General features: G+C 62.8%; 101 protein-coding genes, 4 pseudogenes and 1 riboswitch (2 of these 106 running past the window's edge). Of the genes and pseudogenes, 59 read left to right on the top strand and 46 right to left on the bottom strand.

From position 1 onward, the window contains the following. Positions 1-1041 carry the 5' portion of an acetate--CoA ligase family protein gene (locus tag RIdsm_RS27380; protein ID WP_057817153.1) on the bottom strand. 351 nt of this gene lie to the left of the window's left edge, so only the first 1041 of its 1392 coding nucleotides appear in the window; its start codon is at positions 1039-1041; the stop codon falls past the left edge of the window. Positions 1042-1223: 182 nt separating this feature from the next. Here RIdsm_RS27380 and RIdsm_RS27375 point away from each other — a divergent pair, with 182 nt between their 5' ends. The 16 genes and pseudogenes from RIdsm_RS27375 to RIdsm_RS27300 all read left to right on the top strand — a co-directional run bounded on the left by RIdsm_RS27375 (position 1224) and on the right by RIdsm_RS27300 (position 19535). Then, positions 1224-2438, top strand: coding sequence for a CaiB/BaiF CoA transferase family protein (locus tag RIdsm_RS27375; RefSeq protein WP_074940516.1), 1215 nt, complete (start codon positions 1224-1226; stop codon positions 2436-2438). 30 nt (positions 2439-2468) lie between these two features. Next, positions 2469-3635, top strand: a complete 1167-nt coding sequence (locus RIdsm_RS27370) for an acyl-CoA dehydrogenase family protein (protein ID WP_057817149.1) — start codon at positions 2469-2471, stop codon at positions 3633-3635. A 38-nt stretch (positions 3636-3673) separates the two neighbouring features. After that, the gene (locus tag RIdsm_RS27365) at positions 3674-5773 is read left to right on the top strand and encodes an acetate--CoA ligase family protein (RefSeq protein ID WP_057817147.1); all 2100 of its coding nucleotides are present in this window, start codon (positions 3674-3676) and stop codon (positions 5771-5773) included. A 139-nt stretch (positions 5774-5912) separates the two neighbouring features. After that, positions 5913-6716: an IclR family transcriptional regulator gene (locus RIdsm_RS27360; RefSeq protein WP_057817145.1), complete on the top strand. Its 804-nt coding sequence runs from the start codon at positions 5913-5915 to the stop codon at positions 6714-6716. A gap of 142 nt (positions 6717-6858) precedes the next feature. Then, positions 6859-7219: pseudogene (locus tag RIdsm_RS27355) on the top strand (acyl-CoA dehydrogenase family protein). Between the two features lie 246 nt (positions 7220-7465). Next, entirely contained in the window at positions 7466-8509 is a 1044-nt protein-coding gene (locus RIdsm_RS27350; RefSeq protein WP_082647421.1) for a TRAP transporter substrate-binding protein, read from the top strand. A 93-nt stretch (positions 8510-8602) separates the two neighbouring features. Beyond that, positions 8603-9091: a TRAP transporter small permease gene (locus RIdsm_RS27345; protein WP_057817141.1), complete on the top strand. Its 489-nt coding sequence runs from the start codon at positions 8603-8605 to the stop codon at positions 9089-9091. Between the two features lie 2 nt (positions 9092-9093). Next, positions 9094-10383 carry a TRAP transporter large permease gene (locus tag RIdsm_RS27340; RefSeq protein WP_057817139.1) on the top strand — a complete coding sequence of 430 codons (1290 nt, stop codon included), beginning with the start codon at positions 9094-9096 and terminating at the stop codon, positions 10381-10383. Positions 10384-10403: 20 nt separating this feature from the next. Beyond that, a complete protein-coding gene (gene fabG / locus RIdsm_RS27335) occupies positions 10404-11153 on the top strand; it encodes a 3-oxoacyl-ACP reductase FabG (protein ID WP_057817137.1) in 750 nt (249 codons plus the stop codon). Beyond that, on the top strand, positions 11146-12318 hold the full coding sequence (locus tag RIdsm_RS27330; protein WP_057817135.1) for an acyl-CoA dehydrogenase family protein: 1173 nt from the start codon (positions 11146-11148) through the stop codon (positions 12316-12318). Before fabG ends, RIdsm_RS27330 begins: the two co-directional genes overlap by 8 nt. Positions 12319-12328: 10 nt before the next feature. Continuing rightward, positions 12329-13849, top strand: coding sequence for a class I adenylate-forming enzyme family protein (locus RIdsm_RS27325; RefSeq protein ID WP_057817133.1), 1521 nt, complete (start codon positions 12329-12331; stop codon positions 13847-13849). Next, on the top strand, positions 13846-14337 hold the full coding sequence (locus RIdsm_RS27320; RefSeq protein WP_057817131.1) for a MaoC family dehydratase: 492 nt from the start codon (positions 13846-13848) through the stop codon (positions 14335-14337). The genes RIdsm_RS27325 and RIdsm_RS27320 overlap by 4 nt, the downstream gene beginning before the upstream one ends. Next, entirely contained in the window at positions 14330-16441 is a 2112-nt protein-coding gene (locus RIdsm_RS27315) for an acetate--CoA ligase family protein (protein WP_201455577.1), read from the top strand. The genes RIdsm_RS27320 and RIdsm_RS27315 overlap by 8 nt, the downstream gene beginning before the upstream one ends. After that, positions 16438-17256, top strand: a complete 819-nt coding sequence (locus RIdsm_RS27310) for a citryl-CoA lyase (RefSeq protein ID WP_057817129.1) — start codon at positions 16438-16440, stop codon at positions 17254-17256. Before RIdsm_RS27315 ends, RIdsm_RS27310 begins: the two co-directional genes overlap by 4 nt. After that, on the top strand, positions 17253-18374 hold the full coding sequence (locus RIdsm_RS27305) for a CaiB/BaiF CoA transferase family protein (RefSeq protein WP_057817127.1): 1122 nt from the start codon (positions 17253-17255) through the stop codon (positions 18372-18374). The genes RIdsm_RS27310 and RIdsm_RS27305 overlap by 4 nt, the downstream gene beginning before the upstream one ends. A 6-nt stretch (positions 18375-18380) precedes the next feature. Continuing rightward, positions 18381-19535: an acyl-CoA dehydrogenase family protein gene (locus RIdsm_RS27300; RefSeq protein WP_057817125.1), complete on the top strand. Its 1155-nt coding sequence runs from the start codon at positions 18381-18383 to the stop codon at positions 19533-19535. Between the two features lie 74 nt (positions 19536-19609). On the opposite strand, the gene RIdsm_RS27295 is transcribed toward RIdsm_RS27300, so the two are convergent. From RIdsm_RS27295 to RIdsm_RS27275, 5 genes are read right to left on the bottom strand one after another with little or no spacing between them, the layout of a single operon-like run. Further along, on the bottom strand, positions 19610-20317 hold the full coding sequence (locus RIdsm_RS27295) for an ABC transporter ATP-binding protein (protein WP_057817122.1): 708 nt from the start codon (positions 20315-20317) through the stop codon (positions 19610-19612). Continuing rightward, positions 20314-21486 carry an acyl-CoA dehydrogenase family protein gene (locus tag RIdsm_RS27290; protein WP_057817289.1) on the bottom strand — a complete coding sequence of 391 codons (1173 nt, stop codon included), beginning with the start codon at positions 21484-21486 and terminating at the stop codon, positions 20314-20316. Before RIdsm_RS27290 ends, RIdsm_RS27295 begins: the two co-directional genes overlap by 4 nt. A 3-nt stretch (positions 21487-21489) precedes the next feature. Beyond that, positions 21490-23358, bottom strand: coding sequence for a branched-chain amino acid ABC transporter ATP-binding protein/permease (locus RIdsm_RS27285; RefSeq protein ID WP_057817120.1), 1869 nt, complete (start codon positions 23356-23358; stop codon positions 21490-21492). Then, positions 23355-24230 (bottom strand): branched-chain amino acid ABC transporter permease, encoded by an 876-nt coding sequence (locus RIdsm_RS27280; protein ID WP_057817118.1) that lies wholly within the window; start codon positions 24228-24230, stop codon positions 23355-23357. The genes RIdsm_RS27285 and RIdsm_RS27280 overlap by 4 nt, the downstream gene beginning before the upstream one ends. A gap of 27 nt (positions 24231-24257) precedes the next feature. Then, positions 24258-25466 (bottom strand): ABC transporter substrate-binding protein, encoded by a 1209-nt coding sequence (locus tag RIdsm_RS27275; RefSeq protein WP_057817116.1) that lies wholly within the window; start codon positions 25464-25466, stop codon positions 24258-24260. A gap of 350 nt (positions 25467-25816) precedes the next feature. Between RIdsm_RS27275 and RIdsm_RS27270 the strand changes: the two genes are divergently transcribed. Further along, positions 25817-27019, top strand: coding sequence for a CaiB/BaiF CoA transferase family protein (locus RIdsm_RS27270; RefSeq protein WP_057817114.1), 1203 nt, complete (start codon positions 25817-25819; stop codon positions 27017-27019). A gap of 173 nt (positions 27020-27192) precedes the next feature. Here RIdsm_RS27270 and RIdsm_RS27265 read toward each other — a convergent pair. The 11 genes and pseudogenes from RIdsm_RS27265 to RIdsm_RS27215 form a co-directional block, all read right to left on the bottom strand. Then, positions 27193-27893 (bottom strand): annotated as a pseudogene (locus RIdsm_RS27265) (SDR family oxidoreductase). A 143-nt stretch (positions 27894-28036) separates the two neighbouring features. After that, entirely contained in the window at positions 28037-29200 is a 1164-nt protein-coding gene (locus RIdsm_RS27260) for an acyl-CoA dehydrogenase family protein (RefSeq protein WP_057817112.1), read from the bottom strand. 3 nt (positions 29201-29203) lie between these two features. Then, positions 29204-29998: a citryl-CoA lyase gene (locus RIdsm_RS27255; RefSeq protein WP_057817110.1), complete on the bottom strand. Its 795-nt coding sequence runs from the start codon at positions 29996-29998 to the stop codon at positions 29204-29206. After that, positions 29998-30912: an SDR family NAD(P)-dependent oxidoreductase gene (locus RIdsm_RS27250; protein ID WP_057817108.1), complete on the bottom strand. Its 915-nt coding sequence runs from the start codon at positions 30910-30912 to the stop codon at positions 29998-30000. The genes RIdsm_RS27255 and RIdsm_RS27250 overlap by 1 nt, the downstream gene beginning before the upstream one ends. 12 nt (positions 30913-30924) lie before the next feature. Continuing rightward, positions 30925-31884: a hydroxymethylglutaryl-CoA lyase gene (locus RIdsm_RS27245; RefSeq protein ID WP_057817106.1), complete on the bottom strand. Its 960-nt coding sequence runs from the start codon at positions 31882-31884 to the stop codon at positions 30925-30927. Positions 31885-31888: 4 nt separating this feature from the next. After that, positions 31889-33844 (bottom strand): acetyl/propionyl/methylcrotonyl-CoA carboxylase subunit alpha, encoded by a 1956-nt coding sequence (locus tag RIdsm_RS27240; protein WP_236553338.1) that lies wholly within the window; start codon positions 33842-33844, stop codon positions 31889-31891. Positions 33845-33905: 61 nt separating this feature from the next. Beyond that, positions 33906-35513: an acyl-CoA carboxylase subunit beta gene (locus tag RIdsm_RS27235; protein ID WP_057817102.1), complete on the bottom strand. Its 1608-nt coding sequence runs from the start codon at positions 35511-35513 to the stop codon at positions 33906-33908. Continuing rightward, positions 35510-36901 (bottom strand): phenylacetate--CoA ligase family protein, encoded by a 1392-nt coding sequence (locus RIdsm_RS27230; protein WP_057817100.1) that lies wholly within the window; start codon positions 36899-36901, stop codon positions 35510-35512. Before RIdsm_RS27230 ends, RIdsm_RS27235 begins: the two co-directional genes overlap by 4 nt. 27 nt (positions 36902-36928) lie before the next feature. Beyond that, positions 36929-38089 (bottom strand): acyl-CoA dehydrogenase family protein, encoded by a 1161-nt coding sequence (locus RIdsm_RS27225; RefSeq protein ID WP_057817098.1) that lies wholly within the window; start codon positions 38087-38089, stop codon positions 36929-36931. 9 nt (positions 38090-38098) lie between these two features. Next, positions 38099-38878 (bottom strand): enoyl-CoA hydratase/isomerase family protein, encoded by a 780-nt coding sequence (locus tag RIdsm_RS27220; protein WP_057817096.1) that lies wholly within the window; start codon positions 38876-38878, stop codon positions 38099-38101. Beyond that, entirely contained in the window at positions 38875-40056 is a 1182-nt protein-coding gene (locus tag RIdsm_RS27215) for an acyl-CoA dehydrogenase family protein (protein WP_057817094.1), read from the bottom strand. The genes RIdsm_RS27220 and RIdsm_RS27215 overlap by 4 nt, the downstream gene beginning before the upstream one ends. Before the next feature lie 126 nt (positions 40057-40182). On the opposite strand from RIdsm_RS27215, the gene RIdsm_RS27210 reads away from it, so the two are divergent. The 3 genes from RIdsm_RS27210 to RIdsm_RS27200 all read left to right on the top strand — a co-directional run bounded on the left by RIdsm_RS27210 (position 40183) and on the right by RIdsm_RS27200 (position 44546). Further along, entirely contained in the window at positions 40183-42183 is a 2001-nt protein-coding gene (locus RIdsm_RS27210; protein WP_057817092.1) for an NADPH-dependent 2,4-dienoyl-CoA reductase, read from the top strand. Positions 42184-42210: 27 nt separating this feature from the next. Continuing rightward, positions 42211-43749, top strand: a complete 1539-nt coding sequence (locus RIdsm_RS27205; RefSeq protein WP_057817089.1) for a class I adenylate-forming enzyme family protein — start codon at positions 42211-42213, stop codon at positions 43747-43749. 230 nt (positions 43750-43979) lie between these two features. Then, positions 43980-44546 (top strand): flavodoxin family protein, encoded by a 567-nt coding sequence (locus RIdsm_RS27200; RefSeq protein WP_057817087.1) that lies wholly within the window; start codon positions 43980-43982, stop codon positions 44544-44546. 64 nt (positions 44547-44610) lie between these two features. Here RIdsm_RS27200 and RIdsm_RS27195 read toward each other — a convergent pair whose 3' ends face one another. From RIdsm_RS27195 to RIdsm_RS27175, 5 genes are all read right to left on the bottom strand, one after another. After that, a complete protein-coding gene (locus tag RIdsm_RS27195; RefSeq protein ID WP_057817085.1) occupies positions 44611-45066 on the bottom strand; it encodes a PaaI family thioesterase in 456 nt (151 codons plus the stop codon). Positions 45067-45087: 21 nt separating this feature from the next. Beyond that, complete coding sequence (locus RIdsm_RS27190; protein ID WP_057817083.1) at positions 45088-45813, bottom strand: helix-turn-helix domain-containing protein; 726 nt, start codon at positions 45811-45813, stop codon at positions 45088-45090. Further along, complete coding sequence (locus tag RIdsm_RS27185) at positions 45797-46651, bottom strand: SDR family oxidoreductase (protein WP_057817081.1); 855 nt, start codon at positions 46649-46651, stop codon at positions 45797-45799. The genes RIdsm_RS27190 and RIdsm_RS27185 overlap by 17 nt, the downstream gene beginning before the upstream one ends. Next, a complete protein-coding gene (locus RIdsm_RS27180; protein WP_057817079.1) occupies positions 46648-48585 on the bottom strand; it encodes an AMP-binding protein in 1938 nt (645 codons plus the stop codon). The genes RIdsm_RS27185 and RIdsm_RS27180 overlap by 4 nt, the downstream gene beginning before the upstream one ends. A gap of 113 nt (positions 48586-48698) precedes the next feature. Further along, positions 48699-49460, bottom strand: a complete 762-nt coding sequence (locus RIdsm_RS27175) for a glucose 1-dehydrogenase (RefSeq protein WP_057817077.1) — start codon at positions 49458-49460, stop codon at positions 48699-48701. Positions 49461-49713: 253 nt separating this feature from the next. Here RIdsm_RS27175 and RIdsm_RS27170 point away from each other — a divergent pair, with 253 nt between their 5' ends. Next, complete coding sequence (locus RIdsm_RS27170; protein ID WP_236553275.1) at positions 49714-50952, top strand: TetR/AcrR family transcriptional regulator; 1239 nt, start codon at positions 49714-49716, stop codon at positions 50950-50952. On the opposite strand, the gene RIdsm_RS27165 is transcribed toward RIdsm_RS27170, so the two are convergent. Genes RIdsm_RS27165 through RIdsm_RS27140 form a run of 6 tightly spaced genes read right to left on the bottom strand, consistent with a single transcriptional unit; the run spans position 50934 to position 55919 of the window. Next, complete coding sequence (locus RIdsm_RS27165) at positions 50934-51335, bottom strand: PaaI family thioesterase (protein WP_057817073.1); 402 nt, start codon at positions 51333-51335, stop codon at positions 50934-50936. The two genes, RIdsm_RS27170 and RIdsm_RS27165, sit on opposite strands and share 19 nt — an antisense overlap. Then, positions 51335-51817, bottom strand: coding sequence for a PaaI family thioesterase (locus RIdsm_RS27160; protein ID WP_057817071.1), 483 nt, complete (start codon positions 51815-51817; stop codon positions 51335-51337). Before RIdsm_RS27160 ends, RIdsm_RS27165 begins: the two co-directional genes overlap by 1 nt. A gap of 12 nt (positions 51818-51829) precedes the next feature. Beyond that, on the bottom strand, positions 51830-52633 hold the full coding sequence (locus tag RIdsm_RS27155; protein ID WP_057817069.1) for an enoyl-CoA hydratase-related protein: 804 nt from the start codon (positions 52631-52633) through the stop codon (positions 51830-51832). After that, positions 52626-53480, bottom strand: coding sequence for an SDR family NAD(P)-dependent oxidoreductase (locus RIdsm_RS27150; RefSeq protein WP_057817067.1), 855 nt, complete (start codon positions 53478-53480; stop codon positions 52626-52628). Before RIdsm_RS27150 ends, RIdsm_RS27155 begins: the two co-directional genes overlap by 8 nt. 11 nt (positions 53481-53491) lie before the next feature. Next, the gene (locus tag RIdsm_RS27145) at positions 53492-54691 is read right to left on the bottom strand and encodes an acyl-CoA dehydrogenase family protein (RefSeq protein WP_057817065.1); all 1200 of its coding nucleotides are present in this window, start codon (positions 54689-54691) and stop codon (positions 53492-53494) included. Between the two features lie 13 nt (positions 54692-54704). Then, positions 54705-55919, bottom strand: a complete 1215-nt coding sequence (locus RIdsm_RS27140; RefSeq protein WP_057817287.1) for an acyl-CoA dehydrogenase family protein — start codon at positions 55917-55919, stop codon at positions 54705-54707. 133 nt (positions 55920-56052) lie between these two features. On the opposite strand from RIdsm_RS27140, the gene RIdsm_RS27135 reads away from it, so the two are divergent. The 5 genes from RIdsm_RS27135 to RIdsm_RS27115 are packed head-to-tail and all read left to right on the top strand — an operon-like array spanning position 56053 to position 62254. Continuing rightward, positions 56053-56838, top strand: a complete 786-nt coding sequence (locus tag RIdsm_RS27135; RefSeq protein WP_074940518.1) for an enoyl-CoA hydratase-related protein — start codon at positions 56053-56055, stop codon at positions 56836-56838. 21 nt (positions 56839-56859) lie between these two features. Next, on the top strand, positions 56860-58659 hold the full coding sequence (locus RIdsm_RS27130) for an acyclic terpene utilization AtuA family protein (protein WP_057817063.1): 1800 nt from the start codon (positions 56860-56862) through the stop codon (positions 58657-58659). A gap of 12 nt (positions 58660-58671) precedes the next feature. Continuing rightward, positions 58672-60141: an acetyl-CoA carboxylase biotin carboxylase subunit gene (locus RIdsm_RS27125; protein ID WP_057817061.1), complete on the top strand. Its 1470-nt coding sequence runs from the start codon at positions 58672-58674 to the stop codon at positions 60139-60141. Then, positions 60129-60644 (top strand): acyl-CoA carboxylase biotin carboxyl carrier protein subunit, encoded by a 516-nt coding sequence (locus tag RIdsm_RS27120; RefSeq protein ID WP_057817059.1) that lies wholly within the window; start codon positions 60129-60131, stop codon positions 60642-60644. The genes RIdsm_RS27125 and RIdsm_RS27120 overlap by 13 nt, the downstream gene beginning before the upstream one ends. Positions 60645-60646: 2 nt before the next feature. Then, positions 60647-62254, top strand: coding sequence for an acyl-CoA carboxylase subunit beta (locus RIdsm_RS27115; RefSeq protein WP_057817057.1), 1608 nt, complete (start codon positions 60647-60649; stop codon positions 62252-62254). Positions 62255-62365: 111 nt separating this feature from the next. On the opposite strand, the gene RIdsm_RS27110 is transcribed toward RIdsm_RS27115, so the two are convergent. Beyond that, entirely contained in the window at positions 62366-62977 is a 612-nt protein-coding gene (locus tag RIdsm_RS27110; protein WP_057817055.1) for an acyltransferase, read from the bottom strand. Between the two features lie 253 nt (positions 62978-63230). Between RIdsm_RS27110 and RIdsm_RS27105 the strand changes: the two genes are divergently transcribed. The 10 genes and pseudogenes from RIdsm_RS27105 to RIdsm_RS27060 all read left to right on the top strand — a co-directional run. After that, positions 63231-64415, top strand: coding sequence for a lipid-transfer protein (locus RIdsm_RS27105; RefSeq protein ID WP_057817054.1), 1185 nt, complete (start codon positions 63231-63233; stop codon positions 64413-64415). Positions 64416-64439: 24 nt separating this feature from the next. Next, a complete protein-coding gene (locus RIdsm_RS27100) occupies positions 64440-65270 on the top strand; it encodes an SDR family NAD(P)-dependent oxidoreductase (protein ID WP_057817052.1) in 831 nt (276 codons plus the stop codon). 180 nt (positions 65271-65450) lie between these two features. Continuing rightward, positions 65451-66080 carry a TetR/AcrR family transcriptional regulator gene (locus RIdsm_RS27095; protein ID WP_057817049.1) on the top strand — a complete coding sequence of 210 codons (630 nt, stop codon included), beginning with the start codon at positions 65451-65453 and terminating at the stop codon, positions 66078-66080. Positions 66081-66084: 4 nt separating this feature from the next. Next, positions 66085-67683, top strand: a complete 1599-nt coding sequence (locus RIdsm_RS27090; protein WP_057817047.1) for an acyl-CoA carboxylase subunit beta — start codon at positions 66085-66087, stop codon at positions 67681-67683. A gap of 10 nt (positions 67684-67693) precedes the next feature. Further along, on the top strand, positions 67694-68488 hold the full coding sequence (locus tag RIdsm_RS27085; protein ID WP_057817045.1) for a crotonase/enoyl-CoA hydratase family protein: 795 nt from the start codon (positions 67694-67696) through the stop codon (positions 68486-68488). Further along, the gene (locus tag RIdsm_RS27080; RefSeq protein WP_057817043.1) at positions 68473-70494 is read left to right on the top strand and encodes an ATP-binding protein; all 2022 of its coding nucleotides are present in this window, start codon (positions 68473-68475) and stop codon (positions 70492-70494) included. Before RIdsm_RS27085 ends, RIdsm_RS27080 begins: the two co-directional genes overlap by 16 nt. Continuing rightward, entirely contained in the window at positions 70491-71657 is a 1167-nt protein-coding gene (locus tag RIdsm_RS27075; protein ID WP_057817041.1) for an acyl-CoA dehydrogenase family protein, read from the top strand. Before RIdsm_RS27080 ends, RIdsm_RS27075 begins: the two co-directional genes overlap by 4 nt. Before the next feature lie 48 nt (positions 71658-71705). Beyond that, positions 71706-72272 (top strand): biotin transporter BioY, encoded by a 567-nt coding sequence (locus RIdsm_RS27070; protein WP_057817039.1) that lies wholly within the window; start codon positions 71706-71708, stop codon positions 72270-72272. A 133-nt stretch (positions 72273-72405) separates the two neighbouring features. Then, entirely contained in the window at positions 72406-73293 is an 888-nt protein-coding gene (locus RIdsm_RS27065) for an MBL fold metallo-hydrolase (protein WP_236553273.1), read from the top strand. A gap of 93 nt (positions 73294-73386) precedes the next feature. Beyond that, a pseudogene (locus RIdsm_RS27060) lies at positions 73387-73500 on the top strand (helix-turn-helix domain-containing protein); the annotation flags it as partial. Positions 73501-73547: 47 nt separating this feature from the next. Here RIdsm_RS27060 and RIdsm_RS27055 read toward each other — a convergent pair. Continuing rightward, entirely contained in the window at positions 73548-74264 is a 717-nt protein-coding gene (locus RIdsm_RS27055) for an IS6 family transposase (RefSeq protein WP_057817037.1), read from the bottom strand. A gap of 60 nt (positions 74265-74324) precedes the next feature. Between RIdsm_RS27055 and RIdsm_RS30280 the strand changes: the two genes are divergently transcribed. Continuing rightward, positions 74325-74483, top strand: a complete 159-nt coding sequence (locus RIdsm_RS30280; protein ID WP_160325861.1) for a hypothetical protein — start codon at positions 74325-74327, stop codon at positions 74481-74483. A gap of 84 nt (positions 74484-74567) precedes the next feature. Then, the gene (locus tag RIdsm_RS27050; protein ID WP_057817035.1) at positions 74568-74891 is read left to right on the top strand and encodes a hypothetical protein; all 324 of its coding nucleotides are present in this window, start codon (positions 74568-74570) and stop codon (positions 74889-74891) included. Positions 74892-75188: 297 nt separating this feature from the next. Continuing rightward, positions 75189-75308, top strand: a riboswitch (TPP riboswitch). Here RIdsm_RS27050 and RIdsm_RS27045 read toward each other — a convergent pair. Then, entirely contained in the window at positions 75293-76390 is a 1098-nt protein-coding gene (locus tag RIdsm_RS27045) for an IS630 family transposase (RefSeq protein ID WP_057817033.1), read from the bottom strand. (Overlaps the previous riboswitch by 16 nt.) Positions 76391-76580: 190 nt before the next feature. Between RIdsm_RS27045 and thiC the strand changes: the two genes are divergently transcribed. From thiC to RIdsm_RS27005, 8 genes are all read left to right on the top strand, one after another. After that, entirely contained in the window at positions 76581-78392 is a 1812-nt protein-coding gene (gene thiC, locus RIdsm_RS27040) for a phosphomethylpyrimidine synthase ThiC (RefSeq protein ID WP_057817031.1), read from the top strand. Then, on the top strand, positions 78389-79357 hold the full coding sequence (locus RIdsm_RS27035) for an FAD-dependent oxidoreductase (protein ID WP_057817029.1): 969 nt from the start codon (positions 78389-78391) through the stop codon (positions 79355-79357). The genes thiC and RIdsm_RS27035 overlap by 4 nt, the downstream gene beginning before the upstream one ends. Further along, positions 79326-79523 (top strand): sulfur carrier protein ThiS, encoded by a 198-nt coding sequence (gene thiS / locus RIdsm_RS27030; RefSeq protein ID WP_057817027.1) that lies wholly within the window; start codon positions 79326-79328, stop codon positions 79521-79523. The genes RIdsm_RS27035 and thiS overlap by 32 nt, the downstream gene beginning before the upstream one ends. 3 nt (positions 79524-79526) lie before the next feature. Next, on the top strand, positions 79527-80294 hold the full coding sequence (locus tag RIdsm_RS27025; RefSeq protein WP_057817025.1) for a thiazole synthase: 768 nt from the start codon (positions 79527-79529) through the stop codon (positions 80292-80294). Then, positions 80294-80884: a thiamine phosphate synthase gene (locus RIdsm_RS27020; protein WP_057817282.1), complete on the top strand. Its 591-nt coding sequence runs from the start codon at positions 80294-80296 to the stop codon at positions 80882-80884. Before RIdsm_RS27025 ends, RIdsm_RS27020 begins: the two co-directional genes overlap by 1 nt. Then, positions 80881-81852, top strand: coding sequence for a HesA/MoeB/ThiF family protein (locus RIdsm_RS27015; protein WP_057817023.1), 972 nt, complete (start codon positions 80881-80883; stop codon positions 81850-81852). Before RIdsm_RS27020 ends, RIdsm_RS27015 begins: the two co-directional genes overlap by 4 nt. Then, on the top strand, positions 81849-82607 hold the full coding sequence (gene thiD, locus RIdsm_RS27010) for a bifunctional hydroxymethylpyrimidine kinase/phosphomethylpyrimidine kinase (protein WP_057817021.1): 759 nt from the start codon (positions 81849-81851) through the stop codon (positions 82605-82607). The genes RIdsm_RS27015 and thiD overlap by 4 nt, the downstream gene beginning before the upstream one ends. A gap of 350 nt (positions 82608-82957) precedes the next feature. Next, entirely contained in the window at positions 82958-83269 is a 312-nt protein-coding gene (locus RIdsm_RS27005; RefSeq protein WP_057817019.1) for a hypothetical protein, read from the top strand. 1117 nt (positions 83270-84386) lie between these two features. Here RIdsm_RS27005 and RIdsm_RS27000 read toward each other — a convergent pair. From RIdsm_RS27000 to dsbD, 7 genes are all read right to left on the bottom strand, one after another. Beyond that, positions 84387-86681 carry a hypothetical protein gene (locus RIdsm_RS27000; protein WP_143100515.1) on the bottom strand — a complete coding sequence of 765 codons (2295 nt, stop codon included), beginning with the start codon at positions 86679-86681 and terminating at the stop codon, positions 84387-84389. Positions 86682-87204: 523 nt separating this feature from the next. Further along, entirely contained in the window at positions 87205-87873 is a 669-nt protein-coding gene (locus RIdsm_RS26995) for an RES family NAD+ phosphorylase (RefSeq protein WP_057817015.1), read from the bottom strand. Beyond that, positions 87870-88379, bottom strand: coding sequence for an MbcA/ParS/Xre antitoxin family protein (locus RIdsm_RS26990; RefSeq protein ID WP_057817013.1), 510 nt, complete (start codon positions 88377-88379; stop codon positions 87870-87872). The genes RIdsm_RS26995 and RIdsm_RS26990 overlap by 4 nt, the downstream gene beginning before the upstream one ends. An 83-nt stretch (positions 88380-88462) precedes the next feature. After that, positions 88463-89149, bottom strand: coding sequence for a L,D-transpeptidase (locus tag RIdsm_RS26985; protein WP_057817012.1), 687 nt, complete (start codon positions 89147-89149; stop codon positions 88463-88465). Continuing rightward, entirely contained in the window at positions 89146-89964 is an 819-nt protein-coding gene (locus RIdsm_RS26980; protein WP_057817010.1) for a TlpA disulfide reductase family protein, read from the bottom strand. Before RIdsm_RS26980 ends, RIdsm_RS26985 begins: the two co-directional genes overlap by 4 nt. Then, positions 89961-90512: a thioredoxin family protein gene (locus tag RIdsm_RS30635; protein ID WP_236553271.1), complete on the bottom strand. Its 552-nt coding sequence runs from the start codon at positions 90510-90512 to the stop codon at positions 89961-89963. Before RIdsm_RS30635 ends, RIdsm_RS26980 begins: the two co-directional genes overlap by 4 nt. A gap of 60 nt (positions 90513-90572) precedes the next feature. Continuing rightward, the gene (gene dsbD, locus RIdsm_RS26975) at positions 90573-91784 is read right to left on the bottom strand and encodes a protein-disulfide reductase DsbD (protein WP_236553270.1); all 1212 of its coding nucleotides are present in this window, start codon (positions 91782-91784) and stop codon (positions 90573-90575) included. A 79-nt stretch (positions 91785-91863) separates the two neighbouring features. Here dsbD and RIdsm_RS26970 point away from each other — a divergent pair, with 79 nt between their 5' ends. The 10 genes and pseudogenes from RIdsm_RS26970 (at position 91864) to RIdsm_RS26930 (ending at position 100492) form a co-directional block, all read left to right on the top strand. Beyond that, positions 91864-92529: a winged helix-turn-helix domain-containing protein gene (locus tag RIdsm_RS26970; protein WP_057817008.1), complete on the top strand. Its 666-nt coding sequence runs from the start codon at positions 91864-91866 to the stop codon at positions 92527-92529. After that, positions 92526-92789 (top strand): hypothetical protein, encoded by a 264-nt coding sequence (locus RIdsm_RS30630; RefSeq protein WP_057817006.1) that lies wholly within the window; start codon positions 92526-92528, stop codon positions 92787-92789. The genes RIdsm_RS26970 and RIdsm_RS30630 overlap by 4 nt, the downstream gene beginning before the upstream one ends. 15 nt (positions 92790-92804) lie before the next feature. Next, positions 92805-93878, top strand: a complete 1074-nt coding sequence (locus RIdsm_RS26965; RefSeq protein ID WP_057817004.1) for an ATP-binding protein — start codon at positions 92805-92807, stop codon at positions 93876-93878. A gap of 165 nt (positions 93879-94043) precedes the next feature. Further along, entirely contained in the window at positions 94044-95432 is a 1389-nt protein-coding gene (locus RIdsm_RS26960; protein ID WP_057817003.1) for an MBL fold metallo-hydrolase, read from the top strand. Between the two features lie 56 nt (positions 95433-95488). Beyond that, positions 95489-95878, top strand: coding sequence for an EF-hand domain-containing protein (locus RIdsm_RS26955; RefSeq protein ID WP_160325860.1), 390 nt, complete (start codon positions 95489-95491; stop codon positions 95876-95878). Between the two features lie 74 nt (positions 95879-95952). Then, a complete protein-coding gene (locus RIdsm_RS26950; RefSeq protein WP_082647418.1) occupies positions 95953-96567 on the top strand; it encodes a L,D-transpeptidase in 615 nt (204 codons plus the stop codon). A gap of 366 nt (positions 96568-96933) precedes the next feature. Next, positions 96934-97956 (top strand): sensor histidine kinase, encoded by a 1023-nt coding sequence (locus tag RIdsm_RS26945; protein ID WP_057817001.1) that lies wholly within the window; start codon positions 96934-96936, stop codon positions 97954-97956. A 226-nt stretch (positions 97957-98182) separates the two neighbouring features. Then, a complete protein-coding gene (locus RIdsm_RS26940) occupies positions 98183-98443 on the top strand; it encodes a helix-turn-helix domain-containing protein (protein WP_057817279.1) in 261 nt (86 codons plus the stop codon). 76 nt (positions 98444-98519) lie between these two features. Then, positions 98520-100241, top strand: a pseudogene (locus tag RIdsm_RS26935) (SulP family inorganic anion transporter). Next, positions 100241-100492, top strand: a complete 252-nt coding sequence (locus tag RIdsm_RS26930; RefSeq protein ID WP_057817000.1) for a winged helix-turn-helix transcriptional regulator — start codon at positions 100241-100243, stop codon at positions 100490-100492. The pseudogene RIdsm_RS26935 and the gene RIdsm_RS26930 overlap by 1 nt, the downstream one beginning before the upstream one ends. Positions 100493-100702: 210 nt before the next feature. Here the strand turns inward: RIdsm_RS26930 and RIdsm_RS26925 are convergent, their stop codons facing one another. The 4 genes from RIdsm_RS26925 to RIdsm_RS26910 form a co-directional block, all read right to left on the bottom strand. Further along, positions 100703-101335, bottom strand: a complete 633-nt coding sequence (locus RIdsm_RS26925) for a tyrosine-type recombinase/integrase (protein ID WP_057816999.1) — start codon at positions 101333-101335, stop codon at positions 100703-100705. A 155-nt stretch (positions 101336-101490) separates the two neighbouring features. Next, a complete protein-coding gene (locus RIdsm_RS26920) occupies positions 101491-103899 on the bottom strand; it encodes an FAD-dependent oxidoreductase (protein ID WP_057816998.1) in 2409 nt (802 codons plus the stop codon). 23 nt (positions 103900-103922) lie between these two features. After that, complete coding sequence (locus RIdsm_RS26915; RefSeq protein ID WP_057816997.1) at positions 103923-105476, bottom strand: trimethylamine methyltransferase family protein; 1554 nt, start codon at positions 105474-105476, stop codon at positions 103923-103925. A 91-nt stretch (positions 105477-105567) separates the two neighbouring features. Further along, a complete protein-coding gene (locus RIdsm_RS26910; RefSeq protein ID WP_074940523.1) occupies positions 105568-106491 on the bottom strand; it encodes a LysR substrate-binding domain-containing protein in 924 nt (307 codons plus the stop codon). Positions 106492-106696: 205 nt separating this feature from the next. Here RIdsm_RS26910 and RIdsm_RS30430 point away from each other — a divergent pair, with 205 nt between their 5' ends. The 3 genes from RIdsm_RS30430 to RIdsm_RS26900 all read left to right on the top strand — a co-directional run bounded on the left by RIdsm_RS30430 (position 106697) and on the right by RIdsm_RS26900 (position 108985). Then, positions 106697-107017, top strand: a complete 321-nt coding sequence (locus RIdsm_RS30430) for a hypothetical protein (RefSeq protein ID WP_160325859.1) — start codon at positions 106697-106699, stop codon at positions 107015-107017. Between the two features lie 418 nt (positions 107018-107435). Beyond that, on the top strand, positions 107436-107774 hold the full coding sequence (locus tag RIdsm_RS26905) for a hypothetical protein (protein WP_057816995.1): 339 nt from the start codon (positions 107436-107438) through the stop codon (positions 107772-107774). Between the two features lie 278 nt (positions 107775-108052). Next, positions 108053-108985, top strand: a complete 933-nt coding sequence (locus RIdsm_RS26900) for a hypothetical protein (protein WP_143100516.1) — start codon at positions 108053-108055, stop codon at positions 108983-108985. A gap of 326 nt (positions 108986-109311) precedes the next feature. On the opposite strand, the gene RIdsm_RS26895 is transcribed toward RIdsm_RS26900, so the two are convergent. The 4 genes from RIdsm_RS26895 to RIdsm_RS26880 all read right to left on the bottom strand — a co-directional run. Further along, positions 109312-110733, bottom strand: a complete 1422-nt coding sequence (locus RIdsm_RS26895) for a hypothetical protein (protein ID WP_143100517.1) — start codon at positions 110731-110733, stop codon at positions 109312-109314. A 53-nt stretch (positions 110734-110786) separates the two neighbouring features. After that, on the bottom strand, positions 110787-112640 hold the full coding sequence (locus tag RIdsm_RS26890) for a tyrosine-type recombinase/integrase (RefSeq protein ID WP_057816992.1): 1854 nt from the start codon (positions 112638-112640) through the stop codon (positions 110787-110789). 15 nt (positions 112641-112655) lie between these two features. Continuing rightward, on the bottom strand, positions 112656-112871 hold the full coding sequence (locus tag RIdsm_RS26885; protein WP_143100518.1) for a hypothetical protein: 216 nt from the start codon (positions 112869-112871) through the stop codon (positions 112656-112658). Between the two features lie 642 nt (positions 112872-113513). Further along, positions 113514-114610, bottom strand: partial view of a hypothetical protein gene (locus RIdsm_RS26880; RefSeq protein WP_057816990.1) — the 3' portion only. It continues 4 nt past the right edge of the window; only the last 1097 of its 1101 coding nucleotides appear in the window; its start codon lies off the right edge, out of view; it ends in the stop codon at positions 113514-113516.

The raw sequence follows: 114610 nt of genomic DNA, 5'->3' as shown, positions 1-114610 counted from the left end.
CAGCGCGGTTTGCGTCGCTTCGGCCAGGACCGGAACCTCGAAGCCGGCGCTTTCGGCCAGGTCGGTCATCTCGACGCCGAGCCCGCCGGTGACAGAGATGATTCCGACCCGGTTGCCGGCAGGCCGCCTGCCTGCGGCGAGGGCCGTGACGGCATCGACGGCAGCCACGGATTCCCGGGCGCGGATAACCCCGGTTTCGCGGAAGACCGCACTGATCACCCGGTCGTCTCCGGCCATCGCGCCGGTATGCGATTGGACAGCGCGCGATCCGGCGCGGCTTCGTCCGCCCTTGACCGCAATGACGTGCTTTCCGGCTCTTGTGAGTCGTTGGGCCGCCTCGGCAAAGCGGCGCCCGTCGCGCAGTTCCTCGACGTAGCACAGAACCACGCGGGTCTGCGGATCGTTGCCGAGATATTCGAGCAGATCCGCGGCGGTCAGATCCGTTTCGTTGCCGCTGGAGACGATGGCATTGATCCCCACGCCGCGTTCGCCCAGACGCAACGCCATAAGGCCGCCTAGCGCGCCGGACTGGGAAATCATGGCCACGGGGCCGGGCCTGAGACCGTTGAACATGGGGCTGAAGGTCAATTGCAGATCCGACGCGGGGCGCACCACGCCTTCGCAGTTCGGCCCGACCAGGCGAAAGGGCGCGTCCTGCATGATCCGGCGCAGCCGCATCTCGTTGTTGTGGCCGTCTTCCCCGGCTTCCGAAAAGCCGGAGGTCACCCCGACCACGACTTTCACATCGAGCCGGGTACAGGTTTCCAGCGCATCGAGAGCGACGCCGACAGGGGTTGCCAGAACGACCACGTCGATCGGGCCGTCGATCTCCTCCAGGCTGCGTGCTGCCGCAAGCCCCTCGATTTCGCCGCCCGAGGGGTTCACCGGAATGATCTTGCCGCGATAGCCGTTGCTCTTCAGCAGGGCCAGCACGGCCTGCCCGAGCTTGCCCTTGGTGCGGGACGCCCCGACGACCGCGATGGTGCGCGGGTCGAACAGCCCGTCCAGAGCTTGGCCAACCGTGGGGCGGGGTGTCGTCATTCGATTCGTGTTTGGCTCAGCCATTTCTTTCTCCGTCAAGTGAAAATTTTATTGCCCGTTTCGATGATCTAACGGGTGTTCGATTGTTCTCGCAATGGATTTAGGTTCCGATGAGACTGAGGGCGCTGGACCCGGAGGTTGGGGCTTGACGACCGAGAAATGACAATCTGGGAGACTACCGAGTGAAATTAACAGACGGGCCGCTGAGCGATCTCAGGGTGATTGAAATGGGGCATGTGATTGCCGCGCCGATGTGCGGCGCTCTGCTCTCCGATTTCGGCGCCGATGTGATCAAGATCGAACGGCCGGGGCAGGGCGACATGCTGCGGGTTCTGAGCGCGCGCGCCAAGGATGGCGTCGGTGTGTGGTGGAAGACGCTGGCCCGAAACAAGCGACTGGTTGCGCTGGACTGGAAAACCGAAGACGGCCGCGAGGTTCTGCGCCGCTTGGTCGAAAACGCGCAGGTTCTTATCGAAAACTTCCGCCCCGGCGTGCTTGAAAGGGCGGGATTGGCGCCAGAGGTTCTGCATGGCTGGAATCCCGATCTGGTGATCGTGCGGATCTCGGGCTATGGCCAGACCGGGCTGCGTTCCTCGTGGCCGGGTTTCGGTCGGGCCGGCGAGGCCATGAGCGGACTGGCGCACATCACCGGCTTTGCCGACAACGCGCCGATGCACCCCGGCTTTCCCGTCGCGGATTCGACCACCGGCCTGATGGCGGCCTACGGCGCGATGATGGCGCTTCATGCGGTGCAGAACGGCAGCGCCAGGGGCCAGGTGGTGGACCTGGCCATCTTCGAGCCGCTGTTGCGCCTGATCGACTACCACGTTCCGACGCGAACCGGCGCGGGGCTGCCGGTTGACCGAAACGGACTTCAGGCACCCAATTCCTACGCCCCGGCGGGGGTGTTTCGCGCCAGGGACGGGAAATGGGTCACAATCAGCGCAGGCAGTGCGGCGACCGGGCGGCGGCTTCTGGAAGCCGCGGGCGGAAAGGAATGGGCGGAACAGCCGCAATTCCAAAGCCTCGATGGCTTCGCGGAGCACATGGACGAGATTGTGGACCGTCTCGGCGCATTTGTGGCACAGCATGACGCGCAGAAGGCGATTGACATCTTCCAGGCCCACGATGCCGTGGCGGCGATGGTCTATGACGTCGATGACATCCTTGCCGATCCGCAGATCGCCGCGCGCGGCGACATCGTCGGGGTCGAGGGCGACGACACCAAGGTCGTCGGACCCGTGCCAAAGCTGGACAAGACGCCGGGACGGCTGCGCTGGCTCGGGCGCAGAGAGCTGGGCGCCGACAGCCGCGCAGTGCTGGAAGAGCTCGGATACGACGCCGGGAAGATCGACAAGCTCACCGAAAACGGCACTGTAGCCGAACCGAAACGCTGAGAGCGGACTGCGAGATTTGAGGAGAACACCATGACCTATCAGATGACATCCGATCAGCAGGGAATCCGCGATGCCGTCCTGCGGATTTGCGAAGAGTTCGACGACGAGTTCTGGCTGAACCGGGATCGCGAAGGCGGCTTCCCGCACGAATTGCACCAGAAGCTGGCCCGCGATGGCTGGCTGGGAATCGCCATCCCCGAAGCCTACGGCGGCGCCGGACTTGGCATTGTCGACGCTGCGATCATGATGCAGGCGATCGCAGAGTCCGGGGGCGGCAACAGCGCCGCCTCGGCGATCCATATGAACATCTTCGGCCTGAATCCGGTCGTCAAGTTCGGCACCGAGGACCAGAAGAAGACCTATCTTCCGCCACTGGTGGCCGGCGAGCAACGGGCCTGTTTCGGTGTCACCGAACCGACGACCGGCCTCGACACGACCAAGCTGAAAACTCGCGCCGTGCGTCAGGGCGACCGCTATGTCGTGCATGGGCAGAAGGTCTGGATTTCGACCGCCCAGGTGGCCGACAAGATCCTGCTTCTGGCGCGCACCACCCCGCTTGAAGAGGTCAAAAAACCGACCGAAGGCCTGAGCCTGTTCTACACCGATCTTGATCGGACCTTCGTCACGGTGCGCGAGATCGAGAAGATGGGTCGCAAGTGCGTCGATTCAAACGAGCTGTTCATCGACGGGCTGCCGATCCCGGCCGAAGATCTGATCGGCGAGGAAGGTCAGGGCTTTCGCCAGATCCTGCACGGGCTGAATCCCGAAAGGGTGCTTATCGCCGCCGAAGCGGTGGGCATCGGGCGCAACGCGCTTCGGCGTGCGGCGGATTACGCCAATGAGCGTGTCGTCTTTGGCAGGCCGATCGGACAGAACCAGGGTGTGCAGCACCCGCTGGCCGCCTGCTGGGCCGAGCTGGAAGCCGCCAACCTCATGGCGATGAACGCCGGCGCGCTTTACGATGCCGGCAAGCCCTGCGGAAACGAAGCCAACGCAGGCAAATACCTAGCCGGCGAAGCGGCGGTGAAGGCGACGCAGACCGCGCAGCTTACCTTCGGCGGTTTCGGCTATGCCAAGGAATACCATGTCGAGCGGCTTGTGCGGGAAGCCATCCTGTTCCGCATCGCGCCGGTCACCCCGCAACTGGTGCTGTCGTTCATCGCGGAACATGCGCTCGGCCTGCCGAAGTCCTACTAGTTTAGAATATCAAAGGAAGACCCATGCGAATTGACGGAATGGATGCCATTTTCGCCCCTCGTTCTGTTGCCGTGATCGGCGCGTCGAGTGACCCCAAGCGCATCGGCGGACGGCCGGTGGATTTTCTCATACGTCACGGGTTCGACGGCCCGATCCTGCCGATAAATCCGAAGTCGCCCGAGGTGCAGGGTTTGACGGCCTATCCGTCGATCTCCGAGGCCCCGACGACCCCGGATCTGGCGGTGATCGCGCTGCCCGCGCCGCTGGCGGTTCAAGCGGTCGAGCAATGCGCGGCCCGCGGCGTGCGGGGGGCGGTGATCTTCAGCTCGGGGTTTTCCGAGGTTGATTCCGAAGGCGCCGCGCTTCAGGCGCGCATGGTGGATATCGCGCGCGAAGGGGGTATGCGGCTTGTCGGGCCGAACTGCCTTGGCATCGCCAATGTGCGCCACAATCTTTACGCCACCTTCACACCGGGGGTCGAAAAGCACCTGCCCAAGCCCGGCGGCGTGTCGATCGTCAGCCAGAGCGGCGCCTTCGGGTCGTATTGCATGACGCTGGTCAGGATGCGCGGACTGGGTGTGAACCTCTGGGCGACGACGGGCAATTCCTGCGACGTCGATTTCGCCGATGCGGTGGCCTATTGCGCGCAGGATGACGAAACCCGGGTAATCATGGGATACCTCGAAGGCGCGACCGACCGCGACAGGCTGGTCGAGGCCCTTGAACTGGCGCGCGCACGGGAAAAGCCGGTGGTCATGATGAAGGTCGGCCGCAGCGCGGTCGGTGCCGAGGCCGCGCAATCGCATACCGCCTCGCTGGCGGGGTCCGACGCGGTCTATGACGCGGCCTTTCGGCAATACGGCGTCTACCGGGCGCAATCGGTCGACGAAATGTTCGATGTGACCTATGCCTGCGCCGAATCCGGTTCGATGATGCAGGGCGACCGGCTGGGTCTTGTGACGGTGTCCGGCGGCGTTGGGGTGCTGATGGCCGACGAGGCCGAGAAACTGAAACTGGACGTGCCCGCGCTTCCCGATCACGCGCAGAAAAAACTGAAAGAGGTGCTGCCTTTCGCAGGTGTCCGAAACCCGGTCGATGTGACGGCGCAGTTGGTCAACCAGATCGACCTGCTGGAAACCAACATGGATGTGTTGTTTGGCGACGGCGAAATCGACGGAGCCATCATCTTCATGTCCACGGTCGGTCTTGTCGCCGACCTGAACGAAGCCATCCGGATCGGGCTGGAGCGCATCCGCGAGAAGTTTCCCGGCCGGCCGATGCTGTTCTGTTCGCTGACCGAACCCGAGGGTCGTGCTGCATATGAAAAGTCGGGGTTCATCGTGTTCGAGGAACCGACCCGCGCGGTCCGTGCGATGGCCGCATTGCGCTATTTCGCCAGGTCCTTCGCGCGGGCCGGCGAACATGACCCGATACCCGAACTGTCCGACCTGTCGCCGTTGCCGGACGGCATGGTGAACGAGATCGAGGCCAAGGCGCTGCTTGCCGAGGCCGGCATCGGGATCGTGCGCGAAACCCTGGTCAGGACTCCGGAGGCGGCAGCCGAGGCGGCGCAGGAGATGGGCTTTCCGATCGTGTTGAAGATCGCCTCGCCCGACATCCTGCATAAATCCGATATCGGTGGCGTGGCGCTGAACCTGCGCTCGGCCGAAGAGGTCCGCTCTGCCGGGGTGCGCATTCTGGAACTGGCGTCCGAGAAAGCGCCCGATGCGCGAATCGACGGTCTGGTCGTGGCGGAACAGGCAGCACCTGGGCTGGAGGCCATACTGGGCGTGACCCAGGATCCGGCGTTCGGCCCGGTGGTCATGTTCGGTCTGGGCGGCGTGCTGGTCGAGGCGCTGGGAGACGTGTCCTTCCGGGTTGCTCCTTTCGGTCCCGCCGAAGCCCGCCGCATGATCGACGAAATCCACGGTCGAAAACTGCTGGACGCATTCCGGGGGGCGCCCGAACGCGACATCGGCGCGCTCGCCGACGCCCTTGCGCGCCTGTCGGCCTTTGCCGCCTATCACGGGGCAGCGCTTGAGACCATTGATGTGAACCCGTTGATCGTCGGGCCCAGTGGCCAGGGCGCCGTGGCCGCTGATGGCGTAATCATCCCCACAAAGCGAGGCGGCCACTGACAAACGAGCCCGACATCTTCCCGATCCCCTGACAGCTGCGGCGAGCCTTCTGCGATTTTCTAACAGTTGACAGAAACCACATACGCGGCCATTTTGCTTTCGGAATACTGTTCATATAATAGTATGCTGGGAGGAGATCATGGAAGACGCGCATCAGACGCTGGCGAAGACCGGCGGGCACCACATCGTGAAATCAGTCGCCCGCACCTGTGAAACGTTGGTGTATTTCGACGAGGTGCGACGGCCGCTATCGGTCGTGGAAGTATCCAAGAAACTGGGGTATCCGCAATCGAGTACCTCGTCGCTCTTGAAGAGCATGGTCAGCCTCGGCTTCCTGACACACGATGCCCGAAACAAGAACTACTTCCCCACGGAACGCGTCCCTCTTCTGGGCTCATGGATGAACCCGGATCTGTTCGGCGAAGGCATCATCCAGCGGTTGCTCAAGGCGATCGCGCAACGGACGCAACATGTCGTTGTCCTGGGAACAAAGAACGGTGACGAAGCCGAGTATGTCCAAGTAATCCGTCCGAAGAAGTCGCCGATCCACCACATTTCACTCGGAACGCGACGTCCGCTGGGGACTTCGGGGGTGGGGCGGGTTCTGATGAGCCGCTTCAGCGATGAAGAAGTGGGCCGCCTGTTACGAAAGATCAATGCTTATCGTGCGCCCGACAAACCGGCGGTGGACGTGAAGGCCTTCGTCGCCTCGTTGGCCGAGACCCGTGCCAAGGGGTACTATCTTTCCACCGATCAAGTCGTCAAAGGCGCCGGATTGATCTCCATGCCTTTTCCCAGCCACCAGAGTTCCCGCCTTTTTGCCGTCGGGGTTGGTGCCCCAACGGATGTCATCCAGCGATCCGAGAACGAGATTGTTAGGATCATGCGTGAAGAAATTGTTCGGCATCTGGGAAAGAAAGGTCATGATCCTAGAGTCCGTTGAACATCGGGATCCCCACCCGTCGTGATTTTTGTGCCCCCCTGGCAAAAGAGTAGGTTCTGACCCTGGTCAGAATCGGTAACCCACTGGCGCTGGCTTTTTGCAAAGTCAGGGTAAATTGACGGCAGCGGGTTGCAGTGGTCCCATGAGGCAGGCACCGGCCTTTTCGCGCGAGCGCGTCGTCTTCGGTCGTCCGATCAGTCAGAACCAGTCTATCCAGCATCCGCTCGCTTCGGTGTGGATGCGTCTTCAGTTCCGCCGCGCTTTACGTTCAGAACAGGCTCCGCGGGCTCCAGGCCAATACCGCGCGCACCCTCGCAGGACCGGCAGCCTACGAAGCGGCGTTCCGGGCGGTGCGCACCCATGGCGGCTTTGGCTTCGCGCAGGAATACCACGTCGAGCGCTACTTTCGCGAAAGCGTGCTGAACTTCATCGCGCCGGTCAGCGAGGAACTGATCTTCTCTTACGTGGCCGAGAAAGCGCCGGGGATGTCCAAGTCCTGTTGACGCTTGATTAACGCGTGGCTGTCGCTGCGGCTTCGGTTGGCGCAATAGCATATATGTGCGATCTGGTGACCGCATCGGAGTGGGCACCGCTTCCGCATTGACCGGGCCGCGTGCCGTGTGGTTGCGTCGAACCAGGAAGGCCGACCTGCGGACGGGCCACGAAACGGTCCATGAGGCACCCGCCGAAACACTACGAGAGGGGCGGGGTTCGGGAAGCGTCGGCCGACGCAGGGAGGAAGAATTATAATGACTGTATTGAACGGACTGGATCGTCTTGCCGCAGGCGCGGCGCTGATAATCGCAGGCGCGCTGGCGCCGCAGGTGGCCTTGGCCGAGACAACCCTCAAGGTGGCGGACACCTTTCCGCCGGGCCACTACATCGTCGAGACCGGCACTAAATACTGGATGGAGCGGGTGACCGAACTGACCGACGGCGAGGTCCAGTTCCAGTATTTCGGCGCCGGGCAGATGGGCTCGCTTCGCGACATGTTCTCGATGGTGCAATCGGGCGTGGTGGACATAGGCTATGTTCCACCGGCCTATAACGGGGGCACGATGCCGCTGGCCGGTGTGCACACGCTGCCGGGGCTGTTCTCGCAAAGTACGGTCGGAACACCGGCATTCTACGATACGGTGACCTCGGGGCCGATCCTGGAGAACGATTTTCTGAAAAACGGGATGCGTCCGCTCTGGGGCGTTATGACCTCCACCTACAATCTCTTTACCCGTGGCAAGGAGATCGACGGCCTGGAGGACATCGATGGGCTCAAGCTGAAGATCATTGCCGGTAACATGTCGGAATCGGTCAAGGCCCTGGGCGGCGCTCCGGTGGATATTCCCAGCCCCGAAACCTATCAGGCGATGCGAACCGGCACGGTTGACGGCGCGATCTTCCCGACCACGAGCATCTATTCCTACAAGCTCGAAGAGGTGATCGACACCGCTGTGCTTGGGCTGGATATCTTCGTGTACTGGGCACCTTACGTGATCCGCGACGAGGTCTGGCAAGGGCTTGCGCCCGAGCATCAGGAGGCGATGAAGCAGGCGGCGCAGGAGGCGATGCAGCGCGTCGCCGAGGAAACCGACCGATCGGCCGCCGAACTCGAAGACAAGATGCGCGAAAGCGGCATCGAGGTCATCGTTCTTGACGAAGCGCAGCGCGAACAGGTCAGAACGGCCACGGCGCCGGTCTTCGATGCCTGGGTTTCGGACCTGGAAGAGCGCGGCATGCCCGGCGGCGAGGTGCTGGAGGCTTTTCGTTCAAATATCGAAAAGCACCAGAAGCAGTAAAGGGGCCCGACCGTGCATCCGCATGATCTTGATCCCGAAGAGGACGCCGTGCCGCCGCCCAAGGCTGGATTGCACGGCCCTCTTGGCCGCACAATGGACCGGGTTGACACCTGGGCGAACTGGCTGTCGCGCGCGGCGATGATCATCATGCTGGTGCTGATCCTTATCCAGATCTTCACCCGCTATGTCCTGAACGACCCGATCGAGGGCGTCATAGGGGCCACCGAACTCTATCTGATGCCCATCATCGTGTTCGGAAGCCTGAGCTACCTTGAGATGCACGACGGCCATGTGCGGGTGGGGATCCTGTTCGAGGCGCTGCCTGCCAGGCTGCGCGCCGGTCTCGACGTGGTTCTGCGTCTGCTGGCGGCCGCGTTTTTCGCGCTGGTGTGCTACGGTGCCTCGCGTGAGGCGCTCAAGGCGTGGGACTTCGGGTATCGCACGTCGGGCGACATCGACGCGCCGCTCGTCACCGCCCTCGTGATTGCGCCAATCGGCTGCCTGCTGATTGTCCTGCGGCTTCTGGTGAACGTGGCGGGCGACGTGCAGCGGCTCCGCGACACCACGGATCGGACAGTCTGAACATGGAATATCTCGCACCCGTGTCCGTCCTGCTGGCGGGACTTCTCGTCGTCGGGATGCCGATTGGCTTCGCTATGGGCATCGCCGGCACTGTGGGGCTTTATCTGATCGGCGGGCTCAATCTTGCGCTCGGGATCCTGTCGGTCGCTCCCTATCGCAACACAGCCTCCTGGTTGCTGACTGCCATACCGCTCTTCATCCTTATGGCCGAGATCCTTTCGGCCAGCCGGATCTCGTCGGACATGTTCCGCGCCGCCAACAAGTGGGTCGGGCATCTGCCGGGCGGGCTGGCTGTGGCGACGGTGTTCACCAGCGCAGGTTTCGGTGCCGTGTCTGGCTCGTCGACCGCCGCCACCGCGACAATGGCCCGCACCGTCGCGCCGGAGGCCAAAAAATACGGCTATGACCGTGGTATGATCGTGGGCACGGTGGCGGCAGCCGGCACGCTGTCGATCATGATTCCGCCGTCGGTGGTGCTCATGGTCTACGGCATTATCACCGAAACCTCTATCGGCGGGCTCTTCATCGCCGGCATCGTGCCCGGACTCATCACCGCGCTGTCCTTTGCCGGCATCACCATGGCCTGGGCGGCGCTGAACCCCAAACTTGCGCCGCCGGTGCAAAGCCACAGCTGGCGAGAGCGCATCCTGTCGCTGCGTGAGCTTTGGCCGGTGATCTTGCTGTTCGTGTTTGTGGTCGCCGGAATCTATTCCGGCGCCGTCACCGTCACCGAAGCTGCGGCGGCAGGCTGTCTCGGCGCGATCCTGATCGCGGCCGTGATGCTGCGGCGCATGGGCTGGCGCGACTTCATGAACGCGCTTGAACGCACCACCCGCCCCACGGCAATGATCTTTACCATCATCATCGGGGCCCATATCTTCGGCTATTTCGTTACCCTCACGATGGCACCGCAGGCGCTGGTTTCCTACGTGCAGGGGCTGGAGATCAGTCCGGGAATGGTGATCCTCATCCTGATCGTGATCTACGTGCTTCTGGGCTGCGTTATGGATCAGCTGGCGATCCTGATCCTGACCATGCCGATCGTCTTTCCGATGGTCATGGAACTCGGCTACTCGCCGATCTGGTTTGGCATCCTCATCACCAAGACCGTCGAGATCGGGCTGATCACGCCGCCCATCGGGATGAACGTCTTCGTCGCCAGCTCGATCACCGGGGTGCCGCTCAAACGGGTCTTTGTGGGTGTGTTGCCCTTCGTTCTGGCAGAGTTCGCGGTTCTGGCGCTGATCGCCTTCTTCCCGGAAATCGTCACCGCGTTCTCGGGTGAATACTAGGCAATAAAAAGGAATCGAAAGTGAAACTGGGACTGAAGGACAAGGTAGCAATCGTCACCGGGTCGGGCCGCGGGATCGGCGCGGTGACAGCGCGCGCGCTGGCCGAGGAAGGGGCGAAGGTGGTGATCACCGATATCGACCCGGAAACCACTGAAGCGACCCGCGCTGCGTTTGTCGCCGACGGTTACGCGGCGATCGGCGCCGTCTGCGACGTCACCGACGAGACACAGGTCAACGCGCTCGTCGCGCGCACGATCGAGGAATTCGGGGCGGTCCATATCCTTGTGAACAACGCCGGCTTTCCGCGCGACAACTACATCACCAAGATGCCTGAGCAAGATTGGGATGCCGTGGTGGGCGTGATCCTGAAAGGTGCCTACAACTGCTCGCGTGCCGTGGTGCCGCATTTCATGGAGCAGAACTGGGGCCGGGTGATCAATATCTCGTCGCGCGCCTATCTCGGCAATCCGGGGCAGACCAACTATGCGGCGGCCAAGGCCGGCATCATCGGCTTTACCCGGGCGCTTGGGATGGAGCAGGGGCGCTTCAACGTCACTGTCAACGCCATCGCGCCGGGTTTCATCGCCACCGACATGATCGAGGCGCTTCCGAACTATGACCGGATCAAGTCGCGCGCGCTGGCGATGAACACCGTGCCGCGTCTGGGCAACGAGCGCGACATCGCCAACGGCGTGGTGTTCCTGGCCTCGGATGCGGCGGAATACATCTCGGGTGAGACGCTGCACATCACCGGGGGCCGATATGGCTGAACATGTCGCGCCGTCCACCGATAACCAGGAGCAAGAGACGCGGATGCTGCGTGACAGCATAAGGGGTTTCATGGCGCGCGATCTGACCGAGGCGCGCATCGCCGAATGCGAGGCGGCGGGCGAGCTGCCTTGGGAGATGGTGGGCGAGCTTCGTCAGTTCGGCTATCTCGGCGGGTTGCTGCCCGAAGACGCGGGCGGCTACGGTCTCAGCTACCGCACCTGGGCGATGATGATGGAGGAAGCGGGGTATCGCTGGCTGTCGCTCCGGGTGCTGCTCAACACCGTCAACATCGTCGCCGCGCTGCTGCACCATCTGGGCGATGCCCGGCAGAAAGAGAAATGGCTGAAACCCGTCATGGCCGGCGAAATGCCGGTCTGGGTCGGGATCACCGAACCCGACCACGGCTCGGATGTCGCTTCGGTCCAGACCCGCGCCGAGGACAAGGGCGACCACTGGCTGATCAACGGCGGCAAGCTGTGGACGACGAACGGCGTTCACGGCCGTGTCGGAATCCTGGTGGCGCGGACCTTCACCCAAGGCTGTGATGGCGATCTGAGCCTGTTTATCGTGGACCCCGAGGAAACCGATTTCGAAGCCTCGCGCGTGGGTACGATGTTCATCAAGGCCACGGCGACCTCACAACTCGCGTTTAATGACGCAAGGGTGCCAAAGGAAAACCTGTTCGGTCCGGCGGGCAAGGGCCTCAAGGCGATCCTTACCGGGTTGAACTATGGCCGGCTCAACGTGGCGGCGGGCGCAGTTGGCGCGGCGCAGCGGTCGCTGGACCTGTCCACCGATTACGCCAAGACGCGCAAGCAGTTCGGCAACGTGATCGGAAGCTATCAACTGGTGCAGAAGCTGATCGTCGATATGACCATCCGCACCGAGGCCGCCCGCGCGCTGACTGACCGTGCCGCCCAAGCGCTGGACGCGGGTCTGCCCGGGCGCAAGGAATGTTCGATCGCCAAGCTTTATGCCAGCGAGGCGGCGCATGAGGTGGCCTCGATGGCGCTACAGGCGCACGGCGGGCTGGGATATTCCACCGACTACCCCGTCGAGCGGTTGTTCCGCGACACGCGCGGCGGGTTGATCCCCGAGGGCACGTCGGAAATCCAGACATTGATCATAGGGCGTGAGGTTCTCGGGATCTCGGCCTTCACCTGAGGAGGCGGCCATGCCGATGACGTTTCTCCATGCCCTCAGGCTGAATGCACGGCGGGTTCCGACGAAACCCGCAGTGGTGTTTGAGGGGCGCAGCCAGAGCTATGCAGATGTCCTTGACCGGGTGGAACGGATGATGACGGTGCTGGCGCGGCGCGGCATCGGACCGGGCGACAAGGTGGCGGTGATCTCGGAAAATCATCCCGATTTCCTTGCCGCCTATGTGGCGGTGACCGGGCTGGGCGCGATCCCCGCGCCGATCAACTATCGCATCGCGCCCGAGGTCATGGCCGATGTGGTGGCCCGCTCCGACAGCAAGGCATTGCTGCTGGGAGAGGCGGCGCTGGACCATGCCGATCTGTTCCGGACCGTGGTGGACGACATCATTGCCCTGGGCGACGTGGCAGAGGGCGCGCAAGGGCTGCCGCGCTTGTCGGACCTTCTGGCAGACACCCCGCCCGATCCGCCCCAAGGGCGGGATGGCACCACGATCATGCTTCACACCTCGGGCACCACCGGCAAGCCCAAGGGCGCGCTGCGCAGCCTGTTCGGCATGGAAGAACGCGCCATTGAACAGCGCTTTCGCCCTGACGACCGGGCGCTTTCTGCGCTGCCGATCTGCCTGTCGGCTGGCTGCACATACACGCTGCTACCGCTCTATCTGGGGGCCAGCGTTTACCTGATGCGCCGCTTCGACGGCGCTGGTGCGCTGCGCTTGATCGAGGACGAGCGGCTGACCGCCACCATGCTGCTGCCGGCCATGCTCCAGCGGATGGTGGAGGCCGACGGCTTCGCCAGCGCCGACCTGTCGTCGCTACGCACGCTGCAATCGGGCGGCGGCGAAATGTATCCTGACCTCAAGCACGCTGCGCTGGACAAGTTTGGTGACGCGCTGATGATCTATGCCGCGTCAAGCGAGGCGGGCCCTTACGCCAACCTCACAGCAGAAGATCTGCGCCGGAATTTGGCGGGCAACTGCGTTGGTCGCCCGTTCTTTGGCGTCGAACTGAAGATCCTCGATGATGATGGAAACGAGGTGCCGCAGGGTGAAGTCGGCGAGATCTGCACCCGCAGCAAAAGCCGCTATGACGGGTATTACAAGGATGAGGCGCTGACCGCTGAAAACCGGCGCGGCGACTATCTGACCGTGGGCGATCTGGGCCGGATCGACGACGAAGGGCTGCTCTGGTTCACCGGTCGCAAGCGCGACATCATCAAGAGCGGCGGCATCAATGTCTACGCCCCCGAGATCGAGGAGGCGCTGGCCGGCCACCCAGCGATCGCCGAAGCGCATTGCGTGGGTCTGCCCGATCCGCGCTGGACCGAGGCGATCTGCGCGGTGATCGTCCCCGCGCCGGGCGAGCAGCTGACAGCGGCCGATGTGATCGCGCATGCCGAAACCCGGCTTGACCGATACAAGCGCCCGCGGCGGGTGGTCTTCATGGCGGCGGTGCCGCGCAACCTGACCGGCCGCGTTCTCAAGGCTGAACTGAAAGAGGCAGTGCTGGCACTGCCAGAGGAGGAAACCCAATGACACGGCCCGATCTTTCGGCCCTGAAGGGCCAGCGGCTCTACTGGGAGGACCTGAACGAAGGCGACCAGTTCGACAGCCCCACCCGTACCATCACCGAGGCAGATGTAGCGAATTTCGCCTGCCTGTCGGGCGATTTCAACCGGCTGCACGTCGATGCCGAATACGCCGCCGATTCGGCCTTTGGCCAGCGCATTGCACACGGGTTGCTTGTGGTGTCGGTGATGTCGGGGCTGACCACGCGGATGCTGATGAACACGTTCCTGGAACCCTCGCTTCTGGGGCTGCTCGACATGCAGTGCCGTTTCCCGAAACCGACCCTCATCGGCGACACGATCGGGGTGCGCGTCACCGTAGCCGAGAAGCGCGAGACCTCGAAACCCGAACGCGGCATCCTGTCGTTCCGGCGCGAGGTTATCAACCAGCGCGGCGAAACCGTGGTGGAAGGGGTCTGGAAACTGCTCGTACGGCGGGCGCCGCAAGGTGGTTGAGCAGGTGGTCGCCCGCGACTTTCCCGATCTTTCGCGGCTCTTGTCGCCACGCAGCGTGGCGATCCTGGGGGCCAGTGAAAGGCCGCGTAGCGTGGGCAGCGATACCTTGCTGAACCTTACCGAGCATTCCGACTTCGATGGGCAGATCTTCCCGGTCAATCCCGGGCGTGAAAGGGTGCATGGTCTTCTTGCCTATCCCGCAATTTCGGCCTTGCCTGGTCCCGTCGATGTGGCGGTGGTGTGCCTTCCTGCCGATGCGGTGGTGGGCGCCTTGCGCGATTGCGCGGCGGCAGGAACTGGTTTCGCGGTGGTCTTCACCTCTGGCTTTGGTGAAACCGGGGATGAGGGCCGGGCCGCTGAAACCGAGATGGCCGAAATCGCCCGGCAAAGCGGGATGCGCATCTACGGTCCGAACTCGCCGGGGCTGAGCAACATCAATCGCCGCCTCGGGCTGACCTTCTCGCCGGTGTTCAAGAACGACACGCTGGGCGGCGGCATCGGGCTTGTCACCCAGGGCGGCGGGCTTGGCCGTGCCTTTATCCAGGCCAGCGAACGCGGAATCGGCGTCGGCCTGTGGTGCTCTACCGGCAACGAGGCAGACCTGACCATGGCCGATGTCGTGCACCACATGGTGGGCGATCCCGACATAAAGGTAATCGCGCTTCTCGCTGAAGGCTTCCGCGACGGGCCGCGCTTTCTGGCTGCTGCCCGCGCCGCCGCCCGCGCCGGCAAGCCGGTGGTGGCGATGAAGGTGGGCAAGTCGGACTATGGCGTTGCTGCCACCCGTTCGCACACCGCCGCGCTGGCGGGGTCGGCGACGGTCACCTCGGCGCTGTTTCGCCAGCACGGCATCGTCGAGGTGGACGATCTGGACGAGTTGATCGACACGGCGGCACTGTTCGAGCGTGCGGGCATCGCCCGACGGCAGGGCATCTGCGTCTATTCCTTTTCGGGCGGCACTGCCGCGCTGGCCGCGGACATGGTGGGCAGCGCCGGCCTGACCCTGTCCGAACTGGCCCCCGACACCCGCGCGGGGTTGCGTGCGCTGGCCCCGTCTTATGCGGCGCTCGAAAACCCGGTGGACCTGACCACCCAGGTCTTCACCCAGGATACGCTCAACCGCGACTGCCTGTCTCTGGTGGCACGCGATCCGGCCACCGATGTGGTGCTCTTGCCGATCCCGGCCGATTACGGCCCGATTACCGACCGGTCCGCCGACGACATGGTCGCACTTGCGCCGGACAGTGCGGCGCTGTTGGTGCCGGTGTGGATGAGCGGGCACCGCGCCGCAGGCTATAGCACGCTGAACGCGGCAGGGCTGGCGCCCTTTCGCAGTCTGGGCAAGGCGGTCACGGCGCTGAAGCGGCTGATCTGGCGCGGCGACTGGACCGCCTCGGGCATCGACGCTCCGTCGCTGCCCGCGCTTCCGCCCGGCGAACTGGACGAGGCCGCGGCCAAGGCAGCGCTGGCCGGACTTGGTCTGACGGTGCCCGAAGGCCGGGTTGTGACCAGCGCCCAGGAGGCGGACGCGGCGGCACGCGGGATCGGATTTCCGGTAGTACTCAAGGCGCTGGTGCCTGGCCTTCTGCACAAGACCGAAGCCGGGGCCGTGGCTGTCAGACTGACGGATGCGGAGGCGCTGGCGGCAGCCTGGGACGCGATCACGGCGTCACTTGCGGCGCAGGGACACAGGCTTGACCGTGCCTTGGTCGAGCGCATGGAACAGGGGCCGGGGGTCGAGGTGATGGCGGGACTGCACCGCGATCCGGTGTTCGGCCCGGTGGTCAGCTTCGGCCTCGGCGGCGTCATGGTCGAGGCGCTTTCTGACGTTACGCACCGCGCCGCGCCCTTCGGACGCACCGAAGCGCGCGCGATGATCGACGAGATCCGCGGCCGCGCGCTGCTGGGTCCGCTGCGCGGCCGCCCGGGCGCCGAGCTGGGCGCGCTTGCCGATCTTCTCGTGATCCTGGCCGCCCTGGGTGCGCGCGGCGACATCGCTGAGATGGACCTCAATCCGGTGCGCGCCGGTCCGGTGGGTGCCACGGTCCTTGACGCGGTGATCCTGCGCGCTCCGAGCAACACAGAAGGGAAGGCAAGACAATGACGGTAAAGACGGATATCGGCTTCACCACGCGCGACCGCATCTACGTGCGCGGGCGCGATCTGGCCGACGACATCCTCGGCAAATTGGATTTCATCGACATGATCTATTTCACCGCCACGGGGAAGGTGCCGGATGCCCGCACCCGTGCGATGACCAACGCGATCATCGTCACCGCCACCGATCACGGCCTTACCCCCAGCGCCATTGCTGCGCGAATGACGATCCTGGGCGCGCCGGAATCGCTCCAGGGCGCGGTGGCTGCGGGCTTGCTGGGCGCGGGGAATCATTTTCTGGGCACCATGCAGAACGCCGCGGCCTTTGCCCGCGACGAGATCGGCGAGCTGTCCGACAGCGACGATGACGCGGCCTATGCCGCCCGCGCGCAAGAGGTCGTATGCGCCTTTCGCGCCGCGCGCCGGATCGTGCCAGGCCTCGGTCATCCGATCCATGTGGCGGGTGACCCCCGCACGCCGGTCCTGCGCCGCATCGCGGGCGAGAACGGGTTCGACGGGCGGCACTGGCGCTTCATGACGGCTGTCGAGACCGCCGCGCGTGAGGAATATGGCCGCCTCCTGCCCATCAACGCCGCCGGCGCGGTCGGGGCCACCGTTTCGGACATGGGGCTTGCCCCGATCTGGGCGCGGGCCTTCGCCCTGATTGGCCGATCCGCCGGGCTTCTGGCGCATCTGATGGAAGAACTCGAAAATCCACAGGGTCAGAAGATCTGGGACATGATCCTGGAACAGGACGACTCGGCGGAATGCGCCGGGATCGTAGACCCGGACCGCGCGGACAGCACAGGAGAGCAAAAATGACCGGCACTGCACCGCTTTCGGGGCTTCGTATCCTCGATCTGACCGAGCTTCTGCCCGGACCCTATGCCACGCAGCAACTGGCTGAGATGGGGGCCGAGGTCATCAAGGTCGAACGTCCCGCGGGCGACGCCGCTCGCGCCCTGTTCCCCGGCCTCTTTGCCGCCGTGAACCGCGGCAAGAAAAGCATCGCCCTGAACCTAAAGGATGACACAGACCGCGCGGCTTTCCTGCGGCTGGCCAAACGGGCGGACGTGGTGATCGAGGGTTATCGCCCGGGCGTGACCGCACGGCTGGGCATCGACTATGAGACGCTTTCGGCGCTCAATCCCGGCCTCGTCTACTGTTCGGTCAGCGGCTATGGTCAGACCGGGCCGGCGAGCGACTGGCCGGGGCATGATCTGAACTACGCGGCGATGGCGGGCGCGGTGGCGATCTCGGGCGCGCCCGACGGACCGCCTGAATACACGACTGGCGTGCCAATCGGGGATCTCTCGGCAGCCATGTATGCCATCATCACCATTCTTGCCGCGTTGCGCGGACGCGACGCCACGGGGCGGGGCCAGTATCTCGACGTGGCGATCACCGACGCGCTGGCCAGCTGGGTCGCCCCGCGCTACGGTGTGTGGGACGCTGGACGCCAGGCCGGACGCGAGATCACAAAGGCCGACATCCTGCGCCGGGCCGCCTATGGCATCTTCGAGACCGCCGACGGCAACTACATAACCATCGGGGCGATCGAGACGCATTTCTTCCGCCGCCTGATCCGCGCCACGGGGATGACGGGCTTCGACGATCCGGCGCTTGATGACTTTGCCGCACGCACCGACCGCGCGGACGATATCCGCGCCGCCTTGACCCCGTTGATCGCCGCGCGTCCCTATGCGCATTGGGCGGAGATCTTCGAGGTCGAGGACGTTCCCTTCGCCCCGGTCAACAGGCTGGAGGATCTGGCCCGAGACCCGCAGGTCAAGGCGCGCGGGATGGTGCACTCAGCCGGCGCGGCACAGGTGATGGCCTTCCCTGTGCCGATGGCCGGAATGAGCGACCCGGCTGGCCACGTCCCGACAGTGGGCGAGCATCAGGCCGAAATTCTGGACCACGCCGAAGAGACGGAGTGAGGGCAGATGCATTTCGACCTGGACGACTGGCAGGAAACGGCGCGGCGCAGCTTCCGCAAATATCTTGACGCCGAGGTGGCACCCCTGGTCGAGGCGCATGAGGATGCCCACCGTCCGCCGCCGCCCGAAGTGTTGCAAAAGATGGGCGAGTTCGGCCTTCTGGGCGGTCTTTTGCCCGAGGCGCAGGGCGGGGCGGGGCTGGACTACCTCACCTATTGCACGCTCCTGTGTGAGCTGTCGCAAGTCTGGCCGTCGCTGCGCAGCATCGTCAGCACCTCCAACCTGGTCCTGATGATCATCGCGCAGCGCGGCACGCCAGAGCAGCAGCAAAGATGGCTCGGCGATCTGATTTCGGGCCGCAAAACCGCCTTCTTCGCACTGACCGAACCCAATGTCGGCTCGGACGCCAGCAATGTCGAAACAAGGGCCCGGCGCGACGGCGATGGCTGGCGGCTGAACGGCCGAAAGCTCTATATCTCGAACGGGACCGGGGCCGATCTGGGGGTGGTCTTCGCGCGATCGGGCGAAGGTGATGGCGCGGGCGTCTCGGCCTTCGTGGTCGAGGCGGGCACACCCGGGTTCTCGGCGCGCGAGGTGCGCAGCATGGGCATGAACGCCTGCCCGCTGGGCGAGCTTCTGTTTGAGGACGTGGCGCTGCCCCCCGATCATCTGATCGGCACCGAGGGCGAGGCCTTTGCCATCGCCAAACACTACCTGAACGTGGGCCGCTGCTTTGTATCCTTCACCTGCCTGGGCCTGTCGATTGCCGCCTATGAGGCGGCGCTGCGCTATGCCGGTGAACGGGAACAGTTCGGGCGCAAGATCGGCGGTTTCCAACTGGTTCAGCAGATGATCGCCGACATGATGACCGGCGTGGAAACCTCGCGTCTGCTGGCCTGCCGGGCGGCCGACGCGCTGGACCGGAGCGCGCCGGATCGTGGCCGCGCCTGCTCGATGGCCAAGCGCCACAATTCCGACACGGCGCTCAGGGTCTGCGAGACCGCTTTGCAGGTGCATGGCGGGGCGGGCTATACCCGGGACTTCCCGGTGGAGCGCTACTATCGCGACGTGCGCCATCTGACGATTGCCGAAGGCACGAACCAGCTTCAGGCGCTGCTTTTGGCGCAGGGGGCCCTGGGCATCTCGGCGCTGCGGGGCTGATCGGTCCGCAGTTTGCGCACGGTCTGCCGCCGCTGCCGGTCTGAATGGCAGGCGGAATGCGGACACAGGGCGGGTCAGATTCCCAAATACGAACGGCGCACGTGATCGTCGTGGCGCAAGACGTCGGAGGCTCCGGTGAGAGCGATTGTCCCGTTTTCCAGAACATAGGCGCGGCTGGCGAAATCCAGCGCCATGTAGACATCCTGTTCCACGAGAAGAATGGTCAGGCCGGTGCGGCGAAGACCGTCGAGGGCCTCGTACATCTGCTCGACCACCAGAGGCGCGAGGCCGAGCGACGGCTCGTCGAGCATGATCATGCTGGGCCGGGACATAAGCGCGCGCCCGATCGCCAGCATCTGCTGCTGACCGCCCGAGAGCCCTCCGGCAAGTTCGCGGGCCTTCTGGCTCAGCATCGGAAAGAGTTCGTAAACCTCGGAAAGGGCGCTCTTCCGGTCTTTCGTGTTGGATGCGGCACTTGCGCCCACGATCAGGTTCTGTTCGACCGTGAGCGACCCGAAGACGTGCCGCGCCTCGGGTACATGAACGAGGCCAAGGCGCGGGATCTCGCTGGCGGCAAGGCCGCCGATCTCCTTGCCATCGTAGCGGATTGTCCCGGAACGGGCGGCCACGAGGCCCGAAATCGTGCGCAGAAGGGTGGATTTGCCCGCGCCGTTCGGCCCGATCACAGCCACGACCTCGCCCTCGGCGATCTCGATGCTGACACCGTGGAGCACGTCGAGCAGACCGTAACCGGAGACGAGAGACTCGATCGACAGCTTCATCTTGGGCCCCGAGTAGATGTGCGGGGCCGGCCCAGGATCGTGTTGGAGATGATGTTGCGCTGAATCTGGTTGGTGCCCTCGATGATCTGCAGAACCTTGGCGTCGCGGAAGTAGCGGTTGATCGGAACCTCGCTCGAGATGCCCGCCGCCCCGAAAAGCTGGACGGCGTCCTGGGCCACCTGCATCGCGGTGTCGGTGGCGAACCGCTTGGCCATCGCGGCCGCCGCGGCCAGTTCGGTTCCTGTCTTGCCGGCGTCCACCAGGGCGGCGGCGCGATAGACCAGCAGCCGCGATGCTTCCACTCCGGTTGCCATGTCGGCGATCATCCAGCGCACGCCCTGGAAGTCGGATACCGCCTGCCCGAAGGCCTGCCGTTCGAGGATGAAATCGCGCGCCAGTTCCATCGCTCCCTGGGCCAGACCGACGCCGCGTGCCCCGATGATCGGACGCGACTGGTTGAACGCTTCCATCACGATCTTGAAGCCCCTGCCCTCGGGGCCGATCCGGTTGGCGGCGGGCACGATCATGTCCTCGAAATGCAGTGCGTTCGAAGGCACGCCCCGGGCGCCCAGCTTGTCTTCCTTGCGGCCAAGCTCGAAGCCCTTCGTGCCCTTTTCGACGATGAAGAAGTTGATCTCTCCGGTGCTGTCGCTGGCGCCGGTCTTGGCCGCGACCAGAACAAAGTCGGCGACCGCCGAGTTGGTGCTCCAGATTTTCTGGCCATTGATGCGATAAGCGTCGCCCTCGCGCACAGCGCGGGTGCGGATCCCGGCAACATCCGATCCGCTTTGCGGCTCGGTGACCGCCAGCGCACTCCGCAGGCTGCCATCGGCCAGGCCGGGCAGGAAGCGCGCCTTCTGGGCCTCGTCACCGCCGAACAGGATCGCACCGAACGGGACCCACTGCACGATCAGCAGATAGGCGGTATTATAGCAGACGCGCGCCAGTTCCTCGACCGCGACGCAGGCGGCAAGCTGGCTTCCCATCCCGCCGTGCTCGGCCGGAAACGGCAAGGTGAACATCCCCAGTTCGCGCAGCAGATCGAACATGTCCTGCGGGTACTCCCCGCTGCGGTCGATTTCGTGGGCGCGGGGCGCCACGCGCTCGTTGGCGACGCGCCGCACCATCTGCTGCACTTCCCTGACGTCCTCGGGCAGATCAAACATCATCATTCAGGTTTCTCCGTTGTCGGCGTTGTCGGATGCTGCGGCGGCAGAGGCTTGCTGCGCGCGCTTGCCGAGATAGGCTTCGATCACGTGGGGATCCCGACTGACCTCGCTTGGCAGCCCCTCGGCTATCACCGCGCCCGCATCGAGCACCACAATCCGGTCGCAAAGCTCCATCACCGCATGCATCACGTGCTCGATGATCACCACGGTGATTCCTTCCGCGCGCAGGCCACGGATGAGCGTGATCACGCTTGTCACCTCGGTCGGTGTAAGCCCCGCCATGACTTCGTCGAGCAGCAACAGAGAAGGTCCCGTTGCAAGGGCACGCGCAATTTCCAGCCGACGACGCTCGGACAGCGTGAGCTCTGCACAGGGCACATCCCGGCGCGCCTCGAGCCCGACGCGGACAAGCACCCGACCTGCGATGCTGCGGGCTTCGTCGAAGGAGCGGCCGGGAAGCGCGGCAGTGAACACCGCCTCGGCCACCGTGAAGGACGCGAAAGTCTGCGTGATCTGGAAGGTGCGCGCGATGCCCAGTTGGGTGCATTCGTGCGGGGCCAGCCCGTCGACGCGCTGCCCGAGCAGGGTTATCCGGCCGCGGCTTGGCGGAAAGGAACCGCCGAGCAGGTTGAAGAAGGTCGTCTTGCCGGCGCCGTTGGGGCCGATCAGGCCGAGGATTTCGCCCTGACGGACTTCGAGATCGACCGACTGCAGTGCCGTCACGCCGCCAAAGTCGCGGCCCACGCCATCGGCGGTGAGAATTTTCCCGCCATCCTCAAGGTCGGCGGCGTGGCGCCGAGGCAACGGCCCGGCAGCGACGGAATGCGGCACGGCAAGGGTGAAGCCGGAAAACCATCGCCCGCCCAGTGCCCTGCGCAACTGCCCGATCAGCCCGCCCGGCAGAAGCAGAATCACCGCGACAAGGGCGGCCCCGTAGACCAACTGGTGCGCGCCAGCCCCAAGCGACATCAACTGCACGCGCATGATCTCGCCCAGGGGGAAGAGCACAAGGGTGCCCACGACCGGCCCCAGAAGTGTTCCGGTGCCACCGACAACCGAGAACAGCAGGATCAGAATGATTACATGTACCCCCAGCACCGAATGCGGGTCTATGAAGCCCACGAACTGCGCGTAGAAGCCGCCCGCCACCGAGGTCGCCGCAGCGCTGATGGCGAAGGCGAGCTGCTTGGACCTGAAGAGGTTGATGCCTGACGCCGCCGCTGCGGCCTCGTTGTCCCGGGTGGCGCGCCAGATGAAGCCGTGGCGCGAATTCAGAAGCGCCTGCAGGACGAGAAGGAGCACGGTGTTGAATACCGCGATGACGAGCAGAAAGGGCCAGAGATCATTAAAGCGCAGGGCCGCAAGACCGGTCTCGTCAAGCGGCATGAACATGCCGTTGGTGCCACCGAGTGCTCTGACCCCTGACACTCCATAGAAAAGCGCATAGGCTAGGGCAAGCGTCAGGAGCGCAAAGACGAGGTGGCTGAGACCTTTCCGGAACGGAATGTAACCCGCCGCCAGCGCGAGAACGACCGACAGGGCCATGCCGACGACCATCCCAAGCCAGGGACTGATCCCATAGGTGGTTGCAAGGTAGATGGTGCAGTAGGCACCGACACCGAAGAAAGCCCCGTGGCCAAAGGAGACTTGGCCGACATAGCCGCCGATCAGGTTCCAGGCCGTGCAGAGGTAGCACCACACGAGCATCATCACCGCGACGCTGACCCAGTAGGCGTTCAGAACGGTGAAGGCGATCACCACCGCCACCCAGATGACCAGGATGGCGACTGCACCTTCGCTGCGCAGCGCGCCTGCTATGGCATCCGCCGGGGATCGACTGAGGCCGGCCGCGGTATCGGGTTTGCCGCTCATAACGTCGCCCCCCGCCCCAGAAGGCCGTGCGGCCTCAGAAGCAGCACGGCGCCGAACAAGATGTAAAGCCCCGCCGGCGCCGATGCGCTGTTGAAGATGGCGCCGGCCAGGGCCTCGGCCACGCCGAGAACCAGCGCCGCCACCATCGCACCGCGCAGATCACCCAGACCGCCCAGCACCACGATCATCAGAGACAGAACGCTGAACTGAAGGCCCACCACCGGGGTGACATGATAGAACCCCATCAGGCAGCCGGCGGCGACCGCCAGCGACCCCGTCGCGCCGACGAAGACCCACATCTGCACGCGCTGCACCGTCACGCCGCACAGTTGGGCCATCACCGGATCTTCCGCCGTGGCACGGACGCGGTACCCCCAGACGGTCGCCGAGAGAAACCAGGCCAGCAGCCCCGACGCCACCAGGGCGATGACGAAGCCTATCAGCAACGGCACGCTTACCACGATGGCGCCAAGATGGATTGTCGACGCTCCGAGTTCGGTCCTCACGTTGAACAGGTCGGCCCCGAACCATAGCAACGCCGCGCTCTGGATCACGAATGACAGTCCGATGGTCAACTGCGCCTGAACGAGAGGGGCGGAGCCGACGACCGGCCGGATGAGCCGCCCGAAGACCGCCCATCCGATCGCCATCATGGCAGGCACTAGTAGGACGCCCGCAAGGAACGGCGAGAGGCCCGTGGAGGCGCAGACCATCACTACGCCGTACATGCCGACCATGAGCAGGTCGCCATGGGCGAAGTTCAGCACGCCCATGACGCCGAACACCAGCGCCAGGGCCAGGGCGATGAGCGCATAGATGCCACCCATCAGAAACCCCGAAACTGCCGCCTGAAGAAGAAGCTCAACGCTCATCCTGACCACTCCCGTCCAGTTTTCGCATCAGTTCAGAGGATTGGGCTCTTCCACAGCCACCTCTGGCGGCCAGACCGTGACCTTTTTCGTGCCGCCTTCCTTCCATTGCGCGATCAGATTCTGCGATCCGACATTCCGGCCGTGTTCGTCGAACTTGATCCGAGAGAAAGGTGAGATCAGTTCCTTGCCGGGGATGTCGATCTCAAGGAGGGCGGCGCGAAGGTTCTCGTCTGTCAGATCCTGGCCTGCCTCAAGCGTCTCCTCCAGCGCAGCCTTCAACGTGTATGCTCCGCGGTAGCACATCGACGCATAGCTGGACGGAACGATGCCGTGCTTTTCCTCGTAAGCCTTCACAAATCGCTGGGCACGGTCCATGTCGGGATTGAAGTAGTCCACCGTGCTGAGATTGACGTCCTCAATGAAGTCCCTGTCCACAAGTTGCGGGATGCGCACATCACCTGGGCCTCCGCCGATTCCGATAATGTAGGGTTTGAAGTCAAGCTGCTGCATTGCCTGAAGCCCGGTCACCACATCTTCGGTGTAGCCGGCCCAGATCACCACGTTGGCACCCGACGTCTGCACCCGCTTGACCGGTGGCAGAAGGTTGCGATCGCTGCGCGAATACGGCGCGCTGGCGGCGATCTCGATGCCCCTCTCCTCCAGCAGAACTTCGATCCGCTCGATGGTTCCGGCGCCGCGCGGGCTGTCTTCATAAAGCAGCGCCGGGACGACGTCGCCTTGTGTCATGAGGTGATCCAGGAAAGACACGACCGTGGACGCCTCGGAATCGGCTGTGATCTGGTCGGAGAAATACCATTTGTAACCGCGCTCGAGGAGCTCGGCCGACACCGCCGACGAGTTCAGGTAAGGAACCCGCGCCTGCTCGGCGAACTGCGCCGCTGCCGATGTGCCTGCGCTGATCTCGCAGCCAAGGATGATCGGAGCCCGCTCGAGGCGGGTCAACCGCTCCATCACTTGGCGCACCACCCCGGGATTGCCCTGTGTGTCATAAAGCTGGATCTTCAGCGACCGACCGGCGACGCCGCCATCGGCGTTGATGTGCTCAAGGGCAACTGCGATCCCCTTTTGCGCATCCTGTCCGGTCACGGCGACCGGTCCCGACATCGCGGCAATCGCCGGTATCACGATTTCTTCGGCTTGGGCCAGCGCAGGTGAAGACGTCAGCGGCGCAATGGCGACGCCCAGGCCGACAACGGCCTGTAGAAACTTGTTCATTTTGGCTCCTCCCTAAAATCCCGCAAGTCCGAAAGCGGCATCTACCGATGGCAGGACTCCGGTGCCCTAGGGTAAGCGGGGCGGTCAGCCTGCGCCAAGACCTCCGGGCCGGGCGGGCCTTTTGCGCACAGATGTGTTTTTTGATCTGCAGCGGTTGAGCGCTCATGGCGACGCCGTTCTAATGGCCTGCGGAACCGCTTTCGCGAGCCGCTCCCGAAGTAGTGTGGGTCTTGCAGGGATGCTTCCGCAAGGTTGCGGTGCCGCGCCCTTGGGTTGCGGGCCAGCTGACCGCCGGACTGCGGCGCGCATTGCTGGCTCGAAGGGTGCGATACCGCGAAAGGAAAAGAAAAATGGACAGCCAGCCGCAGGAGCCATCACCGCAGAAGCCAGCCGAGGGGGACGGCCCGCTTGCCGGTTACAGGGTGCTTGATCTTTCGGTCAACGTGCTAGGGCCGGTGGCGACCCAGATCCTCGGCGACATGGGGGCCGACGTCATCAAGATCGAGTCACCCGACGGCGACTACACACGCCAGGTGGGACCGTCGCGCAACCCGAAGATGGGGGCACTGTTCCTCAACGCAAACCGCAACAAACGCTCGGTCGTGCTCGACCTGAAAAAACCCGACGCGCGGGTCGCGCTCCTTGATCTGGTGCGTTCGACGGACGTGCTGGTGCATTCGATGCGCCCCGGTGCCGCCGAACGCCTCGGCGTTGATTACGAGGCGATCCGCGCGGTCAATCCCGGTATTATCCACGCCTCGGCTTCGGGTTTCCGGCTGGACAGCGAGCGCCGCGACTGGCCTGCTTTCGACGATGTGATCCAGGGTGCCAGCGGCGTAGCCGGGCTTATGGCCCGGGCCAGCGGCGAGCCGCGCTATTACCCCACTGTAATCGCGGACAAACTATGCGGGTATATCCTGGCATCGTCCATTGCGATGGCCTTCGTCTGGCGCGAGCGCACCGGCCACGGACAGCAGGTAAACGTGCCGATGATGGATGCGATGGTCAACTTCAACCTGATCGAGCATCTCTGCGGCGCAACCCTCGACCGACCCGATCTGGGCATGGGTTACAGCCGGGTATTCTCGCCTCATCGTCGGCCTTATCCGACGCAGGACGGGCACATCTGCGTGATGGCGGCGATGGACAACCAGTGGCTGCGTCTCTTCGACGCCATAGGCCGGCCCGAGCTGCGCGACGATCCACGATTTGCCACAGCCGCGTTGCGCACCGATCACATCGACGCGTTATATGGGATCCTCGCCGAGGCAATCGCGGGGAATACAACTGCCGAGTGGCGCCGCCGGTTCGACGCGGCCGACGTGCCGAAAGGACCGGCCAACAGCCTGGAGGATCTGCTGGTTGATCCCTACCTGGTTCAAACCGGGTATTTCGAGCGCCACGAGCACCCGACAGAGGGCGCCCTCGTGACGCCCCGGATACCGGTCCAGTTCTCGCACAGCCCCGGCCGGGTGCGCCGTCTTCCACCGCGGCTGGGCGAGCACACGGAGGAGGTTCTGTCCGAAATCCGCCCTCCGCGCGCCGACACCTGACGGAACCAGGCCAGGGATGAAGTGAGCCGTATTCGATGCCGGTCGTGCCCTTCGCTCATGGATTTCACGACGCCCGTCGGAAACTCGCGCCCAAGTCAACCGATGCCGAGTTGGCCAGGATCGGTTCGCGGCCAACCGGTCCCGACTGTTCCAGCCTTCCGGCTCCACGCGTTTCACCGCGCGGTATAGCCGCCATCGACAACCATTTCGGATCCGGTCATGTAGGATGTCTCGTCGGAAGCCAGAAACAGCACCGCCCAAGCTACCTCTTTCGGCTCGGCCGGGCGCTCCATAATCGTTGCCCCAAGTATCTCCTTCTGACCGTCCGGATCAGCCAGCATGTCTTCCGTCATCGCGGTGCGTATCACGCCCGGATGGATCGAATTCACCCGGATGTTGAACGGCGCGTAATCCGATGCCGTCGATTTGGTAAGCAGTCGCACCGCACCTTTGGTCGCCTGAAATGCCGCTGCCGAAGGCGCGCCGACCAGACCATAGATCGACGATATATTGACGATCGACCCAACGCCCGCGGCCTTCATATTTTCCAGAACCGCCCTGGTCCCGAGAAAACCCCCTTTGCATTGATCGCGAAGATCTTGTCCCATTCCTCTTCCGACGTGTCCTGGACCGGCTTCAGAAAAGCGATGCCGGCATTGTTGACCAACACGTTGATGTTGCCGAATGCCTTTTGCCCTTCACCGATCGCCTTTTCCCAACTGGCTGCATCGGACACATCCAGATACACCGCCATTACGGTGCCCCCCGCATCCTTGATGTCCTGCACCACGGATTTTGCGCCCTTGTCATCGACATCCGCCACGATGACCTTAGCACCTTCATCGGCAAAAATACGTGCCTCTTCGGCCCCCATGCCATTGGCCGCACCACTGATCAGTGCAGTCTTTCCCTGGAGTCGTTTCATGTCGGTCATCCTTTAAGTTTGCTGTGACGGCAGTTTAAAAGGATGTGGCTTGCGTCCCGCATAACAGAGATCAAGTCCCGCTCGGAAACATCTCAGAACGACCGCGGCATACCAAGGATATGCTCGGCGACATAGGACAGGATCAGGTTGGTCGAGATCGGTGCCACCTGATACAGCCGGGCCTCGCGGAACTTGCGCTCGACATCGTATTCGCGCGCGAAACCAAAGCCACCGTGGGTCTGGATGCAGGCATTGGCCGCTTCCCAGCTGGCCTCCGAAGCCAGCAGCTTAGCCATATTCGCCTGTGCTCCGCAATCCAGCCCAGCATCGAACCGCCTGCAGGCTTCAAAGCGCATCAGGTTGGCGGCCTCGATGTTCACATAGGACCTGGCGATAGGGAATTGCACGCCTTGGTTCTGGCCAATGGGACGGTCAAAGACCACGCGGTCACCGGCATAGGCGCGGGCTTTGTCGACGAACCAGTATCCATCACCGATACATTCCGCCGCAATCAGGGTCCGTTCGGCGTTCAACCCGTCAAGAATATGGTAAAATCCGCGCCCCTCGGTGCCGATCAGGTTCTCGGCGGGGATTTCCAGGTTGTCGAAAAACACTTCATTGGTTTCGTGGCCGGGCATGTTGGCGATTGGGCGGACCTCCATCCCGTTGCCGATCGCCTCTTTCAGATCGACCATGAAGATCGACAGGCCCTGCGACTTTTTCTTGACCTCGCTCAGCGGCGTGGTGCGTGCCAGCAGGATCATCAGGTCAGAATGCTGGATGCGGCTGATCCAGACTTTCTGGCCGTTGATCACATAGCGGTCGCCCTTTTTCACCGCCGTGGTCTTGAGTTTGGTGGTGTCGGTCCCGGTGGTCGGTTCGGTCACGGCCATGGATTGCAGGCGCAACTCGCCGCTGGCGATGCCGGGCAGGTATTTCTGCTTTTGCGCGTCCGAGCCGTGCCGCAGAAGCGTGCCCATGTTGTACATCTGCCCGTGGAAGTGACCGGCATTGGCGCCGCAACGGTTTGCCTCCTCCATGATGATCGAGGCTTCGGTCAGGCCAAGGCCCGAGCCGCCGTATTCCTCGGGGATCATCGCCGCCAGCCAGCCCTCGCGGGTCAGCGCGTCGACGAACTCTTCGGGATAAGTTTCACCCTCGCCGAATTTGCGATGATATTCCGGCGGAAACTGCGCGCAAAGCGCACGAAGCGCGTCGCGCAGATCGGTGTGAGTGTCTGGGGCTGACGTCTGCATCGGTTACTTCGCTCCCGGACCCGACGTTTCAAGAATTTCCTGCTCGGCACGCTGCCAAAGCTCATAGGAAATCGGGTTTTCGCTCTCTTCGAGGATATGACCGACCAGGCCGATGGCGCGTGCCATGACGCCAAAGCCCCGCACGATCTTCCAGGGGAAGCCAAATTCACAGCAGATCGCTCCGATCGCCCCGGTGGCGTTAATCGGCAGCATCTTACCCGATTTTTCTTCGGCAACGGCCTGAATTTTCTGGATCAACTCGATGTATTCACCGAACTTGTCGTTCTCGGCAGCGATCTGGAACAGGCGCGGGGTGCGCGGATCGACCGGCTTGTGCACCGGATGTCCGAGCCCCGGCACGATCATCTTGCGGGCGCGGAATTTTTCCACCGTATCGACGGCCAGCGCATCCAGATCTACACCGGTGCCCAGCTTTTCCGGCGGCAGTGCCTCGTAAAGCATCTTCGAGGCACCCTCCATCGAGCCGACAAAGACGGTGCCAAGCCCGCACAAGCCGGCCGCCACAGCCGCCTGAAGCGATTCCGGTGCCCCCATGTAGGTCATCCGCGCCGCCAGAGCCGAAGGCGTGATCCCATGTTCTACCAGGGTAATGACGATGGCGTTGAACACCCGGCTTTCCTCGGGCGTGGCCTTGCGGCCCGTCAGTTGCAGGAACGCCAGATCGCCAAGGTTCATGTGGCCCAGGATCTCGTTGGGCAGGTCAAGCCCGCGCACGCTGATCTTGTCAGAGGTGCTCCAGGCAATGTCGGAGCTGATTTTTTCTTTGCGTTTTCCCATCAGACCGGATCCCACGAAAAGACGTCCGCCGAAACTTCGAGCGGCGTGAATTGCGATTTGAGCGCGGGAATAGCGCGCTCGGCGATTTCATCGGCGGTCCAGCCATCACCGGAATGAACCGACCGCACCGGGCGGGGCTGATTGAACAGGAAGATTTCGTTCTTGCGAACCGCAAATATCTGCCCTGACACGTCAGCCGCGCGGTCGCTCATCAGGAAGCAGGCCATCGGTGCAACCTTGGCCGGTGTCATCTCCTTGATCTTTTCGACCCGTGCCACTTGTTCCGGGGTGTCTGTCTTGATCGACGAGATCATCCGGCTCCAGGCGAAGGGCGCGATGCAGTTTGACCGCACGTTCCAGCGTTTCAGGTCGAGCGCGACCGATTTCGAGAAGGCCGCGATGCCCAGCTTTGCCGCCGAGTAATTCGCCTGCGCCAGATTGCCGATCAGCCCCGAGGTCGAGGTCATGTGCACCAGAGCACCGCCCTCTTGTTCGCGGAAATAATCGGCCGCCGCACGGCTGGTGTTGAAGGCGCCATAGAGATGGACCTTCACCACCGCGTCGAAATCCTCGTAGGTCATCTTGTGGAAGTAACCGTCGCGCAGGATGCCGGCGTTGTTCACCACCGCGTCGATGCGGCCGAATTCCTTGACCCCGGCCTCGACCATCGCGCGCGCGGCGTCCGGATCGGTGACGTTGCCGCCATCGGCGATCGCGTTGCCCCCGGCGGCCCTGATCTCTTCGACGACTTTCTGCGCCGCAGTTTCGGTCTGACCGGTGCCTTTGAGGGACGCGCCCAGATCGTTGACCACAACGGCGGCGCCTTCTGCGGCTGCCATCAAGGCGATATCACGCCCGATCCCACCGCCGGCCCCGGTGACCAGAACGACCTTTCCGTCAAGTGCTTTTGTCATCTTCTTGCTCCCTCAGCGTGACTTGCGGTATTTGTCCAACCCGCCGGTGTGCATGACCCGGCCCATGAGCGGCACACCGATGATCTCTTCTGCTTTGACCGCCGCTGCGATCAGCTTGTCCAGATCAATGCCGGTTTCGATGCCGAGTTCGTGACACAGGAACACTGCATCCTCGGTGCAGACATTTCCTGCGGCGCGCGCGTGGCCGTGGCCCGCGAAAGGACAGCCGCCAAGACCGGCGACGGAGCTTTCGAACATGTCCACGCCCATCGACAGGGCCGCATAAACGTTGGCGATCCCCAGCCCACGTGTGTCATGGATGTGCATACCGATGCGCGCCTCGGGCGCCAATTCGCGCAGGGCGCCGATCATCCGTTTGACCGCCTCGGGGTTTCCCCAGCCCATGGTGTCGGCGACCACAAGGATCGGCACGGGGATGTCCTCTTCTTCGCACAGCTGAAGGATAAAGCGGAAATCGTCCAGGATGCGCTCTTGCGGGATGGGGCCTTCGAGGTTGCAGCCGAAGGCGGTCATCACATAGGCCGCGTCGACCGTATATCCCTCTTCCTTGTAAAGACGGACCCAGTCGCGTTGCTTCTCCCGCATTTCCGCAGAGGTACTATTGTTGTTCGACTTTGCGAATGCTTCGGAAGGATAGAACAGCAGACGCGGGTCGATATCGACCTCATGCGCGGTCAGGGCCTTGCGAAACCCTTTGTCGTTCAGCCACAGCGATGTGTAGTTCACGCCCGGTTTGCGCTTGATACGCTGGAACAACTCGCCGGTGTCGGCCATTTGCGGCACGTATTTCGGGCTGACGAAACTGCCGACCTGAATGCGCTTTAGACCGGTTTCGCTGAGCATGTCGATCAGTTCGATCCGCTCTTCGATCGGATAAATCTTCTTTTCGATCTGAAAACCCTCACGCGGGCCTTCTTCGCGAAACTCGACGAATTTGGGAAAGTCGCTCATTTCATCACTCCTCGGATGGCAGAATCTCGGCGATGACCTGGCCGCGATCGACCATGTCCCCATTCGAGACGGATATATTGCTGGCTATTCCGGCCGCGGCCGCCCGGATCGAGATTTCGAGTTTCATGGATTCCATGACCGCGACCACGTCGCCTTCGGCGACAGCTTGGCCGTCGGAAACCTTGATTTCGACAATCATGCCGGTCAGCGGAGAGGTCACGGCGCGATCCGCCACAGCATCGCCGCCGGCAAAGGCAAGGGGCGCGGCGGGCCGAAAGACCAGGCGGCCTTCGGGCGTGTCCAGTTCGATCACGCCCGCGTGCAGGCGCGCGTCGATCAGATGGACGGTGTCGCCTTCGCCGACACGCCAACGGCCCGGGGTCAGTTCACGTGCCGACAGTGTCAGCGCCTCGCCGTTTTCCGAATGGACGGTGTATCTGGCACCCGGTTTGACAGGGCCGATGCGCAGTTCCTCGGATACCTCGTCAGAATCGGTGAGCGCCACGCGCTGCCCCGCTTCAATCGCATCGTCGCCCAGGCCAAGCCGCCAGCCGGTAAAGGCATCACGGTTGGTCCAGGGAATGGCGTTTGTGTCGCTGCGCGACTGGGTCACGAAGAGAATGGCAGCGGTCGCTTTCCACAGATCGGGGCGGCTCAGGGCGGGTGCCTGTGTCAGCTCATCCAGCCTGCCGTCGATCCAGCGGGTATGCACCTGCATCCGTTCGAATTCATGGTTTCGCGCCAGCGCCGTCAGAAAGGCGCGATTGGTTTCGACACCTTCGACCGCGACATGATCAAGCGCCGTGGCCAGACGTGCCAATGCGGTTTCCCGGTCGGGCGCGTGCACGATCAGCTTGGCGATCATCGGGTCGTAATAGGGCGTGACGGCATCGCCTTCCTCGACGCCGCTGTCGATACGCAGGCCCGATGGCAAGCTGAGCGTGGTGAGCGTACCCGTCGACGGGGCGAATTGCATCGCCGGATCTTCGGCGTAAAGCCGCGCCTCGACCGCGTGTCCATTGATCTTGAGGTCATCCTGTACCAGTCCAAGGCCCGCGCCTTCGGCAATGCGCAGGTGAAGCGCGACAAGGTCCAGCCCGGTGATCGCTTCGGTGACGGGATGTTCCACCTGAATGCGTGGATTCACCTCAAGGAAGAAATACTCGTCCCCCGCAACCAGAAATTCGACCGTGCCCAGACCGCGATAGTCGAGCGCTTCGCCCAAGCGGACCGCGTCATGCGCGATGTCGCCCAAAAGTGAACGGTACAGGCCCCAGGCCGGGGCCTCCTCGATGACCTTCTGGTGGCGGCGCTGAAGTGTGCAGTCGCGTTCGAACAGATGCACCACATGGCCTTTGCCGTCGCCTGCAATCTGCACTTCGACATGGCGTGCTTCGGGCAGGAAACGTTCCAGCAGCAGCCCTTCGGAGCCGAAAGTGGATTTCGCCTCGCGCAGCGCGCCTTCGATGTCCTCGACCAGCGTGGTTTCGTCGGAGACGAGCCGTTGTCCGCGCCCACCACCGCCGCCGACAGCCTTGAGCAGCACCGGCAGGCCCATTTGGCGCACCTCCTCGGCAATCTGCTCGGGATCGGACCACGCACCTTCGGCGCCCGAAATCACCGGGACGCTGGCCGCCACGGCGGCCTCTTTGGCGCTGGCCTTGTCGCCGAAACGTTCAAGCGTTTCCGGCGTCGGCCCCATGAAGATCATGCCGGCGGCTTCGACCGCACGGGCAAAATCGGGGTTTTCGGCCAGAAAGCCGTAACCGGGATGGATCGCATCCGCGCCCACCGATTGCGCGGCGGCAATCACCGCGTCGATTTTCAGATAGCTCTCGGATGCAGGCCCGGCGCCGATACAGACAGATTTGCCAATCTTGCGGACATGCAGGGCATTGGCGTCGGCCTGCGAATGCACGCCGACAGGGGTGATACCGCTGGCCCGCGCAGTGCGCGCGATCCGGCAGGCAATTTCGCCGCGGTTGGCGATCAGAAGCGTTTTGATTTTCACGGTTCGCTCCTCACATCCTGAACACGCCGAAGTTGGTATCGACCTTGGGTCTGCGCGATGTCACATCCAGCATCAGCGCCATGACGTCACGGGTCTCACAAGGCTCGATCACGCTGTCGATCCAAAGATTGGACGCAAAATTGTAAGCCCCCTGAAAATCCTCGTATTCCTTGCGGATCGGTGCCTTAAACGCTTCCTCCTCCTCGGGGGTCCAGCTTTTGCCTTCGCGTTCGTTGATCTGCGCGCGAACCTGAGCAAGCACGCTGGCGGCCTGTTCCGGCCCCATGATCGCCGACCGTCCCGTCGGCCAGGCGAACATTGCGTCCGGCTGGAACGGGCGGCCCAGCATCGCCAGGTATCCGGCCCCGTAAGAGCCACCGGTGATGATTGTGAATTTCGGCACCCGGGCCGAAGACATGGCCGTGATCATCTTGGCGCCGGCCTTGGCGATGCCCATCTGTTCGACCTCGCGGCCCACCATGAAGCCGTTCACATCGGCCAGGAACAGCAGCGGAATATCGCGCTGGACACAGAGATTGATGAAATGCGTCGCCTTCAACGCGGCCTCAACGAAGAGCACGCCGGTATTGGCGAGAATACCGACCTCGTGGCCATGGATGCGGCCCCAGCCGGTCATGATGGTGTCACCATAGAGCGGCTTGAATTCATGAAAGTCGCTGTCGTCCAACAGCCGCGCAAGAATTTCACGGTTGTCGGTCGGCACCTTGGGGTCGCGGCTGACGAGTCCATAAATCTCTTCGACCGGATAGGCGGGCGCACGGGGCGTTTCGGGCGTCTTGCGGGGTAGGGGTTTTTCGCCAAGGTGGCTGACAATTTCGCGCGTGATGGCCAGAGCGTGGGCGTCATCTTCGGCCAAATGGTCGGTCACACCGGAGACGGACGAATGCATCTTGCCGCCGCCCAGTTCTTCGGCTTCGACCTTTTCGCCGGTTGCGGCAAAGGTCAATTCCGGTCCGCCCAGATACATGAAGCCCTGACCGCGCACGATCACCACTTCGTCACAGAGCGCGGGAATATATGCACCACCCGCGGTGCAGGGCCCCATGACCACGGCGATTTGCGGCACACCATCGCCCGACATGCCGATCTGTTGGTGAAAGATGGACCCGAATTGGCCTTCGTCGGGAAAGATGTTTTCCTGATCCGGCAGGAAGGCACCGCCGGAATCCACGAGGGTGATGACGGGCAGACGGTTCTTCCATGCGATCTTCTGGGCGCGCACATGCTTGCGGGAAGTCATGCCGAAATAGGTGCCGCCCTTTACGGTGGCATCATTGGCGATGATCATGCACTGACGGCCTTCGATCACACCGATGCCCGTGATGATGCCCGCGCCCGGTGGCACGCCTTCATATTTGTTCAACCCGGCCAGCTCGCCGAGTTCCAGAAAGGGCGTGCCCGGGTCGATCAGCCGTTCGATCCGTTCGCGCGGCAGGATCTTGCCTTTGTCCATATGACGTTTGCGCGCCATTTCGGGGCCGCCGACGCGCTGTTTGAGCCGGAGGGCATGTAGTTCATCGACCTTTTCGCGGTAAGACACGTCGTTGGCGCGGAAGTCGTCCGACGCGGTGTCGAGAAGGGATTTCATCTTAGTCATGGCAGGTCTGGGTATTTCCTGAGAACGAAGGCGACCTTAGCGGCGCCAGGTTTTTCGAAAGTGTCGGCCGCAACCAGGTGAACGTCGGCCTTGAAGACCAGGGAGTCTCGCAGTCGCTGCTCAATTTTCTTTTTGAGGGCGACGTCATCGGCCGGATCGCGATCGGGGCCGCGTTCGACAATAACCGTCAGCGCGCCCTGCGTGGTGTGGCCCTCGAAATCGGCCACGATGCGCATGACGCCGTTGGTGTCCGGAACCATCTCGGTAATAATGCTGTTGATGGCCGACGGGAAGACATTCGCCCCGCGCACGATCAGCATGTCGTCGGTGCGGCCGGTGCAACGGATCTTGGGTCCGGTCCGCCCGCAGGAGCATTCGGTGTCGATGACCTCGATATAGTCCCCGGACCGGAACCTGACCAGCGGGCTGGCCTGTCGGCCAAGTGCGGTATAGATCATCTCTCCTTCGGCACCTTTCTCCCAAGGGATGATTTCGCCGCTTTCGGGGTCGAGCAATTCAGTAATGACATAGTCCATGTTGACCATGTGCATCCCCGACTGGGCGTCGCACTCGGCCCAATAGGTCACGCCCAGATCGGTGCCGCCCAGCATCTCGGTGCATTTCGCACCCCAGGCCTTTTCGATCTTTGCCCGAATTGCGGGAATGCCGCCGCCGGGTTCGCCGCCGACGATCACGCGCTCGATACCCAGTTCGCTGGCCTTGCAGCCAAGCACCTCGGGAGCCTTTTCAGCCAGGTGCAGCACAAAGTTCGGAGCGCCGACCACGCAACGCGGGCGGGTGTCGGCGCAGGCGCGCAACAACCGTTCCGCACCGCCATCGGCGCCCACCGGCACATCGATCGTGCCCATGTACTGCAATCCCTGCATCACCGGGATGCCGCCGACAAAGCCCTTGGCGAGCGAAAATGCGTGCAGCACCATATCGCCGGGACGCACGCCATTGGCAAAGAAACAGCGCGCTGTCATCTCGTGCCACATCTCGGCGTCGGATTCTGTCAGGGCCACATATGAGGGGCTGCCGGTCGTGCCCGACGAGGCCTGCATCTGGATTATTTCCGACATCGGCGCGGCACGGTGCTTGCCAAAGGGCGGCTCGGCGGCGAGGCTTTCGCGGATCTCGGTCTTGTAGGTATAGGGCAGTTTTTGCAGGTCTTCGATGGTGCGGATATCGTCGAAGTCCACACCGGCCTCGGCGAACTTTTCCTGATAGAAGGTCGAGTTCGCCTTGAGATACGCCATCTGATCGCGCAGCCGCTCTTCCTGAATACGGCGCACCTCGTCGAGCGGCGTGCCCTCGATCGTGTGCCAGAAGCGATCATTTACCTTGTCGGCGGCATCCTCCCGCCGGAAGCGCATTCCAAATTGCATGTCGTTCTCCGTTCCAAGCCGTGGCGATCAATAGGATCGTGGCAGGCCCATGACCTTTTCGCCGATAAAACTCAGGCACAGTTCGCGGTTCACCGGCGCTGTGCGCAGCAGGCGGACCAGCGGGTACATTTCGTAAAGCCCCGTATCTTCGGTAAAGCCCGATCCACCATGCGCCTGAAGCGCCGCGTCGACCGCTTCGATCCCGGCTTCGGCGGCGGCATATTTCGCCATGTTCGACGACGCACCGGCAGGCAGCTTGTTGTCGAATTCCCATGCCGCGCGACGGGTCATCAGGCTGGCCATCTCGACCGCTGTGTGCGCCTTGGCCATCGGGTGCTGCACGCCCTGGTGCGCACCGATGGGTTGGCCGAACACATTGCGCTCGGAGGCATAGGCCACGCCCTTGTTCAGGGCGAACCGGCCGATGCCGCAGCACAGGGCGGCCAGGATGATACGCTCGGGGTTGAGGCTGTCGAACAGAATCGAGAATCCTTCGTCAACTTCGCCGACCACATCCTCGGGGCCCAGATCGACCTCGTCAAAGAACAGGGTCCACTGTTCCTCGGGCAGGGGGATCGAAATCTTTACCCGCTGCTTGTCGACCCCCTTTTTCTTCAGGTCGACGGCAAACAGGGTAAAGCCGTCGGTCTTGCGGCTGACCTCGGTATGCGGTTTGGTCCGCGCCACCACGAGGCAGTAGTCGGCCACTTCGGCCCCGGTGATGAAGGTCTTTTCGCCCGACAGGCTGAACCGGTTGCCCCGACGCTTGGCCAGCGTAGTGGCCTTCATCGTGTTCGACCCGGCCCCCGGTTCGGTGATCGCGAAACAGAATTGGATATCACCGCGGCAGGCAGCCGGCAGCAGTTCTTTCTTGTGGAACTCGCTCCCGTGGCTGGCGATATGGGCCAGCGACATGGTCGGCCCGACCACCATCATCAAAAGCGGAATGCCGTGATTGGCGGTGCCCTCCATGAACAGGGCCATTTCGGTCATGCCAAGACCCGCGCCGCCGTATTCTTCGGGCACCATGATGCCGAGGAAACCGTCATCGGCGATCTGGCGGAACATTTCGTGCGGAAACTCGTGCCTGCGCGCGTGTCTCAGCCAGTAATCGTTGTCGAACTTCTGCGCCAGTTGGCCGCCATACTCGTAAATCTGGCGTTGTTCGTCGTTCAAAGTAAAGTCCATGTGCTGTCCTCAGGCCTTGAATCTGGGGGCGCGCCGGTTCTCGAATGCGTCGAGGCCCTCGGCCACGTCATCGCTGGGCAGCGCACGCACCGCGGCATCGCGCTCAAGCCGCATCTGCTGGTCGACACCAAGGTCCGCGCCTTCACGCGCCAACCGCTTCATCTCGGCGATGCCGGGACGTGAACGGGTGGCGATTTTCTCGCAGTATTCCAGCGCAGACTTGTGCAGGTCCGCATCCGGCACGATGTAGTTGACCAATCCGGCCTCTTTGGCCTCGTCCGACTTGAGCCAGCGGGCCGAGAACATCAGGTCGAGCGCCCTGCGCTGCCCCATCAACCGTGTCAACCGCTGCGAGCCACCCCAACCGGGAATCAGCCCGAATTGCGCATGCTGATCGCCAAACTGGGCGCTTTCGGCCGCAAAGCACACGTCGCAGGCCAGCATCAGTTCGATCCCGCCGGCCAGACACAACCCCTGCACTGCCACCACGACAGGGAGGGAGGAGGTTTCGAGCGCACGCAGGTTGTTCATGCCAAAGGCGATGAAATGGTCCAGCGCGGCGGAATCGTTCAATTTACCTTTCACTTCCACCAGATCGGCACCGGTGCAAAAGTGCTTGCCCTGCGCCCGGATGAGGATCGCCCGAATAGCGGGGTTCGCCTCGAATTCCGCACGCGCGACAGAAATACGCTCATGCACCTCAAGTGATAGGCAATTGAATTTCTCGGGGCGGGCCAGTTCGATGATGCCGGTGTTGCCCTCGGAAGTGACGAGGATGGGGTCGCTCATTTCGCGGCTCCCTTCGCCTTCTTGTCATACTGCAGCGCCATGCGACCGACCTTTTCGCGGGCGATCACCAGCTTCTGGATCTGCGCGGTGCCGTCACCGATCTGCAGGCCGAGCACATCGTTGTAGCGCTGGTGGTGGGGCAGGTCGGTGGTGTAGCCGTAATGTCCGTGCAGGATCAGGCACTGGTGAAGGATTTCGCAGGCGGTTTTGGGCAGGTACCATTTGCACATGGCGGCCTGAGAGGTGTGGGGCAGGCCACGGTCGCGCAGGTCCAGCGTGTAATAGCAAAGCTGGCGCATCATGGTCAGTTGGGTCTCGGCCTCGGCCAAGGGAAAGCTGACACCCTGATACTGCACGATCGGGGCCCCGAATGCCTCGCGTTCCTGAACGTAGGCCCAGGTTTCATCCACCGACGCCTGCGCGGCCCCCAGACACTCCAGTCCGATCAGGGCGCGGGAATAGTCGAACCCCGCCATGATCGTGCCAAAGGCACGGTCCTGTTCCGCCATCATGTTTTCGGCTGGCACGAAAACATCGTCAAAGAACACCGACCCGCGCCCGACAGGCTTGGTGCCGATGTCGTCAAAATGGGTGCGCTTGATGCCTTCCTGGTTCAGATCGACGAAAAAGGCGCTGACCCCGCGTGAGCCGCCGTCAGGATCGCCAGTACGGGCAAAGACGACCGCCGCATCCGCCTGGCTGGCAAAACTCATGGAGGTCTTTTCACCGTTCAGCCGCCAGCCGTTGCCGGATTTCTCGGCCTTCAGAATTAGGTTCGCCGCATCCGACCCGCCGCGCGGCTCTGTCAGGCCCAGACCAATGACAGCATCACCGGAAACAACCTTGGGTACCCATTCCGAGGCGATGTCCTTGGAGGCATGTTTGGCAACCATGCCTCCCATGAGAGAGCCCAGAAGCTGCACGTAACTTGCGTTGAAATCAGCATAGGCGATCTCTTCGACGATCAGCCCTGACGTGACAGAGCTTTCGCCGAGTCCCCCGAATTCCTCGGGCAGATCGGCCCCGATCAGCCCCAGTGCGCCCATCTCCTTGATCAGCGCACGGTCGAATGTATGGCCGTTGGCGCGTTCTTGGTATGTGGGCGCAAGCTTTTCAGTTGCGAAGCGCTTTGCGGTGTCGCGAAACGCCTTCTGGTCGTCTGTTGGCTGGAATTGCATCGGTGCTCCTCCCCATAAGCGAAAATTATCTTTCCAAAAATCTAACAAATGTTAGAATGCAAATCAAGCGTAGTTTTGAGGAGGATGCCCACAGTGGAAAATAAGCCAACGGAGAGCTTTGGGACCATGCTCTCGCCCATCCGCGCAGGCCAGCATACATTGCGAAATCGGGTCATCATGGGGTCGATGCACACGCGGTTGGAAACCGAGCCTGACGGCATAGCCAAACAGATCGCGTTTTACGCCGAGCGGGCGCGGGGGGAGGCGGCGCTTCTGGTCACTGGCGGGTTTTCGCCCAATGCCGAGGGTATATTCGATCCAGAAGGTCCGCGAATCGATGATCCGGAAGAAGCGCTTGGCCTGCGCCCGATCTGCGAGGCGGTGCAGGCCGAAGGCAGCCTGATCTGCGCGCAACTCCTCCACGCCGGGCGATATGCAAAGATCGAAGGGTGTGTGGCCCCGTCGCCGATCCGCGCCCCGATCAACCGGTTCATCCCGCGTGAAATGACCGAAGCCGACATTCTCCGTACCATCGAGGATTTTGCCGTGGCGGCCGCCAATGCGCAGGCTGCAGGCTTCGATGGCATCGAGATCATGGGGTCCGAGGGCTACCTCATCAACGAGTTCACCGTAACCCACACCAACAAGCGCCAAGACGACTGGGGCGGCAGCGCCGCGAACCGCCACCGGTTCCCGGTCGAGATCGTGCGCGCGGTGCGCGAACGTTGCGGCCCCGACTTTCTGGTCATCTACCGGATTTCGGCGGCCGATCTGGTCGAGGGCGGCGCGCCCGCCGATGAAATTGCCGCACTGGCCCGCAAGATCGAGGCTGCGGGTGCGGATATCCTGAACACCGGCATCGGCTGGCATGAGGCCCGCGTGCCGACGATCGCCTACCCAGTGCCCCGCGGTGCCTGGCGCAAGGCGGCAGCCAACGTGAAAGCGGCCGTGTCGATCCCGGTGGTCGCCTCAAACCGGATCAACACACCCCAGCTTGCAGAAGACATACTTGCCTCTGGCGATGCGGACATGATCTCGATGGCGCGACCGTTTCTTGCTGATCCGCATTTCGTGAAAAAGACGCGCGAGGGCCGCTCGGACGAGATCAACACTTGCATCGCCTGCAACCAGGCCTGTCTGGATTTCATCTTTTCGGATCGTCCGGTCGGATGTCTGGTCAATCCAAGGGCCGGGCGTGAAACGGAATTCCGGGATACGCCAACCGACACCCCAAAGAAAGTGGCCGTCGTTGGCGGTGGTGCCGCGGGCATGGCCACAGCCGCCGAGGCGGCGCGGCTGGGCCACGATGTCACCCTGTTCGAAGCGCAGGACAAATTGGGCGGTCAGCTGAATCTGGCCCGCGCCGCACCAGGCAAGGACGAATTCGACGAAACCCTGCGGTATTATGCCGGTCAGATGCAGAAACACGGGGTCACGCAGCGTCTGGGACAGCGGGCAGAGGCGAGCGATCTTGAGGGATTTGACCATGTGGTCATCGCCACCGGGGTCACGCCGCGCATTCCCGACCTGCCGGGTATCGACCATCCCAGCGTCGCGACCTACGCCGAAATTCTGTCCGGTGACCGCGAGGCGGGCGACCGTGTCGTGGTGATGGGGGCGGGGGGCATCGGTCATGATGTGGCCGAGTTCCTAGTGACCAAACCCGCCGAGACCGCCAATTCCGACGTCTTTTGCGAAACCTGGAGTGTGGACCCCGAATTTGTCTCCTCGGGTGCCCTGGCGGGCGACCCTCTGGCACCGAAGCCATCGCGCCGCAAGGTCGTCATGCTGCAGCGCAAGACCGCTAAACCCGGTGCAGGGCTTGGTGTTTCGACAGGGTGGATCCTGCGCAACGCGCTGCGCAAACATGGGGTCGAGGCCATGGGCGGGGTGACCTATGAACATATCGACGACGCGGGGCTGCACATCGTCGCGGACGGAATGCCAAAGGTCATCGCAGCCGATACAATTGTGCTGTGCACCGGTCAGGAACCGGAACGGGCCCTGGCCCAAGAGCTTACCGCACGCAGCGTCCCGGTTACGATGATCGGCGGGGCAAAGGAGGCCGCCGAACTGGATGCGCTGCGCGCCATTGATGAGGGCGTGCGCCTGGCGCAGGGTCTCTGAACCGAAGCCCGCGCAAGGGGGGAGACCATGCTGACCGAAGTTTCGCGTGCAGGACGCGCCGACCTTTATTCGATCTTTCGAACCCGCGCACAGGATTGCGCGGGGGATCTGGCCATCGAGGACGGCAGCAAGAGACTGAGCTATGCCGAATTGCTGGGGAGGGTCGATCGTCTGGCTGCCGTGTTTCTGGCCAGGGGCGTGGCGCCCGGCGACCGGATCGCGATTCTGTCGCATAACCGCTCGGAGTACCTGGAGGTCGAACTGGCAGCGGCAGGAATTGGCGCGATTGTCGCTTGCCTGAACTGGCGGCTTGCCCCCGATGAACTGTGGCACTGCATCGATCTGGTCGAGCCGGTGCTCGCGATCGTCGAACCGGACTTTTCAGAAATGTATCACGCCGTCGCGTCGACACCCTGTCTGACCATCGGGCCAGACCTGGAAACGGCCATTGCCGGGGCCGAGCAAGACCCGCGCATCGGGACCATGGTCGACGATCCAGAGGCTGGTCTGACGATCTTGTATACCTCGGGGACTACGGGTCTGCCCAAAGGGGCGCTCATCAGCCACCGCGCGCATATCGCCCGCTCCATGGCTTTTGCCGCGCAGCTGGCACTGGATCCCTGTGACGGGTTCATCGCCTGGGCACCTATGTTCCACATGGCGTCCACTGATCATGCGCTGGCGACGGTCCTTCGGGGCGGAACCGTGGTGATGGTAGACGGTTTGCTGCCTGCGGTCATCAACGAGGCGTTGTCGCGCCACCGGATCGGCTGGTTCGTGATGATGCCCGGTGCGCTGGACGCCTTTATCGCAGAACGACGCGCCAACCCTTTGCCGCTGAAGGGGATCAAGGTTTGTGGCGCAATGGCCGATCTGGTGCCGCCGCATCAGATCGCCGAACTGACGGCCCTTCTGGACACGCCCTATCTGAATTCCTTCGGCGCAACTGAAACCGGCCTGCCGCCGGGAACCGCCGATCTGATTGCGCCGGGTGTGACCCCGGACCGGCTTTCCAAGCGCATAAGCGCGTTTTGCGAGGTTCGGCTGGTCGATCCCGACGACCGCGACGTGGCGGATGGAACGCCGGGCGAAATGGCTGTGCGGGGCCCGACTTTGTTTTCCGGGTACTGGAACGCCGACGACACCAACGCCCGCGATTTTCGCAACGGCTTTTTCCACATGGGCGATCTGTTCCGGCGCAATGCGGACGGCAGCCTCGACTTTGTGGATCGGGCGAAATACCTGATCAAGACCGGAGGTGAAAACGTCTATCCGGCGGAAATCGAACGTGTGCTTCTTTCGCATCCCGATGTGATCGATGCCGCCGTGGTCAGGGCCTTCGACGCGAAATGGGGGGAAAGCCCGGTGGCCTTTGTTGCCTTTGACGATGACGGGCCGGATGCCGAGGCGCTGCTGAACTTGTGCCGCGAAAGCCTGGCTGGCTATAAGCGACCGCGCGAAATTCGCTTCATCGCGTTAGAGGACTTTCCCAGATCGACCAGCGGCAAGATCCAGCACCATATGCTCGAGATCAGGATCGCTGATGAAAAGGCGCGCAGCCAATAGCAATCGCGCGCAAAAAGCCTGTGCGACTGCGATCACAACAGCTGCGTCCCGTCGCCCAAAATCACTGGATTATCAATATTATTCAGATATTTACGCGTAAAGTACACGCTCCGTAGCAGGTTTCGCCCCAGACCGAAATGAGGGTTCCAAAAAAACGATCAGCTTTCTTTTTGTAACTGCTCATCCTAAGTCGGTGTTATTCCGATTCCAATCAGAAGGTGTACCGAACCATGACGAAAGTCGCGATTGTCTACTACAGTGGATATGGCCATACGGACGTTCAGGCCAAAGCCGTTGCCGAAGGTGCCAAGGGCGTCGATGGCACGGAGGTCAATCTGTTGAAATTACCAGACGACGGAGAGCTTGACGATGCGGCCTGGGCCGCGCTCGATGCGGCCGATGCCATCGTCTACGGCAGCCCGACCTACATGGGCGGCCCTGCATGGCAGTTCAAGAGATTCGCCGACGCCAGCTCGAAGCCCTGGTTCACGCAGAACTGGAAGGACAAGATTGCTGGTGGGTTTACCACCTCGGCCACGGTCAATGGCGATAAATTCTCGACCATCCAGTATTTCATCACCCTGTCGCAACAGCACGGCCAGCTTTGGTGCGGCGTGGGCCTGATGCCATCCAACACCAAGGCCGACGGTCCGGAAAAGCTGAACTGGACGGGCGGGTATTCCGGCCTTCTGGCGATTGCCCCCTCTGACAGCGCCCCCGAGGAATACCCGACTGGCGGCGATCTGGATACCGCGCGCGCCTACGGGAAACGGTTGGCCGAGGTCGCGAGCCGCTGAACAGCTGATCCAGCTGGCCGAATAATCGACCCGACCGCCCGGATGCGCCGCGGTCGGGTTACGCTCAGCCCGCGACCCCGGCCCGCCCGACCAGCGCCATGAGCGTTCCGGTCATCGTTGCGACGAGCTTTTCATCCTGGCCCTTCACGGCATAGGCACGCGCCTCGCATATGGTCAGCGTCCTGCCTGGTTTCACCACGTCAGCGACGAAGCGAAACCGTTCGCCGTCCGCCGGGTTGAGCAGGTTGATCTTGAATTCGGCTGTCAAAACGGCCGCTTCTGCGGGCATCAGCGAAAAGGCCGCGTATCCGCAGGCGCTGTCCAGCGCTGTCGACACGATTCCGGCATGCAAAAACCCATGTTGCTGGGTCAGGGCATCCTCATGTGCCATCTCCAGAACAATGCGGCCGGGCGATAGCTCGGCAATGCTGATCCCCAACGTGTTCATCACCTTCTGGCGATCGAAACTGTCGCGCACGCGTGCGTCATAGTCGGGGTTTTTCGGTTTGAATTGCGTCATGGCGGGTCTTCCTCTTCGATTTCATTCGTCAATGACCAATCTTAGGCGGTCTTTGAGGCGCGTATCTTGTAGCGAAAGGTCAAAACGACGCGGAATAGACAGAGCGCGCAACGCGCCGGGCGGTTTGTCGGCGAAGATCCGGCAAGCGGCGGACAAGTGAGATTGATCGTAATATCCGGCGTCCAGCGCCAGATCGCTCAGCGGCAGGGTCTTTGACGCAAGCTGCCCGAGAGCCCGGCGAAAGCGTCGCAAGGTCGCAAGCCGCCGCCGCGACACGCCGGTTTCCGCCCGCACCTTTCGACGTTTGGTCCGGTCGCTGTAAGCTCCGGTTGGTGCGGCAAAGCGCAGGTCTCTCGCGAGGCCGTCAAGCACTGCGATGAGCGCGGGCAGGTCACCGTCCCCGATCTGAACCCGGGCCAGTTCTGCGGCCAGCATGTCCAGCCCTTTGGAGTCGGGTAAGTGCTTCGGTCGTGACGACAACCTCAGCCCGGCCACGACACCATGGAATGGCCTTGGGCGGAGAGTGAAACCCGAGCGCGGTGGCGCCAGCGATACACGCGCCCCGCCGCTGTGGTCGCGCGTTACCGAAAGGGTAAAGAGGTCGGTTGCGAACCGCCCGCGTCCACCACCGCTCAGCACACCGGTATCGCGAAACACGAACAGATGATCGATCTCAGTGGCCGCTTCCTCAGGCGGCGCCAGTTCGAGATAAAGCGGCGCCGCCATCAGGTTACTTGACGAAAGCATCCCGGTTCTCGGTGACGAAATCGGCAAATCGGCGCGCCGGGCGCTCCAGCACCTCGCTGACCGTGGTCTCGATGCCGGCTAGGTAGCCCCTGGGCGCGATAGAGGCCAGTTCGACCATGGCCCCGGCGACCTCGTCCTGCATTCCGCCGGCCACCATGCCCGCCCTGGCATCCTCGGCCGAAAGGGACACGCACGACACTGTTCGTCCCGTCACTCCGGACAGAAGGGCCGCGATGTCATCCCCTGCAAGAGCTTCGGGCCCGGTCAGACCAAGAGCCTTGCCTTCGTACCCCGGAGCGGTCAGCGCCTCGGCGGCGACATCCGCGATGTCGCGAGCGTCGATCCAGGCCACGGGTCCGCCCACGTCGTCATAGTACACGGCGTCCTTTGCAATGTTGCCGGCCTGCCACAGCAGGTTCTGCATGAAATAGGTCGGCTGGACAAAAGTCCAGTCAAGGCTGCTTTGCTTCAGCAGTTCCTGGGTTTCGGAATGCCACTTTCCAAAGGTCAGCCCCGCCTTGGGCGACGCGCCAAGCCCCGTGGCCACAACGATATGGCGCACGCCCGCGGCCTTGGCCGCCTCGATCACGTTCGCCTTCCACTGACGCATGTCCAGATGGGCAGGCGTGACCAGGTATATCTTTTCCGCCCCGTCACAGGCCCGCGCCAGCGCGGCAGGGTCCGTGAAATCCGCTGCGACCGCCTCGCATCCTTTGGCTTTTAGCGCGTCTAACTTGAAGGGGTCGCTGGTGACAGCGCGCACGGTCGCGCCTTTTGCCATAAGCGTATCGACGAGGGGCGCGCCAGTCGTGCCCGTGGCTCCGAAAACAGTGATCATGACTTTTCCTTTTGCAGGTCTGCGATGGGCTGAATGGTTTCCGGGTTGCTGATCGACGACAGATCGCCCGGATCTTCACCGAGAAAGGCGGCGCGCACGACACGGCGCATGGTTTTCATGCTGCGGGTCTTGGGCAGCGCTTCGACAAAGTGGATCTCGCGCGGGCGGAAGGGTTTCGAGACGATCTCTCCGACACGATCCTTGAGCCGGTTCACGAGCTCCGCGTCCGGCGACACATTTGGTGCCGCCACGCAGACGCAGACGACGGCCACGCCCTTGATGTCATCAGGTGCCGCGATGGCAGCGGCGTCCACCACCTCTCCGGTTTCGGTCAGGGCCGCCTCGATCTCGGGCGGGCCGATGCGTTTGCCGGCGATGTTCAGCGTGTCGTCCGACCGGCCCAGGATATACCATGTCCCGTCCGGATCGCAGCGCACCCAGTCGCCGTGCCGCCAGAGGCCGGGGAAGGTGGACCAGTAGGTTTCAAGGTAGCGATCGCGGTCCCCCCAGATGGCCGGGGTCAGACCCAGAGGCGGCTGGGTCACGACCAGTTCGCCGACCTCGCCCGGTGCGGCTTCGCTGCCGTCTTCACGCAGCACCTTGGCGCCGACACCCAGGGCCTGGGCCGAAAATCCGCCGGGCTTGATTTCATGCAGCACGGTCGAGGTAAGGATCGCGCCAAAAAGCTCGGTCCCACCCGAGATGTTCAGCGGCACCGCGCGGCGGCTACAGATATGATCCAGTTGCCAAAGCCAGGCATCGTCGGTCCAGGGTTCACCGGTCGAGGCGACAATGCGCAGGGGCGACAGGTCGTAGCCCAACAAAGGTTCAGTATCCTGCGTCATGAACTGCCGTACCAGGGTCGGAGCCACACCAAGATGCGTGACCTCCATATCGGACGCAAGACGCAGCAGCCTGAAGGGATCGCCGGGCATTGATGGTGCGCCTTCGGCCAGCACCAGAGTCGAACCGGACAAGAGCACCGACAAAAGGGTGAGCGGCCCCATGACCCACCCCATGTCAGTCATCCAGAGGTGCCGGTCGTCCCGTTTCATGTCGAGGCAAAGCAGGAAATCGGCCGTGGCCTTGGCCTGCACGCCCAGATGGGTATGCACGACGCCCTTGGGCCGTCCGGTGGTGCCTGACGTATAGGCGATCAGAAAGGTGTCATCGGCACTGACGGGAACGGCGGCAAACTCCGGACTGGCGCGGCCCACTGTTTCGGTCCAGTCCAGATCGCGGGCCGGATCGGCCACCGCACCGCCGAACCGTCGCAGGCTGATCACGGTATGAACCGATGGCAGGTCGGTCAAAGCCTGGGCGAGGCTCGCCTCCATCCAGACCGGCTTGCCTCGCCGGGGTGTGGCATCCGCCGTCAACACCGCCACGGCATCCGCGTCGTTCAGGCGCGATACGATGGCATGGGGCGCAAAACCGGAAAACAGCGGCACCGCAACCGCGCCCAGCCGGGCAATACCCAGAAGCGCGGCCTCGATTTCGGGGATCATCGGCATATAGATGCCCACCGCCTGACCGGGCCTTACACCGCGCGTGGCAAGGGCCGAGGCGACGCGGGAGGCTTCGGCGGCAAGGTTGCAATAGCTCCAGCGGCGGCGGCTTCCGTCTTCGCCGACCCAGTCGATAGCGACCTTGTTACCCAGGCCATCGGCAATTCGGGCGTCAAGACAGGTTTCCGTCAGATTCAACGTACCTTCCACGGCCCATCTGATCGATTCAGGCCCTGTGGAGATATCTCGCAACCGGCTGTAGGGCCGCGCGAACCGTATCCCGGCATGGTCGATGATCCGGCCCCAGAACCAGTCTGGGTCTTCATTCGAACGGCGGACGAGCTTCTCGTAACTGTGAATTCCACAGTCTTTCAGAAATGCGGTCAGCGTGCTTGTCCGCTGGATTTCAGAGCCTGGCTGAAACATTCGCAACCTTTCTAGAATGAGAAAGGGCCGCACAAAAGGCGCGGCCAGTCGGGGAGGTAACTCTTGGCACGGTTTGGCAGCAACGCCTTGTGTCCGGCGCTGCTGTCATGGCTTCAGCCGTGCATGGACAAGCCGCCCGAAACCGAAATCACCTGACCGGTGATGAATCCCGCGTCGTCGGACGACAGAAAACAGATAATGCCTGGGTAATCTGTCGGCTGCGCCAGGCGCTTCATCGGAATCGCCCGCTTGAGACCCTCGGCGATCTTCTGACCTGCCTCGCCCTCAGCAACCTGAGCGAACAATGGCGTGTCGGTCGGTCCGGGGGCGACCGCGTTCAGTTGAATACCTTTGCGTGCAAGTTCGCGCGCTACGGTCTTGGTAAACGAGATGATGCCACCCTTGCAGGCCGAATACACGGCTTCGCCAGATGATCCGACGCGTCCGGCGTCGGACGCGATGTTGACCACACGGCCGCCCCCGTTCTTGACCATGCCCGGAAGCACCGCGTGATGCATATTCAGCGGACCGTAAAGATTGATGTCGATGACCTTCTTCCAAAGGTCGGGATCGGTGTCGAGGAACGGTTTGATCACGTCCCAGCCGGCATTGTTCACCAGCACATCGACCGGACCCCCGGCCTCGAACTCGGCTACAGCCATGTCGACCTGGGCACGGTCGGTGATGTCCACCTTGAAGGCCTGCGCCTTGCCGCCGGCCTCGGTGATCAGGCGAACCGTTTCCTTCGCCCCGTCTTCGCTCATGTCAAAGATCGCAATCTCGGCACCTTCTTCGCCGAACCGTTCGCACACCGCGCGCCCGATGCCGCTGCCGCCGCCGGTCACGATCACGCGTTTTCCACTCAACCCTCGCATATGGAGGTCCTCCTCTTCCGTTATCATCTTGGCAAAGAACTTGATTCGGAACGTTCCTTGCACTATTCTAACATTTGTTAGAATTAATGCAATGGACAGTCTCGTGTCCCGCAAGTATCGAAATGGAATGGTACACAAGACTGACCCATCCAGGACACTGAGCGAAGACTTGAACAAGTCTGGGAGGACACGTGAGGGTATCCTTTCGGCGGCTGCGCGACTTTTTCGGTATGAAGGCTATCACGCAACGACCATGCGCGACATCGCGCAGGAAGCTGGCATTGAGGCCGGCAGCATTTATTATCATTTTCAATCCAAGGACCAGATTCTGAGCGAAGTTCTCGATCTTGGCGTCCGCCAACTTTATCAGGCGGTCAGTGAAATCGTTCGGTCGGCACCGACAAGTTCGGAGGATTTTCGCAAGACTTTCGGACTGCTGATTGAAACACACCTTACCTACCTGTTGACCGACAGCGACTTTACGTCAGCCAATATTCGGAACTATCCGATGTTGTCGGACGAAACACGCACCCCGCATCGCGAATTGCGTGCATCATATGCGGGTGCCTGGGGCAAATTCCTGAATGACGCCAAACGCAACGGTCACCTCCGAAATGACATATCCACAACAGTCATTCGCCAATTCATCCTGAGTGCCATGAACTGGACTGTGGAATGGTATAATATCGCAAAGTATCCGGTGCGCATCCTCGCGGAACGATTGAGTAAGCTGATACTTGATGGAATGTGTCTGCATCGCAAGGCGGATACCGAAGGCTTGATGCTGTGCCCCGCCACTCCTGCGAAAATCCCGTATCCCGACGGCAAGGCGGCCAAGACCCGTGCAGAAATCCTAAAGGCCGCAGCGCGCGTTCTGAGGGACAATGGCTACAAGGCGACCACGCTGAGAAAGATCGCGGAAGAAGCGGACATGAAAGCGGGCAGCGTCTATTACCATTTCAACTCCAAGGACGCGATCATTGACGAAATTCTAAACGCCGGACTGAGGGACTTGCTATCAGGTGTCGAAGCCGCCGTTCGGAAATTCGATGCCCCGTACGATCATCACACCAGGATAGCGACTGCAATCTGGGCGCACCTGGATTTCCTCTTCAAGGCAAGCGAATTCACCTCGGCGAATATCAGAAGCTATGGAATGCTCCCCAATCATTTCAGGGAGAGGCACAGGGGTATTCGCCATGAGTATGGAAAACTCTGGGATCGGATACTCCGTGAAGCTCAGGACGACGGTGCCATACGGTCGGATATCAAGATCGTCCCCTTGCGCCAGGTGATGTTGGGTGCCTTAAACTGGACGGTGGAATGGTTCGACCCGAACAAGGCAGGAGTGCAAGGATATCTATCACTGCCTGAATTCTCCAGCATGCTCATCAATCTGTTACTGGAAGGCATTTGTAACCGGGAAGCGGCCCCGTCCACAGGACAAGGTAGCCCTGAAAGCGGTTGCCCCGGTCAGACCAGAAGGAAGTGATACAGCCCTTCGGCAACCGCCTTTTCCCGATCCGTCTGCCAGCTGAGCACGCTGACGCTCGCCATCCTATTGCCCTTGCGCGTGACATTGGCGCGGGCAAAAAGCGATCCCTTCACACCGGGTCTGAGGTAATCGACGGTTAGGTTGATCGGCTTGGCCGGAACGTCGGCGAAATCGGGCTGTACCGCGATGGCGGCAGTGGCCTCCATAAAACTCGCAATTATGCCGCCATGGTAGTACTCCATGATCGGGTTACCGATATGGCGGTCATCAAAGGTCATTTCCGCCTCAGCATGGAGACTGTCTAGACTTCTGACCTCAAAGTTGAGAAATCGGAAGAACGGCACCCGGGATACATTGGCATTGACAGTTTGCACGTCCATCACGAGGTTTTTCCTTTTGTCATTGCGTCAAACAGGCTGGTTTCGCCGCGCGTCAATGCAAACGAGGCGGTTCCACGGGCGATTTCAGCATTATCATGGCCCTCGAACCAGACGCTGCCGGAATTGAAGGCGATGTGGCGGGTCTGGCGAAAACAATGCGCCTGAACGATGACATCCGCGCGCGAACGAGCAGGGCGCAGGTAATCAACTCTCAGATCAAGAGTGGCCATGGTGCTGACGCCTTCGATGGCGACAAAGTTAGCCAATCCAAAGACACTGTCCAGAAGAGCCGTCAGGATACCACCATGGAGCAGTGTCTGTTCCGCATCGACGCAAAAGTCCGGATTGAACGGCATCCGAACCCGAACGCCTTCGGTCGAAACCTCTTCGATCTCAAGCGCCATATGCGTAATAAGACCCTTGCCGCTCGCATTCCACATCTGCGCGATCCGCTCCATCTTCTTTTGGGTGATGTCTGACATGCGATCTTTCCTTTAACGCCCCGTGAAGTTGGGTTTTCGTTTTTCGACGAACGCAGCAACCGCCTCGTGGTGGTCTTCGGTCTGATGCATGAGCGCCTGATAAGCCGCCGCAGAATTCAGGAAGTCCGGTAGATCCATCCGTTCGGCGTTGCGCATCAGACGCTTGGCGACGCGCACCGCCCGCGGTGGTTTCGCTGCGATGACGGCGGCCCGTTCGCGGGCCCGTGCCATCAATTCTTCATGGGGCACAAGTTCAAGCACCATGCCAAGCTCCAGCGCCTCTTCGGCCTCGACCATACGTCCCGAGAAGGTCAGATCGGCGGCCTTCTGGTGACCCAGACGACGCAACAGAAACCAGCTGCCTGCATCGCCTGGAATGATCCCGAGATTCAGAAACACCTCGCCGAACTTCGCCCTCTCCGACGCGATGCGCATGTCGCACATCATGGTCAGGTCGCAACCCGCGCCCACCGCCGGGCCGTTGACTGCGGCGATCGTCGGAATATCCATGTTGTAGAGCGCAAGCGGCAGCCGCTGCACCCCATCGACATAGCTCTGCGCCGCCGCAAGCGGTTCCTTGCGGAACACACTGTCGGGATCGTTCATCTCCTTGATGTCGCCGCCGGCACAAAAGGCCGGGTCGGCACCGGTCATGATCATAACGCTGACCTGAGGATCGGCCTGCACCTTGGCGAAGGTCTCCAGAAGGGCAGCGATCATGTCGTTTCCGGTGACCGGGTTTCGCCGCTCGGGGTCGTTCAGCGTAACCGTGGCGATCCTGTCGGAAATCTCCAGAAGGACTGGGTGTTTACTCATTCTTGCCATCTCCCCGTTCGCGTTTCTCGAACATCGCGGGGTTGATCATGTCCCGCGCGTCATGACCCATATGCAAGGTCTCACCGCCGTCTACATAAATGTCTTCTCCGGTGATGAAACCGCCAAGTTTCGAGGCCAGGAAAATGATCGTGCCTGCGATGTCCTCGGCCGCCCCCATCCGGTTTAGCACCGAGCGGTTCAGCTGTTTCCACTGTTCCGGCGGAATCGGATAGCGGCCAAGCGCATCGGTCTTGATCGTGCCGGGCGCGACACAGTTCAGCCGGATGCCGTACTCGCCCCATTCGGCGGCCAGCGTTTTCATCATGCCCGTCACACCGGCGCGGGCGGCGACGGTGTGTGTAAAGCCGGTAAGCGCGGTGCGCGCCGAGATGGCGGTGACGAACACAACCGATCCACCATTTTCGTACATGAAGTGATCCGCCGCTGCCCGGGTCATCTGCCAAGACCCGATCAGGTTGTTGCGGATCACGGCTTCGAAGCCCTTGTTGGTGATATCGCGGGCGGCCGCGATATACTGGCCGCCGGCATTGTTCACCAGCACGTCAAGCTGCCCGTAATGGTCCTTGATGCGCTGCATGGCCACTTCGATGCTGTTCTCGTCGCGGATGTCGCCGGACACCACGAGGGCCTCGCCACCCGCTGCGCGGATCATTTCGGCGGTCTCTTCCAGCGGCTCTTCGCGGCGCGCGAACAGCGCAAGCCTAGCCCCGCAAGAGGCCATTTCGATCGCCGTCGCCCGGCCCATTCCAGAGCCGGAGCCTGTGACCAGGGCAACCTGGCCCGCCATGAGATCCGGCGCATAGCGCCGTGATTTCAGTTCGCTCATGATGCTACCCCTCAGTTCTTCAGCAATTCGCCAGAGATGATAAGCTTGCGCACCTCCTGGGTGCCCGCGCCGACCTCAAGCACGCGACCTGTCCGATAAAGCCGGTTCACCTCGGTGTCACGCATGTAGCCCGAGCCGCCGTGAATCTGGACGGCCTTGTCCAGAACGAAGGATGTCGCCTCGGCAGCCTTGTAGATTGCCGCAGCGGTGAGCTTGTGGATTTCGCCGCGCCCGCCTGCGCCCTCTTCGAGGCCCTCACACATGGCCGCGGTGCGTAAGGACAGGCTGCGCGCCGCCTCGATCTGGGTATACATGTCGGCCAGCATCGCCTGCACCATCTGAAAACTGGCGATCGGTTTGCCGAATTGCTGGCGTGTCTTGGCGTAATCGATGGAAATATCCAGCGCCCGCTGCGCAATGCCCAGAGCGTTGAAACAGACGATGGCACGTTCCAGATCAAGTCCGGACATGGTAACGGCAACCCCGCCATCCAGCTTGCCGACCATGTTTCTGGCCGGAACGCGGCAATCTTCGAATACCAGTTCGCCCGTCGGCGAGCCGCGGAATCCCATCTTGTTGAGCTTCTGCGCCACCTTAAAACCCGGCGTGTCGGTTTCCACGATAAAGGCGGAAATACCCTTGGCGCCCTTTTCCGGCGAGGTCTTGGCATAGACTAGGACCAGATCGGCAATCGGTCCGTTGGTGATGTAGATCTTGGCGCCGTTCAGTATGTAGTCGTCGCCATCCTGTTTGGCCGTGGTCCGCATCGAGCCAAGCGCATCAGACCCCGCGCCGGGTTCGGTCAGGCCCAGGGCGCCGATCAGCGTGCCGTTGCACAGGCCCGGCAGGTATTTTCGGCGCAACTCGTCATTGGCGTTGCGATAGATGTTGTTGACGCACAAATTGTCATGGGCCACATGGGTCAGTCCGATGGCCGCCGAGGCCCGAGACATTTCCTCGGTGATGATACAGGCCGAGGTAAAATCGAGCCCGGCACCGCCGAATTCCGGCGGCACGTTCAGGCCGAGATATCCCATTTCGCCCAGCTTGGGGAAAACCGAAGGGGGCAGATCGTCGGTGTCGTCCATTTCCGCGTTCAGATGGTGGAACTCGGACATAAAGAACTTGCCGGCCTGATCGGCCAGGGCCTGCTGTTCGTCCGTCATGAAATGTGTTGGCAGAGCGGTGTCGTTGCGCAGTTGCTTGTTCATTGTCTCGTCTCCCTCAGGCGCGCAAAAGTTCTTCGGCAATGATGATCTTGCGGACTTCGCTTGTACCCGCGCCGATTTCCAGCAGCTTGTTGGCGCGGAACAGCCGGTTGATTTCGGTGTCCTGCATGTAGCCAGAGCCGCCATGGATATGGCAGGCTTCGGTCACCGCCTTGTTGAATGCCTCGCCGGCATAAAGACAGGCCGCTGCGGTCAGTTTGTGGATTTCGCCGCGGCCCCCGGCCCCTTTTGGCAGGCCGGTACAGGCGGCCAGCGCACGATAACTGAAGGCACGCGCGGTTTCGACCTCGGTGTAGATCTCGGCCAGTTTCGACTGCATCATCTGGAAACTTGCAATCGGTTTGCCGAATTGTTCGCGAATCTTGGCGTATTCCAGTCCCAGCTCCAGGGCGCGTTCGGCCATGCCAACGCAGACTGAGGCAACCATAGCACGCTCCAGATCCAGTCCGCTCATTACCACCGAAACGCCGGTGTTTTCCGGTCCAACCATGGCGGATGCGGGTACGCGGCAATCCTCAAACACCAGTTCTCCGGTTGGCGAGCCGCGGAAGCCCATTTTGTCAAGCTTTTGCGCCACCTTGAAACCGGGATTGTCCGTCTCGATGATGAAAGCAGAAATGCCCTTGGCGCCCTTCGACTTGTCGGTTTTGGCATAAAGCAGGATCACATCGGCAATGGGGCCGTTGGTGATGTAAATCTTCGAACCGTTGATGACATAATCATCACCGTCGCGGCGGGCAGTGGTGGCCATGGATCCGAGCGCATCGGATCCCGCACCCGGTTCGGTCAGGCCCAAAGCACCAACTAGGTCGCCCGAGCAAAGACCCGGCACATATTTCTTCACCTGCTCTTCGGAGCCGTTGCGCAGCAGGTTATTCAGGCACAGGTTGTCATGCGCCCCGTGCGAGAGGCCCACAGCCGGATTCCACTTCGAAATCACCTCGGACACCAGCGCCTGGGTGAACTCGGTCTGTCCCGATCCGCCCAGCTCCTCCGGCGCGGTAATCCCCAGCAGGCCCAGCTCGCCCATCTGCTTGAACAGATCATCGGGCCACCATTCCTCGTCATCCATACGCGACTGCAGCGGGTGCAGCACCTCGCGAGATACCCGATCCACGTGATCGACGATCTGGCGCTGCTCATCGGTCAAAGAATAGTTCGCCCTGATGGCTTCCAGATCAGCCGCGATGGCCTCACTTTGAGTGGTCATATCATCCTCCCGAAAAATGTCGTCCGCAGTGTTGACCAAAATCAAACACATGTTAGAAAATAGATCAAGCCAAGCTTTTGACGACCTGACGTAAGAAAGCGCGGTGGTCAGAATACAGGGGGGAGCTTCGGAAATGACTGAGAACGTTGTTCAATCGCAGGCGCGCGGCAAAGAAGTGCGTATCACGATTCGACGTCCTGACAATCGAAATGCCCTCAACCGTGAGGTCGCAGACGGGATCATGGCCGCCATATGTGCTGCCGAGAGGGACAGCGATTGCCGCGTGATCGTTCTGACCGGCGAGGGCGAGCGCGCCTTCTGTGCCGGGGGCGACATCAAGGCGGGGGCGGATGGCGGCCCGTTTGTTCAGGATCCGGCGGACCCGGATCATTTTGCCGGAAGGTTGTTCGAGACGATACAGGCGTGCCGAAAGCCAACGATCGCGCGCATCAATGGCGTCGCGATGGGGGCGGGAGCGGGCATCATCTGTGCCTGCGATCTGGCTGTGATGGCGGATCATGCCCGCATCGGAACGCCGGAAGTGAAGGTGGGTCTGTTTCCCATGACGATCGTGCCACCCATGATGCGCGTGCTGCCCCGGCGGAGGCTGATGGAGATGTTCATCACCGGCGTTCCTCTGACGGCCGAGGAAGCCCTGCAGTTCAATCTGGTTAACTATGTGACCGATGCCGCGGGGTTGGACGACAAGGTTGCAGAACTGGTTGTCCAGATTGCTGCGCAGTCGCCGAGCGCGATCCGGCTGGGAAAATACGCCTGTCACGCGATGGAGGATATGACCTATCCGCAGCAGATGCGGTTTGCAGAAACACTGTTACCGCGTGTGGCGCAGACCGAAGACGCGCGCGAAGGCTTCGATGCCTTTATTGAGAAGCGCAAACCCGAATGGACGGGCCGCTGATCAAGCGGGGAGGAGAGGAATATGTCGGAACGAAAGCTGCGCATCGGATGCGCGTCGGGCTTCTGGGGCGATACGCCGGAAGCGATCGGTCAACTGGTCTCAAAGGGCGAGATCGACTATCTGGTGTTTGACTATCTGGCAGAGGTGACAATGTCGCTGATGGCGCGGGCCCGCGCCAAAGCGCCCGAGTCGGGCTATGCGCCGGACTTCGTCAAGGCGCTGGCACCCTGGTTGCCGGATATCAAGTCAAAAGGGATCAAGGTCGTTGCCAATGCCGGGGGCGTGAACCCGCGTGGCTGCAGCGATGCGCTTGCCAAAGCCGCCGCCCAGGCCGGGATCGATCTGTCCATCGGAGTCGTGCTGGGCGATGACCTGTTGCCTAGGGCCGATGAAATTCGCAAAAATGGTCAGACGGAAATGTTCTCGGGTAACGAATTTCCAGACGACATTTGGAGCATGAATGCCTATCTGGGTGCCCGCCCCATCGCTGCCGCGCTGGATGCCGGGGCCGACATCGTGATCACCGGACGCTGCGCGGACAGCGCGGTCGCGCTTGGTCCCCTGATGCATGAATACGGCTGGGGCGACGATGACTGGGACAAGCTCAGCCAGGGATCGCTGGCCGGCCACCTGATCGAATGCGGCCCCCAGGGAACGGGCGGCAACTTCACCGACTGGCAGGACGTGCCGGGTTGGGACAATATGGGCATGCCCATCGTCGAGGTGTCCGAAGACGGCAGTTTCATCATAACCAAGACGCCTGACACCGGCGGGCTGGTCGTGCCCGGGTCAGTCGGAGAGCAGATGCTCTATGAAATCGGGGACCCGCGCGCCTACCTGTTGCCCGACGTGATCTGCGACTGGTCCGGGGTCACCCTAGAACAGGTCGGACCCGACCGGGTGCTGGTCAAGGGCGGCAGGGGGCTTGGGCGCACCGACAGCTACAAGGTGTCGGCGACCCATGCCGATGGCTGGCGCGCGGTCTCTACCCTGACACTGGCCGCGATTGACGCACCCGCCAAGGCCGAACGTGTGGCCGAGGCGATCCTGACCCGCTGTCGCCGGATTTTCCGCGACCGCAACATTGGAGATTTCCGGCAGGTCAGCGTCGAGGTGCTGGGGGCCGAGGCGGCCTATGGCGCAAATGCGCGCGCCCGGACCCGCGAGGTGGTGCTCAAGATCGGCGCGGTCCATGACGATCGCGCCGCGCTGAACATCTTTGCCGGCGAAATCGCACCGATGGCGATTTCGACCGCGCAGGGTCTGACCGGGTTCTTCGCCGGACGGCCAAAGGTGCAGCCGGTGGTCCGTCTATTTTCCTTCCTTCAGAGCAAGGCCGAGACCCCCGTCGCGGTCGAAGTCGACGGCAAGGATGTGCCCGTGCGCGTGGCCGCCACGCCAGTCCACCTTGATCCGCCTGCCGCACCGCCCGCAGATAGCCGCGAGCCCGGTCCGGACGTTGTCAAGGTCCGCCTCGTCGATCTGGCCTGGGGCCGCTCGGGCGACAAGGGGGACATCGCCAATATCGGCATCCTCGCGCGCAAGCCGGACTACCTGCCATACATCCGCTCGGCTCTCAGCGAAGAGGTGGTGAAGGACTATTTCGCCCATGTCTGCGACGGCAGGGTAGAACGGTTCGACTTGCCTGGAAGCCATTCGCTGAATTTCCTGTTGCATGAATCGCTTGGCGGTGGCGGCATCGCCTCGGTCCGCATAGACCCGCAGGGCAAAGGGTTCGCGCAGATGCTGCTTGATATCGAAATTCCCGTGCCAGCCGATCTGGCCGCACGTGACGGACTGAATGCCGCGAACCCGAACTAAGAGGACGACACCATGACCATTTCGAAACTCCTGGTCGCCAATCGGGGTGAGATCGCGGCGCGCGTGTTGCGCACCGCCAAGGCCCGCGGGCTTGCGACGGCCGTGTTGCGTCATGTCGCCGAGCAAGAGGGGCCGGCGCATCTGATCGCAGATGAGGTCGTGATGATCGACGGCCCGACGCCCGTGGCCGCCTATCTCGATATTCCTCAGATCGTCGAAGCCGCCAAAGGGATCGGCGCGGACGCGGTTCATCCCGGCTATGGCTTTCTGTCAGAGAATGCCGGTTTTGTCGCGGCGCTGGAAAAAGCCGGAGTGACCTTTGTCGGCCCGACGTCCGAGGTCATCGACCTGATGGGGGACAAGGTCCGCGCCCGTGCCTTTGTCGAGGAACGCGGGTTTCCCGTCGCCCCCTCGGCGATCGAGGATGATGATCCGGCGAGCTTTGTCGAACGCGCCCGCGCCGTTGGCTATCCGCTGCTCATCAAGCCCTCGGCCGGGGGTGGCGGCAAGGGCATGCGCGTCGTACGCGAAGACAGCACGCTGGAGACCGAAATCGAAACCGCGCGCCGCGAAGGCGAACGGTATTTCGGTGACGGCCGCCTGTTTGTCGAACGCTATATCGAACGCCCGCGCCATATCGAGGTGCAGGTGATGGGCGACGGGCAAGGCAACGTGGTCCATTTCTGGGAACGCGAATGTTCGATCCAGCGCCGGTTCCAGAAGATTATCGAGGAAACGCCCTCTCCGGCGCTGACCCCCGAGCAACGGGGTGAGATCTGCGAAACCGCTGCCGGAATTGCCCGCGCCGTCAACTATCGCGGGGCAGGGACCGTTGAATTCATCTATGCGCAGGACGGGGCCTTTTATTTCCTGGAAATGAACACCCGCCTTCAGGTCGAACATCCGGTGACCGAGATGGTGACCGGCTTCGATCTGGTTGCCGAGCAGCTGCGCATCGCGGCAGGCAAGGGCTTGAGCGCCGCGCAGGTGGATATTCCCCAAACCGGACACTCGATCGAACTGCGCATCTGCGCCGAGGATGCGACCGCCGATTTCCGCCCCGCGATCGGGGATATCCTGCTGCTGGACGAACCCATGGGCGAGGGGATCCGCGTGGACAGCGGCATTCTGGACGGCGGCAAGGTGACAACCGACTTCGACCCGATGTTGTCCAAGCTGATCGTGCATGGCCCGGATCGCGCGCAGGCCATCGCCCTCGCGCGGCAAGCGGTGCAAGACTATGTAATTCTCGGGGTGACGACCAACACCGGTTACCTGGATGCAATACTTGCACATCCGGATTTCGCCTCTGGTGACGTATCAACTGGCTTCCTGGCTGAACAATCCGAAACGCTGACCGCGCCGGGCGAAGATGTCTCTGACTTGCTGATAGCGGCGGCGGCCCTATCGGACGAGCGCCTGGTGAGTGACGTAATGCAGATACCGGAAATGTACCGCAAGATGGGCGGGTGGAGAAACTGATGCAACGGATTTTTCAGATCGACGGAGAAGAGACTGATTGCTGGCTGGGTCATGATGGCAGCCGGTTCGTGCTCAATACCCCCACTGGCGCTGTTGCCTGCCAATTGGACCCGACGGGTCTGCCGGGCGGTTACAAGCTGCGGGCCAAGGGTGTTGTGCGCGAATTGCGACTGGCCGTGGGGCCGGAAGCAACTTTTTTGCACATGGACGGGCGAACCTACGAAGTCGGGCGGGTTGATCCCGCCGAACGCCTGGCCGGAAGCGACGGTGGCGCGAGCGACGACCGATTGGTGGCGCCCATGCCGGGTGTCGTGGTGTCAGTTGCGGTTAAACCCGGCGATGCGGTTGAAGAAGGCCAGCCGCTTCTGGTGATCGAAAGCATGAAGTTGGAAACCACACTGACGGCGCCGCGCGACGGGGTCGTTGCCGAAATGCCATTCGCCGAAGGCGACAGTTTTGGTCTGAAAGACATCCTGGCCCAATTGGCTCCGGAGGAGGAGTGACCATGCGCAGAATTGAAAGTCAGATCGACACCAATGCCGCCGACTACAAGGCAAATTTCGCCGCCATGTCTGAACGGCTGAAGGAATTCCACGCTCGCCAGCACACGGCGCGTTTCGAACGTCCGCAACGCGATATCGACCGCCTTGCCCGCCAGAACAAGCTGGGCGTGCGCGAGCGGCTGGAACTGCTGCTGGACCCCGGCACTCCGTTTTTGGAATTTTCAACCTTGGCGGCCTGTCGTGAATACGACGGGGTGGTGCCCGGCGCAGGCGTGGTTACGGGGATCGGCATCGTGCAAGGCCGCGAGGTCGCCATCCACGCTAACGATGCCAGCGTCAAGGGCGGTGCCTGGTATCCGCATACCGTGAAAAAGATCGTGCGCCTACTGGATGTCGCGCTGGAAAACCGTCTGCCGGTCATCCATATCTGCGACAGCGCGGGCGGTTTCCTGCCGCTGCAGCACGGGGTGTTTCCCGACCGGTATCTGGGCGGGCGGGTGTTCCGCAACCAGGTCAAGCTGAGCCAGGCCAATATCCCGCAGATTGCCGTGGTCGGCGGTCACTGCACGGCTGGCGGCGCCTATGTGCCGACGCTGAGCGACTACAACATCATCATCGAAGGCACAGGGGCGATTTTCCTTGGCGGTCCCCCGCTGGTCAAGGCGGCTACCGGCGAAGAGGTCGGCGTTCAGGAGCTTGGCGGCGCGGTCATGCACACCTCGGTATCGGGCACCGGCGACTATCGCGCCGCGACCGAACAACACGCCTTTTCATTGGCCCGCGAGATTGTCGGCCAGTGGAAGCGCACGCCGAAAACGATCATCGAAACCGCGGCCTATGAAGAGCCTTACTATGACCCCAAAGAACTCTACGGGATCGTTCCAAAAGACCGGAAAACCCAGTTCGACATGCGCGAGGTTCTGGCCCGGATCGTGGACGGTTCACGCTTTCACGAGTATCAGCCCGACTATGGCACCACGATGGTGTGCGGCTTTGCCCATATCTGGGGTTACAAGGTCGGCATTCTTGCCAACAACGGGGTGCTGTTCAACGACAGCTCGCTCAAGGCCGCGCATTTCATGCAGCTTTGCAACCAGAACCGGACGCCTCTGGTCTTCTTCCAGAACATCACCGGCTACATGGTCGGCCGCGAATACGAAGAACGCGGCATCGCCAAGGACGGCGCCAAGATGCTGATGGCGCAGGGCGGCTCGGTCGTGCCGAAGTTCACCGTGATCGCCAATGCGTCTTACGGGGCCGGCAATTACGGCATGTGTGGGCGGGCCTGGGATGCGCGCACGCTGTTCATGTGGCCCCAGGCCGAAATCGGCGTGATGGGCGCGGATCAGGCCGCCAACACCATGGCGGACGTCAAGATTCGGCAGCTTCAGCGCGAAGGCAAAGAGTTGACCGAAGAAGAAATCGCCGCGATCCGAGAGCCGGTGCTGGAAAAATACAAGCGCGATGTCGAAGCCTATACCTCGACCTCGGAATTGTGGGACGATGGTATACTCGACCCGGCGGACACACGCAACGCGCTCGGCATGTCGATTTCTGCCTCGCTCAACGCACCGATCGACGATCCGCACTACGGGATCTTCCGTCTGTAAAGGCTTGAGGGACGGCTCACCGGGTCGGGGAGCGCCGTTCCGCGTCAAGGCGCTTTCATCTGGCGCTTTCGGAATCTGAAGCAGTCCTGTCCGGTCCGGTGCCCAGACAGGTCAGGACGATGTCCGCCGCGCCTCCTGAATGGAGACGACGTCAGAGGCCGCCATGCCGGGCCGGTCTGCCTCGACCGCCTTCAGCGGCTCGACCGGCGTCAATCCGGCCAGACAGTCGCGCGCAAGTTGCTGGTATTCCGCGGTGCCGCGCGTTTTCCACGCGATTTCTTTCTCGCTGACCTCGCGGATCACCTTTGCCGGCGATCCCACCACCATCGAACGCGGCGGAATCACGGTTTCGCCACGCACAAACGCCTGCGCGCCGACAATCGATTCCGCCCCAAGCTCTACACCATCCATAATGACGGAATTCATTCCGACCAGAGCGTTCCGGCCCACTGTGCAACCGTGCAGGATCGCGCCATGGCCGATGTGGCCGTCGCTTTCCACCACGGCGTCGCGGCCGGGAAAGGAATGGATGATGCAATTGTCCTGAACATTGGCTCCATCGCCGATCACGATCCTGCCGAAATCGCCCCGCAAGCTTGCTCCGGGGCCGATGTAGCATCCATGACCCAAGATGACATTTCCGATCAGAACGGCCTGGGGTTGGACATATGTATCCTCGGGCACGACGGGTATAAAACCCTTGAACTCATAACAGTATGCCATTCCGATCACCTTTCGTAAGCTGAGTGCTAAACGCTTGTCAGCGGTTGCGCCGGGACCAGAATCCCTCAATTGTGCCGCCGATCAGGGCGTGTGGCCCGAAAACAAACACAAGTTAGAAAATAGCGCAAGCACCCTACGTCACAACTCGGCGATATTGACACTGCCGAAGGATAGGATTTAAAATCTAACAAATGGTAGAAAATAGGCTTGCGGACCGATCAGGGTGGCCTGACCGAACTTGGGAGAGAGAAGAATGACAGACAAAGCCTATGTTGCCGGCGTCGGGATGGTCCCGTTCCAGAAGCCGGGAAAATCCGAAAGCTATGATGTGATGGCGACTGCGGCCACCCGTTCTGCTTTGGCGGACGCGGGGTTGGATTATGATAAAGTCCAACAGGCCTATGTGGGCTATGTCTATGGCGACAGCACCTGCGGTCAGCGCGCCCTGTACCATGTTGGAATGACAGGCATCCCGGTTGTGAATGTGAACAACAACTGCTCGACCGGATCGTCCGCCCTGTTCCTGGCCCGTCAGGCCGTGGAAAGCCATGCGGTGGACTGCGCTCTGGCGCTTGGGTTCGAACAGATGCAGCCCGGGGCGATCGGCGCGATGTTCCATGACCGGATCAGCCCGTTCGCGGCTTTCGACAAGGAAACCGACGAACTGGTTGGCAGCGCCGAGATCCCGCTGGCGCTGCGTTACTTCGGCGGTGCGGGCAAGGCGCATATGGATGAGTTCGGCACACCCCTGGAAACCTTCGCCAAAATCCGCGCCAAGGCCAGCCGACATGCTGCGAAGAATCCGGTTGCCCTGTTCCGGCAGGAGGTGACGGCGGAAGATGTCATGGCCGCCCAGGTCGTCTGGCCCGGCGTGATGACCAAGCTCATGGCCTGTCCGCCAACCTGTGGCGCGGCCGCCGCGATCATTTGTTCGAAGGAATTCGCCGACAAACACGGACTGGACAGTTCGGTTCGGATCGCGGCGCAGGCCATGACGACGGACGGACCGGAAACCTTCGAAGCCCATGACATGCGCGAAGTGGTCGGCTTTTCGATGGCAAAGAATGCCGCCGACCAGGTCTATGAGACCGCGGGCATCGGGCCCGAAGACGTGGATGTGGTCGAACTGCACGACTGTTTCGCCCACAACGAACTTATCACTTACGAGGCGCTTGGTCTTTGCGGGCGTGGCGAGGCGGCGAAGTTTGTCGATGATGGCGACAACACCTATGGCGGAAAATACGTGACCAACCCGTCGGGCGGTCTTTTGTCCAAAGGCCATCCGCTTGGGGCGACCGGCCTAGCGCAATGTACCGAGCTCGTTCAGCAGCTTCGCGGCCAGGCAGATGCGCGCCAGGTTGATGGCGCACGTCTGGCGCTTCAGCACAATCTGGGCCTCGGCGGGGCCTGCGTCACCACGCTTTATGAAAAAGCCTGACAGCGCCTTTCGGGAGGAATCAATATGACTGGAAAACTCAACGGTCGCGTGGCGCTGGTCTCGGGCTCGGGCCGGGGCATTGGCCGCGAAATCGCTCTCAAACTGGCCTCGGAAGAGGCTCGGCTGGTGATTAACGATCTGGACGCAGGTCCGGCCAATGAAACCGCCGAGGCGGTGCGCGCAATGGGAGCTGAGGCCGTGGTCTGTGCCGGCAGCGTTACCGAAGATGGTTTTGCCGAACGGTTCATCAAGACCGGCGTGGACAGCTTTGGCGGGTTAGACATCATCGTGAACAACGCCGGCTACACTTGGGATAGCGTCGTTCAGAAGATGTCCGACGAACAGTGGCAGGCGATCATCGACGTCCACCTGACGGCACCTTTCAAGATCCTGCGCGCTGCCCAGCCGGTGATCAGCGCCAAGGCCAAGGAAGAGGCCGCCGCCGGGCAAGAGGTGTTCCGCAAGGTAGTCAACATCTCGTCCATCGCAGGGACCGGCGGCAATGCTGGCCAGATCAACTATTCCGCCGCTAAGGCCGGCATCCTAGGGGTCACCCGGACGATGGCCAAGGAATGGGGCCGCTATAAGGTCAACGTCAACGCCGTCGCCTTCGGCCCGATTCGAACCCGCCTGACCGAAGGCAGCGCGGATGGCGACAGCACGATCAAGGTCGAAGAAAAAGAGATCAAGGTCGGCGTGAATCCCGATCTCCTGTCCCAGATGGAGCGCATGATCCCGTTGGGCCGGGTCGGCACTCCGGAAGAAGCTGCCGGTGCCGTCTATCTGTTCTGCTCACCCGAAGCTAACTTCATTTCAGGCCAGCACGTCATCTGCGGTGGCGGTTTCGTGATCTAAGGCATTTGCCCGGACCCGATGACGGGGTCCGGGCAAGCACATTAATGTCTGGGCGGCCTCTTGGCGGTCGCCAATGCGGAATTTTCCGCAAACTCTAGTCTGGCACGATCACGACGATTGACTCACTTGCGTTATTAACCTAACAGGCGTTAGTTAGGCGTTGGGGCGATACGAAAGTCTATGGCACAAAACACGGCAATCAAAGTCAACGAGACATCGCGCAGCGCGGTTGGACGGGACGGGGTGCTGGACATTGCCGCGCGGCTTTTCCGCGAACAAGGCTACGGGTCCGTTTCGCTCCGAAAAATTGCCGAGGCCGCCGGGATCAAGGCGGGTAGCATATACTATCATTTCGGTTCCAAGGACGAGATCGTCGCGGCCGTTCTTGATGCAGGGATTCGAGTCGTTCACGCGAGCATGAGAGACGCCATCACCGACCTGCGGGCCGATACCGACGGCGAAACGGTACTGCGCGCCGCGATCCGGGCGCATCTGCGCGCGCTTCTTGATGTGAGCGATTATACATCGGCGAATGTGCGTATTTTCGGGCAGGTGCCGCAATCCGTCCGGGATGCCAACTTGCCTACGCGAAGGGCCTATGAGGCAGAGTGGGACAGTCTTCTGTCCCAGCTTAAGAAAGACGGCACGCTGAAGCAAGACGTCGATATCCGTCGCCTGCGCCTGATGCTGATCGGTACATTGAACGCCACGCTCGATTGGTTCGACCCGGACCGCGGTAGCGCCGATGCGTTGTCACGCACCTATGCCGATGTGTTCCTCAACGGGATACTCCAAAGACAGGATACCTGACTTCATGGCACGTCTTGAAACAGCGGTGCTGACCGCATCAGAGACCTACACCCGCAACCACGCCGCACAAAGCGAGCGCGTCGAAACGCTGCGCGCGCGGATCGCCGAAGCAACGGCTGGCGGCCGCCCCGACATGGTCGCGCGGCATCGCAAGCGCAGCAAGCTGTTGGTCCGCGAACGGATCGACCTGCTGGTGGATCCGGGCACTGCGTTTCTTGAGCTGTCGTCGCTTGCCGCCTACGGTCAATACGGGGGCGAGGTGCCCGGTGCGGGGATCGTGACCGGTATCGGGATCGTCCACGGGCTGCCCTGCGTTGTGATCGCCAACGATGCGACAGTGAAGGGTGGGTCTTTCTATCACGAAACCGTGCAGAAACACATCCGCGCCCAGGAAATCGCAGCCGAGAACCGGCTGCCCTGCCTCTATCTGGTGGATTGCGGCGGTGCCTATCTGCCAGAGCAGGACAGGGTCTTCCCCGATGCTCGGCATTTCGGCAATTCTTTTTACCGCCAGACCAACATGTCGGCCAGCGGTCTGCCGCAGATCTCGGCCGTGTTCGGCGGCTGCACGGCGGGCGGGGCCTATATTCCCGCCCTGTCGGACGAGGTCATCATGGTGCGCGGCAACGCGCGCATCCATTTGGGCGGGCCGTCGATCGTCAAGGTGGCGATCAACGAAGTGGTCGATGGCGAAACGCTGGGCGGGGCCGAGATGCATTCGCGTGTTTCGGGGGTGTCCGACCATCTGGCTGATGACGAGCACCACGCGCTGGCGCTGATGCGCGACATCGTGGCCGAGCTGGGCCAGTCGCGCCCGATGCAGCCCGACAAGCTGCCACAGCCACCCGCGCATGATCCCCAGGAGCTGCTTGGCGTCATCAGTGCTGACCGCAAGGAACCCTATGACATGCGCGAGGTTCTGCTGCGCATGATCGACGCCGGAGAATTCCGCGAATTCAAACCCGGTTGGGGCGAAACGCTGGTCTGCGGCACGGCGTGCATCCATGGATACCGCGTTGGCATCCTGGCCAACAACGGCGCGCTTTTGTCCGAAAGTTCTCTGAAGGGCGCGCAATTCGTGTCGATGTGCGATCAACGCAACATCCCGCTTTTGTTCCTGCACAACATCTCGGGCTTCATGGTTGGCACCGACGCCGAACGCGGCGGCATCGCCAAGGACAGCGCCAAGCTGGTTTATGCCATGTCGGTGGCCAAGGTGCCGCGCCTGTCGGTGCTGCTGGGTGGCTCTTACGGGGCGGGCAACTACGGCATGTGCGGACGCGGTTTCGCGCCGAATTTCCTCTTTGCCTGGCCGACCGCGGAACTGGCCACCATGTCCGCCGACATCGCCACCAATGTGATGCTGGAACTGCGCCGCCAGAAGGGGGGCGATCCGGACAAGATGCAGGCCGACATGGCCCGGATCGAGGCGCAGGTGCGCGCCCAGTATGGCGAACAGTCCGATCCTTATTATGCCACCTCGCGGCTTTGGGATGACGGGCTGATCGAACCCGGACAGACCCGCGATATCCTGGGCCTGTGCCTGGCCATTATCTCTTCGGTGCCCGAGGCCGGGCGCCACACGCCCGTATTCAGAATGTGAGACCAATGCCATGACGACCACCTATGAAACCATCCTTGTCGAAACCGACGCGCGCGGGGTTGCCACGGTAACGCTCAATCGTCCTGACAAGCACAACGCATTGAACGGCGGGCTGATCGCTGAGCTGTACGATGCCGCCGAAAAGCTGGCCGCCGATGACAGCGTGCGCATCGTGATCCTGACCGGCGCGGGCAAGAGCTTCTGCGCGGGTGGTGATTTCAACTGGTTCGCCTCGAATGTCGAAAAATCCCGCGCCGAGCGGGTCGAACAAAGCGCCACGCTGGCGCGGCTGTTGCGCCGTCTTGACACGCTGCCCAAGCCCTTGATCGGGCGCATCAACGGGTCGGCCTATGGTGGCGGTGTCGGCATGATTTCGGTTTGCGACTATACTATTGGCACCGAAGGATCCCGCTTTGGCCTGACCGAAGTAAAGCTGGGTCTGCTGCCCGCGAATATCTCGCCCTACGTCGTGGCCCGCATCGGCAAGGTGCATTCGCGCGAAACCATGTTGTCGGGCGCGTTGTTCGACAGTATGCGCGCCGAACGGATCGGTCTGTTGACCGAGGTCGTGGCCGCCGATGTTCTGGACGCGGCCACCGAGAGCGTCGTCCAAAATCACCTGCAGGCCGCGCCGGGCGCGGTGGCCGACACCAAGGCGCTGATCGCCTATGTCGCGTCCCACGATTTTGAAACCAACATGATCTATACCGCCGACCGTCTGGCCGATGCCTGGGAAACCGAAGAAGGCATCGAAGGCATCAACAGCTTTATCAACAAGAGCGTTCCGTCATGGCGGGTGAAATGAGCTTCACCCGAGTCCTGATCGCCAACCGTGGCGAGATTGCCCAGCGCATTCACCGCGGATGCCGCAAACTGGGGCTGGAAAGCGTCGCGGTGTTTTCGGACGCGGACCGCGACGCGCCCTTCGTGGCCGAGGCCGATCATGCCGTCTGCATCGGTGGGGCCGCCCCGTCAGACAGTTATTTGAACGTCGAGGCCATCCTTGAGGCCGCGCGGGCGACGGGCGCGGGTGCGGTGCACCCGGGCTATGGTTTTCTGTCTGAGAATGCCGGTTTCGCGGCGGCGGTCGAGGCGGCGGGCCTTGTGTTCATCGGGCCGGAACCCGACGCCATCGCACGGATGGGTTCCAAGATCGAAGCCAAGGCCGCCGCCGAAGCGGCGGGCGTGCCCGTGCTGCCCGGTTATCGCGGCGAAGATCAGTCCGCCGCGCGATTGCTGGAAGAGGCACGCGCGCTTGGCACCCCCTTTCTGGTCAAGGCCAGCGCAGGCGGCGGCGGGCGCGGCATGCGTCTTGTCACCGATCTGGGCGAGGCGCCCGAGGCGATCGCCTCCGCCCGGGCGGAGGCCCAGGGGGCGTTTGGCGATCCGGCGGTGTTCCTTGAACGCTACGCGCCCCGTGCCCGCCACGTCGAAGTGCAGGTTCTGGGCGATACCCACGGCACCGTGCTGCATCTGGGCGACCGCGACTGTTCGCTTCAGCGCAACCACCAAAAGCTGATCGAAGAGGCCCCCGCCGCCGATCTGCCCGAGACTGTGCGCGACGACATGCGCGCGGCGGCTGTGCGGCTGGCCCAGGCGATCGGTTATCGCTCCGCGGGGACGGTCGAATACCTCTATGATCCGGCCCGTGGCGAATATTACTTTCTGGAAATGAACACCCGCTTGCAGGTGGAACACCCCGTAACCGAGGCAATCACCGGCATCGACCTGGTTGAATGGCAGTTGCGCATCGCGCGGGGCGAGCCGCTGACACTGGCGCAATCGGATGTGCAATTCGACGGGCACGCCATCGAAATCCGCATCGCCGCCGAGAGCCCGGCCGAAGACTTCCGCCCCGAGACGGGCCAGATCACCCTTTGGGCTCCGCCCGCCGGCGTGCGGCTGGATACAGGGGTCGAAGCAGGCTCGGTCGTCAGCCACCATTACGATTCGATGATTGCCAAGCTGATCGTCCATGCGCCGGACCGGGCCGGGGCGATCCGTCAGGCGGTTGCCGCAATGGATGCCTTTGCCGTCGGTGGCGTCGGTCTGAATCTGGCCTATCAACGTGCCCTGCTGCTGCATCCGGATTTTCAGACGTTCCGGCACCACACATCGGGTTTGCCCGAGATGTTCCCCGATGGCTGGACGCACCCGACCCCCGATCCCCGGGACATGGCCCTTGCCGCGATTGCGCTGCATCTGCATCTCGCGCCAGCGGCGGCGGGCGCGTCGCCCTGGGAAAGCTTGGGGTCATGGCGGCTCACGGCCCCTGCGGGGCGGCCCGGTGCGGCATCCTATTGGGATACAACGAATGACGACCCGATCCGCGTGACCGGCTCCGGAACAATATTCGCCGCCGTGCCGCCAGGCGGCCAGACCGTCACGGTCGAAACCGCCGCCCTGACCGGGGACCGTCTGAGCGGACGCATCGACGGTGTTCCATTTGCGCGCATCGCCCATGTCGAACGTGCCCGCGATCATTGGCGGGTGCACCTGCAAACCTCTGCCGGAATGACAGCGGCAGACCTGCGCACGCTGGAGGATCAGCATCTGCAACGCGCCACGGGTGGATCTGACGGCGCTGACCTGCTGTCGGCGCCCATGCCGGGTGCTGTTGCCGAGGTGCGCGTCGCGCCCGGCGACCGCGTCGAAGCCGGTGACACGCTGGTGGTGCTGGAAGCCATGAAGCTGTTGCAAAGCCTGCCCGCGCCGGTCGCGGGCGTGGTGACGGAAATCTATTGTGCTCCGGGCGACACGGTTGCCGGGCACGTCCCACTTATCAAACTCGATCCAGAGGAAAACACATGACCAGACAAGACAGCATTACTCAGGTCACCGGCCCGTTCAACGAAGACCTCGAGATGATCCGCAACCAGTTGCGCCGGTTCATTGAAGCCGAGGTGACCGCCAAGGCCGAGCCTTGGGAGGAGGAGGGCAAGGTACCCCGCGACGTGCTGCGCCGGATGGGTGATCTCGGCGTGCTGGGGATGCGCTATGACGAACAGTATGGCGGCGCGGGGCTGGACGTGATGTCCAGCGTGGTTTTGGCCGAAGAGGTCGGGCGATCCACTTTCGGCGGGTTCTCGGCCACGGTTCTGGTCCACACCGACATGGCCTCGCCGCATCTGGAAAACGCCGGCACGCCCGAACAGAAGGCGCGCTGGATGCCGTCGATCGTCTCGGGCGAAATGATCACCGCCGTTGCTGTGACCGAACCGGGCGCGGGATCGGACGTGGCGGGCATGCGCTCCCGCGCGGTGCGGGACGGGTCGGATTGGGTGCTGAACGGCACCAAGATGTTCATCACCAACGGCGTGCATGGCGATCTCTACTTTGTCGGTGCCAAGACCGATCCCGATGCCAAGGGGTCGCGCGGGATCACCATATTTGCGGTCGAAAAAGGCACGCCGGGCTTTTCGGTCGGACGGGCGTTGAACAAGACCGGCTGGCTGTGCTCGGACACCGCCGAACTGATCTTCGAAGATGTCCGCATCCCGGCCGAAAACGTCTTGGGCGAGGTCAACCGCGGTTTCTATTCGGTAATGAAGAACTTCCAGAACGAACGCATTGTGCTGGGTGCGATGGCCTGTGCCGAAGCGCAAACCGCGCTGGACATGACCGTGGATTACGTCAAGCAGCGCAAGGCCTTTGGCGGTGTTCTGTGGGACAAGCAGGCCGTGCGCCAACGGCTGGCCGACTGTCAGACGCGGATCGCGGCAGGACGTCAGCTGGTCTATCACGCCGCCGGTCTGGATGCCGCGGGCGGTGACTGCGTGAAAGAGGTCTCGATGGTCAAAGCCTATTGCGGCGAACTGGTGAACAGCGTGCTTTATGACTGCGTCCAGTTTCACGGCGGCATGGGTTATATGCGCGAAACACCGGTGGAACGCATGTCACGCGATGCCCGTGTGCAGGCCATCGGCGGCGGGGCGAGCGAAGTCATGTTGGAAGAAGTCGCCAAGCGCATGTGAGCTTACTATTCAAAAAATCAACGGTCTACAGAAACAAGGACGAAAAAGATGAATCTGGAAACCACTCAAAGCCAAACACTCGCAAAACTTACCCAAGAGATCTCGATAATACTCGTCGGCACAATTCTTCTGACACTATCCGCCAAAATCGTGGTGCCGTTCTACCCCGTACCTATGTCTACACAGACCCTGGTTGTCTTGGGTCTGGGCCTTTTCCTGGGGCCGGTGCGCAGTAGTCTTGTTGTTGTGACATACCTTTTTGAAGGTCTGCTTGGCCTGCCGGTTTTCGCAGGCACGCCTCCGGCTCCGGCCGGACTGGCGTATATTGCGGGTCCCACAGGCGGATACTTGGTAGGCTTCGCACTTGCAGCGGCCGCTGCCGGGTGGATTGTTCAAGCACTGCAAGGACTTCGGCCTGCGTTCAGAGCATCTGTCGCGGTCTTTTTTGGTTCGATAGTCATGTATTGCGCAGGGCTGCTCTGGTTGGGTGGCTTTGTCGGCTATGGCGAGAAACTACTGATCGCCGGGCTATACCCGTTCCTTCCTGGGGATCTGATAAAAGCGGCGATCGCAGTGGCTCTGTATACAGGTTTCCACAATCGCCGACCTGTGTGACTGCCAGCCCAAGACTGTATCAGACTGTTTCAGTCTCATACGGTCTTGGTTCAATATAAGTTGAAATGGTCCGGATGCCAGATTTGACAGGCACCGGTCGCCAGATTGAGGTTTCCGGCACCATGCAAGAGCAATGCGCAAAACTGTACGAACAGGATTGTTCACAATCAATACCTGGTCGCACACAATGAAAGGAAGCAGCATGTTTTTCTCAGAGCCGGAGCCTTGCCGCGCGAAGGAAGTCGAATTGGCCCCTGGAATTTTGAGGATCGTCGCGAATAATCCCGGAAAGATGACCTACCACGGGACAAATAGCTACATCATTGATACGCCTGATGGTCGGTTCATAATCGACCCCGGCCCAGCAGAAGACAGTGCACATTTCGAGGCAATCATCGAAAATTTGGGGGCCAAACCATCCGGGATTCTGCTCACACACCACCATTCTGATCATTTTGGAGTCGTCCCAGCCCTGCGAGCACGGACAGACGCACCTGTTTATGCCTCACGGGCATTCCCTGACGATGCATTTCGACCTGACCGGTTTCTGGAGGACGGACAGGTCATTGCCGGTCTTACCGTCCTGCACACACCTGGTCACGCGAGCGACCACCTTTGTTTCGCGAGACCTGACGGAGTGCTCTTCACGGGCGACCACGTTATGAGTTGGAACAGTTCGATCGTCAGCCCCCCTGACGGAAACATGCACGACTACTGCGCGCAGCTACAGCGGCTGATTGAGCGCGACGATAGGATCTACTTTCCGGGGCACGGACCTATACTCCGGGATCCGCAACCTTACGTCAAACGGTTGCTTTCCAACCGCATGCGTCGCGAGGCGGAGATCCTCGCCCACCTCTCAAACACCCCGGATTCGGTCCAGAATATCGCCGCTTCCGTCTACCAGAAAACCGACCCACATATCGCAATGGCCGCAGGACGAAACGTTGCGGCGCATCTGGAGAAGCTGTTGTCTGAGTCGCGGGTGGTACAAGATGGCGAGGTCTGGAAATTAACATAAGAAGGATTATGCGCCAAATGGGTGTACACGGGTGGATTCACATTCGAAGTGCAAAATCTTTATGAAGCAGAGATTTGCATGGAGGATGACAAAATGGGATGCTGCTACCCTCACCTGAGTCTGGAAGAACGCCGGAAGATTGCCAAGTGGCGGGAAGCCAAGATGCCGGTTCCGGAGATTGCGGATCGTCTGGGTCGCGCACCGGCTTTGTCAGGTTGCCTGGCCCTGAGTGCTACGATCCGCCAACACGGTTTTCAGGCGGCCAGATCTGCGGCATGGCGGGCCCAAAGACTGAACGCGTCAGACCTCGCATGACGGTATGACCGGGCGGAGAGGCGATGGCGTTTCGGGCGGAACAAGGTGGCGATCTGATCGTGGGCTGAGAGGAACCGTTGCGCCTGACCCGGGGACTTGAAGCGCCCCATGATCTTCTCTCGTCGCCGGGTGTGCCGGTGCGAGGCTTCGGCCCGATTGTTCAACCCCTTGTGCTGACGATGTTCGATCCCGGGGGCGATCTCGGCTTTGGCCGCGGCGTAGGAACCGAGCTTGTCCGTGACCAGCACGCGCGGCTGGCCCCATCGCCGGAACAGCTTTCGAAAGAAGCGTTTGGCTGCGCTCGTGTTCCGACGCGGCTGGACCAGGATATCCAGCACATCGCCATTGCCATTGGCGTCGACCGCCCGCCAGAGCCAGTGCTTCTTGCCCTTGATCGAGATCACGACTTCATCGAGATGCCATTTGTCCGCCGGGCTGGGGCGCTCGCGACGGATCCGGGCGGCGAACTGCCCGCCAAAGCGCGCGACCCAGTCCCGCACGGTCTCGTAGGAAACGCGGATCCCGCGTGAGGCAAGCAGTTCCTCGGCGTCCCGGAGGCTGAGAGCGAAGCGATGATATGCCCAGACAGCGTAGCCGATCACGGAACGCGGAAATCGGAAGCCCTTGATGCGGGACAGGTCGGACAGATTCAGCATGACCCTTCGCTATCCGGCGATCCGGCGGCCTGCAACCTGACAAAGCCGTTTGAGCGCCCCGTGTTGGGGGCGCTGGACGATACCGAGGACCTGATCGGCTGGTCCCGAATTGCGGCGCGGCTCCCGGGACTGTGGTGCAATCTGAGCGACTTGAAGCTGAGCGCGCAGCTGGCGCGGGATCTTCTGTTCCTCAAGTTCTGCCGGCTGGAGCTGGACTAAGGCGGGCCCGAGGCATCGACACTGGGTCTATTCCGGGCCTGCCTGGGCGATCGGCTGGAGCCGGTCCTGGCCGAGGTCGTGGCAATGCTGGAGGAGGCCCGCGTGGTGCTCGCGGAGGGTCGGATCGCGAACGTGGTTGAGGCGGCGCAAAGCGGGTACGACCGCGACCCCAAGGCGGAGTCGGCGGCGAAGTTGACGATCAGAGGCCGCCGGCGGGCGGTCTGGGACTGGTGGTGGGCGACGACGCGGCCTATTCAGCCCGCTCAGTCGCGCAGACGGGCATGTCCGACCTGGTGCAGCGACTCGGTCAACAAGCGGCTCGGCCCGCAGGATATCGCGCGCACTTTCGGGATCGACGTCACGGGCACCCGGGTCGAGGCATTTTTCGGATACTGGAAACGCCACTGAGGTCTGGGCCGGACACGCTTTCTGGGGCTCGCGAAGACGCGCAACCCTGACGGTGCTTGCCGCCGTGGGCTGGAACCTCTGGAAAGGCGTACGGTTCCGAACCCTCTATGGCTGACCGGCTCAACATACAGTGGCCGGTCAATGCCCAAGACCCGGGCCTCCCCGAAACGTGCAGGAGCAACAGCGGGGGAAGAGCCCAACGCGGTTCGCTGGGGTCTTGTTTAGCAATGCGACAAGACCTCCAATTCTTCATCTGACTGGCGCCTCTTGACGTCAGGTCACGGATCATGTTCCTGTGCACTCACGCAGGGGAGTCCCGCCCAGGGGACTGAGAGGCTGACAGGGGGAACCCCGGTGATGCGACCCTTAGAACCTGACCCAGTTGATACTGGCGTAGGAAGCTAGTCACCTGAATCTGAAGTTCCTGCCAGTGTTTTCTGGCAGAACCTTTTGACGGAGGCGAGGATTTCGTCGGCGGACTTGACCCATTTGTAGGGTTTTGGGTTCTCGTTGTGGGCGTCGATGAATGCGGCGATATCGGCTTCGAGGTCCGCGACGGAGCGGTGGACGCCGCGTTGGATCTGCTTGCGTGTCAACTCGGCAAACCAGCGTTCAACCTGGTTCAGCCAGCTTGCCGATGTTGGTGTGAAATGCACGTGCCAGTGCGGACGGCGCGCCAACCAGGCCTTGACCCTCGGCGTCTTGTGGGTGGCGTAGTTATCCATGACGACATGCACGTCCCGCCCCGCAGGCATCCTGCGGTCGAGCTCCTTGAGGAAGTCGAGGAACTCCGTCGCGCGGTGGCGTTTGTAGCACTTCCCGATCACCGCTCCGGTGGCGATGTCGAGGGCGGCAAACAACGATGTCGTGCCGTTTCGGGTGTAGGTGTGGGTGCGCCGCTCGGCCACGCCGGGGGCCATGGGCAACACCGGCTGTTCGCGATCCAGCGCCTGGATCTGGGATTTTTCATCTACACACAACACGATAGCCCGGTTCGGCGGCGACATGTAGAGGCCGACTACGTCCTGCACCTTGTCCACGAACAGCGGGTCGGTGGACAGCTTGAAGGTTTCCGCGCGGTGCGGCTGTAGCCCAAAGGCGTTCCAGATGCGGCGGATCGTCGTGTGTGACAGGCCGATTTCTTCGGCCATCGACCGGATCGACCAATGGGTTGCATCCTTTGGCGTCGTTTCCAGCGTTCGCTTGATCACATCGGCAATCTGTTCGTCCGAGATCGTTCGTGGGCGGCCCGCGCGATACTCGTCAGAAAGGCCTTCGATCCGGTGCTCGGCAAACCGCCGCCGCCACTTGCCGACCGTATGCTCGGAATGGCCGAGTTCGGCGGCGATCTCCTTGCTGGTCAGACCGTCAGCGCACCTCAACACGATCCGGCACCTGTCGGACAGCGACCGCGCCGCCTTGTGCCTGCGCAACTGCGCTTCCAGAAAACCGCGCTCTTCATCGCTGAGTGCAATCGCAACCGATGCCCGACCCCGCATGCCGTACCCCCAAAAATTTGCCCCATATCAATGATGGCAAATTTGGTTCCGGGTGAATAGGTTTCGCATTCTCAGAGGCCCGTACACCTCCACCCGATGCGGAAACCGACCAAGGGGGCCGTACACCCTCCGTTTCCTTACCCAAAGCTCATCTGGTGTCTTTTTGAGTGTAAACTTGAGGAGCACCGACATGAACGTCCCCACCCCGAAGATCACCACGGGCGAGTTGCCCGCGTCACGCAAGATTTACGTCGCCGGCGCCCTGCACCCGGATATCCGGGTGCCGATGCGCGAGATTTCCGTACATCCCACGGCGGGCGAGGACCCCCTGCCCGTCTATGACAGCTCGGGTCCCTATACCGACCCGGAGATCCTGACCGACATCAGGCAGGGGCTGGCGCCGTTGCGCCGCAAGTGGATCGAAGCGCGCGGCGACGTGGAGGCCTATGACGGTCGCGAGATCAGGCCGGAAGATAACGGATTTGTCGAAGGCAGCCGGCTGACCCCGGAATTCCCCGCGAAAGCCGGCCCGCTGCGCGCCAAGGGCGGCAAGGCGGTGACCCAACTCGCCTATGCCCGCGCCGGCATCGTAACGCCGGAGATGGAGTTCATCGCGATCCGCGAAAATCAGCTGCGCGACCTGTCGCCCAGTCCCCGCGAGGGTCAGGACTGGTGCGCCGGCATTCCCGATCGCGTCACGCCGGAGTTCGTTCGTGACGAGGTGGCCGCCGGGCGCGCTATCATCCCGGCCAACATCAACCACCCCGAGACCGAACCGATGGTCATCGGCCGCAACTTCCTCGTGAAGATCAATGCCAACATGGGCACATCGGCGGTGACCTCCTCGATGGAGGAAGAAGTGGAAAAGATGGTCTGGGCGATCCGCTGGGGCGCGGACACGGTGATGGACCTCTCGACCGGCCGCAACATTCACAACACCCGGGAATGGATCATCCGCAACGCGCCAGTGCCGATCGGTACTGTGCCGATCTACCAGGCGCTCGAAAAGGTCAATGGCATTGCCGAGGACCTGACATGGGAGGTGTTCCGCGACACGCTGATCGAACAGGCCGAACAGGGCGTCGATTACTTCACCATCCATGCGGGCGTGCGCCTGCACATGGTGCCGATGACGGTGGACCGGGTGACGGGCATCGTGTCGCGCGGCGGATCGATCATGGCCAAGTGGTGCCTGCACCATCACCGCGAGAGTTTCCTTTACGAGCATTTCGAGGAAATCTGCGATATCTGCCGGGCCTATGACGTGTCGTTCTCCTTGGGCGACGGGCTGCGGCCCGGCTCGATCGCCGACGCCAATGACGCAGCGCAGTTCGCCGAGCTGGAAACCCTGGGCGAGCTCACCCAAATCGCCTGGGCCAGGGATTGCCAGGTGATGATCGAGGGTCCGGGACATGTCCCGATGCACAAGATCAAGGAGAACATGGACAAGCAGCTGGAATGCTGCCACGAGGCGCCGTTCTACACGCTCGGTCCGCTCACCACCGATATCGCGCCGGGCTATGACCACATCACCTCCGGCATCGGCGCGGCGATGATCGGCTGGTTCGGCTGCGCCATGCTCTGCTACGTGACGCCCAAGGAACATCTCGGGCTACCCGACCGGGATGACGTGAAAACCGGCGTGATCACCTACAAGATCGCCGCCCATGCGGCGGATCTGGCCAAGGGCCTGCCCGGCGCGCAACGCCGCGACGATGCGCTCAGCCGCGCGCGGTTCGAGTTCCGCTGGGAAGACCAGTTCAACCTGTCGCTCGACCCGGATACCGCGCGCGCATTTCACGACCAGACCCTGCCGAAAGAGGCGCACAAGGTGGCGCACTTCTGCTCGATGTGCGGGCCCAAATTCTGCTCGATGCGGATCAGCCACGACATCCGGGCGGAAGCCAGGAAGGAAGGGATGGACGCGATGGCGGCCAAGTTCCGCGAGGGCGGGGAACTCTACGTGCCCGTGGAGGATACCACCACGGAGGCGGAGGAATGATCACCATCGCCGGAGCAGGCCTGGCCGGCCTCGCCTGCGCTTGGGAGCTGGCGCGCCGGGGGGCGCAGGTCACCATCTACGAGCGGGACGAAACGCCCGGGGAGACCAGCGTCGCCCGCTATGCGGGCGGCATGCTGGCCCAATGGTGCGAGGGCGAGACGGCCGAGCCCGAGGTGGTTCGGCAGGGCAGCCGCGCCATCGGTTGGTGGGAGCGGATCACCCGCGTGGAAAAGCGCGGCACGCTGGCCGTCGCGCCGCCCCGCGACCGGGCGGAGCTGACCCGCTTTGCCCGACGCACGCAAGGTCACCGGCTGATCGGATCCGGAGAAATCGCGGCGATCGAACCGGCGTTGGGCGGGCGTTTCGGCCAAGCGCTGTTCTTCGAGGACGAAGCCCATCTCGATCCGCGTCGGGCGCTGCGGGACCTGGCCCAAAAGGTTCAGGAACTTGGGGTCGTCATCCAATACAGCACCAGCGCCCCTGCCAAGGTCGACGTGGATTGCCGGGGCATGGACTCGGGGCTCAGTGGTCTCCGCCCGGTACGCGGTGAAATGGCCCTGATCGAGGCGCCGGACGTGGACATCACCCGCACCATACGGCTGCTGCACCCGCGCATCCCCCTTTATCTCGTGCCGCGCGGCGACGGGATCTACATGATCGGCGCCACGATGATCGAAAGCACCTCGTCGCGTCCTGTCACCGTCCGCTCGCTGCTTGAACTGCTGGGGGCTGCTTTCACCCTGCATCCCGGTCTGGGCGAGGCCAGCGTTACCGAGACGGGCGTTGGCCTGCGCCCCGCGTTTGCCGACCATGTTCCGCGCCTGATCCATCACCGCGGCACCGTCCATGTGAACGGGCTTTACCGCCACGGGTTTCTGCTGGCCCCCGCCCTGGCGGGCCAGCTGGCAACGCACTTCTTTCAGGAGCCACCCCATGCAGATCACCTTAAACGCAGAACCGCGTGACATCGCCGGAGCGACCCTTTCGTCGGCGCTGACCGAGCTCGGATTCACCAGCGCCGCCATTGCGACGGCCCTCAATGGTCGTTTCGTGCCGCGTGAGGCGCGCGAGGCGACGACACTCAAAGACGGCGACCGGCTGGAAGTGCTGGCACCGATGCAGGGGGGGTGAGCGATGCGTTTTTATGGCACCGAAATCGCCTCGCCCCTGCTGCTGGGAACGGCGCAATATCCGTCTCCCGCCATTCTGCAGGCCGCGATCGAGGCCAGCGGCACCGAGGTCGTGACCGTCTCGCTGCGCCGTGAAACCGCCGATGGTTCTGGCGCGGGCTTCTTTGACGTGTTGCGCCAGACCGGCTGTCGCCTGCTACCCAACACCGCCGGGTGCCATTCGGCGCAGGAGGCGGTGACCACCGCCCGGATGGCCCGGGACCTGTTCGATACCGACTGGATCAAGCTGGAGGTGATCGGCCATTCCGACACGCTCCAGCCTGATGTCTTCGCGCTCGTCGAGGCGGCGCGCGTCCTGTTGGAGGACGGCTTCAAGGTGTTTCCCTACACGACCGATGACCTCGTCGTCGGCGAAAAGCTGTTGGACGCGGGATGCGAGGTTCTGATGCCCTGGGGCGCGCCGATCGGCTCGGGCCAAGGCCTGCGCAATCCCGACGCACTGCGGTCGATGCGGGCACATTTTCCCGAGGTGCCGCTGGTCGTCGATGCAGGCATCGGGCGGCCATCGGATGCGACACAAGCGATGGAGCGGGGCATGGACGCGATCCTGCTCAATACCGCCGTCGCCAAGGCCGGCGACCCCGTGGGCATGGCCCGCGCCATGGCGCTGGCGGTCGAGGCCGGACGGGCCGGGTTCCGCGCCGACCCGATGGACCGGCGCGCCATGGCGGTGCCCTCGACACCGATCCTCGGACTGGCGGAGCTGGCATGATCGACCGCTTTTACCTCATCGTGGAAGATACCACTTGGCTGGACTGGCTGGTGCCGCTTGGTGTCAGGCTTGTGCAGCTGCGCATCAAGGACCGGCCTGCGGACGATATCCGGTCACAGATCCGGCACGCGCGGAGAACCTGTGCCGCCCATGGCGCGCAGCTTGTGATCAACGACCATTGGCGCATCGCGCTCGATGAAGGCTGCGACTTCGTTCACCTGGGGCAGGAGGATATGGATTGCGCGGATTTCGCGGCGCTGAACCGGGCCGGATGTCGCTATGGACTGTCGACCCATGACGAAACCGAGCTGGAGCGAGCCCTGTCGCATGATCCGGCCTATGTGGCGCTCGGGCCGGTCTATCCGACACGTCTGAAGAAGATGAAATGGGAACCGCAGGGTCTCGAGCGGGTCTGGCAATGGAAAGAGGCTGCCGGAGAGACGCCGCTTGTGGCCATCGGCGGACTGACGCCGGAGCGCCTCTCCGATGTCTTCACGGCCGGTGCCGACAGCGCGGCGGTCGTCACCGATATTCGGCAATCCACCGATCCCGAGGCGCGGACGCTCGCGTGGCTGGAGGCGACCCGATGAGCCGCTACGCCCGCCAGATGGTCCTGCCCGAAGTCGGAGCGGAAGGACAGGCACGGTTGGCCCGGGCGCATGTCGTCGTCGTGGGCGCCGGGGGGCTTGGCTGTCCGGTGCTGCAGTATCTGGCCGGGGCGGGCGTGGGGCGGATCACCCTAGTCGATCCCGATACAGTCGAGGAAAGCAACCTGCACCGCCAGCCGCTCTACCGCATGGCCGATCTGGGCCGCCCCAAGGCCCTGGCCGCCCGCGACCATCTCCGCGCCGCCCATCCCGATCTGCGGATCGATCCGACAATCCGGCACCTCGACCCGGCCAATGCGCCGGCGCTGGTCAAAAGCGCGGACGTGGTGGTGGACGCGGCGGACAGTTTTGCCGTGTCCTATGCGCTCTCGGACACCTGCCTGACCCACGCCGTACCGCTTGTATCGGCCAGCGTGCTGGGCCAGAGCGGCTATGCCGGTGGGTTTTGCGGCGACGCGCCCTCGCTTCGCGCCGTGTTCCCCGATCCGCCGGGGAGCGGTGCGACCTGCGCCACCGCCGGGGTGATGGGACCGGTGGTGGGCGCGCTCGGCGCGGTGCAGGCACAGATGGTGCTCAAGATCCTGCTGGGCCATTCTTCGCCCTCGCCCCTGGGGCGGATCGTCTCGCTTGACATGACGACAACGCGCCTCGGCGGGTTTTCCTTTGTCGGGGCATCGGAGCCCGCACTCAGCTTCCCCTTCGTGGCGCGGCAGTCGCTGAGCGCCCGGGACCGGATCATAGAGTTGCGGGACGAGGCCGAAACCCCCACGCTGCCCCATGCCAGCGCCCGGCGGCTGGTGGTCGAGACGCTGGATCGCGTCCCGCCTGCGCTCGGCCGCCGCGTCGTGCTGTGCTGCGCTACCGGCCTACGCGCTTGGCGCGCCGCGACAAAACTCAGCGGGCAGGGGCATACCAACCTGGCCCTCTTCGTCGCAGAGGCCTTCGGATGAAGCGCCTTCTGATCATCGCGGGCACCGACAGCAGCGGTGGTGCCGGACTCACGCGTGATGCGTCCGTCGCGGCCGACCTGGGAGTTCAGGTCTTGCCCGTGGTCACGGCCGTGACGGCGCAGACGGATGACGCGGTTGTCGCAATACATGCCGTGCCCGCCAATGTGATTTCCGCACAGATCGCAGCCGCGTTTGCCGGCCCGCCCCCCGATGTCGTCAAGATCGGCATGCTGGCGACCGAGGAAACCGCCGCCGCTGTCGCCGAGGCACTGGCCCAATGCGCCGTCCCGATCGTGCTCGATCCGGTGCTCGCGTCGAGTTCGGGTGGAGCACTTTCGCCGGAGAGGAGCATCGCGCGGGTGTTGACGCTGGCGACGCTGCTAACTCCAAATTTTGGCGAGGCAGCGGCGCTCAGCGGCCTGCCCGCAGGGCCGGTCCCGGCCCAGGCGGCCCGGCTGCAGGACCGTGGCGCAAAAGCTGTCCTGATCAAGGGCGGGCATGGCCGAGGAGCAACGTGCACGGACCATCTGTTCAGCGGCGCCAGCCACCGCGCGTTCAGCGCCGAACGGTTAAACATGCGCAGACGTGGCACCGGCTGCACCCTGGCCACCGCCATCGGCTGCCATCTGGCCAAAGGCGCGACCCTGCCCGACGCCTGCGCCGCGGCGCGGGATTTTTTGCAGACCTGGCTGAAACGTGGCCCGGCCGAGCCGTCCCATGCGGAAAGAGTTGCGTCGTGCTCTCGTTGCATGTGATGGAGAACCGCCATTAAAGAAAAGAACCCCATGACCATTCAAGACACCCTTTCCGCGCATTACGACCTTGTGCCCTCACCTGCCCTTGCAGCACTTCGATCTGCCGAAGTTTCGATACGATATCTTCTGGCTTCTCTCGCTTCCCAGCCATTCTCTGGTCCTCCAATTTGCGGGCTAATTCTATCCCAGTTGGTGAACCACGTCAGTGGGGGCACTCCACCGTCTCAAAAAATTCAGTGTTTTCAAGCGGCTGAAATATCGGCACCGAGAAAATATCCAAACGCGTTTTTGACCCTCAGGAAACGTACCATCTCTTCGGAAGGAACAACTTTCAGAAGAAGGATCACCCGATGAAAAATACCTTTCATTGCAAGCAGTGCCGGAGCGAAGACGTTCATTTCTACGCCACAGCGATCTGGGACTGGGAGAGCCAGGACATGATGCTGGAATATGTCGCCGACGACCACGTCGCGGTCTGTCGGGCGTGCAATTCAGAAGTCGAAACAGTCATGCGCACGAACGATGGCTTGCCCCTGAGCGAATTGGACCTCTACGACGATGAGGTCTTTAGTGAGCAACTGCGCCTCAGCATGGCGGCGCGCGATGCGGCTCCGCGAGACCTGGAGTCTGGGCAAGCCAAAACGACAGGCTCCGGGCCTTGACGGGAAAGTTTCGTCACGTCGGAATTACCGCTTTCTTGCTGGCCACGCTGGTTGAGACGAAAGATTGAACTTGGTCCCCGCCGTTGGGGCCGTCGCACCGCTGTCGAGCGGGCCGGAGTGAGACAGGTCGAGAAACCCAGACCATTCACGAATCACACAGGTATCTCAAAGTAAGGCGTCGGATCGCCGGCAGGCGCTCTTGTTTGATCGGAGGCAACCCTTGGGAGATCACATATGGAAACGGGGCGGAAATTTTGCCTGGTCTCGAGTCTCGACTAACCCAGCAAAAGTGAGCGCGATAGCTTTCGGTTGCTTTCTGTTCTCCCCCTGCCACTGGTTTTCGAAACCGACGCCCACAACAATTCCATCCTTTCTCCGCGATAGGTTCTGGTGGTCCTGTACATGACGGGCCTGCCCCAGAGCCATCGTCGCCGCGCCGGCTCGCAATTCGAGTTCTGGGCCCGATCCCTTCAGGAAGCGCCCATGTGTTGCGGGGTGATCTTAGCCGCTGAAAGCACAAGAGCCGACGCATGGTTTGCAATGAGGTTCTTGCTTGGCGCAGCCGTTCGTGGCGGCTGTTCCCGACCAGCGCCGCGAGGTTCCGCGCCGCCTGAAAGTCGCACGGGTTGAGGATCCTCGGGCGCCATGTGCGACGCACGGGTGACAAGCCGGATCATAAGCCCGGGGGGCGGACGGCCCTCTTGACGAGCGGGTAGACTAAGATCTGGTACGGCCTCTGCCCTGCGGCTCCAATCACCTTCACGCGGATGCAGACCAAACCGCTCCGCCTCCTCCAAATGTTGAAGCACCACGATTTCCGCCCCGCTGACCTCAAACCGGGTGTCGGGTCGCACGACGCGGATCCGACGCGCGAGAACGGCCGAATTTCGCTATTGATCTCACACGCGGAAAACTCAGCAATGAGTCGATTTTCAAACCGGTATTCGCACGGGCCGGGGGCGAGGGGGCGCAATCGAGTAGACGCTCGTATACCGGAGCGTCAAGAACGACAAAGGCGCACTTGTAGTACACCATCCCTTTCAAACAGGGGGGACCCGGAACGCGACAATATCACCACGGCGAACGGGATCGGTCGCAGCATGAGACATAAAACCTCCTACGAAAACGTCACCGTCGACGTGCCGATGCGGTGGCCCGCATTTACGGCATCGGAGCGCACGCCTTTCGTGTCTTCCTCCCCCGCCCCGAAGCACTGCTTGAGCGGACCCCAGATCATCCCGGATCGGCGGCGGGCATCCTCGCCGGATCCGGCGAGGACCAGCGCCTCGCAGAGGCGTGCGTAGGGGCGGTCCTCCTGGAGATACATAATGTGCATCTGACGGCGCAGGGCGGGGCTCAGCGTTCCGAGCATGGCGCAGGCGTCGATCCCCGCCCGCTTCCGGTAAGATTTGACAGAGTCGGGTGTCCGGAAGACCCCGGGCGCGTCCTCGGCAAGCCCCGCGTCGGACAAACGGACCCCGCCTTTCTCGAGTACGGCATCAATCAATGCTGCGGCGGGTCGGCTCGGACAGAACGCCGCCCAGGATACAAGGTCATCGACGGGCAGCCCAGGGACGGGCATGTTGCAGCCGAGAATGACGCGTTTGCAAGTCTCCGACCGTGCAAGCCGCAAGCGCTCGACAAGCTGCCGGGTCGCCAGCTCACGCGTCTGGAGCTGCACCCGGCGGATCATCGGATCCGGGTGGCAGGGCACGCTGACGGCAATCGCGCTCCCATCCGACATTTCGTAGAGAACCTCCTGCTCCGGCAGACGCAACGCGCCAGCTTCGTCAGGGTCGACTAACTCCAGATCGGCCTCGGCACGGTCCCCCCACAGCGCCCGCCCGTAATCCTCGAGCGCGTCGACCGGCAGCTCTTCGCGACCGATGATGATCACCGTCGAGAAATCGCGATATCGGTTTGTCCCGAGCGCCCGGCCGCCGAACCACAGCCAATGCGCGCCGTGCAAAGGTGTCTCCAGCATGCGTCGGGATGCCTCGTCGTCCGCGAGCCCCTCGAAATCGTATCCGGCATCCGCAAAGAACCGCATCACCACCTTGCGACTGGCGCCAACGAGCACGCCCCCGCCCTGCCCTACCCGGTCACTCAGCACTTCACGACGGATCACGCTGCGCCAGTCTTCCCGCAGTCTCGCGCCCTTCAGCAGGCTACCATGCGTCATGCGGCGGTCGTGGACCTGCACGACCTCGGCATTGGGCCGCAGGGTCATGTGCGCAGTCCGCTGAAGGTCGATATCGAGCGCGCCGAGGATTTCCGGATCGGCATCGGCGTCGAGCAGGAGCATCGGTTGCCGATGTTCCGAAAGGTGCTTGCGGCAGAGGCGAATGGCGGTCCGGCCATGCGCGTTCACGAGGCGCAGTCGCTCGAGTGTCCGTCGCCCCGCCTCCTTCGCGTCGGCGAGGCAGGTCCAGACCGATGCGTACCGGGAGACGTACCGCAGCGCATCCTCCGCACGCTGGAGCAGCTGCGATTGCTGGTCCTCGGACTCGTCCGGCGTCGGAGCCGGGATATCTGCCTTGGCGGAATATTCGAGGCGGGCGAAGGCTCGGTACTCGTCGGCGCTGTACGGCAGGTCCAAGGGTGATCCTCCAGCAATGAGCGCATCGACAAGCGCATGCGCTGCTCCGATCAAATCCGCATGGGCATTGATGCGGCTGTGTGCCTTCCGGCCGCGCCGGGTGAGATGCCTCAGGAAAGTGCGCGGCAGGCGGAAGTCATCGATGCTGATCGTCACGAAGGACAGCTGCTGCGCCCAGAATGCCTCGTCAACGACGCGAAGTCTGCCATCGTACTCATCCGGATCGGGATAACCGAGATAGCTCGTCGCCATGTAACGATGGCCGGTCACCTCCTCCGCCTCGAACTGGCGCAGCCAGGCGCAGCTCTCTGCCTGGTCGCACCGCGCGTCGCCGTTGAAACAAAAGCTCTCCCGAATATTGAGCCCCAGCCGGATCCCCCGGGCGACCAACGCCGATTTGCGGCACATCTGCCTGTCCGGCTCTGCCGGGTCCGGCGCGAAACGCCCACGGATTACATGCGCGGTCCCGCCGATCTCACGCGCATGATCTGCGGCCTCTTTGCAGAGCGCGAGGGTCGGCGCGTGAAACACCACCGGCTTATCCCCGGCGAAGTTTTCGAGCAGCTCTCGCGCGATCCGGCTCTTGCCCGCGCCGGGGCTGGCCGCGACCACGGCCGCCGGCACGGGCGCGCCCTTGGCGGCGGGTCCCAGCTCCGACAGTTGGGTGATGGCCGTGGACAGGGCCGACCGGAGGTTCGGTTCCGCGTCCGGCAGCCTGGTGAACATTGTTGCGGGCGCAGGCGCTTCGGCCTCGTACGCCCCCTGCCCGCCGAAGCGGCCGGCAAGATCGCGAGGTGGAGTGGTGGTCGACATGATGGGTCCTCGAAGTGGTGTCTCGAGGAAATCGGTCGATCAAATCGGATGGAAAACTCCCGCGGACAAAAGTGTCACGCGGGTAATTGAGTTCTAATACCGGCATGACACCAAAGTTGCCTGTCCGCCGGCAGTTCACGCTCTTCTCTGGCACAGCGATGAACCGCACTCGCCTGGTTCTTGGCCAATGGCTTCGTGCCATCTGGCTGATCGTTGCCGTGTGGAAAGGTATGTCAGCCCGAACGCTCTATGAGATGCTGTGTATCACATACGAGGTCGCCAGGCATCTTTGCGACTGCATCCGCGCGATGATGACCGACAAGCGCGTCGTTCTATCAGAACCGGCTGCCACGAGTCCGTGGCGGCGTGGCTCAAGAGCCCGTGCTGCACACCGGGCGACGACCAGCTCAAGCGGATCTGGCGCGAGATCGAGCACGGCCGTGCCCACGACGCCCAACGGGCCGAAAAGGCGCAGGCCGCGCAGCACTGAGGCAGCGCCCACCGGGCGCAGGCCGGACACCGTTCAGGCGCCGGCGCGGATCGCTTCCACGACGACCTTCCCCGAACGCGGCACCACGACCCGGAAATGCCGGGCCTGGATTACGTCCTGAACCCGGCTGGGCCGGTAGGACACCCAGTTCACGCCACCCGCATGGCGCACGCTGTCAAAGGCGATTCCGTCATGCGGGCCCGTCCTGACGGAGCGGCCGAAGACCTGGGTCGCCGGATAGCTCGCTGGGTCCGGATCGTGCAGGTCGGAGCGTGTGCCGCGGATATCGACGAAGTCACCATCGAGGCGCGCAGTGTATTCGCGCAACTCCTCGGTCTTCTGCTCCAGCGCGCTGAGCGCGATCTCGCGGCGGATGCCGCTCGTCACCTCCAAGACGGAGGTCTCCAGCGCGCTTGCGGCATACCACGCACCGAGGTCAGGCCCGGCAAAGCGCGTACCCTGCGGCGCGCCGTGCAGGAATGCGGCCATGACGACGCTGGCATTGGCGCGACCGTAGGCCCACTCGTCTTCCGGCAGCCGCCTGAGGCGCGATGCCACCAGCCGGTCGTTGGTCCAGCCCTCGAGCTCGAGAACGGACTCGAGATCGCGCGGGCTCGTCACCGTTTCGAACGCGTCGATCGGCGGGAAGCGCGAGGGGATCAGGCGGTGTGTGCGCTCCGGCGCGCGGGAAAGGCGCGTCACGTGAAGACGATGTCCGTTTCGCGCAAGGGCTCGATATCGGCGCCCGCGCCGGGGCCGCCGCGCAGCCCGCCGCGCCAGCCGTCGAGATAGCGCCGCACGGTGAGAATGCCGTCGAGCCCGCCTTCGATCATCACGTCGATCGGGGCCTGCCCACCGAAAACCTCGCCGCGATGCGGCCCTTTGAGCCAGGTCATCGCCTCGGCTTCGATCGGGAACAGGATGCCCAGGGCTTTGTGAATGCCGAGAATACCGGAGATCCGGGTCAGCGTGTCGAGCGGCAGCGCCAGGGGCGCCTCTGCGCGCGCTTTTCTCACCCACTCGTGGTAGGTGGAGTTCGAGGGCTCGCCCAGGAGCGCCACCCGGGCACGTGTCGGGATGCCGTAGCGATCGGCGATAGCGAGGAAGGTCCGCAGGCCCGGACCGCTCACGCGGCGGCGCGCCACGGCGTCGATCGACTGAGGGACGGGCTCCGCCCCGGCTTGCTCGGGGAGCCGAAGAATGGTCATGTCGGACCTCCGTTCATATCCGGATATATAGTCCAAATCCGGACATTCGGCAAGGGCGCGAGGATCGGACATTTTTCGTGCCGTCACGACGGAGTCCATGTTTGAGGGGGCAATGAGGGCCATTCGAAGGTAGCGTGGAGCACGGCGTTTGAATGCTCTCCCAACGAAGCCTTACGATACTTTGATTTGCGGAAGCTAACTGAGTATATTTCACGCAGGGAGACGGCCTTGCCGATCGAAAAGGGATTGGTCGTGCCGTGGATCCGGTAGAGCGTGTCGCGCCCGCCCTTGAAGAGGTAGAGCGCCCGCGCGCCGAGCGGGTTGTCGAGCCCGCCCTCCATGCCGTTTCGCACGGGTTCGTAGAGCTCGGGATCGCGGCGCAGCATGTTCGGCGTAGGGGTCCAGCGGGGCCATTCGCGCTTGAACGGGATCACCGCCTCCCCTGAGAAGCCCCGGCCCTGCTCGCCAACGGCGACGCCGTAGCGCAACGCCCGGTGGTCCTCGAGCACGAGGTACAGGAACCGTGCATAGGGATCGACGACGATGGTGCCTGGCGCCTCGTCGGTCCAGTAGTCCACTTCCTGGCGCCGGTTGCGCGCGCTCAGCGCGGCCTCGGGGACGGCCGGAATGGTCCGGCCGGCATCCTCGACCGGGCCATAGACCGGGTCTGGAGGCGCGGGGACGGGTTCAGGGTCGGGCGTGGTGGCGGCACAGGACGTGAGCAGGACAAGGCCGGCGGAGGCGGCAAGGTTGGGCAGGCTGGATTTCATGGGGTCTCCCGGGACAGCTCATTCATGCGGTTGGCCAGTGCGGCGCGGGAGATTTCCCCGATGTGCACCGCGACGAGGCTGCCGTCGGCGGCGAAGAACAGGGTGCTGGGCAGCCCAAGGAGACCGAAGGCCTCCATCAGGCGCTGTTCAGCGTCGAGAACCACCCGCTCGCCGCTCAGGTTCTGACTGTCGAGGTAGCGCAGCACGGTCTCGCGCGGCTCGCCCTGGTTGGCAAAGCGCACCACCACGTCGTCGCGGGCGCGTGCCAGATCCATCATCATCGGCATCTCGCGCCGGCACGGCGGGCACCAGCTGACCCAGAGGTTGATAATCGCCGGGCGTCCCTCGGCGTCGGAGAGCGGCACCGGCGCGCTATCGAGCGCCGGAAGGGCGATCCGTGGCAACTGCCCGCGCGCCTCAACCGGCAGGGCCAGGCCTGCGGCGGTATATGCGAGCCCGCTGGCGATCACGGCGAGTGCCAGGGGACGCAGCACCTCGGGTCCGCGCAACATGGCGGCTAGGGCGGCAAGAGCCAGCCCCGCCGCGCCGGCGAAGGGTGCGAAACCGCCCTGCCAGACCGCCAGCGCGCTGACGGGATCGGCGGCAAAGGAGTCAAGATTGGCAAGCATGAAACCCGCCCGCGCCGCCACGATCCAGCTGGCAGCGACGACCAGGGACCAACGGTGGACTACGCCTGCGCGTGTCGGCCAGATCCAAGTCGCCAACTCGATCGCCAAGAAAAAGGCCGCAATAGCGATCACCACGTGCAGGCGCTCGTGCGAGAATACGAGAGGTCCGAGGGAAACCGCGTTCATTGCACCGCCCGCGCCGAGGCCACAACATCCTCGGGAACCGGCTCACCGACCAGCCGCGTGTCCGGCGTCTCGCGGCCGTTGGCGTCGAAAAAGATCATCGTCGGCGGCCCGACGGAGCGCAGCTGCTCGAGCAGCGCCTGGCTTTCGGCGTCGAATTCCGTGAGGTCGGCGGCAATGACCTGCATGTCGGACAGGGCCGCCTGAACCCCGGCGTCCGGCCAGACGCGGCGCTCGATGGTGCGGCAGCTGACACACCATTCGGCGGTGAAATAGATCATCGCCGGCTGCCGCGTCTCGGCGAGGGACGTTTCCAGTTCGGGAACCGAACGAACTGTGGTAAAGGTGATGGCCTTGGCGGATGTCGGGGTGTCCGCCGGCCCGCGCAGCCCCGCCAGCGGGCGCAACGGATCATCCCCGCCACTGGCCGCACCAAGCCCGAGGAGAGCGGCGGCAAGGAGTGCCATCACGCCGGTCGCCTTGCGCAGACGCGCGGTCGGTGTGGCGGCGGCGGCAAGCCGGTCGAGACCGCCCAGAAAGACGCCGGCCACGACGGCAACGCCTGCCCAGAGTGCCAGCCCCGCCGCGGGTGGAACGACCCGCCCGGCGAGCTAGGCTGCCATGCCGAGAAAGACGAAACCGAAGACCCGGTTCACCGCCTGCATCCAGTGCCCCGTTCGCGGCAGGGCACGTGTTCCGAAGGCCCCGAGCAGCAGCAGCGGCACGCCTTCGCCGAGGCCGAGTGAAAAGAGGGCCGCGGCGCCCAGTGCGGTGTCGCCGGTCTGCGCGATATACAGCAGCGCGCCGGCCAGCGGCGCCGTGACGCAGGGCCCCATGATCAGCGCGGAGGTGAAACCAAGAGCGGCAGCGCCACCGAATGTGCCGCGCCGCCCGGCACCCGCCGCCGATATCCGGTCGTTCCAGGCTCGCGGGAGGCGCAGCTCGAAAAGGCCGAACATTGCGAGCGCCAGCCCCGCGAAGACGACGGCCACGCCGCCGACCGCCCAGGGCGATTGCAGCACGATCTGGAGGTTCTGCCCCGACCAAGCGGCGGCGACCCCCAGCAGGGCGAATGCCGAGGACATGGCAAGCACGTAGATGGCGCTGAGCATCAGCCCCCGCCGCACCGTCAATGCCGTGCCCTGACCGGCCATCAATCCGCCCAAAATGGGGATCATCGGTAGGACACATGGGGTGAAGGCCAGCAACAGTCCGAAACCGAAGAAGCCCAGAAGCACCAGTGCCGTTCCGCCTCGGTTCATCAGGTCGGCAACCAGTCCCTGGTCCTTGGCGAGCGCCAGGCCGGAGGCCGGGGAGGACGTGACAGGCGCCGCGCTCCCGAGTGCCTTCTCATCCGGCGCAGTCGCGACCGGGACGGCGGGCAGAGTGTCGGTGACGGGAGGATAGCAGATCCCGTCTTCCTGACAGCCCTGATAGGTGACATTCAGCTCACCGGACACGGGCGGGAGCCGAACCTCCGCCCGGTCGTAATAGACCTCGACCGCCCCGAAGGTCGGATCCTGCTTCTGCACGCCGGGCGCGCTGTCGAGCGCGATCGGCTCGCCTCGGGACGTCTCGACGGCAAGGTAGTCCCGGTATAGGTAATACCCCTCTGCGATCTCCCAGCGAAGCACCCGACCGCCGTCTGGCAAGTCGTCGACGGAAAGGGCAAAGGCGTCTCGCGGCGCAAGGGGCTGGCCAGATCCGGGTGGGCTGTCTTGGGCCGCGGCCGGGGCGGCCAAACCGGCTATCAGCGCAATGCCCTGCAACATGGCAAGCAAGGACCGGATCGGGCGGAGGGATGTGAGTATGGTGCCTGTCATGCGGCGTGAGTCGGCCGCAAACCTTAACACTGCCTTAATGTTCGCGGCCGATCGAGCGTGCGGATGGAAGGAGCTTTCTATGCGGATACTGGTGGTAGAAGACGATGCGTCGCTGGCCGACGGGCTTTGCAACGGCCTGCGCCTCCACGGTTTCACACCCGAACTGGTGGGCACATGTGCGGATGCGGTCGAGGCCTGGATGCAGGGCGGCTTTTCCGCGGCGGTGCTCGACGTAATGTTGCCCGATGGGTCCGGCGCGGACCTCCTGGCCGACATGCGCGCCAAGGATGATCGCCTCCCGGTCCTGTTGCTGACGGCACTGGATCAGGTTGGCGACCGGATCGCCGGCCTGGACGCAGGCGCCGACGACTATCTTGCGAAACCATTCGACCTCTGGGAACTCGGGGCACGGCTGCGGGCCATCACCCGGCGCGCGCAGGGCCAGGCCAGTGCCACGATCACCTGGAACGGGCTCGAGTTCGATCCAGCCCGCATGGCCGGACGCATCCGGGATGAAGACGTGCACTTTTCCCGCCGGGAGTTCGCACTCATGCAGGCCCTCCTGGAACGGCCCGGCGCCATCGTCACCAAGGACCGCCTGGAGGAGCGGCTCTATGGCTGGCAGGACGGTGTGGAGAGCAACACTGTCGAGGTCCATGTTCACAAGCTGCGAGCCAAGCTCGGGGCCGACTTCATCGAAACGGTGCGCGGCGTCGGCTACCGGCTTTCGGAGGACGGAACATGAGTTCCATTCGCGCCCGGCTCTTTTTCATCCTGCTTATCGCAACCGGGACGATCTGGCTCTCTGCCGTCTGGTGGATCCAGCATTCGACCCGAACGGAGGTCGAGGACGTCCTGGATGCCCGGCTGGCGGAAGCGGCCCAGATGGTGTCGTCGCTACTGTCAGGTGGCAGGGTCGAAGTCGCAGGCGCGGCCGAGGCGCTGGCCGCCGTGACTGGTCGTCCCGGTCCCGAGTATTCGCGGCAATTGTCCTGCCAGATCTGATCGCTCGACGGCGCCATGGTCGGGGCCTCGGGAAGCGCCCCGGAAGGGCGCCTGACGGAGGCGGAGACCGGCTATTCGGAAAATGTCGTCGATGGGGAACGGTGGCGTGTGTATACCGAGGTGAACGAGGATCTGGGCGTTCGCGTGATGGTTGGCGACCGGCTTACCGTGCGCGAGCGCCTGGTGACAGACGTGACGCGCGGCCTGCTGATCCCCGCGCTCGCGATCCTGCCGGTTCTTGCTGGGTTGATCTGGCTCAGCGTGGGTCAGGGCCTTGCCCCCCTCTACAGAATGGCGAATGCTCTCGCTGCGCGTTCGGCCGACAACCTTGAACCGATCCGGGCCGGCCCGCTCCCCGCCGAGCTGCGCCCGATGGGGGCCGCTCTCGACGCGCTTTTTGCGAGGGTCGCCGCCGCGCGCGATCGCGAGCGTAACTTCTCGGCCAATGCCGCGCATGAGCTGAAGACGCCCCTGTCCGGCATCAAGACGCAGGCACAGGTTGCCGCAATGGCACAGGACGAAGACTCCCGGCGTCACGCCCTCGCACAGATCGAGCGAGGCGTTGCCCGCACCGATCGCATGGTGCGTCAGCTTTTGGAGCTGGCCTCGGTGGACGGCGCGGCGAGTGCAGGCGGCGGGGTCACTGACCTCGGGAAAGTCCTGGCCAGTGTTGCGTCGTCACTTGAAAGGTCGGCCGAGGCGAACGGCGTCGAGTTGCGCTGCCGTTTCCCCAAGGGGGCGCCCATGGTCCAAGGCGATGCCGTGATGGCGACAGTTGCGGTTCGCAACGTGGTTGAAAATGCCATCGGGGCAAGCTCGGCGGGCGATGTAGTCGACATTCGCGTCGAGGAGGTGGCGGACGCCCTCCAGGTCCAGATCCTCGATGAAGGGCCCGGGATCGTCGAGGCCGATCGCTCCCGCATCACCGAACGATTTTTCCGGGGCAACAATGCCCCAGAGGGAGGCAGCGGGTTGGGGTTATCGATCACGATGGCCGCCATGCAACAAATCGGCGGCACGATAGAGTTTCGGCGGAGAGACACACGCGGCGAGCAAGTGACACTGACGTTCAAAAAGAAAGTCATCTGAAAACTGACGCAGTCAAACGCACTCATCCGATGAGGACCAACTAAACGTGACGGCGGGATCTTGGAACTCGCGCGTGCGGGCAAAACCAGCAGGGATTTTTGAATTCAGGAACCTGAATTTGTTTGGTGCGTTCTTCGTCAAGCAAGACGACAAGGAGACCTGCCGATGACACTCCGTTTCGAACAGATTCTCGCCGATGGCGTTGCGCAATGTTCCTACTTGGTCGGTGACGACGACGCGGGCGTGGCCGCTGTCATCGACCCGAGGCCGGACGTCGACGTCTATCTCGACCTCGCCCGGCACTACGGCCTTGCAATCACGCATGTGTTTGAGACTCACATCCACGCCGACTTCATGAGCGGCGCACGCGAGCTGGTCGCGCGGCTGGGCGACCAAGCCCGCCTCTGTGTAAGCGTAGAGGACGGGGCGCAATACGATTTCGAATATGAGGCGATCCGCGGCGGCGACAGTTTCACCTTCGGCGACGCTCGGATGGTCGTTCGGCATACGCCCGGGCATACCCCCGAACACGTCGCGTTCCTTCTCCACGAGGGCGACACGGAAGACCCTTGGGGGGTTCTGACCGGCGACAGTTTCTTCGTGGATTCAGTGGGGCGCCCCGACCTTCTCGGCGACGACCAGACTGAGGAGCTGACCGAAAAGCTTTTCCGCACAACGCAGGATTTCTACATGGGCCTTCCCGACGGGGTGATCATCTACCCTTGCCACGGAGCCGGTTCTGAATGCGGCCCCGACATTGGAGACCGCATGTCCAGCACTATCGGTTATGAACGTCGGCACAACAAGTATGTGCAGATAACCGAACTCGACGCCTTCAAGGCGGCAATGACCGAGGACGCGCCGCCGGTTCCGACGCACTACCCCCGGCTCAAGAAGGTCAATGCCGGCGGCCCGCCGGTTATGGCGAACCTTCCCCGTGTTCCGCCGCTTACCCCTGGGCTCTTCGCGGAGGCGACCGGAAATAATGCCCAAGTGCTCGATGTCCGCGACATGCAAGCCTTCGGCGGCGGGCATATTCCCGGCTCCATCAATATTGGTGCCCAGCCGGAACTGTCGGTGTGGGCGGGTTGGCTGCTCGACCCCGAGAAGCCCCTCTACCTGGTCCTCGAAGACGATTCCCGGCTGGACGAAGTCCTGACATTGCTCTGGCGTGTCGGCTTTACCGATTTCGGCGGATACCTGGCCCGCGGCATCGGCGCGTGGCGCGAGACTGGGCTCGAGCTGCGCCGCATTCCGCAGATGACGGTTCACGAGTTGGCCGAGGCGGACGTCTTGCCGCTTGATGTCCGTAAGGACGAGGAGTGGCAAGCAGGGCACGTTCCGGAAGCCAAACATATTTTCCTGGGCGAGCTTCCGGAATCTCTCGGAGAGTTGGATCGTAGTGCAGAGATCGCGACTTATTGTGCGAGTGGCTTCCGCGCCAGCATCGCCTCAAGCATCCTTGCCGCCAATGGCTTTGAAAAGGTTTGGAATGTGCCCGGCAGCTGGAAGGCATGGACGGGCGCCGGGCTGAAGGTTGCAGCGCACGCGTAGCAGCATGGCGCAAGGCGCGCCGGAACTTCACTCGAAACTATGAAAGGACAGCAACAATGCGTAGTGCAGAATTCTTCGCAGTAGTGATTGGTCTCGGCATGTCCGCCGCCGCACTTCCCGCGGTCGCCGCCTCGGGGGCTCAGGCAGCCTTCGACCGGCTGGATCTGAACGGTGACGACGTCATCCAATGGCCGGAAGCCTACCAAGTCCGTGTCGATCAGTTCACCAAGATGGATGCGAACCAGGACGGCGTCCTCACCATAGACGAATTCAAGGGTCCTGCTCGGCCGCTTTCGGTCTTCGATGCCGATGAGGATCAGGAATTGCAGCTGTCCGAGTTCCTCGAAGGGCATCACGGCATGTTCGAGAAATTCGACGAGGATGTCAGCGGCTCCCTGACATTCGAGGAATTCGAAGCGGCGCGAAGTGCTGCTCGTGGAGGTTAAGCCTGTGTTAAGGCAGGCATGACACTCGGAAGGCGCCGCCCATGCCGCGCGGCGCTGACAGAGGAAAGGGATCAATGAGTATAACCACGACGCGTCGCGGCGTTCTAAGGCTCGGCATCACCGCCGCCGCAAGCCTTGCGACTCCCGCTCTTCTACGCGCGCAGGAGAAAACGCAAGTCGCCGATCTGATGACACCGCGTATTGTCGGGTTGAACAAGTCGCTCCCGCCCGGCGAGGTGCATGTCTCTCCCGGTCTTTTCCGTCTCTTCTGGACTCTGCCCGACGGGCTGGCTTGGATGTATCCGGTCCGAATCGGGCGCGGCGATCTCTATGAAGCCGGCGAATTCTACATCGGTGCAAAGAAGGTCTGGCCTTCCTGGACGCCCACGCCAGGCATGATTGAACGCGAGCCAGAGAAATATGCGCAATACGCCGATGAGGGCATGCCCGGAGGTCCCGGCAATCCTCTCGGAGCACGGGCGCTCTATCTTTTTACCGAAGAACGTGGCGACACCTTCCTTCGCATTCACGGCACAGACGACCCCGGAACCATAGGGCGCGCGGTGTCTAACGGCTGCGCGGGCCTCGTGAACAATCATATGATCGACCTCTATGAGAAAGTGCCGATGAACGCTCGCGTGGTGCTCTATCCAAAGCGCCCCAGCGAGTCACTCTCCCGCCAGAGCTGACTGTTTTCCCGACATCGCGGCCCCCTCTGGCTGCCATGTCGCGGGCGGAGGATGTCAGGACTTTTGCCTGGAGGAAGTCGCCTGCAGACTTTCACACCCCAGGCAGCGACCAGCTTCATGCTGGGATCGGCTTCCAACCAGAAATTGAAGAGATCGGGGGAACGGCAGGTCAGAGGGACTTGCTAACAATTCGGACCTCGTGGACCTCCGCAGTTCAGGTCCCACCGAGCTATTAACGGAAGACGAGGTGAGGGTGTCAGAATGTGCGGGGCGACACGCACAGATCCTCGCTTTCTCGCTTCGTCGCTTGTGGTTTGTGCCAACCAAAGGGAATTGCCCTAATCTTTGCGGATCGGATATGCTGTAATGAACATGATAAAGAGTGAATCCTCAGAACTCGACGCTCCAGAAAGCCTTCAGCAATACCTCGCGGCGATCGTCGAGGGGTCGGATGACGCCATCATCACGAAGGGGCTCGACAGTATCATTCGGAGCTGGAACCCGGGTGCGGAACGACTGTTCGGCTACTCGGCCGAGGAGGCCATCGGACGGTCGATCACACTGATCTTCCCTGATGATCGTATGGACGAAGAAGCCGATTTCATCGCGCGGTTGAGCCGCGGAGAGCGGATCTCCAACCTGGAGACGACCCGGAAGCGCAAGGACGGAAGTCTTGTGCCGATCTCGCTCACCGTTTCACCGGTGCGCAATGTAAACGGGAAAATCATCGGCGCGTCGAAGATCGCACGGGATATCACGCTGCAACGCCAGGCTGCAGAGCGGCAGCAGCTCCTTCTCTCCGAAATGCGCCATCGGGTCGGAAATTCCTTCGCGGTGGCAGGCGGTCTCCTATCCATCGCCGCGCGGCAGGCGGAGAGCGTGCAGGAGCTTGTCACTGTAATGCGCCAACGCCTCCTCGCGTTGGCCTCGGTCCATGCGCGCGCCGTTGACGATCCCGCCGGAGCAAGGCCGGAGGGCACTGCTCTGGACCAACTCATCAACTCGATCCTGGAACCCTTCAGCGGGGGCGCGTCCGTGACACTGGATGTGCCCCCGCTCAACGTCTGCCCGGCCGCCATCACGCCCCTGTCGCTGGTCATTTTTGAGCTGGCGACCAATGCCGTCAAATACGGCGGTCTCTCCGAAGCAGGAGATGGCATCGCGATCCAGGCGCATGAGCATGACGATCGGCTGATCGTTCAGTGGACGGAAGACTGCGCCACCAAGCCCGCGTCTGGCGAACCCGGTTACGTGGGTTTTGGGACACACATGTGCCAGAGCACGGTTGGCTCTTCGCTCGCAGGGAAATTCTCCAGGGACTTCAGCCCGAACGGCATGACAGCGACGCTGGACCTCGACCTGAGAGCCGTGACGGGCTTGCAGGCGTAGGAGCCCCATCTGGCCTCGATGGAGAAGTGCGCCGAAGTATCATGAGGCTGTAGGGGCTTGGTGACGCGCGTCCCAACTCGATGAAACGAAACGGGGCCAGGTCAATGGCTTGCACTGGCTTTTGAGACTTTCGAACCTTTCAAACGTCGGTCTTTGCAGAAAGAAGATGTTTGAAATATCAAAGATAATCGTTTAAGTGTCGCTTATCACATTTCAGGTAGGCACAATGATCACAGGCCCACAGATGCGTGCGGCGCGCGCCCTTCTTAGCATTGACCAGAAGACGCTGGCCCAACTGGCGGGACTCTCCGTCCCGACGATCCAGCGCATGGAAGCCGGCAGCGGCAATGTGCGCGGCGTCGTGGACAGCCTGACCAAGGTCGTCGCGGCACTCGAGCGCGCCGGCATCGAGCTGATCGGAGAAGGCTCCGTCAGCACGGCAAGCGGGCGCGGTGTGCGTTTGAAAGCCCCTCCACCAGAACACTGATCCCTCCCCGCGCGACGGCGACCGCCGACACCAAGCCGACGATCCCGCCGCTTCCTTCCCAAAGGTGCGGCCACACATGAAAAACACGACAACCGGGCAGAGCGACGCCCCCAGGTTCTCCGAACTGTTCACCCCCAAGCTCGTCACCGTCCTGCGCGAAGGCTATGGCCCGGTGCAGTTGCAGGCCGATGCGATTGCCGGACTGACCGTGGCCATCGTTGCGCTGCCGCTCTCGATGGCCATCGCCATAGCCTCAGGCGCGACGCCGGCACAGGGGCTCTACACGGCCATCGTCGGCGGCTTCCTCGTCTCGCTTCTGGGTGGATCGCGGTTCCAGATCGGCGGCCCGGCCGGAGCCTTCATCGTGCTGGTTGCCGCGACCGTGGCCCAGCATGGGATGGAGGGGCTGATCCTCGCCACCTTCCTCTCGGGGCTGATGATGGCCGCCGCGGGATTCCTGAGGCTTGGTGCCTTCATCAAGTTCATCCCCTATCCGGTCACGGTCGGGTTCACCGCTGGAATCGCGGTGATCATCTTCGCCAGTCAGGTCAGGGAGTTGTTCGGCCTGGCGCTGGAGAATGAACCAGGCGAACTCCTGGAAAAGGTCCCGGCTCTCTGGGCCGCACGGTCGAGCCTGACGCCAGCCGCGCTCGGCGTTTCCGCTGCAACGATCGCCGTGATCCTCGGTTTGCGACGCTGGCGCCCGCACTGGCCGGGAATGCTGATCGCCGTCGGGTTTGCCGCTACTGCGACCGCCATGCTCTCGTTGCCGGTGCAGACCATCGGCACAAGATTCGGCGGCATCCCGTCGACGCTTCCTGCGCCCAGCCTGCCTTCGCTCTCGATGGAGACCATCCTCGCGGTCCTGCCGGCCGCAATCTCCTTCACCTTGCTGGGTGCCATCGAGTCGTTGCTGTCTGCCGTCGTCGCGGACGGCATGACCGGCCGCCGCCACCGGTCGAATTGCGAACTCGTGGCGCAGGGTGCGGCTAACATCGGATCGTCCCTCTTTGGCGGGTTCTGCGTGACCGGCACGATCGCGCGAACCGCGACAAATGTCCGGGCCAGTGCGCATGGTCCGGTAGCCGGTATGCTGCACGCCGCGTTTTTGCTCTTGTTCATGTTGGTCGCTGCCCCGCTCGCCTCGTTCATTCCACTTGCCGCGCTCGCCGGCGTGCTGGTTGTCGTTGCCTGGAACATGGTCGAGTAATCGGCCATCGCGATCCTCGTCCGCTCGGGCTGGGGGGAGGCGACGGTGCTGGGCGTCACATTCCTGCTGACCATCTTCCGCGATTTGACCGAGGCCATCGTGGTCGGCTTCGCACTGGGTTCGGTTCTCGTCATCCATCGCATGAGCCGGACAACAGATGTTAAGGCAGACAGCGCTTTCGTCGGTCGCGACGAGGCCGACACCGCCCACCCGCGCGGCGCGTATGACGAAAATGAGGCCCAGAACCCCGACGTCGTCATCTACCGGATCGTCGGTGCGCTGTTCTTCGGCGCGACCGCCTCCATCGGCTCCGTGCTCGATCGCATCCAGGACACCCACAAGGCGCTGATCGTCGATTTCTCGTCCGTGCCTTTCCTCGATTCGACCGGCGCCAACATGATCGAGGGGCTGGCCCACAAGGCGCGGAAGCGGGGTGTTGCCATCTGGCTCACGGGGGCAAGCCGGGAGATCCAGCGCGTCTTCGCCACGCACGGCTTGAAGTCCCCGGTGGTCCACTACGCCACTACAGTCGACGAGGCCATTGCGGAGATGTGCGATGCCGCCACAAACGAGCGGGAGGCCACTTGATGCCCGGAACCAGCAGGGCAGCGCGGCGCCGGAACGGTCGGGCGGAGGCCCGGCGACGCTATGTTCTGGAGGCTCTGGAGCGCCCGCGAACCCAGGCGGAATTGCGCGATGCGCTCGGGATGAGCAACAGCGGGATCCTCCATCTTCTGCGGCGGATGGAGCGCGACGGACTTGTGCAGCCCGCCGAGCGGGTCGCTTGGACACGCATCTGGGAGCGCACGGTCACGTCGACGACGGATGCACGCCGATGAGGCCAGAAGTTGAGATTTCCCTGGCTGAGAACATTGGTTTGCTCAGCAACATCCGACATTACGCCCTCGGAGGAGGGATACAGTCATCCCGCAGGTCAGGGCTCGCGCGCGCTTCGATATGGGTATGGCCGCATCGAGCAGAGGAGCGGTCATTCGAGACGCCTCGTTTGAATGACTGCCAAGGGCCGCCATTGAAGGCGGCCCCGGGTCTTAGATTTCTACGCTTTCAGAGATTGCCAGAGCGTCCTCGAGCTCAACCCCGAGATATCGGACGGTGCTGTCCATCTTGGTGTGACCGAGCAGGAGCTGCACGGCACGCAGGTTCCCGGTCTTCTTGTAGATTTGTGCAACCTTGGTCCGGCGCATCGAGTGCGTGCCGTAGGACGTGGCATCCAACCCAATGAAACTCACCCATTCCCGCACGAGCCGGGCGTACTGCCGCGTCGATATGTGCAGGCGCTCATGAAACCGGCCGGGCCAAAGAAATTCTGAGCCAACCATCAGCGGTTCATCCATCCATCGCGCAAGCGACTTGCTTGTGCCCTCCGTAATCTCGAAACGCACTGGCCCCTGTGTCTTGCTTTGGATGACCGAAGCTCGCTCCTTGACTTGGCCGGAGGCGTAGACGTCGGCCACCTTGAGCTTTACCAGATCACACCCTCGCAGTTTACTGTCGATGGCGAGGTTGAAGAGAGCCAGGTCCCGGTGGTTCTCGGCAATCTCAAGACGAACGCGAATGGCCCAGACGTGCTTGGGCATCAATGGTCGCTTCTGGCCGATAACACGGCCTTTGTTCCAAGCGGGCCGGCAGGCTCGAATGGCAGGTAAGTTCGCAATTGTCATGGCGGTTACTCCGATCCGCCACTCCCTGCCTCAACGCCAACCCGACGTTGGCAATAGAGCATATCACCGAAAGGTGCGCCCGAAGAGAAGGTCTGGTAGGAGCCCATTGTGCTGGTTGCCGCGGATGAAACGAACGGGACAAGCCTGGCAATCTGCTAAGCCTTTTGCCGCGCGTTGGAGGGATCCCAGACCGGAGAACCAAGCAACTTCAACGCCCGGCGTTCCCCCAGGATGACAACCTCCAGCCCGTCGCTCACTTCCGGGTCAACATAGGCAAACCCCAGGCTCTTTCCTGTCGCATGGCCGTAGCCGCCCGAAGTGCAGACGCCAACGACCTTGTCGCCCTGCATGACCGCCTCGCCCCCATGGATGTCACAATCAGTGGCGGCGACCTCGCCATAGACAAGTTTAGTGGCGATGCCTTGCTGGCGCACATTCTCGGTCCCGGCACGGCCCCGGAAGTCGCCCTTGTCGGGGGCATAGAAGCGTGCGCTATTGGCCTCGATCAGCGTGATCTCGTTGGTCAGTTCCGCATTCATGCCGTGATAGGCCTTTTCCATCCGCAGGCTGTTCACCGCATGCACGCCGAAATCTGCGATGCCGTGGGCGGTGCCTTCGGCCCAGATCGCATCATATAGCTTGGCCAATTCCGCCATCGGCGCATGCAACTCCCATCCCAACTCGCCGACGTAATTCACGCGCAGCGCCCGCAGCGGAACTCCGGCAATGGTGATCTCCTGCCCGGACAGCCAGCGAAAGGACGGGGTGCTAAGATCGGCATCGGTAAGGGGTTGCAGGACGTCGCGCGCCTTGGGGCCGGCCACAACAAGCATGCCGTAATCGTAGGTGACGTTGGTCACCGTTACACCATCGCCTGCCTCGCTGAGGCAATCCAGCGCCTGAAGCTCTGCCCCTGCCCCGGTCAACACGTAGAACCGGTCGTCGGCCAACCTTGTGATGGTCCATTCACCGATGATCCTGCCATTTTCGGACAGAACATGGGTTAGGCAGATGCCGCCCTTGTTCTTGGGTAGCCGGTTGGCGGTCAGCCGGTCCAGGAGCGCCCCGGCATCCGGCCCGGTGACGTCGAATTTGGCAAAGCTCGACAGGTCGCAGATGCCCACCCTCTCGCGCACCGCGCGGCATTCTTCGGCCACGATGTCGAAGGTGTTGTTGCGGCGGAATTGCAGGTCTTCGACGAAACCTTCGGGGGCGAAATACATGGGTCGTTCCCAGCCGAAGACCTGGGTATAGGCCGCGCCCTTTGCTTTCAATGGCTCATGGAGCGGGGTAGTGAGCACCTCGCGCCCGGCGGCGGATTCACGCCCTGGCAAGGGGGTCACGAACATCTCGTGATAATCCTCGAAAGACTTGGCACGGGTGTAGTTTTGATCGGCGAAGCCGCCAAAGCGGCGCGGATCGCAGCAGGCCATGTTGATCTCGCTGTCGCCATAGACCATCCATTGCGCCAGGTATTTGCCGACGCCCCCGCCCTGCGCGATGCCGATGGAGGCGCCGCAGCATTGCCAGAAATTGCGCAGCCCAGGCGCGGGTCCGGCCAGCGGGTTGCCGTCGGGCGTATGCGGGATGGCCCCGTTGATGACGCGCTTGATGCCCGCATCGGCGAAAATCGGCATCCGCTCGAACGCCTGTTCCAGCCAGGGCGCGATGCGGTCGATATCACCTTCGAAAAGCTCGTTCTCGCTGTCCCATTCCGGAAAGCCGCCGCGCGCTTCCCAGGCTTCCTGCGCGCCGTAATGCTCGTAAATGCCGACAAGGCCCGCTTTCTGCTCCTGCCGGTAATACCCGGCGGTGGCCGGGTCGCGCATCACCGGCAACTCGCCGTCCCAGTCCTTGAACGCGTCCAGCGCCTCAGTGACGAGATAGTGATGCTCCATGTTGGTGATCGGCGTGTCCAGCCCGACCCAGAGCCCGACCTCGCGCGCATAGCAGCCGCCGGCATTGACCACGTGTTCGCAGGTGATGTTGCCCTGTTCGGTCACCACCTCCCATTCGCCCGAGGGCAGCCGGTTGATATCCGTCACCCGGTTGCGCCGGATGATCGTGGCGCCCTTCTGGCGGGCGCCGACGGCCATGGCGTTGCAGGCGCTCGACGGGTCCACATGGCCGTCCATGGTGGTCCAGGCCCCGGCCAGGACGCCATCGGTCTGCAGCCAGGGGTTCAGCTCCTTGATGCGGTCGGGGCCGATCACCTCCATGTGAAAGCCCACATTGGGCGCAAAGCCCGCAACGTAGTTGAACCAGTCCACCTCTTCCTGCGTCGTGGCCAGCCGGATACCGCCACAGCCGTGCCATCCGGCGGGCTGGCCGGTGATCTCTTCCAGCCGGGGGTAGAGCGTGTTGGAATAATGGTGGATCTTGGCCATGTTGTAATTGCCGATGAAGCTTGGGCATTGTCCCGCTGCGTGCCAGGTTGACCCGCTGGTCAGCTCGCCCTTCTCGATCAGCACCACGTCGCTCCAGCCCTCTTCGGCCAGGTGATAGGCCAGGCCCACCCCCATCATGCCGCCGCCGACGATGACCGCTTTCGCATGAGATTGCATGTCCAATACCTTTCTTGTCGGAGTTACCAAATGCCGTTGCTGGCACCCATCCGGGCCCTTGGCAGAACGATGTTGAAATTGTCGCGCAGGCGGCGGTCCACCTCCTCGGGGATATGGCCGGGATAGTGGTCCGCAAGGATCGTGCGAACCGTGTCACGGGCCACGTCGCGCGCGTCACGGGCGCCTGCATCCTCCCAATCGCTGATGCTGCGGCGGCAGGCGATCTGGGGATAGAGGTAATCGGTCTTCATCCGAGCAAAGGTCTGCGGGTGGCCCAGGTAATGGCCTTCGCCCATCACCACGTCGCGGATGACATCGAAATTCGCGGTGTCCTCGTTCACCTCGACCCCCTTGACCGTGCGCAGGATCGCCCCCAGCAGGTCATTGTCCAGAACGTAGCTTTCGAAACCGGTGCCCATCAGGCTGCCATGCATGCCGGCGCTTTCGTGGATCATCGACGCCCCGGCATGGGCGGCCAGCGAGATGGTATATCCCTTCTCGCCGCCCGCCTGCATGTCGGGCAGCTTGCTGTCGGTCATGCCCGCGGGGACCGAATTGGGCAGGTCATAGAAGCCGGCCATCTGCGCGCAGGCGGCAGAGAGCAGCGCCTGCTCGCCCGAGCCGCCCGACATGGCCCCGGTGCGCAGGTCGCTGACGAAGGGCCAGGTGGCGAAGATCGCCCGGCATTGCGGGTCGATGAGGTTGCACAGGATCAGCCCGGCCAGCACCTCGGCACAGGCTTGCGCCACGGCCCCGGCCAGGGCGGCGGGGGCGGTCGCCCCGGCCTGGCCCGCGGCCACCAGCAGGATCGGCATCCCCGCCTCGACCGCCGCCTCCAGCGCGTCGCAGCTCTCGGTGGCAAAACGCATCGGCGGCACCACGTGACAGCAGACCGCCGTGCAGAAGGGGCGCTGCCGGAACCTGCCTTCGCCGCCGGCCACCGCATCCAGCATCGGGATTACCGCGCGCACGCTGGCGCTGTCGGTATAGCTGACCGCGATGGACTTGGAGGTGCCGGAGAGGCAGGCATAGGTGGTGTTGATATCCAGGTCGAGCACGGTTTCGGTGTCGCGGGCCACGACCGAGCGGTGATACCAGTGGATATTGTCCATCCGGTCCACCAGCCGGGCGATGTCGTAAAGGTCGGCCACAGTGCTTTCCCGGTATTTGCCACTATGGAAATCCATGATCGTGGGGGCCGCGCCTCCGGTGCCCGTATGCACGCGCCGGCCGCCGATCTCGATGTCATGCGCCGGGTCGATGCCGTGCAGGGTGAATTTGCGCCTTGTGCGGCCGATCACGTCCTCGACCATGGCTCGTGGAAAACGCAGCCGGCCGGTATCATCCACCTCGCAGCCCGCCGCGACCGCGCGCGCTTCCAGGCTGGGCGTGATCTGCGACAGGCCAAGATCGGCCAGCAGCCGCAGCACCAATTCATGGATGCGTTCCATCTCCGCCTGGCTGAGCGGCTGATACCGCCCGCCGATCATGCCCGGCCTGATGGGCGGCGCGGCCGGCGGGAGGGTCGATTTGTTGCGACTCCGGCGGTTCGGCTTTCGAATGGCGGTGGCTGGCATGAGCGGCCTCGTGGCGTTTCCCGACGCCCACTAAGCGGCGAATCCGCACACCGCTCAAACGATCATTTTGCATGGATCGCATGCTGTCAGGTCATGCGACGCCCGATGCCTCGGCCTCGCATTCCTCCAATATCCATTGCACGAACTCTGATACGACCGGTTTGGACATCGCGTCGGCGGATGTGCCGATGTAATAGCTGAAGCAGGTCTCGAGCGGGTTCTCGAACAGGCAGACCAATTGCCCGTCCGCCAGCATGGCATCGGTAATATAGCTCCACCCCAGGGCCACGCCCCGCCCGGCCGCGGCCCCTTGCAGAACCATCGGATAGCTGTTCAGGCGGATGCCCCTGCGCACCGGCTGCCCGGTCACACCCTTCTGTGCCAGCCAAACCTGCCAGTCGACAGTCCCCCAGATCGTGCCGCCGCCTTCCAGATGCAAAAGCGCCTGATCCAGCAAATCACTGGGTCGACGCAACTCCGGGTGGTCGCGCAGATAACCAGGACTGCATACCGGATAGACCCGCTCGCCAAACAGGTGCCGGGCCTGGACCCCGTCCCACGTGCCATCGCCGTAAAGCACGGCGACATCGGCATCACCCTTGCTTAGATCAATCTTCTGATCGGTTGCCAGAACCCGGAGGTCAACGCCCGGGCATCGCTCCGAAAAGCGCTCCAGCCGGGGCATCAGCCAATAGTAGGAAAAGGCCACTGAGGCCGCTACGGTGATCTGCGGCGTTCCGGCGTCTGTGCGCAGATCGGCGACGCATCCGGCGATCTCATCCAGACCGCGGGCAACCGCTTCGAACAGTTGTCGCCCTTCTGGTGTCAGTTCGATGGCCCTGTGCTTGCGCAGAAAGAGCGGGCGGCCCAGATCTGCTTCCAGAGACTTGATCTGTCGGCTCACGGCGCTTTGCGTCAGGCACAACTCGTCGGCGGCGGCAGTGAAACTCAGCCGTCGGGACACCGCCTCAAATGTGTGAAGCTGCGACAAAGCTGGCAGCGAATATTTCCTCAACCCAAATCCCTTCAATACAAAGGCACAGTCGATTTTCCTGTTGTCCAAAAAGCCTAAGACCGAAAAGGCGGCTACGTCCAGATTTGGCAGACTTGAACGCTGCAGGTTGAGGACTGAAGTAAGCTCATTCGAACTCGCCCTCGACGTTGGCTGCCGAAGCGGTAGCCCGAGCTACGGCAGTCAATGCCCGCTCAGTCCCGCTCTGTTGACCTCTGAAGTCCCAGAGTTTGCGCTTGCAGCGAATGGCTGGTCTGACGGGCCGCAGCGCGGCATCAAGTGGTTCCGGCGAGAGGCCGCAAAGGGCCGTCCGCCGCCGTTCTCAACGTTTTGCGATTTACTCAATCTCGGAGAATATGCACGGATCTCTTCCGAAAGCGAAAACATAAACGTGGATTTGGCCATGGCCGCCGGCCGACGGGCAATGGCCGCGACGTGTAAAAATCCCGCGTCTCTACAACGCCTCGTGCTGCACATCCGCGTGAACACCGCTTTGCTCCCTGACGAAGCAACCTTCCCCATCAAGTAAGGATGGCATTCACTGTAATCCCGACCTCCTCCTCGACGCTCAAGGTCGGTTTGGTCGCGCATGGCTTGCTCGATCACGAACTGTCACACCAAAGAACTTGCCCATCGCCGCAGGGGTGTGGGCGCTCCTCTCGCCAGACCTCGCGAAAAAAATCAGCCGAATTTTCCGATAATTTCTTCCAGCTGAATTCAACGATCCAACCTCTTCTTTATGAGCCAAACGAAGAGGACCACTCGATGACCATCTCACTGCAAAAGACTTCGCCGCCACGGCCCGCCTGTCCGCCCTGCCGCGTGCAGGCCCGGTACCGCGGGCACCGCTCCTCGTTGCCCCCGAGTACGCCAGCCTCGGGGACTTCATCGGCGAGTTCGGAGGTATCGTCAACCGCCCCGACCTCGGATTTGCACCTGAAACAGTCATGAAAGTCGTATTAAAGACAGGCGTTCTCGAGCCGGAAAACTTCTTCATCGACGAGATGTCCGGCGCGGAGGGCGCCGTTTTCAAAGAGATCACGGCCGTTCAGTTCGGTGGCCCGAATCAGCACCGGATCGCCCGGCAATCGAAGATGGTCGAAGAGGGACAAACGTATCAGATCCACCTGGTTCAGTTCGCCGATGCCATCCTCTATGTGCATCCGGACTGGCTGCACGGCGCATGGAGGTCTCAGGCCAGTCATGCATCGTCCCGCCCCCTCATGATGATACTGGAGGGCGCGCATTCAACCGAGGAGGCCGCGCGCTGCCTGAATAAGACATAGCGGTACATAAAAATATTCCGTTCTGCCCTTCCGGCGGCGATCCGCTCTACCCTGAGCAAGGGTCTCGAGTTTCGGCGCCCCGGAGACTTCCTTACCAGCGGCGGGGTCAATCCCGCATTCTTACGGTAGTCGTCCGTCCCACCCGGGCGGGAGCTCGGCGTTCTTGCCCGTCGGCCATACGGTGTTGCCAGCAGGTTGCACCGAAGAAACCGGTTTCCCCGGCTCTGAGCGACAGCCCCCGCCCGATCAAACTGGTGTCACGCCGGTAATTCATTTCCATGACCCGCATGACACCAAAGTCGCCCTGTGTGCCTCCTGACCTGCCGGATTTCATTTCCGCGTCAATCGCTCTGAACCAAGCAACGCCGAGACATGCGCGCCCGCGAGCCCTGGACCCAAGTCCAGGCGCCCCGCTGACGTTGCGGCACTTTCTGGTTTTCGATTTCGGGAAACACGAAACAGGCCAACATCCCGTGCATCACCGCCCAGGAAAGGACCTCGACATGCTGATATGCCCTCCGGTCAACACGCGCGACCGGCTTGAATCGAAACTGCAGAAGGCCGCCGCCCCCATTTACCGGGAGTACGACGGGATGCAGGTCCGCGAAGCCCGAAAGCGACTTGCGCCGTTTCACTACTGCGTGCCGTGTCTCGGACACGTCGCGTTCTACAAGAACATGCGCGTGCGCAAGTTGAGGCTCGTTTCAAACGTAAAGCCCCGGCCAAGGACCAGTCCGCCGGCTTTCACATGCGATCTCGACGTCCTCGGATCACGCTCGGTCCGAGGTAAACTTGGCCCGCTGATCGAGCATATTTCGGAAGCCGAGGCGGAAGCCCGCGCGGCTTGCGGCAATTGTGAACTCGCGCGCCTCTCCGATAGCGCTCTGGAGCATCTGTGGGAGTCGCTGGACAACGTCTGCCGGTATATCACCCGCGAGGAAGTGATGTCGCTGCTGCTTCTGCGCGCCGTGGCCGCTCTCGAGTTGCAAGCCCGTGACGAGGAAAGCGCGCATGCCCGCCTGAAACGACTGGCGGCGTATGAAGCCTTCGCAGAGGACAACGACGCGGCCATGCGCGCCGAACGGGAGCAGGCAAAGAAGTGGTTCGATAATCGCAGTGTGCACGGATATACCGTTCACATGTCTTACCAGTACGCATTCCTCGGCCACGAAGACCAGGTCGTCCTCGCATATCGCGACCGTGTGTTCTGAGTGACGGCGTTTAGTCGCTTGAACCGATGCTGCCCCTGCCCTGCGAAACGTGCGCTTGGCCAGCGGATTGGGTTCGATGCCGATGGTGGCTTTGTCTGCGCCAGGGATGGCACTGCCGGATAAACACCAATCTACACCTTCTGGCCGGACCCAACGACGCCGGCGCGTCGATCCTCCATGAGACCGGCGCCCCACCCAGCGTCGCAGTTTTTCCCCCAACGCAGCAATGCGTCCCTGGCACCTATCCGGATGATCCCAAGATCCGCGACCGCACGTCCAACGGGTCGCCACTGCCTTGCTGAGAACAGCGGCGACCCGTCGTTGCCTCAACCGCGCTTTCGTCGCCTTGGCGCCGAAGCCGGGGAGGTTTCTCCCCGAACAAGCATCTCCAAGGCGGCGTGGTATTTCTCCACGCTCGCGACCTCCGCGAACTCACTTCGGTAGTTCTCCTGCATCCATTCGACGGAATGTCCCAGCAGTCTCTGGACGGCCCAGGCAGCATCGGGGCGGTGGCGGCGCAGCAAGTCGGTGACGGCCGTGCGGATGAGATGCCCGGATATCCCGAACGCCTCGCGAAGCAGCTTGGACGCGTGATACGTGTCGAAGCCTTCCGCCTGCAGGCTCAGGAGATTGCACCCATCGAGCTCGGCAATGCGTGTCTCGATGCACCAGGCCGGTCGGCCCTCGAGCACATGGGCATCGATGAGCAAACCGGTCAGCCCCCAGAGCGGACCGTTCTCCTTCCAGCGAGCCGTCTTCGATTGCCGGAACGCCGGTTCCCAGGTTCCGTCCGCCCGGCGAACGATGTCGCGTCCGATCCGAAACTCGGACAGGTCTCCCTGCCGGTCTACACCGTTGACAAGCAGCGCGAAGACGACCGCCTTGCGCCGCAGGCGGGCCGCCCTGTCCGAATGCCCGGGCAGATCGCGCGCCTCCTCGCTTGCCGCGACGGCCGCAAGAAGGACGCCATCGAGCCCGTGCTTTTCGCGGAACTCCCGCATCCTGGCCCGTTTCATCGGCGTCTCCTCGGCCGCCTCCGCGCGGCAGGCCGCGAGTATCTCTCCGAAGGAGGCTTCACCGTCCGGCGCGTAGAGTTCGGCACGGGCGGCAAGGCACATCACGCGCTCAAAATAATCGGCGATTGTCCCGAACCGGATGGGCTCCCCGCTCCGCGGGTTTACACGCTCGACGAGGAAGCCGAGAAACGCCTCCGCGAGTTCCGGCGTGAACCCGTCTCCGAACTCGCTGCCTTCGGCGATCGCGTTCTCCCGCGCAAGCGCCAGGAGCCCGACCGCCTGGACCACCGAGCCCCTGCTCTTCGATCCGAGAGGACGATACCGCCGTCCGTCACGCCGAGCACGCCGGGCGAGACACGGCAAGGCGGCACGCCAGGCCTCGGGCCATTCCTCGGGCCTCAAGGCTTCGCGACGCGAACGGCGCGGACGCGGGGCGCGGGTGTTGTACCGCCCGTTGAGCCAGGCGTCCCAGTCGCGCTTGACCGGCACGGCCGCCGCGGTCGGCACATCCGGCGCGAACCGCGACAGCGCCGCCAAGAGTGTGCGGAACGCCGTCCGGCTCTGCGTCGAGGCGGCAAAGTCCTCCGCCTGTGCGAACTCCGGAGCGCGACCCTCCGCCGCCAGGCGGGAAAAGAAGCGCTCCAGCGCCGCGGGCATGCCCCGCGGCGCAAGGTCTTTGACGAGCGCGGCCTGGCGCAGACGATCGGCCACGTCGCACGGGACATTGGGCATTGTTGCCACCAGAGCCTCGGCCCGGACGGCACGGCTTTGGGGTTTCGGGGGCATCACGCGTTCCCCCGCAGGCCCAGGGTTGGATGCAGGTCTTCCAGCACCTGTGCGAAGAGCTCGGCGGCCGCCCGTCCCTCACCGCGGGCATAGAAGTGCTCGACGGTCTTCAACTCGTCGCAGAGCAGTGCTGCCACGACATGATAGTCGCCGGGATGCACCGCGAGATAGAGCGTCGCCGCGACGTGGCGCATCGTGTGCGGCGTAAGGCCGGTAAGCCCCAGACGCGACATGCCACGGTTCCAGCACTTGTTGAATGTCGAGCGCGTGAGATAGCCCCCCCGAGTTCCGGGAAAGAGCGCGTCGGTGTCGCGACAGCCGGTCTTCTTGTGCCGCGCGATCCACCGCGATCGCCCCTCTTCCTGCCAAGCTTCGAAAACTGCCCACAGCCAGTCCGGCACCGGGCCTTCGATTGCGCGGCGGTTCTTCACTTTGCTTCGATCGATCTCGATCCACGCCTTCGCGCCCGCGCGGCGCGGTGCGACGAGATCAGTACCCTGCCCGCCCGCGTCGAACTCGTTGACGTTGCGCGTCCGAAGCGGCCGCGCCAGCTGCACGGCCATCGCGGCGGCCGCGATCGACAGGTGGAGTGTTTCGGCTTTTTGAGCGTCACTCAACCGCTCCCAGCGATCGAAACCCCGCCGGGCTTCCCGCAGGAGCGTCTCCGGACCGGTGACAATCGCTCGCACGATCGCCGGGTCGCGATCGACAAGACGGATGAACTCTTCGCGCGTCGCGGACATCTCTCCATCGCGATCCGAGACATAGTCCGGATCGTCGGCGATATCTTCGAGCGCGAAGACCAAGTCTTCCGGCATTCCGTTGCGCCGGGCAAGCGACAAGAGAGCCGACAAGTAGCTCTTCACCGAACTCGTCTGTGTCGTATCGCGGAGCTCCTCGTCGGACTGGCCGCGGGCAATGTAGCGCTTGACCGCCGCCTCGACGCGATCTTCCGTGACGAGGTCATCGAGCGTTTTGACATCGTAGACGTTACCGCGATCTTCTTCGGCATGGCGTGCAAGCCAGGACAGCGAGCGGACATAGTTCTTCCGTGTCGCGTCCGGATTGAAGACGCGCCGACGGCGCAGGCGTTTGTTCTGGCGCCGTGCGGCAATCCGGGCGGCGCGAGAGCTTTTCTTGTTTGCCTCGACCTGCACCGCCTGGTCCAGGGCGGTGTCACGAGCGTCGAGGAACTCCTGCGAGAAGCGCGACCAGTCGAGCGGCGCATCGCGCCGCGTGGGCAACTCCCCCACTTGCCGATCGGGCAGCAGGTCCGCGATGGGCGCGTGGCGGTTCTGCTCGCGGATCAGGCGATTGAAGAAACGCACAGCATTCCGATAACTCTCCGTCTTGTCCGCGGGGAGCTTCCTCAGTGCCTCGATTGCACCTTCGGTATCCACCGTTTGCGGACGCATGTGCCCGAGGCGCGCGCGCAGATTTGCGATCGACAGGCCGGACATGTTCGGCAGAATCCTCTGGCCCGTCTCATCGACGCAGTTTTCAACGTCGGACACATAATCCGCGATCCGGTCCCATGCTTGCTTGGCGTCCCGGTTAGTTGCCGGACCCGATCCGACATGCTTGCGCGCGCGTCGGATCGCCGCAGGGATCTTGCCGCCCCAGGTCTCGAACGCGCGCTCGGCAGCTTCCGGAGTCTTTGCGCGGAATTCGCCGGCCCAGACGATTTTCGAGAGCTCCTGCTCCCAGGCCCGCTCGTCGGCCGCGAGCTGCCACAGCTTCTTGTTCGTCAACCGCTCCGCGCGCCGGAACGCGGCGCGATACGCGTCCCGCGAGGTTTCCGAATAGAGATCCGGAAGGAGTTGATAAACATGTTGGAGAGTTTCGATTTGCATCGATTTTCCTTTCTTTCATCGGGAAGGTGGAGTGTTCATCGGCAGCGCCGTCCGTTCAGTCACGCCGAGCTGAACGGAACGGGGGTGCAGATAAGGGCCGTAAATCTGGATAGGCGTTTCGTTCAGATGCGTTTCAAGGCCGTTCAAACCTGGGGTTTTCCGTTCAGACGGCGGGTCTGCGGCAGGCCCTCGCTCGAGGGCATCGGATGGGGTTTCGAAGGCTTGTTTCATCGGTGATCTCACGCGTGTCGGACAGGCATGAGACGGAGAAAGCTCCACGAAGGGGCGGTTTCAAATTGGTTCATCGCAAAACGAAAAAAGACCCGCAGGACAGGATCCTGCGGGCCGCGAAGTTGAAAGCAGACCATCTTTCCAGGTCGTGTGACCCGGACGTTTGGAACACGAACCGCCTGTTCGGCGGCGAATGCTTCATGGCGTGCGGACCCGAAGGTTCCAATCCGCGGACCGGCCGGGGTTCAGGCCAGGCATTGCGGGTGATCGCCACGTTCTTCTTCTAAGCCGCCTGCTCGGCGGCGGATCCGGGAGCATCGGGCAGGGCCTTTGCCCCACGTCGCTGCTCCCGACACTGATGATAGGGGGTCGACGGCACGGACTCGGAAGACAAAAACCCGGAAAACATTGCAAGCCCCTGATTTTTGGTGTTTCTTTTTTTGCGATTTCTGCTGCCCTCGAGACCAGGGTTCGGGCCATCGCGTAATTTTCAGGAAACGCACCGGCAAGCCGCGCCGACCCGCCGGCCGGCGCCGCTCCGCGCTTTCGTTCCGCGTCATCGATTCAAGGCGATGCGGGTCCGCGGGCCCGGCAAGCTCAAAGCAGAGGTTATTTCATCCCTCTGCATGAAGCCCACGAGAGTTAGTGGCGTGCCGTGCAAGATGTCGATGGCGGTTGATGTTGACGCGCACGCCTCTGATAGATGTGGCTGCGGCCGGCCGCGCTGTCACAGAGCGAAAACAGCGCCATCACCTTCTCCGACGTCGGGTACGACTGCGCCAGGTTCAGCCCGGCCCGCTCGGTCATGGATGCGACGGAGCCCATGATCCCGGCATACGCTTTCATCCGGGCTGACTGGCTAGGAGAACTGGCATTCCGTATCTGCCTGGCCGCGGCCTGGAACTCCGCGATATCATTCTCGATGGCGGTCCGCCCCCAAAGCGGGTGGTCCCGTGCGCCGTCCACCTCGGGCATGATATCCCGAATGCATGCCGAGGTCTCCTTCAGGAATTGCCCCGAGGGTACTGCAAAGAGCGGACATGTTTTAAAAAAAGTTGGATTGAGCTTGCGCCGAGAGTCATCACTCTCGATCTTCCCGTTACGCCAAAGATCGCGGACAACCCGGCTGAATGACTGACCAGACGTCGCGGCGACAGGCCCGGCGAGCCCGTCGAAATACTCGTGCAGACGTGTCAGGATAGCCTTGTCGCAAGACTTCGCGGCGTAGCGTATCAGCGCCTGCGCGGCGTCATCGGCTCTCCCAGTCTTTTTGAACGAGAGGGCCATTTCTTCCTCAATTGTCGCAAGACCGCCCAGTCTTTCGAATTGATCGCGCGGGCCATGGCTGGCTGCATGTACGAGCTTGCCGTGGACAGCAAGCAACGATGTGAGGGCTTGCGCCTCGGGATCGCCGGGACGCGAGAGGTCGTCCCGAAAGCTTGTAACGCGGGCATGGCAATCGCGAAGATAGTCAGGCGTGATATCAGGCAGGCGCTGACCATCGTCCTGCACATCGCGCGCAAGACGGAAATCGTCGTCAGGCAAATAGCCCTCGGCGTTGAGCCTGTCGGCCGCGACGCGGTATGTCGCCCCGACATGCAGGGCGTTTGTCGTGATCAGGGTCGGCGCGGATTGTCTGTTTATGTTGGATTGTTTCAGCATTTCCTGGTCCTCTTGTTGCGAATTGAATCTGGAACCCGGGAAATAGGTCCGGAGAATGAACGGAAGAAACGCGGCAA

The organism is Roseovarius indicus, assembly GCF_008728195.1.
Classification (GTDB): Bacteria; Pseudomonadota; Alphaproteobacteria; order Rhodobacterales; family Rhodobacteraceae; genus Roseovarius; species Roseovarius indicus.
The sequence above is the reverse complement of the archived record's forward strand: the minus strand, read 5'-3'. Positions and strand labels throughout refer to the sequence as shown.

Bases quoted from the DNA above. Each gene is read 5' to 3' on its own strand.
- RIdsm_RS27370 (WP_057817149.1), top strand. From the start codon at position 2,469: ATGACCTATCAGATGACATCCGATCAGCAGGGAATCCGCGATGCCGTC.
- RIdsm_RS27365 (WP_057817147.1), top strand. From the start codon at position 3,674: ATGGATGCCATTTTCGCCCCTCGTTCTGTTGCCGTGATCGGCGCGTCG.
- RIdsm_RS27360 (WP_057817145.1), top strand. From the start codon at position 5,913: ATGGAAGACGCGCATCAGACGCTGGCGAAGACCGGCGGGCACCACATC.
- RIdsm_RS27350 (WP_082647421.1), top strand. From the start codon at position 7,466: ATGACTGTATTGAACGGACTGGATCGTCTTGCCGCAGGCGCGGCGCTG.
- RIdsm_RS27345 (WP_057817141.1), top strand. From the start codon at position 8,603: ATGGACCGGGTTGACACCTGGGCGAACTGGCTGTCGCGCGCGGCGATG.
- RIdsm_RS27340 (WP_057817139.1), top strand. From the start codon at position 9,094: ATGGAATATCTCGCACCCGTGTCCGTCCTGCTGGCGGGACTTCTCGTC.
- RIdsm_RS27330 (WP_057817135.1), top strand. From the start codon at position 11,146: ATGGCTGAACATGTCGCGCCGTCCACCGATAACCAGGAGCAAGAGACG.
- RIdsm_RS27325 (WP_057817133.1), top strand. From the start codon at position 12,329: ATGCCGATGACGTTTCTCCATGCCCTCAGGCTGAATGCACGGCGGGTT.
- RIdsm_RS27320 (WP_057817131.1), top strand. From the start codon at position 13,846: ATGACACGGCCCGATCTTTCGGCCCTGAAGGGCCAGCGGCTCTACTGG.
- RIdsm_RS27310 (WP_057817129.1), top strand. From the start codon at position 16,438: ATGACGGTAAAGACGGATATCGGCTTCACCACGCGCGACCGCATCTAC.
- RIdsm_RS27305 (WP_057817127.1), top strand. From the start codon at position 17,253: ATGACCGGCACTGCACCGCTTTCGGGGCTTCGTATCCTCGATCTGACC.
- RIdsm_RS27300 (WP_057817125.1), top strand. From the start codon at position 18,381: ATGCATTTCGACCTGGACGACTGGCAGGAAACGGCGCGGCGCAGCTTC.
- RIdsm_RS27295 (WP_057817122.1), bottom strand. From the start codon at position 20,317: ATGAAGCTGTCGATCGAGTCTCTCGTCTCCGGTTACGGTCTGCTCGAC.
- RIdsm_RS27290 (WP_057817289.1), bottom strand. From the start codon at position 21,486: ATGATGTTTGATCTGCCCGAGGACGTCAGGGAAGTGCAGCAGATGGTG.
- RIdsm_RS27285 (WP_057817120.1), bottom strand. From the start codon at position 23,358: ATGAGCGGCAAACCCGATACCGCGGCCGGCCTCAGTCGATCCCCGGCG.
- RIdsm_RS27280 (WP_057817118.1), bottom strand. From the start codon at position 24,230: ATGAGCGTTGAGCTTCTTCTTCAGGCGGCAGTTTCGGGGTTTCTGATG.
- RIdsm_RS27275 (WP_057817116.1), bottom strand. From the start codon at position 25,466: ATGAACAAGTTTCTACAGGCCGTTGTCGGCCTGGGCGTCGCCATTGCG.
- RIdsm_RS27270 (WP_057817114.1), top strand. From the start codon at position 25,817: ATGGACAGCCAGCCGCAGGAGCCATCACCGCAGAAGCCAGCCGAGGGG.
- RIdsm_RS27260 (WP_057817112.1), bottom strand. From the start codon at position 29,200: ATGCAGACGTCAGCCCCAGACACTCACACCGATCTGCGCGACGCGCTT.
- RIdsm_RS27255 (WP_057817110.1), bottom strand. From the start codon at position 29,998: ATGGGAAAACGCAAAGAAAAAATCAGCTCCGACATTGCCTGGAGCACC.
- RIdsm_RS27250 (WP_057817108.1), bottom strand. From the start codon at position 30,912: ATGACAAAAGCACTTGACGGAAAGGTCGTTCTGGTCACCGGGGCCGGC.
- RIdsm_RS27245 (WP_057817106.1), bottom strand. From the start codon at position 31,884: ATGAGCGACTTTCCCAAATTCGTCGAGTTTCGCGAAGAAGGCCCGCGT.
- RIdsm_RS27235 (WP_057817102.1), bottom strand. From the start codon at position 35,513: ATGACTAAGATGAAATCCCTTCTCGACACCGCGTCGGACGACTTCCGC.
- RIdsm_RS27230 (WP_057817100.1), bottom strand. From the start codon at position 36,901: ATGCAATTTGGAATGCGCTTCCGGCGGGAGGATGCCGCCGACAAGGTA.
- RIdsm_RS27225 (WP_057817098.1), bottom strand. From the start codon at position 38,089: ATGGACTTTACTTTGAACGACGAACAACGCCAGATTTACGAGTATGGC.
- RIdsm_RS27220 (WP_057817096.1), bottom strand. From the start codon at position 38,878: ATGAGCGACCCCATCCTCGTCACTTCCGAGGGCAACACCGGCATCATC.
- RIdsm_RS27215 (WP_057817094.1), bottom strand. From the start codon at position 40,056: ATGCAATTCCAGCCAACAGACGACCAGAAGGCGTTTCGCGACACCGCA.
- RIdsm_RS27210 (WP_057817092.1), top strand. From the start codon at position 40,183: ATGCTCTCGCCCATCCGCGCAGGCCAGCATACATTGCGAAATCGGGTC.
- RIdsm_RS27205 (WP_057817089.1), top strand. From the start codon at position 42,211: ATGCTGACCGAAGTTTCGCGTGCAGGACGCGCCGACCTTTATTCGATC.
- RIdsm_RS27200 (WP_057817087.1), top strand. From the start codon at position 43,980: ATGACGAAAGTCGCGATTGTCTACTACAGTGGATATGGCCATACGGAC.
- RIdsm_RS27195 (WP_057817085.1), bottom strand. From the start codon at position 45,066: ATGACGCAATTCAAACCGAAAAACCCCGACTATGACGCACGCGTGCGC.
- RIdsm_RS27190 (WP_057817083.1), bottom strand. From the start codon at position 45,813: ATGCTTTCGTCAAGTAACCTGATGGCGGCGCCGCTTTATCTCGAACTG.
- RIdsm_RS27185 (WP_057817081.1), bottom strand. From the start codon at position 46,651: ATGATCACTGTTTTCGGAGCCACGGGCACGACTGGCGCGCCCCTCGTC.
- RIdsm_RS27180 (WP_057817079.1), bottom strand. From the start codon at position 48,585: ATGTTTCAGCCAGGCTCTGAAATCCAGCGGACAAGCACGCTGACCGCA.
- RIdsm_RS27175 (WP_057817077.1), bottom strand. From the start codon at position 49,460: ATGCGAGGGTTGAGTGGAAAACGCGTGATCGTGACCGGCGGCGGCAGC.
- RIdsm_RS27170 (WP_236553275.1), top strand. From the start codon at position 49,714: ATGCGCGACATCGCGCAGGAAGCTGGCATTGAGGCCGGCAGCATTTAT.
- RIdsm_RS27165 (WP_057817073.1), bottom strand. From the start codon at position 51,335: ATGGACGTGCAAACTGTCAATGCCAATGTATCCCGGGTGCCGTTCTTC.
- RIdsm_RS27160 (WP_057817071.1), bottom strand. From the start codon at position 51,817: ATGTCAGACATCACCCAAAAGAAGATGGAGCGGATCGCGCAGATGTGG.
- RIdsm_RS27155 (WP_057817069.1), bottom strand. From the start codon at position 52,633: ATGAGTAAACACCCAGTCCTTCTGGAGATTTCCGACAGGATCGCCACG.
- RIdsm_RS27150 (WP_057817067.1), bottom strand. From the start codon at position 53,480: ATGAGCGAACTGAAATCACGGCGCTATGCGCCGGATCTCATGGCGGGC.
- RIdsm_RS27145 (WP_057817065.1), bottom strand. From the start codon at position 54,691: ATGAACAAGCAACTGCGCAACGACACCGCTCTGCCAACACATTTCATG.
- RIdsm_RS27140 (WP_057817287.1), bottom strand. From the start codon at position 55,919: ATGACCACTCAAAGTGAGGCCATCGCGGCTGATCTGGAAGCCATCAGG.
- RIdsm_RS27135 (WP_074940518.1), top strand. From the start codon at position 56,053: ATGACTGAGAACGTTGTTCAATCGCAGGCGCGCGGCAAAGAAGTGCGT.
- RIdsm_RS27130 (WP_057817063.1), top strand. From the start codon at position 56,860: ATGTCGGAACGAAAGCTGCGCATCGGATGCGCGTCGGGCTTCTGGGGC.
- RIdsm_RS27125 (WP_057817061.1), top strand. From the start codon at position 58,672: ATGACCATTTCGAAACTCCTGGTCGCCAATCGGGGTGAGATCGCGGCG.
- RIdsm_RS27115 (WP_057817057.1), top strand. From the start codon at position 60,647: ATGCGCAGAATTGAAAGTCAGATCGACACCAATGCCGCCGACTACAAG.
- RIdsm_RS27110 (WP_057817055.1), bottom strand. From the start codon at position 62,977: ATGGCATACTGTTATGAGTTCAAGGGTTTTATACCCGTCGTGCCCGAG.
- RIdsm_RS27105 (WP_057817054.1), top strand. From the start codon at position 63,231: ATGACAGACAAAGCCTATGTTGCCGGCGTCGGGATGGTCCCGTTCCAG.
- RIdsm_RS27100 (WP_057817052.1), top strand. From the start codon at position 64,440: ATGACTGGAAAACTCAACGGTCGCGTGGCGCTGGTCTCGGGCTCGGGC.
- RIdsm_RS27095 (WP_057817049.1), top strand. From the start codon at position 65,451: ATGGCACAAAACACGGCAATCAAAGTCAACGAGACATCGCGCAGCGCG.
- RIdsm_RS27090 (WP_057817047.1), top strand. From the start codon at position 66,085: ATGGCACGTCTTGAAACAGCGGTGCTGACCGCATCAGAGACCTACACC.
- RIdsm_RS27085 (WP_057817045.1), top strand. From the start codon at position 67,694: ATGACGACCACCTATGAAACCATCCTTGTCGAAACCGACGCGCGCGGG.
- RIdsm_RS27080 (WP_057817043.1), top strand. From the start codon at position 68,473: ATGGCGGGTGAAATGAGCTTCACCCGAGTCCTGATCGCCAACCGTGGC.
- RIdsm_RS27075 (WP_057817041.1), top strand. From the start codon at position 70,491: ATGACCAGACAAGACAGCATTACTCAGGTCACCGGCCCGTTCAACGAA.
- RIdsm_RS27070 (WP_057817039.1), top strand. From the start codon at position 71,706: ATGAATCTGGAAACCACTCAAAGCCAAACACTCGCAAAACTTACCCAA.
- RIdsm_RS27065 (WP_236553273.1), top strand. From the start codon at position 72,406: ATGCGCAAAACTGTACGAACAGGATTGTTCACAATCAATACCTGGTCG.
- RIdsm_RS27055 (WP_057817037.1), bottom strand. From the start codon at position 74,264: ATGCTGAATCTGTCCGACCTGTCCCGCATCAAGGGCTTCCGATTTCCG.
- RIdsm_RS27050 (WP_057817035.1), top strand. From the start codon at position 74,568: ATGCTGGAGGAGGCCCGCGTGGTGCTCGCGGAGGGTCGGATCGCGAAC.
- RIdsm_RS27045 (WP_057817033.1), bottom strand. From the start codon at position 76,390: ATGCGGGGTCGGGCATCGGTTGCGATTGCACTCAGCGATGAAGAGCGC.
- thiC (WP_057817031.1), top strand. From the start codon at position 76,581: ATGAACGTCCCCACCCCGAAGATCACCACGGGCGAGTTGCCCGCGTCA.
- RIdsm_RS27035 (WP_057817029.1), top strand. From the start codon at position 78,389: ATGATCACCATCGCCGGAGCAGGCCTGGCCGGCCTCGCCTGCGCTTGG.
- thiS (WP_057817027.1), top strand. From the start codon at position 79,326: ATGCAGATCACCTTAAACGCAGAACCGCGTGACATCGCCGGAGCGACC.
- RIdsm_RS27025 (WP_057817025.1), top strand. From the start codon at position 79,527: ATGCGTTTTTATGGCACCGAAATCGCCTCGCCCCTGCTGCTGGGAACG.
- RIdsm_RS27015 (WP_057817023.1), top strand. From the start codon at position 80,881: ATGAGCCGCTACGCCCGCCAGATGGTCCTGCCCGAAGTCGGAGCGGAA.
- thiD (WP_057817021.1), top strand. From the start codon at position 81,849: ATGAAGCGCCTTCTGATCATCGCGGGCACCGACAGCAGCGGTGGTGCC.
- RIdsm_RS27005 (WP_057817019.1), top strand. From the start codon at position 82,958: ATGAAAAATACCTTTCATTGCAAGCAGTGCCGGAGCGAAGACGTTCAT.
- RIdsm_RS27000 (WP_143100515.1), bottom strand. From the start codon at position 86,681: ATGTCGACCACCACTCCACCTCGCGATCTTGCCGGCCGCTTCGGCGGG.
- RIdsm_RS26990 (WP_057817013.1), bottom strand. From the start codon at position 88,379: ATGACCATTCTTCGGCTCCCCGAGCAAGCCGGGGCGGAGCCCGTCCCT.
- RIdsm_RS26985 (WP_057817012.1), bottom strand. From the start codon at position 89,149: ATGAAATCCAGCCTGCCCAACCTTGCCGCCTCCGCCGGCCTTGTCCTG.
- RIdsm_RS26980 (WP_057817010.1), bottom strand. From the start codon at position 89,964: ATGAACGCGGTTTCCCTCGGACCTCTCGTATTCTCGCACGAGCGCCTG.
- dsbD (WP_236553270.1), bottom strand. From the start codon at position 91,784: ATGACAGGCACCATACTCACATCCCTCCGCCCGATCCGGTCCTTGCTT.
- RIdsm_RS26970 (WP_057817008.1), top strand. From the start codon at position 91,864: ATGCGGATACTGGTGGTAGAAGACGATGCGTCGCTGGCCGACGGGCTT.
- RIdsm_RS30630 (WP_057817006.1), top strand. From the start codon at position 92,526: ATGAGTTCCATTCGCGCCCGGCTCTTTTTCATCCTGCTTATCGCAACC.
- RIdsm_RS26965 (WP_057817004.1), top strand. From the start codon at position 92,805: ATGGTCGGGGCCTCGGGAAGCGCCCCGGAAGGGCGCCTGACGGAGGCG.
- RIdsm_RS26960 (WP_057817003.1), top strand. From the start codon at position 94,044: ATGACACTCCGTTTCGAACAGATTCTCGCCGATGGCGTTGCGCAATGT.
- RIdsm_RS26955 (WP_160325860.1), top strand. From the start codon at position 95,489: ATGCGTAGTGCAGAATTCTTCGCAGTAGTGATTGGTCTCGGCATGTCC.
- RIdsm_RS26950 (WP_082647418.1), top strand. From the start codon at position 95,953: ATGAGTATAACCACGACGCGTCGCGGCGTTCTAAGGCTCGGCATCACC.
- RIdsm_RS26945 (WP_057817001.1), top strand. From the start codon at position 96,934: ATGAACATGATAAAGAGTGAATCCTCAGAACTCGACGCTCCAGAAAGC.
- RIdsm_RS26940 (WP_057817279.1), top strand. From the start codon at position 98,183: ATGATCACAGGCCCACAGATGCGTGCGGCGCGCGCCCTTCTTAGCATT.
- RIdsm_RS26930 (WP_057817000.1), top strand. From the start codon at position 100,241: ATGCCCGGAACCAGCAGGGCAGCGCGGCGCCGGAACGGTCGGGCGGAG.
- RIdsm_RS26925 (WP_057816999.1), bottom strand. From the start codon at position 101,335: ATGACAATTGCGAACTTACCTGCCATTCGAGCCTGCCGGCCCGCTTGG.
- RIdsm_RS26920 (WP_057816998.1), bottom strand. From the start codon at position 103,899: ATGCAATCTCATGCGAAAGCGGTCATCGTCGGCGGCGGCATGATGGGG.
- RIdsm_RS26915 (WP_057816997.1), bottom strand. From the start codon at position 105,476: ATGCCAGCCACCGCCATTCGAAAGCCGAACCGCCGGAGTCGCAACAAA.
- RIdsm_RS26905 (WP_057816995.1), top strand. From the start codon at position 107,436: ATGAAAGTCGTATTAAAGACAGGCGTTCTCGAGCCGGAAAACTTCTTC.
- RIdsm_RS26900 (WP_143100516.1), top strand. From the start codon at position 108,053: ATGACCCGCATGACACCAAAGTCGCCCTGTGTGCCTCCTGACCTGCCG.
- RIdsm_RS26895 (WP_143100517.1), bottom strand. From the start codon at position 110,733: ATGCCCAATGTCCCGTGCGACGTGGCCGATCGTCTGCGCCAGGCCGCG.
- RIdsm_RS26890 (WP_057816992.1), bottom strand. From the start codon at position 112,640: ATGCAAATCGAAACTCTCCAACATGTTTATCAACTCCTTCCGGATCTC.
- RIdsm_RS26885 (WP_143100518.1), bottom strand. From the start codon at position 112,871: ATGAAACAAGCCTTCGAAACCCCATCCGATGCCCTCGAGCGAGGGCCT.